This is a genomic window from Streptomyces zaehneri, assembly GCF_032248645.1.
Classification (GTDB): domain Bacteria; phylum Actinomycetota; class Actinomycetes; order Streptomycetales; family Streptomycetaceae; genus Streptomyces; species Streptomyces coriariae.
This window is the reverse complement of the sequence record NZ_JASTTJ010000011.1, coordinates 57,672-173,014: the sequence shown is the minus strand read 5'-3', so window position 1 is coordinate 173,014 and position 115,343 is coordinate 57,672. Positions and strand designations below refer to the sequence as shown.

Annotated in this window: 97 protein-coding genes, 3 tRNA genes and 2 pseudogenes (2 of these 102 cut by a window edge); 59 read left to right on the top strand and 43 right to left on the bottom strand. The window is 71.2% G+C overall.

Annotation, left to right across the window (positions count from 1 at the left end):
* On the bottom strand, positions 1-1,800 hold the 5' portion of the coding sequence (locus QQM72_RS20215) for an AfsR/SARP family transcriptional regulator (RefSeq protein ID WP_314222263.1). The gene continues 1,179 nt to the left of window position 1, outside the view; 1,800 of the gene's 2,979 nt are visible here — the first part of the coding sequence; it begins with the start codon at positions 1,798-1,800; its stop codon lies off the left edge, out of view.
* A 194-nt stretch (positions 1,801-1,994) separates the two neighbouring features.
* On the opposite strand from QQM72_RS20215, the gene QQM72_RS20210 reads away from it, so the two are divergent.
* The 6 genes from QQM72_RS20210 to QQM72_RS20185 all read left to right on the top strand — a co-directional run bounded on the left by QQM72_RS20210 (position 1,995) and on the right by QQM72_RS20185 (position 9,952).
* On the top strand, positions 1,995-3,254 hold the full coding sequence (locus QQM72_RS20210; RefSeq protein ID WP_314222262.1) for an amidohydrolase family protein: 1,260 nt from the start codon (positions 1,995-1,997) through the stop codon (positions 3,252-3,254).
* The gene (locus QQM72_RS20205) at positions 3,251-4,174 is read left to right on the top strand and encodes an LLM class F420-dependent oxidoreductase (protein ID WP_314222261.1); all 924 of its coding nucleotides are present in this window, start codon (positions 3,251-3,253) and stop codon (positions 4,172-4,174) included. The genes QQM72_RS20210 and QQM72_RS20205 overlap by 4 nt, the downstream gene beginning before the upstream one ends.
* Before the next feature lie 127 nt (positions 4,175-4,301).
* The gene (locus QQM72_RS20200) at positions 4,302-5,072 is read left to right on the top strand and encodes an SDR family NAD(P)-dependent oxidoreductase (RefSeq protein WP_314222334.1); all 771 of its coding nucleotides are present in this window, start codon (positions 4,302-4,304) and stop codon (positions 5,070-5,072) included.
* A 112-nt stretch (positions 5,073-5,184) separates the two neighbouring features.
* Positions 5,185-6,303: an LLM class flavin-dependent oxidoreductase gene (locus QQM72_RS20195; protein ID WP_082413031.1), complete on the top strand. Its 1,119-nt coding sequence runs from the start codon at positions 5,185-5,187 to the stop codon at positions 6,301-6,303.
* 200 nt (positions 6,304-6,503) lie between these two features.
* Positions 6,504-8,234, top strand: coding sequence for an N-acyl-D-amino-acid deacylase family protein (locus QQM72_RS20190; protein ID WP_314222260.1), 1,731 nt, complete (start codon positions 6,504-6,506; stop codon positions 8,232-8,234).
* 305 nt (positions 8,235-8,539) lie between these two features.
* A complete protein-coding gene (locus tag QQM72_RS20185; protein WP_314222259.1) occupies positions 8,540-9,952 on the top strand; it encodes an aldehyde dehydrogenase family protein in 1,413 nt (470 codons plus the stop codon).
* Positions 9,953-9,973: 21 nt separating this feature from the next.
* On the opposite strand, the gene QQM72_RS20180 is transcribed toward QQM72_RS20185, so the two are convergent.
* Genes QQM72_RS20180 through QQM72_RS20170 form a run of 3 tightly spaced genes read right to left on the bottom strand, consistent with a single transcriptional unit; the run spans position 9,974 to position 10,926 of the window.
* Entirely contained in the window at positions 9,974-10,273 is a 300-nt protein-coding gene (locus tag QQM72_RS20180; RefSeq protein WP_314222258.1) for a type II toxin-antitoxin system PemK/MazF family toxin, read from the bottom strand.
* Positions 10,270-10,500, bottom strand: a complete 231-nt coding sequence (locus QQM72_RS20175) for a hypothetical protein (RefSeq protein WP_314222257.1) — start codon at positions 10,498-10,500, stop codon at positions 10,270-10,272. The genes QQM72_RS20180 and QQM72_RS20175 overlap by 4 nt, the downstream gene beginning before the upstream one ends.
* Positions 10,501-10,530: 30 nt before the next feature.
* The gene (locus tag QQM72_RS20170; RefSeq protein ID WP_314222256.1) at positions 10,531-10,926 is read right to left on the bottom strand and encodes a nitroreductase/quinone reductase family protein; all 396 of its coding nucleotides are present in this window, start codon (positions 10,924-10,926) and stop codon (positions 10,531-10,533) included.
* Positions 10,927-11,009: 83 nt separating this feature from the next.
* Here QQM72_RS20170 and QQM72_RS20165 point away from each other — a divergent pair, with 83 nt between their 5' ends.
* A complete protein-coding gene (locus QQM72_RS20165) occupies positions 11,010-11,852 on the top strand; it encodes an endonuclease/exonuclease/phosphatase family protein (protein ID WP_314222255.1) in 843 nt (280 codons plus the stop codon).
* Positions 11,853-11,899: 47 nt separating this feature from the next.
* Here the strand turns inward: QQM72_RS20165 and QQM72_RS20160 are convergent, their stop codons facing one another.
* Positions 11,900-12,364, bottom strand: a complete 465-nt coding sequence (locus QQM72_RS20160; protein ID WP_314222254.1) for a nuclear transport factor 2 family protein — start codon at positions 12,362-12,364, stop codon at positions 11,900-11,902.
* Positions 12,365-12,640: 276 nt separating this feature from the next.
* Between QQM72_RS20160 and QQM72_RS20155 the strand changes: the two genes are divergently transcribed.
* The gene (locus tag QQM72_RS20155) at positions 12,641-13,246 is read left to right on the top strand and encodes an ALF repeat-containing protein (RefSeq protein WP_399077954.1); all 606 of its coding nucleotides are present in this window, start codon (positions 12,641-12,643) and stop codon (positions 13,244-13,246) included.
* Positions 13,247-13,282: 36 nt separating this feature from the next.
* On the opposite strand, the gene QQM72_RS40915 is transcribed toward QQM72_RS20155, so the two are convergent.
* Positions 13,283-13,717, bottom strand: a complete 435-nt coding sequence (locus tag QQM72_RS40915) for a DUF4344 domain-containing metallopeptidase (protein ID WP_399077951.1) — start codon at positions 13,715-13,717, stop codon at positions 13,283-13,285.
* Here QQM72_RS40915 and QQM72_RS20150 point away from each other — a divergent pair.
* Both QQM72_RS20150 and QQM72_RS20145 read left to right on the top strand, forming a co-directional pair.
* Positions 13,610-13,975 (top strand): hypothetical protein, encoded by a 366-nt coding sequence (locus QQM72_RS20150; protein WP_314222252.1) that lies wholly within the window; start codon positions 13,610-13,612, stop codon positions 13,973-13,975. The two genes, QQM72_RS40915 and QQM72_RS20150, sit on opposite strands and share 108 nt — an antisense overlap.
* 140 nt (positions 13,976-14,115) lie before the next feature.
* The gene (locus tag QQM72_RS20145) at positions 14,116-14,961 is read left to right on the top strand and encodes an LLM class F420-dependent oxidoreductase (RefSeq protein WP_314222251.1); all 846 of its coding nucleotides are present in this window, start codon (positions 14,116-14,118) and stop codon (positions 14,959-14,961) included.
* 66 nt (positions 14,962-15,027) lie between these two features.
* Here QQM72_RS20145 and QQM72_RS20140 read toward each other — a convergent pair whose 3' ends face one another.
* A complete protein-coding gene (locus QQM72_RS20140; RefSeq protein ID WP_314222250.1) occupies positions 15,028-15,735 on the bottom strand; it encodes a hypothetical protein in 708 nt (235 codons plus the stop codon).
* Between the two features lie 184 nt (positions 15,736-15,919).
* On the opposite strand from QQM72_RS20140, the gene QQM72_RS20135 reads away from it, so the two are divergent.
* Positions 15,920-18,523: a bifunctional FO biosynthesis protein CofGH gene (locus tag QQM72_RS20135; protein ID WP_314222249.1), complete on the top strand. Its 2,604-nt coding sequence runs from the start codon at positions 15,920-15,922 to the stop codon at positions 18,521-18,523.
* Between the two features lie 310 nt (positions 18,524-18,833).
* A complete protein-coding gene (locus tag QQM72_RS20130) occupies positions 18,834-19,421 on the top strand; it encodes a hypothetical protein (protein ID WP_314222248.1) in 588 nt (195 codons plus the stop codon).
* Between the two features lie 79 nt (positions 19,422-19,500).
* Here the strand turns inward: QQM72_RS20130 and QQM72_RS20125 are convergent, their stop codons facing one another.
* Positions 19,501-20,028, bottom strand: coding sequence for a DUF2165 domain-containing protein (locus tag QQM72_RS20125; protein ID WP_314222247.1), 528 nt, complete (start codon positions 20,026-20,028; stop codon positions 19,501-19,503).
* Between the two features lie 127 nt (positions 20,029-20,155).
* On the opposite strand from QQM72_RS20125, the gene QQM72_RS20120 reads away from it, so the two are divergent.
* Positions 20,156-21,274, top strand: a complete 1,119-nt coding sequence (locus QQM72_RS20120) for an ADP-ribosylglycohydrolase family protein (protein ID WP_314222246.1) — start codon at positions 20,156-20,158, stop codon at positions 21,272-21,274.
* Between the two features lie 2 nt (positions 21,275-21,276).
* Here QQM72_RS20120 and QQM72_RS20115 read toward each other — a convergent pair whose 3' ends face one another.
* Both QQM72_RS20115 and QQM72_RS20110 read right to left on the bottom strand, forming a co-directional pair.
* Positions 21,277-22,845 carry a sodium:solute symporter family protein gene (locus tag QQM72_RS20115; RefSeq protein WP_314222245.1) on the bottom strand — a complete coding sequence of 523 codons (1,569 nt, stop codon included), beginning with the start codon at positions 22,843-22,845 and terminating at the stop codon, positions 21,277-21,279.
* A gap of 138 nt (positions 22,846-22,983) precedes the next feature.
* Positions 22,984-23,769 carry an SDR family oxidoreductase gene (locus QQM72_RS20110; protein WP_314222244.1) on the bottom strand — a complete coding sequence of 262 codons (786 nt, stop codon included), beginning with the start codon at positions 23,767-23,769 and terminating at the stop codon, positions 22,984-22,986.
* Positions 23,770-23,869: 100 nt separating this feature from the next.
* Between QQM72_RS20110 and QQM72_RS20105 the strand changes: the two genes are divergently transcribed.
* Entirely contained in the window at positions 23,870-24,748 is an 879-nt protein-coding gene (locus tag QQM72_RS20105) for a hypothetical protein (protein WP_314222243.1), read from the top strand.
* 75 nt (positions 24,749-24,823) lie between these two features.
* On the opposite strand, the gene QQM72_RS20100 is transcribed toward QQM72_RS20105, so the two are convergent.
* Together QQM72_RS20100 and QQM72_RS20095 are read right to left on the bottom strand one after the other, a co-directional pair.
* Positions 24,824-26,998, bottom strand: coding sequence for an MFS transporter (locus QQM72_RS20100; RefSeq protein WP_314222242.1), 2,175 nt, complete (start codon positions 26,996-26,998; stop codon positions 24,824-24,826).
* A 170-nt stretch (positions 26,999-27,168) separates the two neighbouring features.
* A complete protein-coding gene (locus tag QQM72_RS20095) occupies positions 27,169-29,757 on the bottom strand; it encodes a D-alanyl-D-alanine carboxypeptidase (RefSeq protein WP_314222333.1) in 2,589 nt (862 codons plus the stop codon).
* Between the two features lie 224 nt (positions 29,758-29,981).
* Between QQM72_RS20095 and QQM72_RS20090 the strand changes: the two genes are divergently transcribed.
* From QQM72_RS20090 to QQM72_RS20080, 3 genes are all read left to right on the top strand, one after another.
* Positions 29,982-30,737 carry a GOLPH3/VPS74 family protein gene (locus QQM72_RS20090; RefSeq protein ID WP_028807190.1) on the top strand — a complete coding sequence of 252 codons (756 nt, stop codon included), beginning with the start codon at positions 29,982-29,984 and terminating at the stop codon, positions 30,735-30,737.
* A gap of 298 nt (positions 30,738-31,035) precedes the next feature.
* Positions 31,036-31,905 (top strand): helix-turn-helix domain-containing protein, encoded by an 870-nt coding sequence (locus tag QQM72_RS20085; protein ID WP_028807189.1) that lies wholly within the window; start codon positions 31,036-31,038, stop codon positions 31,903-31,905.
* Between the two features lie 211 nt (positions 31,906-32,116).
* The gene (locus QQM72_RS20080; RefSeq protein ID WP_020131958.1) at positions 32,117-32,308 is read left to right on the top strand and encodes a DUF397 domain-containing protein; all 192 of its coding nucleotides are present in this window, start codon (positions 32,117-32,119) and stop codon (positions 32,306-32,308) included.
* Positions 32,309-32,557: 249 nt separating this feature from the next.
* On the opposite strand, the gene QQM72_RS20075 is transcribed toward QQM72_RS20080, so the two are convergent.
* The 3 genes from QQM72_RS20075 to QQM72_RS20065 all read right to left on the bottom strand — a co-directional run bounded on the left by QQM72_RS20075 (position 32,558) and on the right by QQM72_RS20065 (position 35,449).
* On the bottom strand, positions 32,558-33,430 hold the full coding sequence (locus tag QQM72_RS20075; protein ID WP_314222241.1) for a MerR family transcriptional regulator: 873 nt from the start codon (positions 33,428-33,430) through the stop codon (positions 32,558-32,560).
* A 279-nt stretch (positions 33,431-33,709) separates the two neighbouring features.
* On the bottom strand, positions 33,710-34,213 hold the full coding sequence (locus tag QQM72_RS20070; protein ID WP_314222240.1) for a glutathione peroxidase: 504 nt from the start codon (positions 34,211-34,213) through the stop codon (positions 33,710-33,712).
* Between the two features lie 264 nt (positions 34,214-34,477).
* Positions 34,478-35,449: a winged helix-turn-helix domain-containing protein gene (locus tag QQM72_RS20065; protein ID WP_314222239.1), complete on the bottom strand. Its 972-nt coding sequence runs from the start codon at positions 35,447-35,449 to the stop codon at positions 34,478-34,480.
* A 97-nt stretch (positions 35,450-35,546) separates the two neighbouring features.
* Here QQM72_RS20065 and QQM72_RS20060 point away from each other — a divergent pair, with 97 nt between their 5' ends.
* Complete coding sequence (locus QQM72_RS20060; RefSeq protein ID WP_314222238.1) at positions 35,547-36,749, top strand: MFS transporter; 1,203 nt, start codon at positions 35,547-35,549, stop codon at positions 36,747-36,749.
* A gap of 172 nt (positions 36,750-36,921) precedes the next feature.
* On the opposite strand, the gene QQM72_RS20055 is transcribed toward QQM72_RS20060, so the two are convergent.
* Complete coding sequence (locus QQM72_RS20055; protein WP_142267896.1) at positions 36,922-37,356, bottom strand: MarR family winged helix-turn-helix transcriptional regulator; 435 nt, start codon at positions 37,354-37,356, stop codon at positions 36,922-36,924.
* A gap of 296 nt (positions 37,357-37,652) precedes the next feature.
* Between QQM72_RS20055 and QQM72_RS20050 the strand changes: the two genes are divergently transcribed.
* From QQM72_RS20050 to QQM72_RS20040, 3 genes are all read left to right on the top strand, one after another.
* Positions 37,653-38,168 (top strand): BlaI/MecI/CopY family transcriptional regulator, encoded by a 516-nt coding sequence (locus QQM72_RS20050; protein WP_314222237.1) that lies wholly within the window; start codon positions 37,653-37,655, stop codon positions 38,166-38,168.
* 6 nt (positions 38,169-38,174) lie between these two features.
* A complete protein-coding gene (locus tag QQM72_RS20045) occupies positions 38,175-39,107 on the top strand; it encodes a M56 family metallopeptidase (RefSeq protein ID WP_314222236.1) in 933 nt (310 codons plus the stop codon).
* Between the two features lie 137 nt (positions 39,108-39,244).
* The gene (locus QQM72_RS20040; RefSeq protein ID WP_314222235.1) at positions 39,245-40,501 is read left to right on the top strand and encodes an acyltransferase family protein; all 1,257 of its coding nucleotides are present in this window, start codon (positions 39,245-39,247) and stop codon (positions 40,499-40,501) included.
* 6 nt (positions 40,502-40,507) lie between these two features.
* Here QQM72_RS20040 and QQM72_RS20035 read toward each other — a convergent pair whose 3' ends face one another.
* Complete coding sequence (locus QQM72_RS20035; RefSeq protein ID WP_314222234.1) at positions 40,508-40,930, bottom strand: ABC transporter permease; 423 nt, start codon at positions 40,928-40,930, stop codon at positions 40,508-40,510.
* A gap of 116 nt (positions 40,931-41,046) precedes the next feature.
* Here QQM72_RS20035 and QQM72_RS20030 point away from each other — a divergent pair, with 116 nt between their 5' ends.
* The 3 genes from QQM72_RS20030 (at position 41,047) to chvE (ending at position 45,400) form a co-directional block, all read left to right on the top strand.
* A complete protein-coding gene (locus tag QQM72_RS20030; RefSeq protein ID WP_314222233.1) occupies positions 41,047-42,246 on the top strand; it encodes an NAD(P)/FAD-dependent oxidoreductase in 1,200 nt (399 codons plus the stop codon).
* Positions 42,247-42,544: 298 nt separating this feature from the next.
* Positions 42,545-43,441 (top strand): RNA polymerase sigma-70 factor, encoded by an 897-nt coding sequence (locus QQM72_RS20025; RefSeq protein WP_314222232.1) that lies wholly within the window; start codon positions 42,545-42,547, stop codon positions 43,439-43,441.
* Between the two features lie 861 nt (positions 43,442-44,302).
* Positions 44,303-45,400: a multiple monosaccharide ABC transporter substrate-binding protein gene (gene chvE / locus QQM72_RS20020; protein ID WP_314222231.1), complete on the top strand. Its 1,098-nt coding sequence runs from the start codon at positions 44,303-44,305 to the stop codon at positions 45,398-45,400.
* A gap of 203 nt (positions 45,401-45,603) precedes the next feature.
* Here chvE and QQM72_RS20015 read toward each other — a convergent pair whose 3' ends face one another.
* Positions 45,604-47,328, bottom strand: coding sequence for a phospholipid carrier-dependent glycosyltransferase (locus QQM72_RS20015; protein WP_399077882.1), 1,725 nt, complete (start codon positions 47,326-47,328; stop codon positions 45,604-45,606).
* A gap of 265 nt (positions 47,329-47,593) precedes the next feature.
* On the opposite strand from QQM72_RS20015, the gene QQM72_RS20010 reads away from it, so the two are divergent.
* Both QQM72_RS20010 and QQM72_RS20005 read left to right on the top strand, forming a co-directional pair.
* Entirely contained in the window at positions 47,594-48,622 is a 1,029-nt protein-coding gene (locus QQM72_RS20010) for an N-acetylmuramoyl-L-alanine amidase (protein WP_314222230.1), read from the top strand.
* A 718-nt stretch (positions 48,623-49,340) separates the two neighbouring features.
* Entirely contained in the window at positions 49,341-50,132 is a 792-nt protein-coding gene (locus QQM72_RS20005; protein WP_314222229.1) for a hypothetical protein, read from the top strand.
* A gap of 144 nt (positions 50,133-50,276) precedes the next feature.
* Here QQM72_RS20005 and QQM72_RS20000 read toward each other — a convergent pair whose 3' ends face one another.
* On the bottom strand, positions 50,277-50,642 hold the full coding sequence (locus tag QQM72_RS20000) for a hypothetical protein (RefSeq protein WP_314222228.1): 366 nt from the start codon (positions 50,640-50,642) through the stop codon (positions 50,277-50,279).
* A gap of 1,961 nt (positions 50,643-52,603) precedes the next feature.
* Between QQM72_RS20000 and QQM72_RS19995 the strand changes: the two genes are divergently transcribed.
* Entirely contained in the window at positions 52,604-54,406 is a 1,803-nt protein-coding gene (locus tag QQM72_RS19995; protein WP_399077947.1) for an IS481 family transposase, read from the top strand.
* A 116-nt stretch (positions 54,407-54,522) separates the two neighbouring features.
* Complete coding sequence (locus QQM72_RS19990; RefSeq protein ID WP_314222226.1) at positions 54,523-55,164, top strand: hypothetical protein; 642 nt, start codon at positions 54,523-54,525, stop codon at positions 55,162-55,164.
* Positions 55,165-55,613: 449 nt separating this feature from the next.
* Here the strand turns inward: QQM72_RS19990 and QQM72_RS19985 are convergent.
* Positions 55,614-56,348: pseudogene (locus QQM72_RS19985) on the bottom strand (site-specific integrase); the annotation flags it as partial.
* Between QQM72_RS19985 and QQM72_RS40910 the strand changes: the two are divergent.
* Positions 56,310-56,459: pseudogene (locus QQM72_RS40910) on the top strand (site-specific integrase); the annotation flags it as partial. The pseudogenes QQM72_RS19985 and QQM72_RS40910 sit on opposite strands and share 39 nt — an antisense overlap.
* Before the next feature lie 206 nt (positions 56,460-56,665).
* Here QQM72_RS40910 and QQM72_RS19980 read toward each other — a convergent pair.
* The 3 genes from QQM72_RS19980 to QQM72_RS19970 all read right to left on the bottom strand — a co-directional run bounded on the left by QQM72_RS19980 (position 56,666) and on the right by QQM72_RS19970 (position 60,083).
* Positions 56,666-56,738, bottom strand: a tRNA-Arg gene (locus QQM72_RS19980).
* Between the two features lie 63 nt (positions 56,739-56,801).
* On the bottom strand, positions 56,802-58,418 hold the full coding sequence (locus QQM72_RS19975) for an IclR family transcriptional regulator domain-containing protein (RefSeq protein ID WP_314222225.1): 1,617 nt from the start codon (positions 58,416-58,418) through the stop codon (positions 56,802-56,804).
* 339 nt (positions 58,419-58,757) lie between these two features.
* Complete coding sequence (locus tag QQM72_RS19970) at positions 58,758-60,083, bottom strand: M6 family metalloprotease domain-containing protein (protein ID WP_314222224.1); 1,326 nt, start codon at positions 60,081-60,083, stop codon at positions 58,758-58,760.
* A 528-nt stretch (positions 60,084-60,611) separates the two neighbouring features.
* Here QQM72_RS19970 and QQM72_RS19965 point away from each other — a divergent pair.
* Positions 60,612-61,259, top strand: coding sequence for a TetR/AcrR family transcriptional regulator (locus tag QQM72_RS19965; RefSeq protein ID WP_314222223.1), 648 nt, complete (start codon positions 60,612-60,614; stop codon positions 61,257-61,259).
* Between the two features lie 324 nt (positions 61,260-61,583).
* Complete coding sequence (locus QQM72_RS19960; RefSeq protein ID WP_314222222.1) at positions 61,584-63,122, top strand: MFS transporter; 1,539 nt, start codon at positions 61,584-61,586, stop codon at positions 63,120-63,122.
* A 13-nt stretch (positions 63,123-63,135) separates the two neighbouring features.
* Here the strand turns inward: QQM72_RS19960 and QQM72_RS19955 are convergent, their stop codons facing one another.
* Positions 63,136-63,645, bottom strand: a complete 510-nt coding sequence (locus QQM72_RS19955; RefSeq protein WP_314222221.1) for a MarR family winged helix-turn-helix transcriptional regulator — start codon at positions 63,643-63,645, stop codon at positions 63,136-63,138.
* Between the two features lie 397 nt (positions 63,646-64,042).
* On the opposite strand from QQM72_RS19955, the gene QQM72_RS19950 reads away from it, so the two are divergent.
* Positions 64,043-64,852 (top strand): dioxygenase family protein, encoded by an 810-nt coding sequence (locus QQM72_RS19950; protein ID WP_314222220.1) that lies wholly within the window; start codon positions 64,043-64,045, stop codon positions 64,850-64,852.
* A 90-nt stretch (positions 64,853-64,942) separates the two neighbouring features.
* Here QQM72_RS19950 and QQM72_RS19945 read toward each other — a convergent pair whose 3' ends face one another.
* Entirely contained in the window at positions 64,943-65,482 is a 540-nt protein-coding gene (locus QQM72_RS19945; RefSeq protein WP_314222219.1) for a GNAT family N-acetyltransferase, read from the bottom strand.
* Positions 65,483-65,667: 185 nt separating this feature from the next.
* Here QQM72_RS19945 and QQM72_RS19940 point away from each other — a divergent pair, with 185 nt between their 5' ends.
* Together QQM72_RS19940 and QQM72_RS19935 are read left to right on the top strand one after the other, a co-directional pair.
* Positions 65,668-66,666 carry a sigma-70 family RNA polymerase sigma factor gene (locus tag QQM72_RS19940; RefSeq protein ID WP_054244055.1) on the top strand — a complete coding sequence of 333 codons (999 nt, stop codon included), beginning with the start codon at positions 65,668-65,670 and terminating at the stop codon, positions 66,664-66,666.
* Between the two features lie 1,023 nt (positions 66,667-67,689).
* Positions 67,690-68,604, top strand: coding sequence for a TetR/AcrR family transcriptional regulator (locus QQM72_RS19935; RefSeq protein WP_314222218.1), 915 nt, complete (start codon positions 67,690-67,692; stop codon positions 68,602-68,604).
* Between the two features lie 191 nt (positions 68,605-68,795).
* On the opposite strand, the gene QQM72_RS19930 is transcribed toward QQM72_RS19935, so the two are convergent.
* Positions 68,796-69,815: a helix-turn-helix transcriptional regulator gene (locus tag QQM72_RS19930; RefSeq protein WP_314222217.1), complete on the bottom strand. Its 1,020-nt coding sequence runs from the start codon at positions 69,813-69,815 to the stop codon at positions 68,796-68,798.
* 62 nt (positions 69,816-69,877) lie between these two features.
* Here QQM72_RS19930 and QQM72_RS19925 point away from each other — a divergent pair, with 62 nt between their 5' ends.
* The 5 genes from QQM72_RS19925 to QQM72_RS19905 all read left to right on the top strand — a co-directional run bounded on the left by QQM72_RS19925 (position 69,878) and on the right by QQM72_RS19905 (position 76,715).
* Positions 69,878-71,437 (top strand): MFS transporter, encoded by a 1,560-nt coding sequence (locus QQM72_RS19925; protein WP_314222216.1) that lies wholly within the window; start codon positions 69,878-69,880, stop codon positions 71,435-71,437.
* A 328-nt stretch (positions 71,438-71,765) separates the two neighbouring features.
* The gene (locus QQM72_RS19920) at positions 71,766-72,527 is read left to right on the top strand and encodes a DeoR/GlpR family DNA-binding transcription regulator (RefSeq protein WP_054244058.1); all 762 of its coding nucleotides are present in this window, start codon (positions 71,766-71,768) and stop codon (positions 72,525-72,527) included.
* On the top strand, positions 72,524-73,471 hold the full coding sequence (gene pfkB, locus QQM72_RS19915) for a 1-phosphofructokinase (protein WP_314222215.1): 948 nt from the start codon (positions 72,524-72,526) through the stop codon (positions 73,469-73,471). Before QQM72_RS19920 ends, pfkB begins: the two co-directional genes overlap by 4 nt.
* A 583-nt stretch (positions 73,472-74,054) precedes the next feature.
* On the top strand, positions 74,055-76,175 hold the full coding sequence (locus QQM72_RS19910) for a PTS fructose transporter subunit IIABC (RefSeq protein WP_314222214.1): 2,121 nt from the start codon (positions 74,055-74,057) through the stop codon (positions 76,173-76,175).
* A 276-nt stretch (positions 76,176-76,451) separates the two neighbouring features.
* Complete coding sequence (locus QQM72_RS19905; protein ID WP_314222213.1) at positions 76,452-76,715, top strand: hypothetical protein; 264 nt, start codon at positions 76,452-76,454, stop codon at positions 76,713-76,715.
* A gap of 28 nt (positions 76,716-76,743) precedes the next feature.
* Here QQM72_RS19905 and QQM72_RS19900 read toward each other — a convergent pair whose 3' ends face one another.
* The 4 genes from QQM72_RS19900 to QQM72_RS19885 all read right to left on the bottom strand — a co-directional run bounded on the left by QQM72_RS19900 (position 76,744) and on the right by QQM72_RS19885 (position 81,393).
* The gene (locus tag QQM72_RS19900; RefSeq protein WP_314222212.1) at positions 76,744-77,490 is read right to left on the bottom strand and encodes a DUF6227 family protein; all 747 of its coding nucleotides are present in this window, start codon (positions 77,488-77,490) and stop codon (positions 76,744-76,746) included.
* 177 nt (positions 77,491-77,667) lie between these two features.
* Complete coding sequence (locus QQM72_RS19895; protein ID WP_314222331.1) at positions 77,668-78,894, bottom strand: L,D-transpeptidase; 1,227 nt, start codon at positions 78,892-78,894, stop codon at positions 77,668-77,670.
* A gap of 145 nt (positions 78,895-79,039) precedes the next feature.
* On the bottom strand, positions 79,040-80,068 hold the full coding sequence (locus QQM72_RS19890; protein WP_314222211.1) for a P1 family peptidase: 1,029 nt from the start codon (positions 80,066-80,068) through the stop codon (positions 79,040-79,042).
* 50 nt (positions 80,069-80,118) lie between these two features.
* Positions 80,119-81,393 carry a low temperature requirement protein A gene (locus tag QQM72_RS19885; protein ID WP_314222210.1) on the bottom strand — a complete coding sequence of 425 codons (1,275 nt, stop codon included), beginning with the start codon at positions 81,391-81,393 and terminating at the stop codon, positions 80,119-80,121.
* Positions 81,394-81,512: 119 nt separating this feature from the next.
* Between QQM72_RS19885 and QQM72_RS19880 the strand changes: the two genes are divergently transcribed.
* On the top strand, positions 81,513-81,695 hold the full coding sequence (locus QQM72_RS19880; RefSeq protein WP_314222209.1) for a hypothetical protein: 183 nt from the start codon (positions 81,513-81,515) through the stop codon (positions 81,693-81,695).
* Positions 81,696-81,771: 76 nt separating this feature from the next.
* On the opposite strand, the gene mscL is transcribed toward QQM72_RS19880, so the two are convergent.
* The 6 genes from mscL to QQM72_RS19850 form a co-directional block, all read right to left on the bottom strand.
* Entirely contained in the window at positions 81,772-82,239 is a 468-nt protein-coding gene (gene mscL, locus QQM72_RS19875; RefSeq protein WP_314222208.1) for a large conductance mechanosensitive channel protein MscL, read from the bottom strand.
* A 108-nt stretch (positions 82,240-82,347) separates the two neighbouring features.
* Complete coding sequence (locus QQM72_RS19870; protein WP_314222207.1) at positions 82,348-82,941, bottom strand: RcpC/CpaB family pilus assembly protein; 594 nt, start codon at positions 82,939-82,941, stop codon at positions 82,348-82,350.
* Between the two features lie 254 nt (positions 82,942-83,195).
* Positions 83,196-84,038 carry an S-methyl-5'-thioadenosine phosphorylase gene (locus QQM72_RS19865; protein WP_314222206.1) on the bottom strand — a complete coding sequence of 281 codons (843 nt, stop codon included), beginning with the start codon at positions 84,036-84,038 and terminating at the stop codon, positions 83,196-83,198.
* Between the two features lie 75 nt (positions 84,039-84,113).
* On the bottom strand, positions 84,114-84,434 hold the full coding sequence (locus QQM72_RS19860) for an FmdB family zinc ribbon protein (RefSeq protein WP_020128373.1): 321 nt from the start codon (positions 84,432-84,434) through the stop codon (positions 84,114-84,116).
* 67 nt (positions 84,435-84,501) lie between these two features.
* Positions 84,502-85,794: an MFS transporter gene (locus QQM72_RS19855; RefSeq protein ID WP_314222205.1), complete on the bottom strand. Its 1,293-nt coding sequence runs from the start codon at positions 85,792-85,794 to the stop codon at positions 84,502-84,504.
* Between the two features lie 277 nt (positions 85,795-86,071).
* Positions 86,072-87,571, bottom strand: coding sequence for a potassium/proton antiporter (locus tag QQM72_RS19850; protein ID WP_314222330.1), 1,500 nt, complete (start codon positions 87,569-87,571; stop codon positions 86,072-86,074).
* Positions 87,572-87,838: 267 nt separating this feature from the next.
* Here QQM72_RS19850 and QQM72_RS19845 point away from each other — a divergent pair, with 267 nt between their 5' ends.
* Complete coding sequence (locus tag QQM72_RS19845) at positions 87,839-90,628, top strand: penicillin acylase family protein (RefSeq protein WP_314222204.1); 2,790 nt, start codon at positions 87,839-87,841, stop codon at positions 90,626-90,628.
* A gap of 70 nt (positions 90,629-90,698) precedes the next feature.
* Here the strand turns inward: QQM72_RS19845 and QQM72_RS19840 are convergent, their stop codons facing one another.
* The gene (locus QQM72_RS19840; RefSeq protein WP_314222203.1) at positions 90,699-91,313 is read right to left on the bottom strand and encodes a 5-formyltetrahydrofolate cyclo-ligase; all 615 of its coding nucleotides are present in this window, start codon (positions 91,311-91,313) and stop codon (positions 90,699-90,701) included.
* Positions 91,314-91,418: 105 nt separating this feature from the next.
* Between QQM72_RS19840 and galU the strand changes: the two genes are divergently transcribed.
* From galU to QQM72_RS19800, 8 genes are all read left to right on the top strand, one after another.
* Positions 91,419-92,321, top strand: coding sequence for a UTP--glucose-1-phosphate uridylyltransferase GalU (gene galU, locus QQM72_RS19835; protein ID WP_020128378.1), 903 nt, complete (start codon positions 91,419-91,421; stop codon positions 92,319-92,321).
* Between the two features lie 5 nt (positions 92,322-92,326).
* Complete coding sequence (glp, locus tag QQM72_RS19830) at positions 92,327-93,652, top strand: molybdotransferase-like divisome protein Glp (RefSeq protein ID WP_314222202.1); 1,326 nt, start codon at positions 92,327-92,329, stop codon at positions 93,650-93,652.
* Between the two features lie 63 nt (positions 93,653-93,715).
* The gene (gene moaC, locus QQM72_RS19825; RefSeq protein ID WP_020128380.1) at positions 93,716-94,195 is read left to right on the top strand and encodes a cyclic pyranopterin monophosphate synthase MoaC; all 480 of its coding nucleotides are present in this window, start codon (positions 93,716-93,718) and stop codon (positions 94,193-94,195) included.
* Positions 94,192-94,728, top strand: a complete 537-nt coding sequence (locus tag QQM72_RS19820; protein WP_314222201.1) for a MogA/MoaB family molybdenum cofactor biosynthesis protein — start codon at positions 94,192-94,194, stop codon at positions 94,726-94,728. The genes moaC and QQM72_RS19820 overlap by 4 nt, the downstream gene beginning before the upstream one ends.
* 26 nt (positions 94,729-94,754) lie before the next feature.
* Entirely contained in the window at positions 94,755-95,351 is a 597-nt protein-coding gene (locus QQM72_RS19815) for a GNAT family N-acetyltransferase (protein WP_314222200.1), read from the top strand.
* A gap of 145 nt (positions 95,352-95,496) precedes the next feature.
* The gene (gene sepX, locus QQM72_RS19810) at positions 95,497-96,840 is read left to right on the top strand and encodes a divisome protein SepX/GlpR (protein ID WP_314222199.1); all 1,344 of its coding nucleotides are present in this window, start codon (positions 95,497-95,499) and stop codon (positions 96,838-96,840) included.
* Positions 96,841-96,922: 82 nt separating this feature from the next.
* Positions 96,923-96,996, top strand: a tRNA-Ala gene (locus QQM72_RS19805).
* A 352-nt stretch (positions 96,997-97,348) separates the two neighbouring features.
* The gene (locus QQM72_RS19800) at positions 97,349-97,534 is read left to right on the top strand and encodes a hypothetical protein (protein ID WP_314222198.1); all 186 of its coding nucleotides are present in this window, start codon (positions 97,349-97,351) and stop codon (positions 97,532-97,534) included.
* 118 nt (positions 97,535-97,652) lie between these two features.
* Here QQM72_RS19800 and QQM72_RS19795 read toward each other — a convergent pair.
* Positions 97,653-97,737: transfer RNA gene (locus QQM72_RS19795), tRNA-OTHER, on the bottom strand.
* Positions 97,738-97,918: 181 nt separating this feature from the next.
* Between QQM72_RS19795 and QQM72_RS19790 the strand changes: the two genes are divergently transcribed.
* Positions 97,919-98,386 (top strand): DUF6083 domain-containing protein, encoded by a 468-nt coding sequence (locus QQM72_RS19790; RefSeq protein WP_314222197.1) that lies wholly within the window; start codon positions 97,919-97,921, stop codon positions 98,384-98,386.
* Positions 98,387-98,561: 175 nt separating this feature from the next.
* On the opposite strand, the gene QQM72_RS19785 is transcribed toward QQM72_RS19790, so the two are convergent.
* Both QQM72_RS19785 and QQM72_RS19780 read right to left on the bottom strand, forming a co-directional pair.
* Positions 98,562-101,051: an FtsX-like permease family protein gene (locus tag QQM72_RS19785; RefSeq protein ID WP_314222196.1), complete on the bottom strand. Its 2,490-nt coding sequence runs from the start codon at positions 101,049-101,051 to the stop codon at positions 98,562-98,564.
* Positions 101,045-101,821, bottom strand: a complete 777-nt coding sequence (locus QQM72_RS19780; RefSeq protein ID WP_314222195.1) for an ABC transporter ATP-binding protein — start codon at positions 101,819-101,821, stop codon at positions 101,045-101,047. Before QQM72_RS19780 ends, QQM72_RS19785 begins: the two co-directional genes overlap by 7 nt.
* 133 nt (positions 101,822-101,954) lie before the next feature.
* Here QQM72_RS19780 and QQM72_RS19775 point away from each other — a divergent pair, with 133 nt between their 5' ends.
* The gene (locus tag QQM72_RS19775; RefSeq protein ID WP_314222194.1) at positions 101,955-103,328 is read left to right on the top strand and encodes a sensor histidine kinase; all 1,374 of its coding nucleotides are present in this window, start codon (positions 101,955-101,957) and stop codon (positions 103,326-103,328) included.
* 20 nt (positions 103,329-103,348) lie between these two features.
* A complete protein-coding gene (locus QQM72_RS19770) occupies positions 103,349-103,960 on the top strand; it encodes a response regulator transcription factor (protein ID WP_314222329.1) in 612 nt (203 codons plus the stop codon).
* 57 nt (positions 103,961-104,017) lie between these two features.
* On the opposite strand, the gene QQM72_RS19765 is transcribed toward QQM72_RS19770, so the two are convergent.
* The gene (locus tag QQM72_RS19765) at positions 104,018-104,500 is read right to left on the bottom strand and encodes a GNAT family N-acetyltransferase (RefSeq protein ID WP_314222193.1); all 483 of its coding nucleotides are present in this window, start codon (positions 104,498-104,500) and stop codon (positions 104,018-104,020) included.
* Between the two features lie 139 nt (positions 104,501-104,639).
* Between QQM72_RS19765 and QQM72_RS19760 the strand changes: the two genes are divergently transcribed.
* On the top strand, positions 104,640-105,443 hold the full coding sequence (locus QQM72_RS19760; RefSeq protein WP_314222192.1) for an exodeoxyribonuclease III: 804 nt from the start codon (positions 104,640-104,642) through the stop codon (positions 105,441-105,443).
* 223 nt (positions 105,444-105,666) lie between these two features.
* Here the strand turns inward: QQM72_RS19760 and QQM72_RS19755 are convergent, their stop codons facing one another.
* On the bottom strand, positions 105,667-106,311 hold the full coding sequence (locus QQM72_RS19755; protein WP_314222191.1) for a MerR family transcriptional regulator: 645 nt from the start codon (positions 106,309-106,311) through the stop codon (positions 105,667-105,669).
* Between the two features lie 141 nt (positions 106,312-106,452).
* On the opposite strand from QQM72_RS19755, the gene QQM72_RS19750 reads away from it, so the two are divergent.
* The 4 genes from QQM72_RS19750 (at position 106,453) to QQM72_RS19735 (ending at position 110,281) form a co-directional block, all read left to right on the top strand.
* Entirely contained in the window at positions 106,453-107,961 is a 1,509-nt protein-coding gene (locus QQM72_RS19750) for a flavin-containing monooxygenase (RefSeq protein WP_314222190.1), read from the top strand.
* Positions 107,958-109,040: an alpha/beta fold hydrolase gene (locus QQM72_RS19745; RefSeq protein ID WP_314222189.1), complete on the top strand. Its 1,083-nt coding sequence runs from the start codon at positions 107,958-107,960 to the stop codon at positions 109,038-109,040. The genes QQM72_RS19750 and QQM72_RS19745 overlap by 4 nt, the downstream gene beginning before the upstream one ends.
* On the top strand, positions 109,037-109,921 hold the full coding sequence (locus QQM72_RS19740; protein ID WP_314222188.1) for an SDR family oxidoreductase: 885 nt from the start codon (positions 109,037-109,039) through the stop codon (positions 109,919-109,921). The genes QQM72_RS19745 and QQM72_RS19740 overlap by 4 nt, the downstream gene beginning before the upstream one ends.
* 93 nt (positions 109,922-110,014) lie before the next feature.
* Complete coding sequence (locus QQM72_RS19735; RefSeq protein ID WP_314222187.1) at positions 110,015-110,281, top strand: hypothetical protein; 267 nt, start codon at positions 110,015-110,017, stop codon at positions 110,279-110,281.
* Between the two features lie 144 nt (positions 110,282-110,425).
* Here QQM72_RS19735 and QQM72_RS19730 read toward each other — a convergent pair whose 3' ends face one another.
* Positions 110,426-113,824 carry a S41 family peptidase gene (locus tag QQM72_RS19730; protein WP_314222186.1) on the bottom strand — a complete coding sequence of 1,133 codons (3,399 nt, stop codon included), beginning with the start codon at positions 113,822-113,824 and terminating at the stop codon, positions 110,426-110,428.
* Positions 113,825-113,994: 170 nt separating this feature from the next.
* Here QQM72_RS19730 and QQM72_RS19725 point away from each other — a divergent pair, with 170 nt between their 5' ends.
* Positions 113,995-114,597, top strand: coding sequence for a TetR/AcrR family transcriptional regulator (locus QQM72_RS19725; RefSeq protein ID WP_314222185.1), 603 nt, complete (start codon positions 113,995-113,997; stop codon positions 114,595-114,597).
* Positions 114,598-114,735: 138 nt separating this feature from the next.
* On the top strand, positions 114,736-115,343 hold the 5' portion of the coding sequence (locus QQM72_RS19720; RefSeq protein ID WP_314222184.1) for an MMPL family transporter. 1,642 nt of this gene lie beyond the right edge of the window; 608 of the gene's 2,250 nt are visible here — the first part of the coding sequence; it begins with the start codon at positions 114,736-114,738; its stop codon lies beyond the right edge, outside the window.

Genomic DNA, 115,343 nt, shown 5'->3' with positions numbered 1-115,343 from the left:
GGGGGCCGCCGATTCCAGCAGGGAGGTGTCCACCAGGGACTCCAGCACGTCCTCGGTGTCCTCCACCGGCAGGTCCAGGACCGCGGCGGCCGCCGCCAGGGAGGTGTCCGGGCCGTCCGCCAGGCCGAGCAGCCGGAACGCGCGGGCCTGGGCGGGCTCCAGCGCGCCGTAGCCGAGTTCGAAGGTCGCCTTCACCGCCAGGTCGCCCGCCTGGAGCTCGTCCAGCCGGCGCCGTTCGTCCGCCAGCTTGGCGGCGAGGACGGACACCGTCCAGGTGCGGCGGGCGGCCAGCCGGGAGGCCGCGATCCGGATCGCCAGCGGCAGGAAACCGCAGGCGGCCACCACGTCCAGCGCGGCCTTGCGCTCCGCCGCCACCCGCTCCTCGCCGACGATCCGGGTGAAGAGGGCGAGGGCCTCCTCGGGGGACATCACGTCCAGGTCGACGAGGTGCGCTCCCGCCAGGTCCACCATCCGCACCCGGGAGGTGACCAGCGCCGCGCAGCCCTCCGTGCCCGGCAGCAGGGGGCGGATCTGGGCCGCGTCCTTCGCGTTGTCCAGCAGCACCAGCACCCGGCGGCCGTCCAGCACCGAGCGGTACAGCGCCGCCCGCTCCTCCAGGGAGTCGGGGATCGCCGAGTCCGCCGTGCCCAGGGCCCGCAGGAACGACCCGAGGACCGTCTCCGGCTCCGCCGACCGCGGTCCCGCGCCCTGGAGATCGACGTACAGCTGGCCGTCGGGGAAGGCGGGACGGGCCTGGTGGGCCACGTGCACGGCGAGGGTCGTCTTGCCCACGCCCCCGATGCCCGCGAGCGCGGACACCGCCATCACCCGGCCGCCCGCGCCCGTGCCGTCACCGGCTCCGGCCAGCACCTCGCCCAGTTCCCGCACGAAGGCGGAGCGGCCGGTGAAGTCGGGCACGGTGGCCGGGAGCTGCGCGGGCCGCACCCGTACCACCGCCGGTTCCGTCGCCGGCGCCGAGGGCTCCGCCAGCTCCGGGTCGGCCCGCAGGATGCGGTGCTGCAACTGCCGCAGTCCGGCCCGCGGATCCACCCCCAGCTCCTCGGCCAGCAGCCGCCGGGTGTCCGCGTACACCGCGAGCGCCTCCGCCTGCCGGCCGCTGCGGTACAGCGCCAGCATCAGCAGTTCGCGCAGCCGCTCGCGGAGCGGGTACGCCGCCGTGAGCGCGGTGAGTTCGGAGACGGCCTCCGCGTGGCAGCCCTGCTCCAGGTCCATGTCCAGCCGGGACTCCAGCAGTCCCAGCCGCCACTCCTCCAGCCGGACGCGCTGCGCCTCCGCGTACGGCCCGGGGACGCCGGCCAGGGCCTCCCCGTCCCACAGCCCCAGCGTCCGGTTCAGCACCTCGCGGGCGTGGGGCAGGTCCCCGGCGTTGCGTGCCTTCTCCGCCTCGGCGGCCCACTCCTGCGCCACCGCCAGGTCCAGCGAACCCTCGGCCAGGCCGCGCACCGCGTAGCCGCCCGACTCGCTCAGCAGGACACCCGGGTCGAGCACCTTGCGCAGCCGGGAGGCGTAGGTCCGTACCGCCGCCAGCGCCTGCGACGGAGGGTCCTCGCCCCACAGCGCGTCGATCAGCTCGGCGGCCGTGGCCGTACGGCCCTCGCGCAGCAACAGGGCCGCCAGCAGGGCGCGTTGCTGTGGTGAACCGGTGGCCAGCCGCTCGTCGCCGCGGCGTGCGCGCACCGGGCCGAGCACGTCGAAGCGCAGCGCCGCCGGCTCCTCGGCGGAGCCGGGACGCCTCTGCTCCGGCACACGCGGGTCGCGGTGTCCTACCCGGTCGTCCATCAGGGCTCCCCTTAGGCATCCGAATTACCGGGCCCAGTTTGCCCTGTCCATGCCGGAAGCGTCAGCTTGCCCGGCGGGCGCACGGGAGTCCACACACCGCTCACATCCGGTATGCACACATCCCCACAGAGTCGATCAACTCCGGCCCCCGTGCACTAGCTGACGATCCGTCAGATCAGCGCTACCGTGCCCCCATGGAGAACGCATTGGAGACCGCGAAGACCGTCCGGGCCACGGAGAACCTCCCGCTGATCATCTCCGTCGACGACCACACCGTGGAGCCGAGCACCGTCTGGCAGGACCGCCTCCCGAAGAAGTACCTGGACACCGGGCCCCGCGTCGTCCGGGCCCCGCTGAAGGAGATGACCTTCCTCGGCGGCCGCTTCAAGCCCGTCATGGGCGAGCCCGGCGACGACGGCCCGATCGGCGACTGGTGGGTCTACGAGGACCTGCACCGCCCCCTCACCCGCCTGGACACCGCCGTCGGCTTCAGCAGGGACGAGATCAAGCTGGAGGTCATCACCTACGAGCAGATGCGCCCGGGGTCCTTCGACGTCCCGTCCCGCCTCGCCGACATGGACGTCAACCACGTCCAGTCCGCCGTCTGCTTCCCCACCTTCCCGCGCTTTTGCGGCCAGACCTTCACCGAGGCCGCCGACCACGACCTGGGCCTGCTGTGCGTGCGCGCCTACAACGACTGGACGGTGGAGGAGTGGTGCGGCCCGCAGGCGCGGGGCCGGCTGATCCCGCTCACCCTCATCCCGCTCTGGGACGCCGAACTGGCGGCGGCGGAGGTCCGGCGCAACGCCGCCCGCGGGGTCCGCGCGGTCGCCTTCTCCGAGATACCCCCGCACCTCGGCCTGCCCTCCGTCCACACCGACGACTGGGACCCCTTCCTCGCCGCCTGCGACGAGACCGGCACGGTCGTGGCCATGCACATCGGCTCCAGCAGCCGGATGCCCTCCACCTCCGCCGACGCGCCGCCCGCCGTCGGCTCCACCATCACCTTCGCCAACTGCTGCTTCTCGATGGTCGACTGGCTGATGAGCGGCAAGTTCGAGCGCTTCCCGAACCTGAAGGTGATGTACGCGGAGGGCCAGATCGGCTGGATCCCCTACATCCTGGAGCGCGCCGACGTGGTGTGGGAGGAGAACCGGGGCTGGGGCGGGGTCGCGGACAAGGTCCACCGTCCCCCGTCGGAGCTGTTCGCCGACCACGTCTTCGGCTGTTTCTTCGACGACGCCTTCGGCCTCAGGAACCTCGACTCCATCGGCGTCGGGAACGTCCTCTACGAGACCGACTACCCGCACTCCGACTCCACCTGGCCGAAGTCGCGCGAGGTCGGCGAGGCCCAGATGGGCCACCTGGCGCCGGACGTGGTGGAGCGGATCGTACGGGGCAACGCGATCGAGCTGCTGGGGCTGACCCCGGACGGCCTCTGGAGCCCGCGGTGAGTCTCGACTACGGCATCCAGCTCCCGGTCCAGTCCCAGTCCACGCTCTACGCCGAGCCCTGGGAGGCGGACGCGGGCCCCGCCGACCTCGTCGAGATCGCCCGCGCCGCCGACCGCGCCGGATTCGCCTACGTCGCCGCCTGCGACCACGTGGCGATCCCGCACCGGCTGGCCGAGGCCATGAGCACGGTCTGGTACGACCCCGTGGCCACCCTCGCCCATCTGGCGGCCGTGACCGACCGCGTGCGGCTGCTCGCGCACGTCGCCGTCGTCGGCCTGCGCCACCCGCTGCTCACCGCCAAGCAGTACGCGACCCTCGACCACCTCAGCGGCGGCCGGCTGATCCTCGGCGTGGGCGCCGGTCACGTACGGGAGGAGTTCGAGGCGCTGGGGGTGGACTTCGAGCGGCGGGGCGCCGTGCTCGACGAGACGATCGACGCGCTGCGCGCCGCGCTCGGGCCGGACGAGTTCCCCTCCCACCACGGCAAGTCGTACGACTTCGAGGGGCTCGGGCAGCGGCCCCGGCCCGCCCAGGCGCGGGTGCCGATCTGGGTCGGCGGCTCCTCCCCGGCCGCCGTCCGCCGGGCCGCCCTCAAGGGCGACGGCTGGCTGCCCCAGGGCGACCCGAGGGACCGGCTGCCCGCGCAGATCGAGACGCTGCGGCGGCTGCGCGGGGACGACGCACCGCTCACCGTCGGCGCCATCACCGAGCCGCTGTACGTCGGCGCCCCCGGCTGGGAGGTGGGCCGCCGCACCCTCACCGGACCGCCCGAGGTCCTCGCCGAGTCGTTGCGGGCCTACGGGGCGATGGGCGTCCACCAGATCCAGGTGCGCTTCCGCTGCCGGAGCCGCACCGAACTCACCGACCAGATCGGCCTGTTCGGAGCCGAGGTGGGGCCGCTGCTCGCCGACGCGTCGTGAAGGGGGCTCCGTCGGGTGGGGACCCGACGCGCGCCCGTTCGCCGCCCGCCTTCTCCGCGCACGTATCTGACGTTCCGTCAGATACAGCGTTACGATGCTGAGCTCCACCGAGGTGAAGGGAGCCGGCATGGGCAAGCTCGACGGACGGGTGGTCCTCGTCACCGGATCGGCGCGCGGCCAGGGCGAGCAGGAGGCGCGGCTGTTCCGCCAGGAGGGCGCCGAGGTGATCGTCGCCGACGTGCTCGACGAGCAGGGGAAGGCGCTCGCCGAGGAGATCGGCGCGCTCTACGTCCACCTCGACGTGGGGGCGGAGGAGGAGTGGATCGCGGCGGTGCGGGAGGCCAAGCGGGCGTACGGCCATCTCGACGGGCTCGTCAACAACGCCGGCATCCTGCGGTTCAACGCCCTCGTCGACACCCCGCTCGACGAGTTCATGCAGGTCGTACGGGTCAACCAGGTCGGCTGCTTCCTGGGCATCCGGACCGTCGCGCCGGAGCTGTCCGACGGCGGCACCATCGTCAACACCGCCTCCTACACCGGGCTCACCGGCATGGCGGCCGTGGGCGCCTACGCGGCGACCAAGCACGCGGTGCTCGGCCTCACCCGGGTCGCCGCCCTGGAGCTGGCGCCCCGCCGGATCCGGGTCAACGCGGTCTGTCCCGGGGCCGTCGACACCGCGATGTCCAACCCGTCCCGGCTGGAGCCGGACTCCGACCCCGAGGAGACGACCCGGGCCCTCGACTCCCTCTACCGCAAGCTCGTGCCCCTGGGCCGGATCGGCCGCGCGGACGAGGTGGCCCGGCTCGCCCTCTTCCTCACCTCGCAGGACTCGTCGTACATCACCGGGCAGCCGTTCGTGATCGACGGGGGATGGCTGGCGGGCGTTTCCGTCATCTGAGAGTTCGTCAGCTATTGACCATCCAGGAGCCCGGTGCCACAGTCGGCGGCATCCGCTGAATCTGACGAACCGTCAGTTAATCGCGATCCAGGAACCGGGACGGTGAACCTCCGTGGAATTCGGGCTCTTTGTACAGGGATACGTGGGCAAGCGCGCCGAGACCGATCCGCTCGCCGAGCACAAGGCGCTGATGGAGGAGACCGAGTACGTCATCCAGGCGGACAAGTCCGGCTTCAAGTACGCCTGGGCCTCCGAGCACCACTTCCTGGAGGAGTACTCCCACCTCTCCGCCAACGACGTCTTCCTCGGCTACCTCGCCCACGCGACCGACCGCATCCACCTCGGCTCGGGCATCTTCAACCCGCTCGCCCAGGTCAACCACCCGGTGAAGGTCGCCGAGAAGGTCGCCATGCTCGACCATCTCACCGACAACCGCTTCGAGTTCGGCAGCGGACGCGGCGCCGGCTCGCACGAGATCCTCGGCTTCCTCCCCGGCATCACCGACATGAACTACACGAAGGAGATCTGGGAGGAGACCATCGCGGAGTTCCCGAAGATGTGGCTCCAGGACGAGTACGTCGGCTTCCAGGGCAAGCACTGGCAGCTGCCGCCGCGCAAGATCCTGCCGAAGCCGCACGGGAAGTCGCACCCGGCGATGTGGTACGCGGCCGGGTCGCCGCCCTCGTACGCGATGGCCGCCCGCAAGGGCCTCGGGGTGCTCGGCTTCAGCATCCAGAAGGTGTCCGACATGGAGTGGGTGCTGGAGCAGTACAAGACGGCGGTGGTGAACGCCGAGCCGATCGGCGACTTCGTCAACGACAACGTGATGGTGACGACGACGGCGATCTGCGCGCCCACGCACGACGAGGCGATCCGGATCGCCGTCGAGGGCGGGCTGCACTATCTGCCCTCGCTGGTGTTCCGCTACCACGACACCTTCCCCCGGCCCGAGGGCTTCCCGGTCTGGCCCGAGACACTGCCCGAGTACAACGCCGAGTTCGTCGAACTCCTCGTCGAAGAAGAGCTGTTGATCTGCGGCGACCCGGACGAGGTGCTGCGGCAGTGCAAGCGGTGGGAACAGGCGGGGGCCGATCAGCTGTCCTTCGGGCTGCCGGTGGGGGTGCCGAAGGAGGAGACGCTCCAGACGATCCGGCTGATCGGGGAGCAGGTCATCCCGAAGATCGACACGGATCCCGTCCATCGGACGACGCGGTTCCGGCAAGGGGCGTAGTCGCTGTCGCGGACCTGCGGACCTGCGGGCGCGTGGTCGCTGTCGCGGACCTGCGGGCGCGTCGCCGTCCCGGGGGTGCGGGTCGCCTGGCGGCTGCGGGTCCGTAGTCGCTGGTCACGCCCACGCGGCGGAGCCGCACAGCGATACAGCCCCGCGCGCCTTTCGGGCGCCCATCGCATCGGAGTTGAGAAGGAGCCCGCATGCTCGATCACGTCATCAAAGGGGCGACCGTCGTCGATGGGACGGGCGCGCCCGGGTTCGTCGCCGACGTCGGGATCCGGGACGGGCGGATCGCCGTCATCGGGTCGGTCGCCGAGGAGGCGCGGACCGGCGAGGACGCGCACGGGCTCGTCCTCGCTCCCGGATTCGTGGATCCGCACACGCACTACGACGCCCAGCTGTTCTGGGATCCGTACGCCACCCCGTCCCTGAACCACGGGGTGACCACGGTCGCGGCCGGGAACTGCGGGTTCACGCTCGCGCCGCTGAACCCGGACCGTCCCGAGGACGCCGACTACACGCGCCGGATGATGTCCAAGGTGGAGGGCATGTCCCTGGTCGCGCTGGAGGAGGGGGCGCCCTGGAGCTGGCACGGCTTCGGGGAGTACCTGGACGCGCTGGAGGGGCGGATCGCCGTCAACGCCGGCTTCATGGTGGGGCACTGCGCGCTGCGCCGGTACGTCATGGGCGCGGACGCGGTGGGCGGTCAGCCGAGCGAGGAGCAACTGGCCGGCATCGTCCGGCTGCTGCACGAAGCCATGGACGCGGGCGCGTGGGGCTTCTCCACCACACAGTCCTCGACCCACTCCGACGGGGACGGACAGCCGGTCGCCTCCCGGCACGCCCGGCCGGAGGAGCTGCTCGCGCTGTCCCGCGCCGTCGGCGAGCACGAGGGCACCCAGATCGAGGCGATCGTGGCGGGCTGTCTTGACCAGTTCAGCGACGCCGAGATCGATCTGTTCGTGGAGATGAGCGCGGCCGCCGGACGCCCTCTGAACTGGAACGTCCTCACCGTCGACGCGGCCGTTCCGGAACGCGTGCCCCGGCAGCTCATGGCGAGCGAACGGGCGCGCAAGGCCGGCGGCCGGGTCGTCGCGCTGACCATGCCGATCCTCACGCCGATGAACATGTCCCTGGGCACGTTCTGCGCGCTGAACCTGATCCCGGGGTGGGGGCCGGTCCTCGGCCTGCCCGTCCCGGAGCGGATCGAGCGGCTGCGGGACCCGCAGGTGCGGGCGGAGCTGCTGAGGCGGGCGAACTCCAAGGAGGCGGGCGTCTTCCGACGGCTGACCAACTTCGGCCGGTACGTCATCGGCGACACCTACAGCGCGGCGAACCAGGGCCTCACCGGGCGGGTCGTACGCGACATCGCCGCCGAACGCGGCCTGGACCCCTTCGCCTGTCTGGTCGAGATCTGCGCCGCCGACGGACTGCGTACGGTCCTGTGGCCCATGCCGACGGACAACGACCCGGACTCCTGGGCGCTGCGGGCGGACACCTGGAGCCACGAGGACGTGCTGCTCGGCGGCTCCGACGCGGGTGCGCACCTGGACCGGATGTGCGGGGCGCCGTACACCACGCGCTTCCTCGGCGACTGTCTGCGCGGCCGGAAACTGGCGGGCCTGGAGCAGGCGGTGAAGATGCTGACGGACGACCCGGCGCGGCTCTTCGGCCTGCGGGAGAGGGGCCGGATCAGGGAGGGCTGGCATGCGGATCTCGTCCTGTTCGACCCGGAGCGGATCGACGCAGGCAAGGCCACCCTGGTGCACGACCTGCCGGGCGACAGCCCGCGGCTGGACTCGAAGGCGATCGGCGTGCGGGCGGTCTGGGTCAACGGCGTGGCGGCCATCCGGGACGACGTGGTGACGGGCGCCGTCCCGGGCCGGGTGCTGCGCTCGGGGCGGGACACGAGGACGGTGAGCACCAGGTGACCGACGGGTTCGGCACGACGGACGGTGCCCACGGGGCCGGCGGGTTCTCCGGGTCCAAGGGCTCCTCCGGGTCCGGTGGGTCCCACGGGTCTCCCGGATCCGGCGGGTCCGACCGGTCCCACGGGGCTGGCGGGTCTCATGGCTCCGGCGGGTCCGACGGCTCCGGCGGGTCCCACGGGTCTCCCGGGTCCCACAGGTCCCACGGGGCTGGCGGGTCCTTTGGGGCTGGTGCGTCCCACGGGGCTGGCGGGTCCTCGGGGGCTGGCGGGTCCGGCGGGCAGCGGCTGTTCGTCGGTGGTGCCTGGGTGGAGCCCGACGGCGGGCACTACGAGGTCGTCGACCCGGCGACCGAGGGGACCGTCGGTCTGGCTCCGGAGGCCTCCCGGGAGCAGGTGCGCGCTGCCTGCGCGGCGGCCCGGGAGGCCTTCGGGCCCTGGTCGCGCACCCCGCCCGAGGACCGGGCGGCGATCCTCGCCCGGGCCGCCGACATCATGCGCGCCCGGCTGCTGCCGTACGCCGAGCTGGCCCAGGCGGAGACCGGCGCCACGACCGGCACCGCGCGCGGGATGCAGGTCGGGGTGGGGGTGGCCCGCTTCCGGCGCTACGCGCGCGTGGAGCCCGCCGAGTGGCCGATCGCGCCGCAGGTCAACGAGGCCGGACCGATGGGGAGGGCGGGCGTGATGGGCGCGGTCGCCGTACGGCAGCCGGTCGGCGTCGTCACGTGCGTCACCTCCTACAACAACCCGTGGGCGAACCCGGCCGGAAAGGTCGCCCCCGCACTCGCCATGGGCAACACGGTGGTCGTGAAACCGGCCCCGCAGGACCCCCTGTCCGTCTACCGGATGGCTGAGGCGCTGGAGGCGGCGGGTGTGCCGCGCGGGGTGGTGAACGTCGTCTCCGGGCGGGCCGTCGAGATCGGCGAGACGGCGGTGTCGTCGCCGGACGTCGACATGGTGAGCTTCACCGGCTCGACGGCGGTCGGACAGCGCATCGCCGAGGTGTGCGGCAGGGACATGCGGCGCCAGCTGATGGAGCTGGGCGGCAAGGGCGCGGCGGTCGTCCTCGACGACGCGGACCTCGCCTCGGCGGTGGCCGGCATCGGCACCACCTTCTCCTTCTACAGCGGCCAGATCTGCACCGCCCCGACACGGGTGCTGGCACAGCGCCGGGTGTACGACCGGCTGGTGGAGCAACTCGCGGCGTATGCGGGCCGGTTGGCGGTGGGCGATCCCCGGGCGCCGGACACGGTGGTCGGCCCGGTGATCTCGGCCGCCCATCGGGACCGGGTGGAGTCGTACGTCGAACTCGGCCGGAAGGAGGGGGCGGTGATCGTCACGGGCGGCGAACGTCCGCCGCTGGAGCGGGGTTTCTACGTCGCCCCCACCCTTCTCGCCGACTGCACGAACGACATGCGGGTGGCGCGGGAGGAGATCTTCGGCCCGGTGGTCACGGTCATCCCCTTCGACGAGGAGGAGGAGGGCATCGCCCTGGCCAACGACAGCGACTACGGCCTGATCGACTACGTCTGGTCGGCGGACGTGGCCCGCGCCTTCCGGGTCGCCCGCAGGCTCCGGGCCGGCGGCGTCGGCATCAACACGGTGGGCCGCAACATGGAGGCGCCGTTCGGGGGCTTCAAGCGGAGCGGCGTCGGACGGGACGTCGGCTCGTACGCGCTGCACGCGTACAGCGAGGTGCAGGCGATCGTGTGGCCGGGGTGAGAACGCCGCACGCACCGTCCCTCACAGGTCGAGGACGGCACGGAGTCCGATCTCGACCGCTTCCATGATCCGCTCGTCCACAGCGCCCAGATCCGCCGTGAACCGTACGGCGGACAGGGTCCGGAACTCACCGAGCACGACCGTGCCGGCCGAGGGCGAACTCACGGGGATGTCCACGAGTGTCGGCTCGCGCACCTGCTGGGGATAGACCAGTACGCACGTTGCCGATTTGTGCTGGGCGTTGAGGGCGTCGGAGGAGATCACCAGAACGTGTGCCGGTCCTCCGGCGAAGGCCAGTTCGTAGATGTGGCCCCGCTTCACCGGCCCGCCACCCCGCCCCATCGCTCCAGGGTCGCCTCTTCGCTCTCGGAGGGTTCGGCTGCCGTCGTCACTATTCCGGCCTCGGCGCGCACCCGCACGGATTTCTCCAGCTCCTCGGCGAGCATCTGCCGGCGCAGTATGCGGGCCGTGTAGGCGGATGCGTTGCCCTTGGCCTTCACGAAGGCCGCCACATCGTCCGGCAGGCTCATCGTCATGTTGATCGTCATGCCGTCATCATACGGTGCGCATGATAGCTCTCAGCTCGACAGGTCCACCCGGATGGTGAGCAGACCCGTCCCCAGGGCCCGGACGGCCGTGCTGTTGCCCCGGGGCAGGGTGCGCAGCCGGGCCACCGGGTCGTCTTCGGGGAGCAGCCGGGCCGTGCCCGAGTGCCACCGTCCCCCCAGCCGCACCCGCACCCGCGGATCGGCCTGGATGTTGCGGACGTACTGCGACCGCTCGCCGAACTCCGAGACCAGCCAGAAGACGTCGCCGATCCGGCGGCCGCCCAGCGGGGTGCGCCGGGGCAGGCCGGAGACACGGCCCGTGGTCTCCAGGAGCGTGTGGAACGGCAGGCGGCGCATGAGGGGGTTGGCGACGTACCGCTGGACGGCGGTGGTCGCGCGGAAACGGAGGTCGCGGGAACGGTTCATGATCCGTGGGACTCCTTCACGCACGGGTTTGTTGATTCAATGGTCCCCGACGCCGTCGGCGCGACGAGAGCGGGTGTCTGCACATGCGCGTGGTGACCTGGAACCTGTGGTGGAGGTTCGGCCCCTGGCGGGAACGCCAGAAGGCCATCCTGGCCGTCCTGCGCGAGCTGGACCCCGACGTGGTCGGCCTCCAGGAGGTGTGGGCGGCCGGATCCGAGAACCTCGCCGAGTGGCTGGCCGACGAACTCGGTCTGCACTGCACCTGGGCTCCGTCACCGGCCCCCGAACGCTGGCGGAAGCGGATCACGGACCCCGACGCCGGTTCGGTCGACATCGGCAACGCGGTGCTGAGCCGCTGGCCGGTGGTGGAACGGGAGACGCTGGTCCTGCCCGCGCCCCCCGACCTGGCCGACGGCCGCGCGGCCCTCTACGCGCGCGTGGCCGCCCCCTCCTTCGACATCCCCTTCTTCACCACCCACCTCACCTCGGCCGGCCACGCCTCGGCGGTGCGCCGCGCCCAGGTCACCGCCCTCGCGGAACTCGTCGCCCGGCACCGAGGCGGCACACCCTTCCCGCCCGTCGTCACCGGTGACTTCAACGCCTGGCCGGACTCCGACGAGGTGCGCCTCTTCGGCGGCACGAGGACCGCGTCGGCCGTTCCCGGACAGGTCCTCTACGACGCCTGGGACTACGCCGACCCGACCGCACCCGCCGCCACCTGGACCCCCGAGAACCCCTACGCGGCCCGCGTGCTGGAACCCGCCGTCCGCATCGACTACATCCACGTGGGCCCGCCCGGCCCGATCGGCGAGGGCCACGTCCGGCACATCCGCCGCGCGGGCCACGGCCCCGTGGACGGAGTCTGGCCCTCGGACCACGCGGCAGTCGTCGCGGACCTGGCGGAGGAGGAGACGGCGATCATCTAAGCCGCCTCCCCCTTCCCACCTTTCTTGCCCTTCTCGCCCTACTCGCCCTACTCGCCCTTCTCACCCGTCCCCTCCGTACCGAAGGCGCGGGCGACGGCGAGGCTGTCCTCGTACACGTGGTGCCGGGTGACCAGGCCGCCCTCGACCGTGAGGTGCAGCGCGAACCGGGCGCGATAGGCCCGCCCGGTGGAGCGGGCGGTCTGGCGGATCTCGCCGAGCACGACCGCGTCGTCACCGTCGACGAGGACGCGTTCGATCACGGTGGCCGCCTGTCCGGGCACGTGGTGCCCGACGAGCTCGCGGTAGTGGGCGGCGGCGTCGGCACGGGTGGCCCGGTGGCGGATCCACGGGGTGGCGCTCCGCGCACGGCCGTGCTCGTCCTGCGGCCAGGCCAGCTTCCACTCGCTCCGTTCGGCGTACAGCTCCGCGATGCGCTCGGGGTCCCCTTCGCCGATCCGGCGCAGCAGTTCCCGCACCACGGCGCGGGGAGTCGTGGACGTGGCTGAGGACACGGTGGATCCTTCCGATGCGCAAGCCGCGTCCCGCTGACGCGACGAGGCGGCCATCATCACCGGCGGGGACGGCTCGGAGCGATTACCTCCGACGTAACCGCCTTCCCCGCAAGGTGAGTTGTGCGTCCCGTCGAGCTGCCGACCGGGTGCGGTTACGGCAACGAAAGCCGACAAGGACTGCCGGCATCCGGCAGTGACATCGATGGCGCGCGGCGGCGAGGATCTTCGTACCGACCGCCAGACCACGGAGGGACCACCATGAGGCCCATGAGATCGCTGAGACGCCGCCGCGCCGCCCTGCTCGTCACGGCCACCGCCCTGACGCCGGCCCTGCTCCTCACCACCCCGGCGTTCGCCACCGGCACGACGGCGGCAGCGGTCCCGGCGACGACCGCGGCGGCATCGGTGGTGACGACCGATACGCCGGTGGACGAGATGTCCGAGGACGACCTTCGCGTCGCGATCGCGCGCATCCTGGCGGACGAGGACAGCGGCAAGAGGGTCCTCCGGGAGGCCGGCGAGGCCCTCGACGGCACCACGGAGGACATGCGCACCTTCCTGAAGACCGGCTACCGCCTCGCCCAGGCCGAGGACGACGCCGTCGCCATCGCGCGCATCCTGGCGGACAAGAACTCCGGCAAGGGGGTCGTCCGGGAGGCCAACAAGGCCCTCGACGCCGGCACCCCGGAGGCTCTGCGCGCGTTCCTGGAGACCGGCTACCGCCTGGCCCGGGCCGAGGACGACCGCGTCGCCGTCTTCCGCATCCTGGCCGACCCGAAGATCAGCGCCGCCCTCCGCGCCGCCGCCGAGGAGGTCGTCGACGGGACGCCGGAGGAACTGCGGTACTTCCTGGAGGTCGGCCAGTACGAGGTCGACGGCTAGGACTTGTCCACCGGGCGGGTGTCACCCTCCCGGCGGTCAAGATCGAAAGGCGTTCGGCGACTTGACGGAGGGGGAGCGGGATGTCGTCCGGGAGGCGCTCGCGGTGATCGCCCGTGATCCGGCAGCGGGCCGTGTGATCCCTGGCCGGCGGCCAAGAACGGACCCGGGTCCAGCCTGCGCAGGACCTTGGCCAGGTGCCTCCGTGGAGCGCTCGATCGCGTTCATCCAGGCGGCCTGCGCTCTCTTCCACTCCCGTGCGCAGCCGCGCGCCCGGCCTGCGGGAAGTGTGTCCGTGCCGATCACGTCCGCGTGGTCCGCCGGGGCGGCCCCGTAGAGGCAGCAGAGGTGGGCGACGGCGCGCTGATGGTCCGTGGAGTGCTCGTCTGCCTGGCCGTCGTCCTCGTCCTCGTCCTCGTCCTCGTCCTCGTACGTGATCGCGGACAGACGCCATGTCTCGGCGACGTCGAGCAGCCGCTCCTCTCCCTCCGCCCCCTGGCGGAGCAGCATGAGGGCGGCGAACTGGTCGGCGAAGCCGACCGGGCATCCGTCGCGCGGGTGGACGGGGCGCGCGTCGACCCGTACCACGCGGTTGCCATGGCCGGCGGTGACCAGGGCGCGGACCGGGCCGCCGCCGCCGAACTGCTGCTGGCGGGCCTGATCCAGGCCATGGCGTACAGCCCTCCGTCGGAGCCGGACAGATGGCCGCTCGACACTCCCGGCGCGTTCTGACCCGATGCCGCCCCGATGCCGCCCCGATGCCGTCCGATGCCGACCGGTCGGTATGGACAGCGGATCGTTCCGCAGGTAGAGATGGGACCGTCACCCGCGACGACGCCGTCGACAGAGCCGTACGCAGCGAAAGGCCCCCCATGCGCATCGCCGTCACGATCTTCCTCACCGACGAGACGATCACCCCCACCCGCCTCGCCCGTGAGCTGGAGCAGCGCGGCTTCGCCGGGCTCTATCTGCCCGAGCACACGCACATCCCCGTCGAGCGCACCAGCCCCTACCCGGCCGGCGGCGACCTGCCCCGCGAGTACGGCCGCACCCTCGACCCCTTCGTCGCACTCGGTCAGGCGGCGGCGGTGACGCAGACGCTGGGCCTCGGCACCGGCATCACGCTCGTCGCCCAGCACGACCCGATCGACCTCGCCAAGCAGATCGCCACCGTCGACCACCTGTCGGGCGGCCGCCTCACCCTCGGTCTCGGCTACGGCTGGAACGTGGAGGAGGCCGCCGACCACGGCGTCGAGTGGCGTACCCGCCGCGAGCTGGTCCGGGACCGGATGCGGCTGATGCAGGCCCTGTGGGCGGAGCAACCGACGCCGTACGAGGGCGAGTTCGGCAGCGTCCGCGCCAGCACGGCGTACCCCAAGCCGGTGCAGAAGCCGCGCGGGCCGGTCACCGGCCCCCGCACCCTCGTCGGCGGTGCCGCGGGCCCGAAGCTGTTCTCGCACATCAGCGAGTACGCCGACGGCTGGCTGCCGATCGGCGGCCGCGGCCTCTCCGAGGCGCTCCCCGTGCTGCGTTCGGCGTGGGCGGACGCGGGCCGCGAGCCGGACGCCCTCCAGGTCGTGCCGTACGCCGTCCACCCGTCCCCCGGCAAGCTCGCGTACTACGCCGAGCTGGGCATCGAGGAGGTCGTGGTGCAGCTGCCGCCGGTGGGGGAGGCGGAGGCGCTGCGCGCCCTGGACGAGTTCGCGCCGTACCTCTAGGCCCCGTTCGGACCGGACCTCCAGTACCCGTTCGGACCGGACCTCCAGTACCCGTTCGCCGTGCTCTCAGGACCCGTTGCTCTTCGCCGACGGCCCGAAGTCGGGTGGCCACAGACGGTCCCCGGCGGGCTGGTCGTCGCCCTGCTGCCAACCCGGGTCCACGGCGCAGGGCGTGGAGGTGCCGCCGGTGAAGTAGTCGCGGTCCGCGAACCACTGGAAGGACACGCGCTCGTCGCCGTCCGCGCGCGAGGCGTACAGAGCCCAGTAGTCCCCGGAGACGTTCTCCCGGTAGGAGGTGATGTCCCAGCCGGTGTCCTCGAGGTGGTCGCGCAGCCGGCGCAGTCCGGGGACCGCCTGCTCGGCGGGGACGTGGTCGAGCGCCCAGCTGTGACTGACGCTGTAGGCGCCGTCGACGGTCTCGTCGGTCAGGCCGCCCCGGTAGCAGTAGTTCGAGCCGACCGTGTTCTCGGTGGAGACCCCGACCTGCTCGACACCGGGCCTGATGGTGCGGGTGAACCCGAGGACGTCGTACGCCTCCCGGGAGCGGTCGACGGCGCGGCCCGCCATCTCCTCGGGCGTGACCCGCGGGAAGTCCGACGCGTCCTTCGTCACCACGGCGATCCAGCCGGCGAAGCCGAGGACGAGGAGCAGCGGCACGGCGAGGAGCACCGCGCAGCCGATGCCGAAGGACTGCGCGGCGGTGCGGCCGGTCGCGGCGGGTGCCGGTGCCGGTACGGGGGTGGTGGCGGGGGCGGTGGTGATCTCCTCGGGCATGCGGCGACCGTAGGCCGGCCGGGATGCGCGGGGCATCGGTACGGCTGCGTACGGGGGATGGGTACGTGTACTCAGAGTCCGCGGCAGCGGGGCCGGTGCGGGGACCCCGGCGCCGCCGCCGCCGGTTCCGTTCCGGGCCCCGGTCCCGCCCCGGGCTCGGAAAACGTGATCGTATGCTCGAAGGATGACGACTTCCGCGACCTCCGGAACCGGCCCCGGCCCGACTCCCGGCCCCACCGAGAACTCCATGCGTCGCGCTCTCAAACGGGCCCGTGACGGCGTCGCCCTGGACGTCGGCGAGGCGGCCGTGCTGCTCCAGGCGCGCGGCGAGCAGCTGGAGGACCTCGCCGCCTCCGCCGCCCGGGTGCGGGACGCCGGTCTGGAGGCGGCCGGCCGGCCCGGTGTCATCACGTACTCGAAGAGCGTCTTCATCCCGCTCACCCGGCTCTGCCGTGACAAGTGCCACTACTGCACCTTCGTCACCGTGCCCGGCAAGCTGCGCCGGGCCGGGCACGGGATGTTCATGTCGCCCGACGAGGTGCTCGACATCGCCCGGCGCGGTGCCGCCCTCGGCTGCAAGGAAGCCCTCATCACCCTCGGCGACAAGCCGGAGGACCGCTGGCCGGAAGCGCGCGAGTGGCTCGACGCGCACGGCTACGACGACACCATCGCCTACGTCCGCGCCATCTCCATCCGCATCCTCGAGGAGACGGGACTGCTGCCGCACCTCAACCCCGGGGTGCTGAGCTGGACCGACTTCCAGCGGCTGAAGCCCGTCGCGCCCAGCATGGGCATGATGCTGGAGACCACCGCCACCCGGCTGTGGTCCGAGCCCGGCGGCCCCCACCACGGCTCCCCCGACAAGGAGCCCGCCGTCCGGCTCCGCGTCCTGGAGGACGCCGGCCGCTCCTCCGTCCCGTTCACCTCCGGGATCCTGATCGGCATCGGCGAGACCTACGAGGAGCGCGCCGAGTCGCTGTTCGCGCTGCGCAAGATCTCCCGCGCCTACCACGGCATCCAGGAGCTGATCATCCAGAACTTCCGCGCCAAGCCGGACACCGCGATGCGCGGCATGCCGGACGCGGAACTCGACGAGCTGGTCGCGACCGTGGCCGTGGCCCGCCACATCATGGGCCCGGCCGCCAACCTCCAGGCCCCGCCCAACCTCGTCGACAGCGAGTACGAGCGGCTGATCGGGGCCGGGATCGACGACTGGGGCGGGGTCTCCCCGCTCACCATCGACCACGTCAACCCCGAGCGCCCCTGGCCGCAGATCGACGAGCTCGCCGAGAAGTCCGCCGCCGTCGGCTTCGAACTGCGCGAACGTCTCTGCGTCTACCCGGAGTTCGTCCGGCGCGGCGAGCCGTGGCTCGACCCGCGGCTGCTGCCGCACGTCCGCGCGCTGGCCGACCCGGCCACGGGACTGGCCGTGTCGGACGCCGTCGTCGAGGGCCGTCCCTGGCAGGAGCCGGAGGAGGTGTTCGTGCCGTCCGGCCGCACCGACCTGCACCGCACCATCGACACCGACGGCCGGACCTCCGACCGCCGCGACGACTTCGACGAGGTGTACGGCGACTGGGGCGCCCTGCGCGAGGCGGCCGCCCCCGGCATGGTGCCGGAGCGCATCGACACCGACGTACGGCAGGCCCTCGCGACGGCCGCCGACGATCCGACGAAGCTCACCGACGACGAGGCCCTCGCCCTGCTCCACGCGGACGGCCCGGCCCTGGACGCCCTGACCCGCATCGCGGACGACGTGCGCCGCTCGACCGTCGGCGACGACGTCACGTACATCGTCACGCGGAACATCAACTTCACCAACGTCTGCTACACGGGCTGCCGTTTCTGCGCCTTCGCGCAGCGCCGCACCGACGCCGACGCGTACACGCTCTCCCTCGACCAGGTCGCCGACCGCGCCCAACAGGCCTGGGAACTGGGCGCGGTGGAGGTCTGCATGCAGGGCGGCATCCATCCGGACCTGCCCGGCACGGCCTACTTCGACATCGCCAAGGCGGTGAAGGAGCGGGTTCCCGGCATGCATGTGCACGCCTTCTCGCCGATGGAGGTCGTCAACGGCGCGACCCGCACCGGCCTGTCGATCCGCGAGTGGCTGACGGTGGCGAAGGAGGCCGGGCTCGACTCCATCCCCGGCACGGCGGCCGAGATCCTGGACGACGAGGTCCGCTGGGTGCTGACCAAGGGCAAGCTGCCGGCCGCGACCTGGATCGAGGTCGTCACGACGGCGCACGAGCTCGGGATCCGGTCGTCCTCGACGATGATGTACGGCCATGTCGACCAGCCCCGGCACTGGCTGGGCCACCTGCGGACCCTGGCCGGGATCCAGCAGCGGACCGGCGGCTTCACGGAGTTCGTCACCCTCCCGTTCATCCACACCAACGCGCCGGTGTACCTGGCGGGCATCTCCCGGCCCGGTCCGACCATGCGGGACAACCGGGCGGTGACGGCGATGGCCCGGCTGCTCCTGCACCCGCACATCCCCAACATCCAGACCAGCTGGGTCAAGCTGGGCAGCGAGGGTGCGGCCGAGATGCTCCGCTCGGGCGCCAACGACCTCGGCGGCACGCTGATGGAGGAGACCATCTCCCGTATGGCGGGCTCGTCGTACGGCTCCTACAAGTCCGTCAAGGACCTGATCGCGGTCGCGGACGCGGCGGGCCGTCCGGCCAGGCCGCGTACGACGCTGTACGGCGAGGTGCCGCAGGAGCGGCAGCGGGCGGCCTCGGCGTCGGACGGGCATCTGCCGGAACTGCTGCCGGTGCTGGACTGAGGGATCACCCGGACGCACCGGGGGACTGCCGGTGGGCCGCTGACCACCGGGGGGCCGCCGGGGTGGCTCGGGGAGGCGCGGGGGGGCGCCGGGGAGGCGCGGGGGGACCGTTTAGGAAGCAACCGAGGGGCGACTCAGGGACCAGCCAGGGACCAGTCCGGGACCAGCCAGGGACCAGTCCGGGACCAGCCAGGGACCAGTCCGGGACCAGCCAGGGTCTACTCAGGGGCTACTCAGGGACCGGGGAGCGGGCCCCTCACAGTACGATGATCGGGCCCCGATCGGAGGGGTCCCGTAGCTGAGGAGATGCGTGCCCGTGCCTGCCCGACGGCTTCCCTCCTGGGTTTGGGTCACCGGCCTGACGACCGGCGCGATCGTCGCGGTCGTCTTCCTGACCGCGCGGGCCGAACAGGGCCCGCACCCGACGGCGTCGGCGGCGGACCGTCCCCACGCCTCGGCGTCGGCGAGCGCGCAGCCCTCGGCCTCACCGAAACCGTCGGCCACCCCCAAGGCGGCCGAGATACCGGCCGGTTCGGGCGCCGGCCGGCGGATCGTCTACTCGCTGGAGCAGCACCGGGTCTGGCTGGTCGACGCGGACGACACGGCCCGCCGCACCTTCACGGTCTGGCCCGGCACGGTGGACCCGGCCGTCGGCAGCTTCACGGTCTCGCTGCGCAAGGACGCCACCACGGGCTCCGACGGCGTGGCGATCGAGCACATCGTCTACTTCTCCGCCACCTCGGGCGTCAACATCGCCTTCTCCAACGCCGTCGACGGTTCCTCCCCGCCCCCGGCCGCCGCCGGCACGCAGACCGGCGGCATCCGGATGGCCAAGGCGGACGGGACGGCCCTGTGGGCGTTCGGCGAGACGGGGACGAAGGTCAGGGTCGTCGAGTAGATCCCGTATGTCCGGGTCCCGGGGTTCAGGGGTTCCGGGTCTCCGGGCCTCGTGACTCCGGGTCCCGGAACTCCGGTTGTCAGGCCCGGGAGTCGTCGCGCGCCTGTCCGGTCGGCAGCTGGTTCACGATCAGCACGACGCCGGCGAACAGGAAGGCCCGGGTCGCCGCGTCCAGTCCGTTCCAGGTGTCCGACTGCCACATCGAGAACCACTCCCCGCCGATCGCGATGAACCCGGCGCCGAACAGCAGCATCACCATGACCAGCCCGTACGTGGACAGCGACCGACCGCGTATGTCGTCCCGCCGGGCCCAGAACCACGTCCCGGCGGCCAGCACCACCCCCGCGACGGTCTCCCACGCGATGATCGCGACATAGGCGGCGTCCTGGAGCCCCTTGCTCGTCACCGCCCGCCACATCACGTCGTCGTCCTTGAACGTCGTGTCCATCGCCAGCACATGCCGCACGAACTGCTGGTTCGTGCCGAAGTCCGTGATGTTCCCGAAGGCGACGAGAAGCAGGTAGAGCGCGACCGTCCCGGTGAGGAGGGCGGCGGTGAGCGGAAGCACGCGTGACGCGTGGGGGATACGTGTGGTGGGGGTGGTCATGCCGGTGTCCTTACCCCACCAGGTCTTCATCACCCCTCCACCGGACAGCACGCGCACGGGGCCGGAACGGAGCGCTGTTCGATTACAGTGACGGACGTCGTATGTACGCACGGTGCGGGAGGACTGGGTGGGTGCGACTGCCGGGCCCGTCTGGGGCCGTGCCGAACAGCAGGACTTCCGCAGCCGGGTGCGTGGCACGCTGCTGGGCGCGGCCGTCGGGGACGCCCTCGGGGCGCCCGTCGACGGGCTCGGGATCGAGGAGATCCGGCAGGCGCACGGGCCCGAGGGGATCGTGGACCTGGCCCCCGCGCACGGGCGGCGCGGCGCGGTCACCCATCTCACCCAGCTGACCCTGTTCACCGTGGACGGGCTGATCCGCGCCCAGGTGCGGCGGGACACCGGCGCCTGGCATCCGCCGACCGATCTGCACCGGGCGTATCTGAGATGGGCGGCCACCCAGCGCGACTGGGGGCCCGACCTTCGCCGCAAGGACGACGGCTGGCTGGCCCGCGAGGAGTGGCTGTACGCCCGGCGCGATCCGACCCGGACGCTGCTGCTCGGGCTCGGCGACGAGGTCATGGGCACCCTGGACTCGCCCAAGAGCCCCGGCGCGGCTGGGCCCGAGGTGGTTCCCCGGTCGGTGCCCTTCGGGCTGCTGGTCGGCTGGGAGCCGCAACTCGTCGCCCAGCTCGCCCTCGAGTGCGCCGCCCAGACCCACGGCCACCCCACGGCGTACCTCGCGGCGGCCGCGTACGCCGTCACCGTGCACGCGCTGGCCTGCGGCGAGAGTCTCGACGGCGCGGTGCAGCGGGCGCTCGCCCTGCTGGCCGCGCGGCCGGGGCACGAGGCGGTGTCGGAGGCGTTGCGGCACGCGCTGGGCGCCGTACGGCGGGGGCTGCCGGGGCCCGCGCGGGTGGAGGAGCTCGCGGGTGCGGGGACCGCGGAGGCCGTGCTGTCCGGCGCCGTCTACTGCGCGCTCGTCGCGGAGGACGTCCGGCACGGGCTGCGGCTCGCGGTGAACCACGGTGCGCCCTCGGGGCCGACCGCCGCTCTCGCCGGCGGCCTGCTCGGCGCCCTGCACGGCGAGACGGCCCTCCCGCCGGCCTGGCTGGCCGAGCTGGAGGGCCGTCCCACGATCCTGGAACTGGCCGACGACTTCGCCATCGAGATGACCCAGGGGCCGGCCCTGCACGGTCCCGCCGGGGCGTCCCCGGGCTGGACGGCCCGGTACCCCAGGGGGAGTTAGGTCTAGTCCGGCACCGCTGTGGGGACCTCGTCCTTGGACCGCGGCACCTGCGCGGCGGCCGAAGCGCTGCCGTCCCCGTCCGTGTTGATCCGCTCGATGATCGCCAGGCGTTCCGGGGTGTCCTCGGGCTTGACGAACCCGATGAGGATGTAGAGGACGAGCGACACGGCCAGCGGGATCGACACCTGGTACTGGAGCGGTACTCCGCCGTCGACGTTCCAGTTGATCGGGTAGTTGACCAGCCAGAAGGCCAGCAGACCCATCGACCAGCTGGTCAGCGCCGCCGTCGGGCCGGAGCGGCGGAACGGGCGCAGCAGGCCCAGCATCATCGGGATCGCCATCGGGCCCATCAGGCCGGCCACCCACTTGATGACGACCGTGATGATGTCCTTGAACGCGGGGGAGTTGACCTGCGTGGCCGCCGCCATGGACAGCCCCAGGAAGACGACGGTCGCCACCCGCGCCGCGATCAGCCCCGACCGCTGGTTCCACTCCCGCGCCCTGGCCCAGATCACCGGCGCGCAGTCCCGGGTGAAGACGGCGGCGATGGCGTTGGCGTCGGACGAGCACATGGCCATCGTGTGGGAGAAGAAGCCGACGATGACGAGCCCCAGCAGGCCGTGCGGCAGCAGCTGTTCGGTCATCAGGGCGTAGGAGTCGGAGCCGTCCGGCTTGTTCGACGTCACCAGCAGCGGCGACATCCACATCGGGAAGAACAGCACCAGCGGCCAGACCAGCCACAGCACCGCCGACAGCCGCGCCGACCGCTCGGCCTCCTTCGGGGTGGCCGTGGCCATGTACCGCTGGGCCTGGTTGAGCATGCCGCCGTTGTACTCGAAGAGCTTGATGAACAGGAACGCGAGCAGGAACACCGTGCCGTACTGGGCGACCAGGGGCTTGTCGTGGCCCTGGAGCGCCGGCTGGTCCCAGGCGTCCAGGAACCCGATGCCCTTGTCGTCCAGCTTCAGCACGACGGCGACGAACATCGCGATGCCGGCCAGCAACTGGATGACGAACTGGCCGAGTTCGGTCAGCGCGTCCGCCCACAGACCGCCGATCGTGCAGTAGACGGCGGTGATCGCGCCGGTGATGAGGATGCCCTGGTTGAGGGAGATCCCGGTGAAGACGGACAGCAGGGTCGCGATGGCGGCCCACTTCGCGCCGACGTCCACGATCTTCAGCAGCATCCCCGACCAGGCCAGTGCCTGCTGGGTCTTGAGGTCGTAGCGGTTCTTCAGGTACTCCAGCGGGGAAGCCACGTGGAGCCGCGACCGCAGCCGGTTGATGCGCGGCGCGAACAGCTTCGAGCCGATGGCGATGCCGAGCGCGATGGGGAAGGACCAGGTGACGAAGGAGGTGACGCCGTAGGTGTAGGCGATGCCCGCGTACCCGGTGAACATCACCGCGCTGTAGCCCGACATGTGGTGCGAGATGCCGGACAGCCACCAGGGCATCCTGCCGCCGGCGGTGAAGAAGTCGCTCACGTTGTCGACGCGTTTGTGCGACCAGACGCCGATCGCGACCATCACGCCGAAATAGCCGATGAGCACGGCCCAGTCGAGACCGTTCATGTGCGTCCTCCCAGGGTTCAGACCGGCGTTCAGTCCGGCGCTCATCGTGGGCGCTGCCGCGTGAACACGACAAGTAACCGTAAGGTCAAAGGGAGGTAAAGGAATTCTGTATGGTGGTTCGCGTTCACCTACATGAACTCACCGCATCAGCTCCCCGGCGTTGACCAGCAACGACTGTCCGGTGATCGCCCGCGCCCGGTCCGACGCCAGGAACGCCGCCGCGTCCGCCACATCCCCGTCCGTGGCCAGCTCGGGCAACGCCATCCGCTCGGTGAGCCGCCCCAGCACCTCCTCCTCCGGCACCCCCTCCGTCTGCGCGCTGAACCGGACGTAGGCCTGCACCGGCGGTCCCCACATCCACCCCGGCAGCACGGTGTTGACCCGGATCCGGTGCGGCCCCCACTCCCGCGCGAGCGAGTACATGGCGCTGGTCAGCGCCCCCTTGGAGGCCGCGTACGCCGCCTGCCGCACCTGGGAGGGGGCCGCCACGGCCGACTGCGTCCCGATGAACACCACCGACCCGCCCCTCACCCGCAGCCCGGCCAGACAGGCCCGCGTCATCCGCAGCGACCCCAGCAGGTTCACGTCGATCACCGACTGCCAGGTCGTGAAGTCGGCGTCCTCGACCCCGCCGAAGTGGGAGTCCCAGGCCGCCACGTTCACCACGGCGTCGATCCCGCCGAACCGCTCCCGCGCCAGCTCCGCGAGCGCCTCGCAGCTCCCCTCGTCGGTGATGTCGGTGACCCGGTACGCCGTGCGCGCCCCCTCGGGGTCGATCCCGGCCGCGCTCTTCGCGAGATTCGCCTCGGTCCGCGCCCCCAGCACGGCGTTCCCGCCGTCCCGGACGACCGCGGCGGCGACCTGGTGACCGAGACCTGCGCCGACTCCCGAGACGACGACGGTCTTGCCGTCGAGCAATGACATGAGCCCTCCCTGACTGCCTGACTCCCGACCCTGGCGCATTATCTGACGGAGCGTCAGAGTATGGGCGACCGCAGGAGGACGGAAGGGAAGGGAAGTTCCCATGTCAGAGGAGACCCGCAGCGAGACGTACGCCGAACTGGCCGCCGTCGGCCCCTACGGGGTGCGCCCCGGCCACGCCCTGATCACCATGGTCGAACCGCACCCAGGCCACGAGTACGCCTACAACCGCTGGTACGAGGACGACCACTACTACGCCGGCGCGATGGCGATGCCCTGGATGTACGCCGGCCGCAGGTGGGTGGCGACCCGCGACCTCCAGCTCCTGCGCGAGCCGGAGAAGTCGGCGATCGCCCGGCCGGTCACCGCCGGCTGCTACCTCTCCACCTACTGGATCACCGACGGCCGCTACGACGACCACATGAGGTGGACGGTCGCCATCAACAAGCGCCTCAACCGGGACGCCCGCGTCTACCAGGACCGCACCCACGTCTTCACGGCGTTCCAGGACCACGAGACGACCGTGTACCGGGACGGCGCCGCCGGTCCCCGCGACTTCCACGCCCTGGACCACCCGTACGCGGGCCTGGTGCTCGAGGTGATCGACACCGACTCGGCGCGGCAGCGCGCCGAACTCCTGGAGTGGCTGCGCGCCCGCCACCTCCCCAAGCGGGTGGCAGGCTCCCCGACGGCCATGGTCACGGTCTTCCGCCCCACGCCCCTCCCCGGCGACCGCATGACCTACGTCAAGCAGGTCGAGGGCGTCGACACCCGCCTGACCCTCCTGTGGTTCCTGGAAACCGACCCGAGGCACTGCTGGGACCCGCACTTCACCGGCCTGGGCGAGGCGGTGACGGAGTCGGGCCTGGGACGGGTGGAACTGCTCGCACCGTTCATCCCGACGGTGCCGGGCACGGACACCCATGTGGCGAACCTCCGCACCACCAGCCTGTCCGGGGGTACCCCCTCCGGGGGAGACTGAGGACGAGGCCCGTTCAGGGCCGAAGCGGGGGCCCGGGGGCGGCAGCCCCCGGAAGAAGCGGGCGTCAAGCCGCGCTCACTTCAGCTCGTCCGGACACGGCGTGCCCCGCGGCAGCTGGTAGGGCGCGGCCAGCCGGTACACCCCGGCCCGCGGAGCGACGAGCATCGTCCACTTGTCCCCGTCCGCGTCCTCCTCCGTCTCGAACAGACACCCGTCGACGTTGTCGTACGTCTTCGGCTCCCCCTCGGCCCGGTCCTTGGACGCGTCCGTCTCCTGCGGCGGCTTCAGGCTCTTGCCCTGCGCGTCGACGACGCTGAGCCACGGCGAGTACGGGATCCGGATCAGGATCCGTCCCGCCTTCCTCACGTCAATCGTCATCTCGTCCTGCTTGGCCCGCTGCACCACCGCGTTCGGCTCGGCGAGCGAGGCGGGGTCGGTGACCTTGAACAGCTGCCAGTTGGCGTCGCCCCAGATCTGCACCAGATACGGCAGCCCCCGCTGCACCAGCTCCCGCTCCCGTTCGCCGCCGTCCCCGTCCAGCGCCTCCTTCGGGACGACGACGAAGTGCACGGCCCACCGCTGGAGCCAATCGTGGTAGTTCGCCGAGTTGAGGGTGTCGTCGTAGAAGAGCGGGTTGCGCTCCATGTCGGCCTGGCGGTTCCAGCCCCGGGCCAGGTTGACGTACGGCGCGAGCGCGGACGCCTCGCGGTGCGAGCGGGCCGGCACGACCTCCACCCGCCCCTTCTCCGCGCCGATCTCCTGGAGTTCGTTGACGAGCGGCGCCAGCTCACGCGCCCAGGATGCCGCCGGGGTCGTCCGCAGGACGTCGTCGACGGACTTGAAGCCGATCCAGCCCACGAACCCGCAGAACGCCACGACGATCGCGTACCACTTGCGGCTGCGCGGCACGGCGAACGGCAGCGCCGCCATCAGCACCACGCCCGTGAACAGCATCGCGAGACGCGTGATGTTGGACCCGATCTGCGAGCTGATCAGCCACACCAGCAGGACCCCGAGCCCGTACACCGCCGAGGTGATCCGTACCGTCTTCCAGTCGCGCGGGACGACCGCGAAGACGGCCACCGCGGACAGCAGCGGCAGGGACGCCGAGCCGAAGGACATCGGCTGGGTGCCGGAGAACGGGAACAGCCAGGCGGACAGGGCGACCACGGCCGTCGGCGCGAGCCCCAGCGCCCACGCGCCCGGCCGCCGCTTCTGGAGGAACAGCGCGGCGGCGACGAGCCCCACGAAGAGCCCCGCCACCGGCGAGCCCATCGTGGCGAGCGCGGCGAGCGGGGCGGCGCACAGCGCCTTCGCCCAGCGTTTGTAGCGCCAGCGGTGCGGCCAGCAGAACACGACGGCGACCGCGCCCAGAGCGAACGTGTTGCCGAGCCCGAACGTCACGCGCCCGGAAGCCGCGTTGCACAGCAGGGCGAAGACCCCGGCCAGCGCCGGCCACAACGGGTTCCTCACCGGTCGGCAGCGCAGCAGGATCAGGGTGAGCAGCCCCGCCGACAGCGTTCCGGCGATCATCATCGTCGTCCGGACGCCGAGCAGGGACATCAGATACGGCGACACCATGCTGTACGACACCGGGTGCATGCCGCCGTACCAGGCGAGGTTGTACGCGGAGTCGGGGTGCCGGCCGACGAACTCGGCCCAGGCGTCCTGCGCCGCGAGGTCGCCACCACTGTTCGCGAACGTGAAGAACCAGACGAGGTGCAGGACGCCGGACAGCCCCGTCATGGACAGCACGGGATGACGTCGCAGCCAGCCGCCCAGCCGGTCGAGCGCGGATCTCGCCCGGGACGGCTCACGCACATCGCCCGCGTCGCCCGTACGCCCGTCCGCATGGTCGTCCGCGCGGCTGTCCGTACGGTCGTCCGTACGCCCGTCCGCATGGTCGTCCGCGCGGCTGTCCGTACGGTCGTCCGCGCGGCTGTCCGTACGGTCGTCCGCGCGGCTGTCCGTACGGTCGTCCGTACGCCCGTCCGCATGGTCGTCCGCGCGGCTGTCCGTACGGTCGTCCGCGCGGCTGTCCGTACGGTCGTCCGCGCGGTCGTCGTCCGCGCGGGTGTCCGCCGCCTCGGGGTCCGGGACGTGGTCCCGCTCGAGCTCTACCATCGCGCCATGACCGCCGCGGTCGTCACGGTCGTGGTCGCCCGACTGTGGGGCGGGCACCCTCGGTCGCGCGCCGGCGTCCGGGTCCGGACCGGTGTCGTCGGCGCGTGTCGGCTCCGCAGTGGCCACCTGAAGGCACTCCCCGTGTCCCGTCTTCCGCTCTCGGCCGCACGCCGTTCGCGTCCGCTTCACGGCTGCGTCCTTGCGACCGGCGACCTGTCCCGTTTCGTGACGCTAGCACGCACCCCGCCGGGCGGCTGCCCGACGGGGTGACGCAGGCGTACGTGCGGGGACGCGGGTCAGCCGATGCGTGTCAGCTTGTCCGAGAAGCCCGGCTCGGTCAGGTCGGACTGCAGGGCGACGGGCACCTTCACGGCACTGCTGGTGCCGTCCCCGACGGTGAGCGTGCCCACCTGGGTGCCGGCCTTCGCCGTGTGCGGCACGTCGTCGGCGGTGAAGGACAGTTTCACCGTCATGCCCGCCCAGCCGACCGCCGAGACGTCCTTGGTGATGACCACGGGAGTGCGGCCGCCCAGCTTGTCGTCCACGTAACCGACGACGTCGCCCTTCTTCAGGATCTTCGCCGCGGTGACCGCCTCCTCGGCGGCGAGCAGCGCCGTCTGGCTGACCGCGTTGACCGTCTCGAGGATCCTCGGCTTGTGCTGGCCGAGGATCGCGCCGACGAGGGTCACCGTCTGCCCGTCGACCTCCTTGCGGGAGGCGAAGAGCAGGTTGCCGCCGGCCGCGGTGGTGCTGCCGGTCTTGATGCCGATCGCGCCGATCTTGTACGGCAGCACGTTGTAGTTGGGCCAGTTCTTGCCGGACGGGTCGTCCCAGCTGGCCGCGCTGGAGATGGAGACCAGGGCCGGCACCTTCACGAACGCCCGGCCGAGCTTCACCTGGTCCTCGGCCGTGGAGACGGTGGTCTCCTTCAGGCCCGAGGGGTCGGTGTACGTCGTGTCGGTCATCCCCAGTTCCTTGGCGGTGGCGTTCATCTTCTTCACGAACGCCGCCTCCGTACCCGCGTCCCAGCGCGCGAGCAACCGCGCGATGTTGTTGGCGGAGGGGATCAGGACGGCCGACAGGGCCTGCTTCTCGGTGAGCCGGTCGCCGGCCTTGACGGTGTTGAGCGTCGACTCGTCGCCGGAGACGTCGTAGCCGCCCTCCTTCTCCGCCGTCGCGTCGACCTCGATCTCGGGGCCTTCCTCCCCGGCCTTCATCGGGTGGTCCTTGAGGATGATGTACGCGGTCATGGTCTTGGCGACCGAGCCGATGGCCACGGGCGTCTGCTTGCCGAAGCTGCCCATCGTGCCGACGCCGTCCGCGTCGATCCAGCCCTGCCCCTCGCCCGGCCAGGGCAGCTGCGTCTTGCCGCCCTCGAAGGTGTACGAGTCCTCCGCGGTGAGGGCCAAAGCGGTCGCCGGCAGCGGCCGCACGGCCTGCGCGATCGCAAACGCGACCAGCAGCAGGATGACCAGGGGCGTCCAGATCTTGAGCCGCCGTCCGAGCGTGCGCAGCGGGGTGGGCGGGGGCGGCGGGGTGTTCGTCAGCTCCGCCAGCAGGTCCAGCGGCGGCCTCGGCGGCAGCGGCTGCTGGGTGGTGCGCTCGGGTCCGACCTGCGGGACCAGTGCGGTGACGTCGGCCGGCTTGTGCGGCCGGGGCTCGTCGAGCGGCTTGAGCGCGACGAACTTGCTGGTCCGCTCGGCAGGTGCCTCGGGCTCGGCCGGCCGGCCGGTCTTCGGGGCGTCCTTCGGGGCGGCCTTCGGGGCGGCCTCGTCCTCGGCCGGTTCGGGCCTGGTGGCGCCGCCCAGCTTCAGCATGGTGGTCGGCTGGTCGACGGCGGGCTTGGGCCGGGGCGCCTTGAAGACGGCGGTGGGCTGGTCGACGGGGGAGTGGTCGGGCTTGTCGGCGTCGGTGTCGCTGTCGGTGTCGGCGTCCTCGGCCTGACCGGGCTCGGCGTCTCCGGCGGCCTCCTCGTCGGTGTCCGACGCCCACTTCGGCGCGGGCTTGGAGGCGGACCTGGACGCGGGCTCGGAGGCGGCCCCGGTCTCGGCGTCCGGCTTCGCGGCGGAGGGCTCGTCAGTTTCGTCGGGTTCGCCAGGTTCGCCAGGTTCGTCGGCTTTCGGGGCGTCGCTCGCGGAACGTTCCTCCACCGCGGCGCCGGTGTCCCGGTCCGGGGTGGTCTCGTCGGAGATGCCCCGGTCCGAGGCGTCCTCGTCCGAGGCGCCCCCGGCCGTCGCCGAGTCCGTCGCGTCCTCTTCGGCGGAGCTCTTGTCGTCCGCCGAGGCCACCCACTGGGCCACGGCCTCCCGCAGGCGCTCGTCGCCGCCCCCGGAAGGGGCCTCGGCGGTCCCGCGCGCGCTTTCGGCCGCCTCGACGCCCTCAGGGCCGCCCTGGGGGCCCTCGGGGCCACTCTCGGTGTCCTCGGCCTCGGCGGGCCCGCCCTCGGCTGCCGTACCGCTGTTCTCGGCCTCCGTGGCCGTCGCGGGCTCCTCGGCGTCGTCGGCGTCGTCGGCCTCGGGTCCGCCCTCGGGCCTCTCGGTGTCCTCGGCCTCCGTGGCGTCCTCGGCGGACTCGCTCGCCGTGGCCTCGTCGCCGTCCTCGGCCCCCGTGGGCTCCTCGACCTCGTCGGACGCCTCGGGCTGTTCGGACTCCGCGGTCTTCAGGTCCCGTACCGAGAACACTCGCGTCGCCGTGTCCACGCCGCCCCGCGACGCTGACGGCTCGGCCTCCCGCGCCACGGCCACCCGCGGATCGCGGACTTCGCGGGAATCGCGAGGCTCACGCGCCTCGGGAACCGTGCTCGCGCTCCCCGACGTCGGTTCTGCCGACGACTCGCGCTGCTTCGACCTGTCGGGGGACTCGCCCGCCACCGATGCCTCCTCCATGTGCCGCACGCCCACCGCGCGCTCGTGCCGAACCGTGAACCGCCCGCCCGAGACACGCCTCACGGCATGTCCGAACCATGTACCAGTGTCCTGTGTAGAGGGCTTGGCTCCTGCGGTAGACGAGAACGACATACCTACTGGTTCCACTACAAACAGGTCACGCACCCTCGACAGACCAATGTGAGAGGGGTCACCCTGTCATTCATCCACGCGGGGAGGCATGGATGGGCAGGAGCCGCAGAACAATTCCGGAAGAGCTTTTGTTGCTGGCGCTGGACCCGACCACGGGTACCACCGCACAGCCGCAGTCGCTCGACCTCGGTCTGGCCGGAGCACAGCTAGTGGAGCTGGCGCTGGCCGGACGGATAGCCCCTGACGGGGATCGTATCGCCGTGGTGTCCCCACGGCCGACTGGAGACCCAACGCTGGACTGCGCGTTGGAGTTGCTGCGAAGGCGTGGCGCTCCCGTACGTGCCGTCCACTGGATCGGCGGGCCGCGTCTCGGGCTACGCCAGACCTACCTCTCGCATCTGGAGCGGTGCGGCATGGTTCATGCCGTGGCGGGACAGATGTGCGGAGTGCTGCCGACGACTCGCTACCAGGCGACGGACACCGACATCAGCCGGGAGATCAAGGCCCGGCTGGACTCCGCGATCCGCACCGGCGTACCGCCGGACCCGCGGACCGCGGCGCTCGCCGCACTGGCGCACGCGGTCGGCCTCGGCAAGCACCTGTACCCGGGCAACGAGGGACGTTCGTCCCGCTCCCGGCTGCGGGATCTGATCAGGCACGACCCGATGGGCGGCCTCGTGGCGCACGCCGTGATGGACGTCCAGAACGGCGCGGTGGCACAGCCGCGTCGCAACCAGGCACCACCCGGCCGGCAGGCCGGACCCGGTGCCAGGCCCGCACCGGAACCCGCCCGTGGCGTTCCGGCGCAGCCGCACCGCGGTCCCATGGCGCGTGTCGTGGCTCACTGAGCCGCAGTCCCACGACATCGCGCCGGCAGGGCCGGGTAACGCAATACGTAAGACCCGCAGGGCCAGTTGGACCCGTCGGACACAGGACCCGTTCCGGGAGCCGCAGCGGTCGCGCGGGGTGGTGGACGTACCGATCCGCCACCCCGCGCGCACGCATGTCGGGGGACGGACCCGAACTGGCGTGTACCCGCCGTGTATCCACCGTTTTCCAGCGGTGGAAAGCGCCTTGGTGGCAGTCTGCTCAACAGCAGATACGCAAAGTGTCAGTTACAGACACGCAGCCGGAGGTGCACGTCCCGTGGCGTCCAATGTCAATCCCACCGTCAGGCGACGCCGGCTCGGCCAGGAGCTGCGTCGGCTCCGTGAGCTCAAGGGCATGACCGCCGAAGAGGTCGCCGAGCGCCTGCTGGTGTCCCAGTCGAAGATCAGCCGTTTGGAGAACGGCCGGCGCAGTATCAGTCAGCGTGACGTCCGTGACCTGTGCGGGGTGTACGAGGTCGAGGACCAGCGGATGGTCGACTCGCTGATGGAGATGGCCAAGGACTCCCGCCAGCAGGGCTGGTGGCATGCCTTCGGCGACGTTCCGTACAGCGTCTACATCGGCCTGGAGACGGACGCGGCGAGTCTGCGCGTGTACGACCCGCAGGTCGTGCCGGGGCTGCTCCAGACCCGTCAGTACGCGGAGGCGCTGATCTCGGGGGCGCTGCCCGAGGCCCCGCCGGCGGACATCGAGAAGCGGATCCAGGTGCGCCTGCGCCGACAGGAACGTATTTCCACAGCCGACAACCCGTTGCGTCTGTGGGCGGTCCTGGACGAGGCGGCGCTGCGCCGCGAGGTCGGCAACCGGCAGGTGATGATCGAGCAGCTGGACTATCTGCTGGAGATGTCCCAGCTGCCGCACGTGACCGTGCAGTTGATCCCGTTCACCATGGGCGCGCATCCGGGGGTGAGCGGCCAGTACGCGATCCTCGAGTTCCCGGACGCCGCCGACTCCAGCGTGGTCTACATCGAGGGGGTCACCAGCGACCTGTACCTGGAGAAGCCGCAGGACGTGCAGAAGTACAGCGTGATGTACGAGCACCTGCGGGCGCAGGCCCTGAACGCCGACCAGACGCGGGAGTTCATCGCGAAGGTGGCGAAGGACTACGCCAGGGAGGTCGCCCCGTGAAGCGCCGAAAGGTACACCTTCGGCCGGGCCGGAGGGAAGTCCCTATGGAATATGCCATCCGGACGGGTGAATAGTCTCTCCGCATCACGATGTTGGCGAGTAGCGTCGATCACGCCATCAAGCAACAACGGTGGCGCAAACCATGCCGTGCAGACGGAGATCTGCGCACGGCGTGGTGACAGCAACTCAGCAACTGACTACCGGAGCGAACATGGCAATCCAGCAGGGCGCCGCGAACGAGTGGGTCAAGTCCTCCTACTCCCAGGGCAACGGCGCATGCGTCGAGATCAAGTCCCCCCTCCGTGCGGCCATGGCCGTCCGTGACTCCAAGGTCACCGAGGGCCCGACCCTGGCCTTCCCCGCCGACGCGTGGAACACCTTCGTGGCATCGGTCAAGGCCTGAGGGGACGATCCCCTGAGACCGGCCACCAGTACGACCGGATTCACCTGCACGACCAGCTTCACCAGTACGACCCAAGAGCCCCCTCGACCAGCTCGCCGTCCTTGCCGAGGGGGCTCGGCACATCCCCGGTGCATCCCCGGTACCTCCCCGGCGCGGGCCCGCCGACAGGTCCGCCCGCCGACAGGTCCGCCCGTCGTCCGGCAGACCCGTCGTCCGGCAGACCCGTCGTCCGGCAGGCCCGTCGTCCGGCTAGCCCCGCTTCACCGGGAACGCCACGTCACACACCGGATCCTCGGCTCCCGCCGCGTCCCAGTCGGCGAAGTAGATCTCCCGGCAGGGACCGTCGTAGTCCCAGCCCTCCCGCCTCATCCACGCCTCCACCGCCTCGTACGGGGCGAGGATCTGCGGGTGCGCCACCTGCGCCTTGGTGATCCTCGTGTACGCGAGCCGCCGGGCGGGCTCCACCCGCGCCTGGAACTGCCTGCCCCGGCCCTGCGCGGCGGCCGCCCAGGACCGGGCCCCGGCCTCCTCGGCGACCGGCACGCAGGACTCGACCGGCCCGTCGCTCTCCATGGACACCGCGGAGTAGTAGACGACGTACGGTGCCCCGGCCACGCCCCCGCACTCTCCGGCCGCCTCCTCCAGCCGCCTCAGCGAGGCGGGGATCCACAGGGGCAGTTCGTCCGCGAGCGTGTGCCGCGTCTCGGTGACGACCACCTGCTCGGGCACCTCGGCCAACCGGACCTCGAACTTCTCGTACATCTCGGAGCTCCTCCCCGACAGCCGTGCACGGAGGTAGTCGGCGAGGGTGCGCTGGGCGGCGAACCGGGCCTCGACATCGCCCCAGTAGACGGCGAGCAGCTCCCCGGACGCGGGCCCGTCAGCGGTCTCCACCAGCTCGGCGATCCGCGCGAGCGGCATGTCCAGCTGACGCAGCATGGCCACCAGCCGGGCGCGTTCCACCTGGCCGGCCCGGTAGTAGCGGTAGCCGCTGGCCTCGTCGATGTGCGCCGGGGCGAGCAGCCCGAGCCGGTCGTACAGCCGCAGCGCCTTGGCCGAGAGCCGGGCCCTCGCGGCGAACGCGCCGATCGTGAGCAGCGCGCCGTCATCCCCGACGTCCACCACGCACCTCCGTCGTCCTCCGTCGCCGGGCGGCCTTCGCGCCCGGCGACGAGGAGGCTCCGCCCTGCCCCAGGGGCAAGGTCAAGCCGGACGATCCCTTCGGACCGGGACCGCCTGGGGCGCTTCTCTCGGAGCAGCCCGGGTTTCGCGGTGTCCGGCACGGCACCTCGCGGCGTTGTCGCACGACCCGCGTACACCCGGTACGCGGATCATGCTCCGCCTTGCGATGCACCGCACCGGACACCACGGCCTGATCCGGCCCGATCCAGAAGGAACGCCCTAACCGAGCTGGCCCTCGATGGCCGCGACGACCTCGGCGGCCTCGGGCTCGGTCTGCGGGGAGAAGCGGGCGACGACGGACCCGTCCCGCCCGATCAGGAACTTCTCGAAGTTCCAGCGGATGTCGCCGTCGTGGCCCTCGGCGTCCGTGAACCCGACGAGCCGCTCGTACAGCGGGTGCCGCTCCGCGCCGTTGACCTCGACCTTCTCGGTCAGCGGGAAGGACACGCCGTAGGTGGCCGAGCAGAACTCGGCGATCTCCTCGGCAGTGCCGGGCTCCTGCCCGAGGAACTGGTTGCAGGGTACGCCGAGCACGGTGAAGCCCTGGGCGGCGTACCGCTCCTGGAGCTTCTCCAGGCCGGTGTACTGCGGGGTCAGGCCGCACTTGGAGGCCACGTTCACCACGAGGACGGCCTTGCCCGCGTACTGGGAGAGCTCCGCGGAACCGCCCTTGAGGGCATCGATCGACACGTCGAGGGGAGAGGCGCCTGCGTCAGTAGTCATGCTCCGGATGCTAGCCCCGGGCGGTGAACCCACCCCTTCCGGGGCCATCCCCCGCTTCCGGTTCCGGCCGGGACGGCCAGCGCCCGCCCGGCGGCGGACCGGGACGACCTGCCGGACCGGGCCAGCGCCCGCCCGGTGGCGGACCGGACCAGGACCTCGCCCGCCGCAGCGGGCCAGGACCTGCCCGGCGGCGGCGGACCGGGTCAGGATCTGCCCGGTGGCGGACCGGGTCAGGACCTGCCCGGTGGCGGACCGGGTCAGGACCTACCCGGCGGCGGAGCGGACCAGGACCTCGCCCGCCGCCGTCCGCGAGTACAGCACCGACCGCCCCGCGCGCCGTCGCTCCACCAGCCCGGCCTCCAGCAGCACCCGCAGATGGCGGCCGACCGAGCCGAGGCCCTGGCCGGTCAGGGCGACCAGCTGGGTGGTGCTCAGGGGGCCGGCCAGGAGGACGAGCACCGCGGCCCGGCCGGGCCCCAGCAGGGCGCCCAACGCGGCCGGTACGGCGCGGGCCCGGTCCCGGTGGTCCTCGGCGAGCGCTCCGGTGCAGGGATAGACGACGGCGTACCGCTCCCGCTCGTCCCACGACACCCACCCCGTCTTCGGGGTGACCGGCACGAACACCAGTTCGGCACCGGAGATCTCGCGGGGCGGATACTCGTGCAGGTTGACCTGAAACCGACTCTCGCCGAGCCACCGCGTCCCCGGCCGCAGCGAGTCCAGTACGGCCGCCCAGCCACCCCGGCTGACCTGCGCGGTCCGCGCGACGACATCGGCCTCCAGGACGCGCCGCCGCCGCTCCCAGTGCGGTCGTACGCCCGTCTCCCACACGTACTCCAGCAGCCCGGCCGCCCGGTCCGGCAGGTCGTCCCGGTCCAGGACGGCGGGCAGCGGGCCGGCCAGGGACATCCGCAGATGGGCGCGGGCCTCGGCCGGATCGGCCGACCGTACCCGGGCGACGCCCTCCTCGAAGCTCTCGCCGTCCCTCGGGGTGGGTGTGAGGAAGTCGGCGACCCAGCTCCGCCCCAGCCCGGCCCGCACCAGCAGCGCGGTCACCGGGTCGGCCGCCAGTACGGCGCGGTAGCCGGGGAGCCGGTCGCGCAGCCAGTCGCGCTCGCCGGGATGCGTCCCCACGCCCGCGTGCAGCAGCTTCAGGCTCGCGAAGGTCTCGGCGAGCGGGGAGAGCACGAACCGGCTGCGCGCCAGGGTGTCCGCGTTCACCTGCCACCAGCCCATCCCCCTGCGCCCCCACCCCGTGCCCGTACGACTGACGACGTTTCGCGGTCCGGCGAAACAATAACCACCCCTCCACGGCCCGTCGCAGACTCCGCCCATGACCGGCCACACATACCGACAGCTGTTCCGCACCCCCGAGTTCACGCCTCTCTTCCTCGCCACCGCCGCCCAGACCGCCGCCGGGACGGTGAGCGGGCTCGCCCTCGGCACACTCGTCTACCGCGCCACCGACTCCCCGCTGCTGTCGGCGGTGAGCATGTTCGGCCCGTCCCTCGCGCAGGTGCTGGGCGCGACCTTCTTCCTCTCGGGCGCCGACCGGCTGCCCCCGAGGTCGGCGCTGACCGGACTCTCCCTCGCCTTCGCCGCCGCGACGGCCGTCCTGGCGCTGCCCGGACTGCCGGTGTGGGGTGTCTTCGCGGTCGTGCTCCTCCAGGGGCTGATCGCCTCGCTCGGCGGCGGCGTCCGCTGGGGCCTGTTGAACGAGATCCTCACCAAGGACGGCTATCTGCCGGGGCGTTCACTCTTCAACATGCTGAGCGGGCTGACGCAGATCATCGGCTTCGCCGCCGGCGGCGCGCTCGTGACCGTGCTCTCCCCGCGTCCGGTCCTGCTGCTCGCCGCCCTGCTCTACACGACCGCCGCCGTCGTCACCCGCCTCGGCCTGACCCTCCGCCCGCCGCGGGCCTGCGGCCGTCCCTCGGTCGCGGCGACCCGGCGCACGAACGCCGTGCTGTGGTCCTCCCGGCCCCGCCGCCTCACCTATCTGGGCCTGTGGCTCCCCAACGGGCTGGTCGTCGGCTGCGAGGCGCTCTTCGTGTCCTACGACCCCGACGCGGCGGGCACGTTGTTCGCGTGCGGTGCGCTGGGCATGCTGGCCGGTGACGTGACCGTGGGCCGCCTCGTCCCGCAGGCCCTGCGCCCCCGCCTGGCCACGCCCCTCCTGCTGCTGCTGGCCACCCCCTACGCCTTCTTCGCCCTGCGCCCCGCCCTTCCGCTCGCCGCGGCCTGCGCCGCCCTCGCCTCCGTCGGCTTCGGCGCGAGCCTGGTCCAGCAGGAGCGGCTGATGGCCCTCACCCCGCCCGAACTCAGCGGCCACGCACTGGGGTTGCACTCGGCCGGGATGCTCACGATGCAGGGCGTCAGCGCGGCGCTGGCCGGAGCTGTCGCCCAACTCACCTCACCCGCGACGGCGATGACGACGATGGCGCTGGCGTCGATCGCGGTGACCCTGGCATTGAAGGCCGCCGGACGAGCCGACGCGGAGCGCGAGGCGAACGACTTCGGTCGGGTCAACGGGTGAGCCGGTGAGCCGGTGATCCGGTGATCCGGTGTGTGCGGGAGCGAGTGAGTGCGGGAGCGAAGGGGAGACGGCAGAGTCACCGGGACGGCCGTGGGGGCCGAGGCCGGGCCGGGGCCGGGTGCCGGGGCAGGGGGGTTCAGGCGTCGGGCCGGGTGCCGGGGGCAGACCGGGTTCAGGCGTCGGGGTCCGTGAAGACCTCGGGCACCTTGTTGTCGACGACGACGCGGGCGAGCAGCGCGGCGAGCCGGTCGCGTTCGCTCGTGTTCAGCCCCGAGGGCAGGTTCTCGAGGCGGCGGCACGTCTCGTCGTAGAACCCCTGCGCCAGCCGGTGGCCTTCCTCGGTGAGTCCGACGCGGACGGCCCGCCCGTCCCGCGGATCCGGCTCGCGCCGGACCAGGCCGCGCTGGACCGTCCGGTCCACCAGGCCCGTCAGGCTGGACTTGGCGAGCCCGAGCATCTCGCCGAGTTCGCTCATGCCGTACGGCTGCGGCATCAGCACGCACAGCAGTTGGCCCTGCTGCGGTGTGATGCCGTGGGCGCGGCTCGACTCGGCGTACACGGCGTTCACGAGGAACGCCGACCGCACCAACGCGGCCACGACCGCCATCTGCCCACCTGCGGTTTTCCCCATGAGGGGCAAGACTAGCGGCGGGCGTGGGGACGGTTCGACCCTCGGCGGGCCGAGATGTCCGGGCGGCCCGGACGGTCGTACCCGCCCTTGCCCCAGGTTGATCCGATGGGTTTTCTCGACAGGTCGACCGGAACCGGATATCCCGAGGCTCTGTATACCCCCTAGGGGTATGACGGGCAAGAGGTCGCCCGTGCGATGGGGGGCGGGTGCGGCTGGCGGCGTCTATACGATGTCCGACCGGGAAACGGACGGCGGCGGAGAGGAGACGGGGCGTGACGGATCACCGGCAGCGTCCCCGGCGGCGCGGACAGGGCGAGCTGGAGGCGTTGGTCCTGTCGGCGCTGCGGGAGGCGGACGGTCCGGCCACCGCCGGGTGGGTGCAGGAACGCCTGGGCGGCGGCCTCGCCTATACGACGGTGATCACGATCCTCACCCGGCTGCTCGCCAAGGGAGCGGTCACCCGCGAGCGCGGCGGCCGGTCGTTCGCCTGGCTGCCCGCGTCCGACGAGGCCGGTCTCGCCGCCCACCGGATGCGCAGGGTGCTGGACGCCGAGCGGAACCGCGAGGCCGTGCTGGCCAGCTTCGTCACCGGCCTCGGCCCCGATGACGAACGGCTGCTGCGCGAACTCCTGGGCCGGCCCCGCGACGAAGACGAAGACGAAGACGAAGACGAAGACGCATACGAAGCGGAAGACGAAGAGGAACACAAAGACAAAGCCGAGGCCGAAGCCGAGGCCGAAGCCGAAGCCGACGGAACTGCCGCGGAGCCGGACGCGGGGGAAGGCTGACGTCTCATGGGGGTCTTCGTCTTTCTGCCCCTGGTGCTGCCGCTCACCGCGTGGCCGGTCGCGCGGCTCGCCGAACAGCATCTGCATCCGCGCACCGCGACCCGGCTGCTGACCGGCGTGGCCACGGTGATGGCCGTGTGCAGCACGGTGTGCCTGGGGCTCCTCATGGTCGTCGGCACCGCCCAGCTCCCCGGCAACCCGCTGCCCGACGGCTGGTCGGACCCCGAGGTACGCCAGGCCGTCCCCTACGACGAGATCGCCGGCCGGGCCGCCATCCCCGCGCTGTGCGCGGTGGCCCTGCTCTGCGGCCGGACGCTGCTGCGGCACGGCCGGGTGCGCCGCCGGGCCCACCGGGCGCTCGCCGGGCTGCCGGGCACGGAGGTCGTGGTCCTGCCCGACGGGACGCCGTACGCGTACGCCCTGCCCGGCGGCCGCCGCGACCGGATCGTCGTGACCACCGCCCTGCTGGCCTGCCTCGAACCGGCCGAGCGGCGGGCCCTGTTCGCCCATGAGCGGGCCCACCTCGCCGGCGGCCACCACCGGCACCTGCTCGCCGTCCGGCTGGCCGCGCGGGCGAACCCGTTCCTGTGGCCCCTTCGTACGGCCGTGGCGTACACGGCGGAGCGCTGGGCGGACGAGGAGGCGGCCCGGACGGTCGGCAGCCGCCGTACGGTGGCCCGGGCGATCGGCAGGGCGGCCCTGGTCTCCGGGCGCGCGCCCCTGCCGGGGCTCGCCGGCTTCGCCGCGCCGGGGCCGGTGCCGCGCAGGGTGACGGCCCTGCTCGGCCCCGCCCCGGCGGTGCGGCGCTGCCCGTCGGTGTTCACCACCGTCGGTCTCGCGGTCTGGGCCGCCGCGGCGGGGACGGCCGTGTCGGCGATGTCGTCGGCGAACTCGGCCGTCACGATGCTCTTCATCCTGCACGCCGCGACGCGCCTTTGACCGTCCGGCCGCGTCGGGAGGTTTATCCGGCCGAAAGCCGGTAAGCAGGGCCCGGGTAATGCTGTCGGAGCTTTCCCCGCCCGGCGGGTCCTGGGCGGGTGGCACGGTCGTGTGAGAGGTGTTCTGGTCTGTCCGGGTTGCGCCAGGAGGGCATCGGGCAGGCCACACTGCCCTCGAACGGCACCGAGCCGACACCGGCGGGGCCGACGCACGCCGAGCCGACACCGGCGGGGCCGACGCACGCCGAGCCGACACCGGCGGGGCCGACGCACGCCGAGCCGACACGGGCCCAGCCGGCGCACGCCGAGCCGACACCCTCGGCGCCGGCGCACGCCGAGCCGGCCCCCGCGGAGCCGCCACGGGCCGCGCCCGCGAAGACGCGAGACGACTTCTTCGACAACGCGAAGTACCTGGCGATCCTGCTGGTCGCCGTGGGCCACGCCTGGGAACCCCTGCGCGAGGGCAGCCGCACGGTCACCGCGTTCTACACGCTCGTGTACGCCTTCCACATGCCGGCGTTCATCGTCATCTCCGGCCACTTCTCCCGCGGCTTCGACGGCGGCCCGCGGCGCGTCAAGCGCCTGATCACCGGCGTGGCCGTGCCCTACGTGGTCTTCGAGGTGGCGTACACCCTCCTCACGAGGTGGACCGACGACGCCCCCGACCGCGACATCAGCCTGCTGGACCCCCTCTACCTGACCTGGTTCCTGGCCGCCCTGTTCATCTGGCGGCTGACCGCGCCGGTCTGGCGCCTCGTACGCCGGCCGCTGCCGCTCGCGCTCGCCGTCGCGATGCTCGCGACCCTCTCGCCCGCCATGGGCAAGGACCTCGACCTCCAGCGGGTCCTCCAGTTCCTGCCCTACTTCGTCCTGGGCCTGCTGCTGAGGCCTGAGCACTTCCGGCTGGTGCGCCGCCGCGCGGTACGGGTCGCATCGGTGCCGGTCTTCGCGGCCGCGCTCGCCGTGGCCTACTGGGCGGCCCCGCGCGGCGTCTACCCCTGGTTCTTCCACAACGACAGCGCCGTACAGCTGGGGGCGCCCGCCTGGTACGGCCCCGTGATGACCCTGGCCACCTTCGGCTGCTCCCTCGTCCTGGTGGCCTGCTTCCTGGCCTGGGTGCCGGGACGCCACACCTGGTTCACCGCCCTGGGCGCGGCCACGCTCTACGGCTATCTCCTGCACGGCTTCGTCAAGCAGGCCGCCGGCCCCGCCCACTGGTACGACCACCCCTGGATCCACCAGCCGCTCGGCGCCCTCGCCGTCACCCTCGTCGCCGCCCTGACCGTGACCCTGCTGTGCACATCCCCCGTCCGGCGGGTCTTCCGGTGTGTGGTGGAGCCCAGGGCGGAGTGGGCGTTCAGGCGGAGCGGCGAGGGCGGACGCGCGGCGGCGTAGGCACGGTCACTCGGTGCTCCGGGCGGTGGCGGTGGTCGTCCTGGCGGCCCAGCCTGCCGGGAGCAGGGCACCCGCCACCGCGATGACCAGACCGCCCAGGGCGAGCAGGGCCGGCTCGGGCACGTCGTAGACGGCGATGTGCGAGGGCGGCAGGGCCATGCCGACGGCGAGGCCCATGAGCGGTGTGACGTAGTGGTGCAGCGCCACGCCGACCGGGACCGCCAGCGCGCCGGCCGGCAGACCGATGACGGCGACCGAGGTGACGACCATGGTCAGGGTCTGGCGCGGGGCCATGCCCAGGGCCTTCAGGACGCCGAGGTCGTGGACCCGGTCGCGGGTGTCGAGGACGACCGTGTGGAACACGCCCGGTCCGGCGACCACGACGAGCATGAGGGTGAGCGTCCCGATCAGCCAGTCGCCCGAGACCATCGGGGGGCCGTCCGGGGTCTCCTCCGGGCTAAGCGGAGTGATCTGCCTCACATGTTGTCACAGGGGTCGGCGACACGGTGTCTTGAGGCCGAACCACCGAACATGGAGGAGACGACATGGCCGAGAACACCGATGTTGTCGTGATCGGCGGCGGATACGCCGGCGTGATGGCGGCCAACCGCCTGACGCAGCGCGACGACGTGACCGTGACGCTGATCAATCCCCGCCGCACCTTCGTCGAGCGGATCCGGCTGCACCAACTGGTGGGCGGGTCGGACGACGCGGTCGTCGACTACGCGAAGATCCTGGCCGACGGCGTCCGGCTGACGGTCGACACCGTGACCCGGATCGACGCGGCCGGACGCCACCTGGAGCTGGCCTCGGGCGGCACGGTCGACTACGACTACCTGGTCTACGCGGTGGGCAGCGGCAGCGCCGACCCCGGGGTACCCGGCGCGGCGGAGCACGCCTACCCGCTCGCCGACCTGGAGGAGGCCGAGCGGCTGCGGCCGGTCATCGCCGCCGCGCCCGTCTCGGCGGCGGTGTCGGTGGTCGGCGCCGGCCCGGCCGGTATCGAGACCGCCGCCGAACTGGCGGAGAAGGGCCGCACCGTGACCCTGGTCTGCGGTGGCGTGCTCGGCCCGTATCTGCACCCTCGGGGCCGCCGCGCGGTCGCCGGGCGACTGGCCAAGCTCGGCGTGACCGTGCTCGACGGCCCCGGCACCCTGGTGACGGAGGTGACCCGCGATGCCGTACGGCTCGCCGACGGCCGCGAACTGCGGAGCGAGGTGACCGTCTGGACCGCCGGGTTCGGCGTGCCGGACCTGGCCGCGCGCAGCGGACTGAGCACCGACGCCCTGGGCCGCCTGCGCACCGACGAGACCCTCACCAGCGTGGACGACCCGCGCATCGTCGCGGCCGGGGACTCCGCGGCACCGTCGGACCTGCCGTTCCGACAGGGCTGCCAGTCCGCGGTCCAGCTCGGCCCGCAGGCCGCCGAGACGGTGCTCAGCCGTATCGCCGAGAAGCCGCCCACGCCCATCGACGTGGGGTTCGCAGGCCAGTGCCTGAGCCTCGGACGGCGCTCCGGCGTCTTCCAGTTCGCCCGCAGGAACGACATGGCGATCAGCCTGTACCTCGGCGGCCGTCTGGGCGGGAGGGTCAAGGAGATCGTGTGCAGGAGCACCGTCTGGCAACTGTCGTACGAGGCGCGCAAGCCCGGCGTGCGCACCTGGTGGAGCAAGGACGCCAAGCGCGGGGAACTGCTCCGGGCGAAGCAGCGCGAGGCCCCCGACACCGCCGACCGGGCTGCCTAGAGGGCGGGTCTGACCGTTCCCGTCGGGCGCGCGGCGTCTGGTACGGCGCCTGGTACGGCGCCTCGCCGCGGTGTCGGATCACCCGAGTGCATCCGGTACGCGGGCGATCCTCAAGCCTTGCGACGCACGCACCGGACGCACCGCACCGGACGCCGCGCGCCGATCCGACGCGCATGGCCTGGCGCGCCTTGGCGAGGCGGGCGCGTCCGGCCGGGGAAGAATGGACCCCGGTGTGCACGCACGCCTGCGGACCGTCGGCAGCCGGGGCCGACAGCGAGGAAGAGGAAAGGGCCGAGCCATGGGCGACGACACCGCTGATCCGGCGACCGACACGTTCGTCGCCCACCGCAACCTCCTCTTCACGGTCGCGTACGAGATGCTCGGATCGGCGGCGGACGCCGAGGACGTCCTCCAGGAGACCTGGCTGCGCTGGATCGACGTCGACCTGGCACAGGTGCGCGACCGGCGCGCCTACCTGGTCCGGATCACGACCCGCCAGGCGCTCAACCGGCTGCGCACCATGACGCGTCGCAGGGAGGCCTACATCGGCCCCTGGCTGCCCGAGCCACTGCTCACCACCTCGGACGTGGCCCAGGACGCGGAGCTCGCCGAGAGCGTGTCGATGGCGCTGATGCTCGTTCTCGAAACCCTGTCGCCGACGGAGCGCGCCGTCTTCGTGCTGCGCGAGGCCTTCGACGTCGGTTACGACGAGATCGCGGCCGCGGTCGACAAGAGCCCCGCGGCCGTCCGCCAGATCGCGCACCGCGCCCGTAAGCACGTCGACGCCCGCCGTCCGCGCGAGGTGGTCTCCCCGCGCGAGACCCGGGCGGCGCTGGAGTCGTTCCGGCGCGCGCTCGACACCGGGGACCTCCAGGGCCTCCTCGACGTGCTCGCGCCCGAGGTGGTCCTGCTGAGCGACGGCGGCGGCGTCAAACAGGCCGCGCGACGGCCCGTCGTCGGCGCCGACAAGGTGGCCCGCTTCGTCATCGGCGGCGCCGGCCGCGTCGATGCCACGATCACCGGCGAACTCGCCCTGGTCAACGGCCACCCGGCACTTCTCGTCCGGCTCGACGGGGAGTACGACGGCGTCATGGCGGTCCGCGTCGAGGACGCCCGCATCACCGGCATCTACTACATCCGCAACCCCGAGAAGCTGACCCGGGTCGCCTCCGAGACCCCCCTCACGCTGCGCTGAACGCCGCGGGGGCGGACTTTGCCGCCTCCGGGCCGATTTTCATGGCGTATTCACAGCAAGGGCCGTCGCGCTCCCCGCCTCGGTCCGACCCGGTCGGGCCAAGGCGTCTACCAGGGGAAACGCGAAAGCGCGCCGGGGATTTCCGGCGTCGCGGCGAAGCCGCCGACGCCGACAGAAAGCGATCTCCACCACTTTCCGGAACCGTTTCTGTTCGTAGCGTTGACACCCCGCACACCCCCTCTTATTGTCACGCCACCATTCCGACCGCGTGACGATATTTCGAACGGCTGAAAGGCAAGTGCCCTGCGCGCCACCGAAATCAGTACATACGTGGCAGGCGCGCCCCGGCGCCGCCCGGCGTATGTACAGGTGTGCCCCGGTGGCGCGATCACGGGAGACGGCGAGGCCTGCTTACAGGGCCGTACCGCCGCACCGATCGACGAACCACCGGACCCCGAGGCGCTCCAGCGCCGGCCCGAGCGACGCGCCGGGCGATCCGATCGTCACTCAGTTCAGCGTGACCCTCCGCCTGTTCACCGTCCATGAACAGGTGCGCCAGCCCCCCGGCGGCCTCGCGGCCGCACGCGGATCCGGAAGATCGCCGAGCGGATCCGTGCCGCGGGGCCTACCGCTCCACCGCACGTCCGGTCGGTACGGAGCGCCCGAGACCCACCCGCACGGCGCCCTCCTGAGGGGTCGTCACCCGACCCCGCACCGAGCCCGCGCGAAAGCGGACACGGCGCGCCCCACCCCGGATCGCCCACCCCCCGCTCGCCGGCCGCCCGGCCCGCTCCACCGGTTCCCCACAGCCTCTGACACCCCCCATCCTCTCAACGACGAGAAGAACGAGGAACGATCACCATGCGCAACCGAAGAGCCGCCCTCGCCGCCACCGCCGGAGCCGTCTCTCTCGCCCTCACCCTGACCGCCTGCGGCAGCAACATCGGGGGCAGCTCCGAGGGAGACTCCGGGGACGGCACCATCGGCATCGCCATGCCGACCCAGGCCTCCGAGCGCTGGCTCACCGACGGCAAGAGCGTCGTCGACGACCTGAAGGCCGACGGCTACCAGACCAAACTGGTGTACGGCGAGGACGACCCGAAGACGCAGGTCGCACAGATCGAGTCCCTGATCAAGCAGGGCGTCGACGCGCTGATCATCGCGGCCATCGACAACAAGTCGCTGAACGGCGTGCTCCAGAAGGCCGCCGACGCGGACATCCCGGTGATCTCCTACGACCGGCTCATCCTCGGCACCGAGAACGTCGACTACTACGTGTCCTTCGATAACGAGCAGGTCGGCCGGTTCCAGGCCCGCTACATCATCGACAAACTCGGCCTGGAGGACGGCGCGGGCCCGTTCAACATCGAACTGTTCGCCGGCTCCCCCGACGACAACAACACCAAGTTCTTCTTCGACGGCGCGATGCACCTCCTCCAGCCGTACCTGGACACCAAGCAGTTGGTGGTCCGGTCCGGCCAGACCGCGCTCAAGGAGGTCACCACCCTGCGCTGGGACGGCCCCACCGCGCAGAAGCGCCTGGACGGCATCCTCGCCGACTCGTACGGGAGCAAGAAGGTCGACGCGGTCCTGTCGCCGTACGACGGCATCTCCATCGGCGTCCTGAACGCGCTGAAGGCGGACGGCTACGGCTCCGGCAGCAAGCCCCTGCCGATCGTCACCGGGCAGGACGCCGAACTTGCCTCGGTGAAGTCCATCATCGCGGGTGAGCAGTCGCAGACCGTCTACAAGGACCTCCGTCAACTCGCCGGTGTCGCAGCCGAGATGGCCGACGACATACTCAACGGCAAGACGCCGAAGGTGAACAACCGAAGGGCCTACGACAACGGGGTCAAGGCCGTGCCCGCCTACCTGCTGCAGCCGACGACCGTCGACAAGACCAACTACGAGTACGTCCTGGTCGCCGGCGGCTACTACACCGACGCCGAACTCAAGTAGCCACGAACCGGATCCCACGGAGCCGGGCCACGACCGACGATGACCACGCCGACCGCGGTTCGCCGCGGTCATCGTCGGCCACGGTGTTCATCGCGGTGCAGGCGACGCACGTGAGGCATGCGGTGGTCGCGGTGGTCGCGGTGAACGGGCTGGACGGGCTGAACGCAGTGACCGCCTTCGGCCGTCGGGGTGCGTCCGCCCGGCTAGATCCACGTGTCCAGCCACATCCGTGACCGCCAGTCGCCGACCGGGATCGCCTCGCCCGTGTACACGGGCCAGAAATAGATGAAGTTCCAGGCGATGAGCAGCACCAGCCCGCCCGCGACGACCGCGCCCAGCGCCCGGCGTCTGTCGGCCGCGCCCGGCGGGCCCAGGAGCGCGCCCAGCGTCATCGCCACGGCCAGGCACAGGTACGGCACGAACGCGACCGCGTAGAAGGAGAAGACCGTGCGGTCCTGGTACAGGAACCAGGGCAGATAGCCGGCCGCCACCGCGCACAGCACGGCGCCCGCGCGCCAGTCGCGGCGCAGCGCCCACCGGTAGAGCAGATACACGAGTGCGCAGCACGCCGACCACCACAGCAGCGGCGTGCCGAGCGCGAGGACCGCCTGCGAGCAGTCGACCGTGGCGTGACACCCGTCCCGCCCGGCCTTCGGCGACCGGTAGTCGAACAGCACCGGCCGGCCGAGGACCAGCCAGCTCCAGGGGTTCGACTCGTACCGGTGCCAGGTGTCCAGCCCCACATTGAACTGATAGACGCCGTACTCGTAGTGCCACAGGCTGCGGAGCGGGGCGGGTATCCACGACCAGGTGCCGCCGCGGTCGTCCGCCCAGTGCCGCCCGTAACCGCCGTCGGACCGGAACCAGCCGGTCCACGTCACCAGATAGGTCACGACGGCGACCGGCACGACGGACAGCAGGGACCAGCCGAGATCCCTGCGCAGCACCGCCCGGTACGGGCGCCCCGCCCCGGCCACGCGGCGCGAGCCGACGTCCCACAGCAGGGTGAGGACCACGAAGAAGGCCAGGAAGTACAGGCCGTTCCACTTGGTCGAGGCCGCCAGCCCCAGGAAGACGCCGGCCGCGAGCCGCCACGGACGCGGTCCCGTCCCGGCACGGTCGCCGGTGATCCGGTCCGGGCGCGCGTGGCCGTCCCCGTCCACCGGGAGGGCCGCCGCGAGCCGGGCCCGCGCGTGGTCCCGGTCGAGCAGCAGACAGCCGAACGCCGCCAGCACGAAGAACATGACGACGAGGTCCAGCAGCGCGGACCGGCTCATCACCACATGCAGACCGTCCAGCGCCATCAGCGTGCCGGCCAGGCAGCCGAGCGCCGTCGACCGGAACAGCCGGCGTCCGATGCGGCACAGCATCAGCACCGACAGCGTGCCCAGGACCGCGGTCATGAAGCGCCAGCCGAACGGAGTGAGGCCGAACATCCACTCACCCAGCGCGATCACCCACTTGCCCGTCGGCGGATGCGCGACGAACGCCCCGGTGTCGGAGAGCGGGATCACCGATGGGTCCGCGAGGATCTGCGGGTCGGTGACCTTGCGGTCGGGCCAGGTGCCCTCGTAGCCGAGCCGCAGCAGTGCCCAGGCGTCCTTGGCGTAGTAGGTCTCGTCGAAGACGAGGCCCCGCGGCTGCCCGAGACGCCGGAACCTGATCACTCCGGCCAGCACGGCGACGAGTGCCGGCCCCAGCCAGTCCATCACCTTCGCGGCGCGGTACGCCCCGGCCGGGCCGAGGCGTATGAGCTCCCCCCAGCGGGTCGACGGCCCCGGGAAGGGCGGAACCAGAATTTCCCGGACGCCGGTCCGGGGGCGCCCGGCGTATCCGAACAGGCGCAGCCGGCCCTGCCAGTCGTCGGACACCTTCGTCGGACGGCCGCCGTCGAGGACGGGGGAGCGCCGCACACTGCTACTCGTCACCGGACGACCCTAGACGCCGACCTGCGCGAACGCCCGCACGATCCCGCATTCCACCGTCCGCCTTGCACGTCGTTGTCCTGGATGACGTCAAGGCCCGATGCCGACGGATACGCCGCACCTTTCCCCTGTGCGGCGGGTGGGCCGGGAGCGGGATGAATTGCCCTGCCGCGTATGCCGGACTCCCTTGCGGCGGCGGCAAGTTCGACGGTGGCGAAGCGATTGACGGGGCACCCAGATAGGCACGGCTTCTCTGAAAGGAACCACCATGGCAACTCCCCTGACCGCAGCCAGGGTTCTCGCCGCCCTCAGAGCCGAGGGCGTCACCGTCGTCGAGGTCGGCGGCTGGCGCACCCACAACCGCGCAGGACACGGCGCGTGGGGCCCGGTCGCGGGGGTGGTCGTCCACCACACCGTGACCTCCGGGACGGCCGCCTCCGTGGCGATCTGCCGCGACGGATACGCCGGCCTCCCCGGACCGCTGTGCCACGGCGTCATCGACAAACGGGGCGTCGTGCACCTCGTCGGCTGGGGCCGGGCCAACCACGCCGGCAGGGGTGACGGCGACGTGCTGAAGGCGGTCGTCGCCGAGAAGGGGCTGCCCGCGCCGAACGAGAACGACACGGACGGCAACGTCCACTTCTACGGCTTCGAGTGCGTCAACCTCGGCGACGGCAAGGACCCGTGGCCGGCGGTCCAGCTGGAAGCCATGGTCCGCGCCTCGGCCGCGCTGTGCCGGGCGCACGGCTGGTCCGCCGCCTCCGTGATCGGCCACAAGGAGTGGACGAACACGAAGACCGACCCGCGCGGCTTCACCATGGCCGACTTCCGCGCCAGGGTCGCGTCCCGGCTGCGCAAGGCCCCCGGCACCGACACCCCGATCCCCACCCCGACCGACCCGCAGGAGGACACCGTGCCCAACCCTTCGATGCTGAACGAGTCCAACGTCACCGATGTGGAGCTGCCTTCCGGCGAGTGGGTCGGCCTGGCCTTCGCGGACCCGGTCGTCCATTCCGGGCCGCGCCTGCACAACACCCTGGTGCACGTGTCGCTCGAGGAGAAGGCCCCGGACGACGCGCTCGTCGAGGGCCGCTTCTACCTGACGGACACCTCGGGCAAGCACCCGTCGGCCTACCAGACCGTCACCCGCTACGGCGGCGGCGGCCACCAGTTCGCCCTGTCCGGCACCGTCCCGGCCGGCAGGCACCTGAGGTTCCAGCTCCGCGTGCAGACGGCCGACGCCGGCCCGGTCAAGCTGCTCCACCGCACCGCGACCGGCCTCTACTGGGCCGCCTGACCCCCGCTCCACCCGGGCAGGGGTGCCCTGGCCGGGCCTCGGTGTCCGGCGGTCGCCGGATGGGTGGGGGAGGCGTGACTCCCGTTCGGCCGGTTCGGTGGGGGAGGCGTGACTCCCGTTCGGCCGGTTCGGTGGGGGAGGCGTGACTCCCGTTCGGCCGGTTCGGTGGGGACGGCCGGGATCCGGGGTCTCTGCGGTTCGGTGGCGCCGGACGGGCGGGGTGGGTCGGGCCGTGCCGCTCCGCCGGGCTCTTCCCGGCCTGGTGGGGCGCTGTACGACGGTCGGTCCGCCCCGGCGCCCCGGCGCCCCGGCGCCCCGGCGCCCCGGCGCCCCGGCGCCCCGGGGCGCCGGGACGGACCGCGTCTGACGTTGTCCCACATGGAGGATGGAGGTGAGCGCCGTCCGATGTGCGTCCTGAGCGTGACCAGGCGGCCGGCCAGGGTCCTCAGCCCCTTCTCCGCCGTACCGCAGCGCTGTTGCCGGAACCCGGTCGCCGTAGCCGGGTCCGGCTGCTTCGCAGAGGCCCCCTCCGACCCAGGTCACCAGGTCACCAGAACTGCGCGGCGACGGCCTGGGCGGGCTGGGGCCCGCACCTCAAATCGGTTCAGGCGAAGGGCACTTCGTCAGTTCCCGCTAGGCTCCCCGTGAACTTCAGCTTGGGCACACGCCGGGGCTTCTTGTGCGGGTGCTCTCAGTCGGGGCACCGGGGGGTGGACGAATGATGAATGCTTCTGCGGTCGGAAGACGGGTCGTTGCGGCGGCGGGTGTCCTGTCGGTGCTGGCGCTGGCCGACGCGTGCGGTACGGACAGCGGGGACGATGCCGAGGGAAGCAAGACGCCTGCGGCCACCGGGTCCACCTCGTCCGCGAGTTCGACGCCGCAGCAGGCATCCGGATCGCCCGCCTCCGCGGCCGGGAAGGGGCTCGACCAGAAGGGCCTCGACCGCCTGGCGCTGACCGTGCACGACGTCCCCGGCTATACCGTCAACACCGTCACGGGCCAGGGCAGCCCGGTGGACCACGATGTGCTCACGACCTACCGCGCCGTCACGCCCGCCCCTTGCCGACCCGTCTACGCGGCCGCGCAGCTGGGCAGCCTGCACGACTTCACGTCCCATGTGAGCCAGGACGTCGTGTCCGCCTCCGACGAACTAGGGCAGCACGCGAGTGTCGGCCTGACGTCCTACACCCTTGCCGACGCCCGCACGGTGATGACCGACCTGCGCGCAGCGCTCCCGAAGTGCGCCACCGCCGAGATGCGCCCCTCCGCCGCCCACCCAGGTTCTGGGCTCGGGTATTCCGGTACGCAGACCCGGTCCGTTTCCGGTTACGGCGACGAGACACTCGCTTTCGACGCCACCCAGGTCGTCGACGGCGGGGGACCCAGCATCCCCGTCACCGTCCTGGTCGTCCGCCAGGACTCCACCATCGCCACCTTCTTGTCCCTCAACCCCATCCAGCCCCCGACCATCCCCCAGGAGATCGTCGACGCGCAGCTGAAGAAGCTTTGACCTGCGGAAACGTCGAGGTGGAGCTTGAGTAGGCGCAGCCGGGCCCCGACCATGGGGTCACGTGGGGGTGTCTGGCAGCGCAGCCCTGCCCGTCGTCCGGCCAGCGGGCGCGATCAGGCGCGCCTGCTGGCCTTTCCAGCGAATTCAGCAGGTGGACCTGCTGGAGATCTTTATTCCGGTGACACTGTAGGCGTTGGCGAACACGGTTGAGCTGTTCGGCGAAAGGCAGATCGAGGTGCCGTCCTGGAGCCGCAGGTACACCACGTCGTCGTTCCGGGTGTTCACGACCCCGTAGTGCGGCCGGGGCGTCACGGCCTGATAACTACTGGTGACGTCCTTGTACTTCGAGAGCGGCGTGCCCGCGAGCAGGGCGTTGTTGTCCACGTAGAAACAGACGTAGGGGTACGGACAGCCGTGGGTGGGCGCCTCCGCATGAGCCGCGGACGCGCCGGTCACGGAGATGGCCGCGACGGCCGCGCTCACCCCCGCGAAGCTTAGGACCTTCCGCATGACGGACTTCATCAAACCTCCCAAAACTCGGTCAACTGTTCGAGTCTGCCCGTGAGCGGCGGCGGGCAGGACAAAGCAGGAGCGTAGCCGGGGCAGACGTGGGCTGCTGTCGCGAACTCCCCATCCCCCCAAGGCTCTTACGGACGGTCACGCCCGGGCCCGGCCGACGCGGCTCCGCTACTCGCTGTGGATGCTCATGCCGGCTGCACGGAAGATTTTCTGGTCGATGTGCACGTCCACGAAGAACTTCATCGCCCTCGGGCTGGAGCCGGCACACCTCGATTCCCGTGAGTTCGCGTCCGTTCCGGCGCGGAATTGGCACCCCGCGACCCCCTCGAAACCGCATCGATCAAGGCTCTTGCGGCTCGCCCGCGGCGGTGTCATCCGCGGAACCTCTGCGGCCTCGCCTGGCTGCTCGCATTCGGTCGAGGAGGAGACCTGCAAGTGCAGCCAGGAAACCGATCGCCGCTGCGCCGAAGCCCACCCGAAGTAGTGGCGGTCGTCCGTTACCCAACGCGCGGGCGCCGGCCCAGACCGCTGCGGCCGTGAGCCCGAGACCCTCTATCCACCATCGCTCATCCCTGGCGCTTGTCATGTACTTCATCAATGTCATACGTGATGATCCCGCTCGCGCCCACTCACCTCAGCTCCCATCCCGGCTGCCGTCGGCCCACTTCCGGCAGGAATCGGCCGACTCGGTCCGCCTCCTGTGGACAAGGGGCCGTGAACGCCGAAGGCCCCCGACCGGGATGGGTCAAGGGTCTTCGAACCGTCGGGGCTAACAGGATTTGAACCTGTGGCCTCATCCTTATCAGGTCGATCATGGGTCGTCGGCGACGGTGGCCAACCGACCGTGGTCTTGGGTTGGCCGTCCGCTGGGGTTCGGCGGTGACCCCCGGTGTTCGGTGCTGTTGGTGTCAGGCGTCGGTGTCAGCCGTCAGGGGCGGGCTTGACAGGGTCGCCACCCATTCTGTTCAAGCTGCGCCACGGATGTGGCTCCAGTCAGATCCGTGGCCCCGTCCGAACCTCAGCCGACGGCAGTCAGCAACGATGGCGGGTGAGCCGACCGACCAGGGGCGCGTGTGCCTCGATGCACCCCCACCGGCCGCAGCCACGCTACTTCGCTCTTTCAGCGTGGCGTCGTGCCGCAGACGTATGTACCGCCGGGATACCAAGCTGAGGCACCATCACCGTTTGTGGCGCGGACTCGGAAGCACTTGTAAGTGCCGGGCGTAACGTGCCAATTGTCGGCGGTGTCATTCGCACTCGTCCGGCGATATGAAATACCGTCGGTGATCTCGAACCCGGTTTCATTGCTTGAGTTGTCTCGCCACGTCAGAAGGAATGTGTTGTTAGCCGTGGCTGCAACTCGTAGACCAGAAGGTGCGGTTGGGGAACTCTTGGCGCTGGCGATCCCCGTTGGTATCATGCAGGTGCATAGCACTCCGACTGCTGCCGCTGCGCTGTAGGTGCGGATTTTTCTTGATGCACGCATCTTTTCACCTCGGAGTGGGGTCTTGAGCGGAGGACTCCGCAGAAGCGGTGGGCGTCTTTTGGCCCCCGCTGGTGAAGGTTCACGCTGCCTGCCGGTACAGACTCGGCATATCAACGGATATTTCCATGTAAGCAGGTGCGTGTTGATCGTGCACCTTAAGCTCACTCGCTTCTTTGGCCGTTAGGCGGCGCCCTTCTGTGCGCGCGGCACGGACACCGGCCGGGCTACAGCGGGGCGGAGAGAGGAGCGCAGGCCCGGCCAGGAGCCGTCCCCGCGCGCGGGGAGCGGAGAGAACCGCCTTGAACCCGTAGAGAAAGTTGTAACGCGGTCTCTGGGCTGTCAGTGTCCGGTCCCGGGAGATGCTTGACACTTCGGTCCCAGCTGATGGTTGACAGTGGCCGTGATCGGCTTTTCTGTGCACGTCGTTGCGGCGTGTGGCAGGAGGCCGGGATTGGCGCTGGTGGAGTTGTCGGTTGTCGAGCAGAGATACCGGGCTGTCCTGGCCGTGCTGGCGGGTGCGACGGTGACGGAGATCGCCGCGCAGTTGGGTGTGTCGCGGCAGACGGTGAGCGGGTGGAAGTCGCGCTATGAGGCCTCGGGTTTGGCGGGTCTGGCGGACCGTTCCCGTAGGCCGGCTTCGTGTCCGCATCAGGCGTCTGCCGAGGTGGAGGCGGCAGTGTGTGAGCTGCGGCGTGAGCATCCTCGGTGGGGGCCGCGGCGGATCGCTCATGTGCTGGAGCGTTCGGGGGCGGTGAGTCCGGTGCCGTCTCGGATGACGGTGTATCGGATCTTGGTCCGTCATGGGCTGGTGGAGCCGGGGGTTCGGCGCCGGAAGCGGTCGGATTACAAGCGCTGGCAGCGGGATCGGCCGATGCAGCTGTGGCAGATGGACATCGTCGGCGGCGTGATGCTCGTCGACCCGCTGACCGGCGAGCTGACCGAGGCGAAGATCGTGACGGGTGTGGATGATCATTCCCGGTTCTGCGTGATCGCGTCGGTGGTCGAGCGGGCGACCGGGCGGGCGGTGTGCTCGGCGTTCGCTGGGGCCTTGCAGGCGTTCGGGGTGCCGGAGGAGGTGCTGACGGACAACGGCAAGCAGTTCACCGACCGGTTCGGGCATGGCGGTGAGGTGCTGTTCGACCGGATCTGCCGGGAGAACGGGATCGCGCACCGGCTCACCCAGCCGGCGTCGCCGACCACGACGGGCAAGGTGGAGCGGTTCCATCAGACGCTTCGGCGTGAACTCCTCGATGACTGCGGTGCGTTCGAGAGTGTCGGGGCGGCTCAGGCGGCGCTGGATGCGTGGGTTGAGGAGTACAACTCCGTGCGGCCGCATCAGGCGCTGGACATGCAGTCTCCCGCGGATCGGTTCGCCCCGGTTCCCGAGTCGGAGCGGGATGTGCTGGGCTTGCGGGTTCCTGGGGTACTGGCGCTGGTGCCGCAGCAGCGGACGGCGCCCGTGATCCCGGATCCTGCCGATGCGGTGGCCGATCGTCCCGCGGATCCGCCTGAGACGGTGCCGGTTCCGGTGGAGTCCGGTGGGCCGGTGGAGTTCGAGCGGGTGGTGCCTGCGAGTGGGAATTTGCAGGTTGCTGGCAAGCAGTTCTGGCTGGGTCCGGCCCGTTCGGGGCTGACGGTGACGTTCTGGGCCGACACCGCGGTGATTCATCTGCTGATCGCCGGAACGCGGATCAAGACCGTGCGGTCGCACCTGTCGGTGGCGGATCTCGCCCAGCTGGCGGCCCGGGGAGGACGTGTGGCCGGACCGGCGCCCCTGCCGGCCGGTGATGCGGCCGCGTTCGAGGTGGACCGGGTGGTCAACAATGGCGGGCTGGTGGGCTTGGCCGGGCGCCAGGTGCTGGTCGCAGAGATCCTGGGCGGCCGCCAGGTGGGCATCCGGATCGACGACGAGACGCTGTCGTTCTTCGACCCGTCCTCGCGGGAGCTGCTGCGGGTGCGGCCCAACCCGCTCAGCCCCGACGAGGTGCAGCGTCTGCGCGGTCTGCGGCCCGCGGGCCCGCCGCCACGGCCGAGCATGGAGCCGGTCCGAGTGCAGCGGCGGGTCAGTGCCACCGGCACGGTCATGGTCTGCCGGCAGGTCGTCTCCCTCGGCCGGACCTACACCGGACAGACCGTGACCGTGCACGTGGCGGAGTCGACGATCACGGTCGAGCTGGACGGCCAGGTCCGGGTCATCCAGCGCACCACCGACATTCCCGTCCGTCACGTGAAGGCGAACAAGCCCCACAAGGTTTCCGATGTTGTCTAGGCCCACCGTCAAGCATCAGCTGGGACCAGAACGTCAAACATCACCTGGGACTAGACACTCTGGGCTGTCAGTGCGTGCAGTTACGGTGAGGTTCCCGAGCTGATCGGAGGAGCGTCGTGTCCGCTGAGAGCACTTTGAAGCCGCTGCTCACTCTCGTGGCTGCTGAGCATGGGGCGGATGAACAAGTGGACTGGCGTGCAGCCGAAGAGGCTCTCGAAAGCTGTCTGCCGAGCGACTACAAAGCGTTCATGTCCGTCTACGGCGCGGGTGGCCTCGGAGATCTCGGCATCCTGGGGCCGCTGCCCGTCGAGTTCTTGCAGTGGGACCCTGGCAACATCCTGGACATGATGCCTGGGTTCCGGGACCTGTGGGACGGCGAGGGTGGTGTCCCTGTAATCGAGACTGACGGCAGCTCAGTCATTCCTTGGGGCTCCGGCTGCAATGCCAACGAGTCGGGCTGGCTGATGCTCGACCAGAACCCCGACAAATGGCCCGTGGTGGTCTGGCGTCGAAAGATCAGCTACGGCGACTCGCGATGGAGACTCTTCGACTGCGGCATGGTCGAATTCCTGGTCCGAATGATGCGCGCGGAATTCGACGACTGCCCTCTTGGTGACGCATCCCTCTGGGGCAGGACCGCACCCTTCGTGCACTGGCGCGAGGAGCAACGACGATGTGGCTTGCAGGTCTCAACCCTGAGACGGGGGAGCCGGACCCCGTCGTGCAGGACTTCTGCAGTGGCCGGCACCGTGATTTGAGGAAAAGTGCCAACCTGGGGATAGTCCGGGTTGGCACTGCCTCAGTCGGTCGCGTGGGGCTTGAAGTCGATTGCGCGGGTCGGCACTTGGATGCCCTGTCGGTGTGCGAGAGGTAGGAAGAGCGCTGGTCGGACTGTCCATGTGATGCTTGTGCTGATGTGGGTGATGGACACCGTCCAGGGCTCCCGGCGCAAGAGGGCTCGTCTCGTGTCGACGCGGTGGTCGTGGAGCCGTGTCAAGGATTCCTGGGAGGCGGCCGTGTCGAGGGCCGGAGAGATGGTGCGCAGGATCGTCGCCCCCAGTTGTTCGCCTCGGCCGCCGAGTAGGCGTCGAAGGATCCGAAGAGCGCCGACGGCTGCCGCCCGGCCAGCACTCGCACCAGAACCCGGGGCTGGTCGTCGTCCTCGGCACGGGTGGCCTCCTCGGCGTACGTCCGTGAAGAGCTCCGCACGAGTAGTGAGGACGTATCCCGACTCCTGCCAGGTCTCCCCCGCCCTGGCCCGAGCCGCCGCCTGCCGCATTCGATGGCAGCGCGATGCAGAGCGCGGGCAGCGGGACGACACGACGGCGGCGGCTCTTGGGATCGTCGTCGTAGAGGACGCCGCGACTGCGCTGGGTCTGCTGACGGATGTAGAGGACGCGGTTGTCGAGGCCAAGGTCGGACCAGCGAAGTCGGACCAGCGAAGACCGATGATCTCGCCCCGGCGCGGGCCCATGGCGATGGCGAGTACGAAGGCTGCGTAGAGCGGATCTCCGCGAGAGGCCGCAAGGAAGTCGAGCGTCTCGTCGAGGCTCCAGGGCCGCAATTCCCGATCGTCCGTGCGCAGCGGCTCGACGAGCTTGGCGACGTTGCGCGTGATGAGTTCCTCGCGACAGGCGGATGTCAGAGCCGAGCGCAGAACTCGGTGCGACTCCTTGGCGGTTGCGGCGGTGGTCTCCCTCTCCAGGCGGACGAGGAAGCGGCGGACGTCGGCGGCGCCGAGGCCTTCAAGCCGCTTGGCGCCGAGGAGGGGCACCAGGTAGAGACGGACGTGCGCTTCGTACTTGCCGAAGGTACTGAGCTTGCGCCGGGGCTTGATGACGTTGTCCAGCCAGTACGGCAGCCACTCGGAGAGCTTGGCCGACCTGGTGGGCACGGGCGCTCCCTGCGTACGGGCCGTCAGGTCGAGCCGCGGAACGTCTGCCGTTCCTTCACCCGCGGCGCCGAGTCCGCCGGCCTCCGCGTCATCCGGCCGCACGACCCCCGGCCCGGGACCGCGACCCGCCCCACGGCGGCCGGGGTCGCGCCCCGCGTCGTGACCGAGATCCTCGGTCACTCGCAGATCAGCATCACCATGGACGTGTACACGCACGTCGTGCAGGACACGCAGCGGGAAGTCATGAGTCACATGGACCGGCTACCGCGGAAGAGGCGTCCCGGTCGTGGGCGACCGCCCGCGTTGATGTCGGAAGTGGATGTCAAAGGCCACCCAGGAACGTTCCTAGGTGGCCTTTTCCCTTGTGCCCCCGGCAGGATTCGAACCTGCGACACCCGCTTTAGGAGAGCGGTGCTCTATCCCCTGAGCTACGAAGGCGGGATGGTGGCCCTGTGGGTCACTGGCGTCAGCGTACCGGATTCGGGTTGGCGGGTGTGGGGGTCAGGTCAGGGGGACGTGGGTGAAGCGGGCGGCTGTGTGGAGGTCTGTCTCGATGTGGGAGGCGGTGGAGAGCAGGGCCGGGAGGATGTCGTGGACGCACTCCTCGACCGTGCGGCGGGCGACGTGGGTCGCCGCGTTCAGGGCGGCGACCACCTGGCCGTCCCGGTCGCGGATCGGCACCGCGATCGCACGTACGCCCTGTTCCAGTTCCTCGTCGACCAGGGCGTAGGAGCCGGAGGCCGCCGCTGTGGGCCCGGTGAGCAGGAGGCGGCCCGATGATGTGGAGGGGGCCGCGAGCCGTGAGCCCACGGCGATGTCCACGCTCATGACATGGTTCGCGGTCGCCCGGGCCGTGTACTGGATCTCGTCGCGCCGTTCGGTCAGGACCGCCAGGGAGGTCGTCTCCTGGATGGCGTCCGTGAGCGTGGTCAGGTGGGGGGTCGCGATCCGGGGGAGGGTCGTGCGGGAGAGGGGCGGGAAGCCGAGGGAGAGGACCTGGGGGGTGAGCGCGAACGCGCGGTGGGGGGTGGGGGTCACCAGGCCCAGGTGTTCGTAGGTGATCAGGGCGCGGCGCGCCGTCGCCCTCGCCAGGCCGGTCGCCTTCGCGACCTCCGTGAGGGTCAGCTCCGCCCGGCCCTCGTCGAACGCCGCCAGGACCGTCAGGCCCCGGGCGAGGGACTCGATGAACTCGCGGCCCAGTTCCTGCTTCGACGCGCCCGTCCAGGTCGCCAGTCCCGCAAGGGGTGGGCCCGGCTCGGGTCGTGGTGCCCGGCGCAGGTCCTCCTCCATCGCCGCCACGGCCAGACGAAGGCGGGGGAGGAGTGCCTCGCGCAGGTCCGCCGACGTGTGCCGGCTCGTATGGCTGACGACGTTCGCCACGCACGCGATCCTGGCGGTGCGCGGATCCCGTACGGGGACGGAGACGGCCACCAGGCCCGGTTCGATCAACTGGTCGTCAAGGGCGCAGTTCTCCGCAGCCGCCCGCGCGGTCCGTCGGGTGAAGTCCTCGTCGCCCCACGCGCTCTGTGGGGGTGGCGGCACGGTCGGGAAGTCGCGGTTCTGCGGGTCCCTCGTCCGGCGGGCGCGCCAGGCCTGCCACTCCTCGTCCGTCCACTCCGTCGCGAACAGCTGGCCAGGCGCGGTGCGTTCGGCGGGGAGCAGGTCGCCGATGCGGAAGCTCAGGGACATCGCGCGGCGGCGGGTCGCCTGGTGGATGAAGCGGATGCCGTCGCGGTCGGCGACCGCCAGGGACACGGACTCGTCCAGTTCGTCGGCGAGGCGGTCCGCGTGGGTGGACAGCAGTGCGGGCAGGCGCAGCGCGGCCAGGTAGGCGTTGCCGAGTTCCATGACGTGGGGGGTCAGGATCGCGTCCCGGCCGTCGAGACGGACGTAGCCCATACGGGTGAGGGTCGCGGTGATGCGGTCGACCGTGGAGCGGGCGAGGCCGGTGGTCCGCTCCAGGGCGCTCAGGCTCATCGTGCCGCCCGCCTCGGTCAGCCGGCGCAACACGGCGACCCCGCGGATCAGTGGCGAGACCGCCTCCGCCGGCACCTGCCCTGCCTCCGGGGTCGGGACCGGAGCCGGGACCGGGGCGGATGCGGTCGTCTTCGCGGACATGGCTGCTCGGCTCTCCGATACGGCGGCGGAACTGGCGGTGGCGGTGTTCGGTGCGTGATGTGCGGTGTGCGGTGTGCGGTGCGCGGTGTGTGGTCGCGGACCGGCGGTCGGTGCTCGGGGCTCGGGGCTCGGTCTGTGGTGGCGGTGTGCGGTGGCGGTCGGTATCGGTCGGGTGCGTCCACGCGCGCGTGCATGTACGTGCGTGGCTGGTCGTTCTGTGTGGTTGTACGGCGTCGCGGCAGGCCTACGGTAGCCCTGGTCGTCCTGTGGACCGCGTGCCCCGTCCGCCAGACCGGCCCTCCGCCTCCGCGCCCAGCCACCTTGCGGCCCTGCGGTCGACTACCCCCGGCTCACCCGTACGCGGTAGTCCCCTTTCAGGTCCGCTCCCACCACCGAGATGCGGATGCCTCTCTTGCGGTCCTTGAACGTCTCGCCCGGTGCGAAAGGGGCGTCGGAGAGTTCCGCGTGGACGTTGGGGCTGCGGGTGCAGCCGCCGCTGTCGGTGTGGGAGTCGTAGACCGTGACCGGGCCCATGCCGGTGTCCACGTCCGCGTCGACCTTGTAGATGAGGACGCCCGGGCGGCACACCGCCTCGTCGTTGCCGCTGCGGGCGCGCAGTTCGACGGCGTAACCGGTGCGGTCGCTGAGCGGGACGAAGACCAGCTTCGGGCCGGCCGTGCGGGACAGGGGTGTCAGGGGGTAGTCCGTGGTGCCCGGTGCGGTCGCGCAGGAGATCTGGGAGGCGTCCAGCCAGCCCAGTTTCCACTTGTGCCAGCCGAGCAGATCGTTGTTGGCGCCCCAGTCCTCGCTCATGATGTCCCAGTGGCCGACGGCGCCCCCGCCCTCCTGGGTGTAGAGGTCGGGCAGGCCGAAGACATGGCCGTTCTCGTGGGGGAGGACACGGTAGCCGTTGCGGTCGTAGGAGCCTGAGCCGTCGTCCTGGCGGGAGTAGACGAAGGACGCGTTCGCCACGGTGACCCCGTCGGCGACCGGCGCCTCGGCATTGCCGGCGAACGTCACCGAGAGGACCGTGTCGAGGGCGGAGGGACCCGCGTTCGGGGTGACCAGCACGTTCAGGAGGTCGTACGAGCGGAAGTCCACCGCCGGGTCGGCGGAGGCCACGATGTCCTGGACGAGTTCGCGGTAGCCGGGGTCGAAGGGCGCGCCACGCTCTATGCCGTACTCGCGGAACGGCTTGGGCATGCGCAGCCAGCGTCGGATCGGCGTCTCGGCGCGGTAGTCGAGGCGGCCGTAGGACGCGGTGCGGAACCATTCCTCGGTCTGCGGGAAGAACTCGCGGTAGCGGCTCAGCGCGTTTCCCCGGCCGGGCGCGTCGGAGAAGTCGATCATCAGGGTGAGGGCGCGGACGGTGCCGGTGGAGCGGGAGTAGCCGCCCGGCGTGGGCAGGCCCTCGGACATCTGGACGGTGGCGCGGCCGTTGATCATGCAGGGAGCGAGGGCGGAGGAACGGGCCAGGGAGACGGGGCCCGCGCCGGCCGTCGTCGCGCCGGGCGTCGGCGCGAGGTGTCCGGATCCGGCCGACGTGCTGACCGCGAGCGTCAGCACGGAGACGGAGGCGAGGGCGGCGACGCGGCGCGGGCGTATCCGACGGCGGAGTGGCTCGCCTGCGCGGGCCGGGGCGGTGCGCAGGGGCTGCGGCTGCATGCAGGGGCCTTTCGCTCCAGGCAGCCACCGGTCACCGGCTGCACCCTTTCGATCACCCTCCGACGGGGTCCACGCGGGCGCGCGCTGGAGGAGACCGATCGTGGATTACCGACTGGTATGGCTCTGACGGTCCCGTTCGGGCGCACGCATTCCCTGGTCGCGCCCCTGGAAGAAGCCTGGGTCAACCCCCGGGGAGAGCCTCGGGAGAGCCCCCGGGGGAAGCCTGGAGGCGCTCCTGGTCTCAGCCTTGGAGGAACCCTGGTCGCAGCCCTGCTCGGCCGTCCGGCTCCGGCCGAGTCGCCCGCCCAGGCCACCCCGTTCGAGATGTGATCCAGGTCACATCAAGAAACTTCCGGGTTTGGGAAATAACCGGGGACGCCATCCCCGTTTAGCCATGTGTCCGAACGAAACGGGGAGTCGATCCCCGGATCGTCCGGAGTCTCGAAACCTCCGGTACGGCAGAACCCGAAACCTCAGAACCCGAAACGTCAGAACCCGAAACATCCGAAACGTCAGAAGGAGTGCGCCGTGCAGACCGCGACCGCTACCCCCACCGTGCGCAAGGTGGCCAGGCCCCGTGCCGACGCTCTGCGCAACCGGGAGCGGATCGTCACCGCCGCCCGCGAGATGTTCGTCGAGTTCGGTGCCGATGTGCCGCTCGACGAGATCGCCCGCCGGGCCGGCGTCGGCAATGCCACGGTGTACCGCAACTTCCCCGACCGTGACGCCCTGGTGCGCGAGGTCGTCTGCTCGGTGCTGGACCGCATGGTCCAGGCCGGACAGGTCGCCCTCGCCGAGAGCGACGCGTTCGGGGCGCTGGAACGGTTCGTGCACGCCTCCGCCGAGGAACGGCTCAGTGCGCTGTGCCCGATGATCTCCAGCACCTTCGACGAGCACCACCCCGACCTCGAAGGCGCGCGCGAACGGGTCGAGCGGATCATCGGGGAGGTCATGGACCGCGCGAAGGCGGCCGGGCAGCTCAGGCCCGACGTCGGCGTGGGGGACGTGATGATCGCGGTGGCCCAGCTCAGCCGACCCCCGGCCGGTACCGGCTGCCTGAACGCCGACCGCTTCGTCCACCGCCACCTTCAGGTGTTCCTGGACGGACTGCGGGCCCCTGCCCCGTCGGTCCTGCCGGGTTCGGCCGTGACCATGGAGGACCTGCGCCAGGCCTGAACGAGCGGTTCGCGGAACCGCAGCAGCAGTCGTCATCACCCTCACCGGTGATCCCCGGTCCCTGGTGATCCTGGTGGCCTCGGTCGCCCTCACTTGCCGACGGTGACCTTCGGTGAGCGCCGCCGGACCTCACGAGTCACCACGACCACCAAGCCATCACGACCACCAAGCCATCACGACCACCACGCCAGCACGACCACCACGCCAGCACGACCACCACGCTCATCGCGCTCATCGCGCCATCGAGCAACGGCCCGTCAGTGCCGACGAGCCGCCCTTTACCTCACTTCTTTTCCGTCACGAAGTCCCGAAGCGGGTATTCCCATGTCTGAAACAGCCCTGAAGGCCCCCGGTAAGACGGGTGGCCCGGACGCCAACCGCTGGAAAGCGCTGGCGTTCATCGCCCTCGCCCAGCTGATGGTCGTCCTCGACGCCACCATCGTGAACATCGCGATGCCCTCCGCCCAGCTGGACCTGGGCATCTCCGACGGCAACCGGCAGTGGATCGTCACCGCCTACGCCCTCGCATTCGGCGGTCTGCTGCTCTTCGGCGGCCGCATAGCCGACCTGTGGGGCCGCAAGCGCGCCTTCGTCGTCGGTCTGGGCGGCTTCGCCGCGGCTTCCGCGCTCGGTGGCGCCGCCGCCAACGAGGCGATGATGTTCGGTGCCCGCGCCCTGCAAGGCGCGTTCGGCGCCCTGCTCGCGCCCGCCGCGCTCTCCCTGCTCGCCGTGATGTTCACGGACGCCAAGGAGCGCGCCAAGGCCTTCGGCATCTACGGCGCGATCGCCGGTGGTGGCGGCGCCGTCGGTCTCATCCTCGGCGGTTTTCTCACCGAGTACCTGGACTGGCGCTGGACGTTCTTCGTGAACATCCCGTTCGCGATCATCGCCGCGGCCGGCGCCTACTTCGTCATCCGTGAGCCCGAGGGCGGCCGCAACCGCTCCGCTCTCGACATCCCGGGCGTCATCCTGTCCACCCTCGGCCTGGTTTCCCTGGTCTACGGCTTCACCCGCGCCGAGTCCGAGGGCTGGAGCGACTCCGTGACGATCGGCATGTTCGTCGCGTCCGCCGTGCTGCTGGCCGCCTTCGTGATCGTCGAGTCGAAGGTCAAGGCCCCGCTGCTGCCGCTGCGCGTGATCACCGAGCGCAACCGCGGCGGGATCTACCTCTCCCTCGGCCTCGCGATCATCTCGATGTTCGGTCTGTTCCTCTTCCTGACCTACTACCTGCAGATCGTGAAGGGCTACACGCCGGTCAAGACCGGTTTCGCCTTCCTTCCGATGATCGCGGGCATGATCACCGGATCCACCCAGATCGGCACCCGTCTGATGACCCGGGTCGCCCCGCGTCTGCTGATGGGTCCCGGCTTCCTCGTCGCCGCCCTCGGCATGCTGCTGCTGACCCGGCTGGAGATCGACTCCTCGTACACGGCCGTGCTGATGCCGGCGATGCTGCTGCTCGGCCTCGGTATGGGTACGGCGTTCATGCCCGCCATGTCCCTGGCCACGTACGGCATCGAGCCGCGGGACGCCGGTGTCGCCTCCGCGATGGTCAACACCTCGCAGCAGGTGGGCGGCGCGATCGGCACCGCCCTGCTGAACACGATCGCCGCGTCCGCGACGACCTCGTACATCAAGGACCACGTCGCCGGCGCCACCTCCAAGCCCCAGCAGCAGCTGGTGCAGCTCGAGGGCATGGTGCACGGCTACACCAGCGCCATCTGGTTCGCCGTCGGCATCCTGGTCGCCGCCGCCACCATCGCCCTGACCCTCGTCAACGCCGGCAAGCCGGACATGGGCGCGGTCGCGGGCTCGGGTGCGGAGGACGGCGAGGACGCGGCGGTGCCGGTGATGGTCCACTGACCCGGCCGGGCAACTAGCGGAGCCAGGGCAGGTCCGCACCCGCTTCATCGGGCTGAAGTCCCTCGGCGACGATCTGCATGATCTCGCCGAGGGACTTCAGCTGTTCGGGGCTGAGCCGGTCGAACACCGCGTGGCGTACGACGGCGACATGGCCCGGCGCGGCGCGCTTCAGCACCTCCAGGCCCTGCTCGGTCAGTACGGCGAACTGGCCGCGCTTGTCGGAGTCGCACTCCTCGCGGCGCACCCAGCCGTTCTTCTCCAGCCGGGCGATGGCGTGGGAGAGGCGGGAGCGGGTGATCTTCGCGTACTTGGCGAGTTCGGTCATCCGCAGGCGCCGGTGGGTGGACTCGGCGAGCTTGACGAGGAGGCCGTAGTAGATGTGCGGCATACCCGCTTCACGCTGGAGCTGGCGGTCCATGTGATCTTCGAGGAGGGTCGTGGCGTGCACGTAGGAGCGCCAGATGCGCTGTTCCTCGGCGGTGAGCCACTGGGGCTCGTCAGCGGATGCGGGTGCCTTCGTCATGTACTCCACTGTAAACGTCTTCTCCTTGAAATTTAAACCAATCGGGAATATGCTGAGCGACGTTGACGTTTTAGATTTCAATCAAGCGTCACGAAGCACTCGGCGGCGGGCACTCGGATCCATGGGTGTTCGGAACCGGAATCGTTCGGAACCGGAAGCGTTCGGAACGGGGAGCCCTCGGAACAGGGAGCCCTCGGAACGGGAAGCGTTCTGTGCCGGAGGTGATCGGTACCGGAGGTAATCGGCACCGGAGGTAATCGGCACCAGAAATGGTCGATACCGGAAGCTATCGGTACCGGAAGTGGTCGGTGTCACGAGTGTTCGGTGGCAGAAGCGTCCGAAGCCGGATGCAGTCGAAGTCAGGGGCCGAGGTCCCGGAAGGAAAGGAGTAGTCGCCATGTCCGCCGCACCTCAGGAGCGTGCCCTCCCCCAGGAGCGCATGCCCGCGCTCTACCTCAGCCATGGCGCTCCGCCCCTCGCGGACGACCCGATCTGGCCCGGCGAACTCGCCGCCTGGTCCGCCGACCTGCCCCGCCCCAAGGCGATCCTGATGGTCTCCGCCCACTGGGAGGAGGCCCCCCTCGCCCTCGGTGCCGTCGACCCGGTCCCCCTGGTCTACGACTTCTGGGGCTTCCCCGAGCACTACTACCAGGTGAAGTACGGCGCACCCGGCGCACCCGAGCTCGCCGAGAGCGTACGGAAGCTGCTGCGCGCCCCTGGCGTCCCCGTGCAGGACATCCCCGACCGTGGCCTCGACCACGGCGCCTACGTGCCGCTCGTCGAGATGTTCCCGGCCGCCGACATCCCGGTCCTCCAGATCTCCATGCCGACCCTCGATCCCGTGAAGCTGATGGAGATCGGCCGAAAGCTCGCGCCGCTGCGTGACGAGGGTGTCCTGATCGTCGGCTCCGGCTTCTTCACCCACAACCTGGCCGCGCTGCGACACACCGGCGGGGGAGTGCCGACCTGGTCCTCGGAGTTCGACGACTGGGGCCGGCGTGCGCTGGAGACCCGCGACTGGGACGGCCTGCTGGACTTTCTCCACAAGGCCCCGGCCGGCCGCTACGCCCACCCGCGCACCGAGCACTTCGCCCCGCTCTTCGTGACCATGGGCGCGGCGGAGATGTCCGGCGAGCTGGACGCGCAGAAGTCCGTGATCGACGGGTTCTGGATGGGGATGGCGAAGCGCTCCGTACAGTTCGGCTGACGATCCTGCCGGGGCCGCCCTGGGGCCCCGGCCCCCGGGGGCTTGGGGCGCCCCGGCCCCGGCCCCCGGGACTCGGGGCCCCGTCCGGGTTCAGAGCTCCTTCTCGTACCAGGCCACGTCCCAGTAGCGGTCGAACTTGCGGCCCACCTCGCGGTACGTGCCGACGTGCCGGAAACCGAAGCGTTCGTGCAGCCGCGCGGACGCTTCGTTCGGTTGCGCGATGCCCGCGTAGGCGCGGTGCAGGTCCTCGCCGGCCAGCGCGTCGAAGAGCGCCTTGTAGAGGAGCGTGCCGATGCCGCGCCGGCCGGCGTGCGGAGCGACGTAGACCGTCACCTCCACGGAGGTGGAGTAGGCCGCCTTCGGCCGGTAGGCGCTGGATGTGGCGTAACCCAGGATTTCCTGTGAGATCCCCTGGACGTCCTGTGAGTCCGCTTCCGTGGCAACCATCAGGCGGTGCGGCCCGTCTTCAGGGTGGGAGAGCAGCCAAGGACGTCGCTCTTCCGGAGTGAACGCCACGGTGTCGAATGTGATGGCCGTCTCACGTACATAGTGGTTGTAGAGGCTCGTGAGGGCTTCGAGGTCACCCTCGACTCCCGGCCTGACCTGCACCTCTGTACGTTCCGACAACATCGCGCCTCCTCGCGTGGTCGGACAGGGTACTGCAAGATCATAAAAATCGGGGTGCGGGTTGGGAATTCTGTCCTGATTCCAGTCGTTGTTTCCATCAGATGCAGGGCACCCGAGGAGAGTCCGAGTCCGAGAGTGCCTGGTGTCTGAAGGGCCACCCGCTGAACCTCCATCGCAAGGGAGCACGCATGGCAACCCGTGCCGTCGCCCGTCGCAAGTCCGCCAACGGCGAGACGACCGACGCGGCCCGCAGTGTTCGCGCCCATGGCGGCGAGATCGCCGACCGCGACCTGGTCGGCATGTACCTCGACGAAATCGCGCGCACACCTCTGCTCGACGCCGCCAAGGAAGTCGAGTTGTCACAGATCATCGAGGCGGGTGTCTTCGCGCAGCAGGTCCTCGACGGAGACGAGGAGTCCCGGTCCGTCGCCACGCGCGAAGAGCTCGAGACCCTGGTCGCCGAGAGCGAGCGGGCCAAGGATGTCTTCATCCGCTCCAACCTTCGCCTGGTCGTCGCGGTGGCCCGCCGCTACCCCCGCAGCGGTCTCCCGCTCCTCGACCTTATTCAGGAGGGCAACGCCGGTCTGGTCCGAGCGGTCGAGAAGTTCGACTACCGCAAGGGCTTCAAGTTCTCGACGTACGCGACCTGGTGGATCCGTCAGGCCATCACCCGCTCGATAGCGGACCAGTCGCGCACGATCCGCCTGCCCGTCCACCTGGTGGAGGAGCTCGGCCGGATCCGTCGGGTCCAGCGTGAGTTCAACCGCGAGAACGGCCGCGATCCCGAGCCCGCCGAGATCGCGACCGAACTCGGCTCGACGCCGGAGCGTGTCACGGACGTCCTGGACTGGGCCCGCGACCCGGTCTCGCTGAACATGGCGGTCGACGACCAGGGTGAGACCCAGTTCGGCGACCTGCTGGAGGACACGTCCGCGGTCTCTCCGGAGCAGTCCGTCATGACCCTGCTGCGCAGCGAGGAGCTGGACGGTCTGATCGACCGTCTCGAGCCGCGCACGGCTTCCATCATCAAGATGCGGTACGGCATCGACGACGGCCGCGAGCGCACCCTGACCGAGGTCGGCAAGGAGCACGGTCTGACGAGGGAACGCATCCGCCAGATCGAGAAGCACGCCCTGCTGGAACTGAAGAAGCTGGCCCGCGACACGGGCTTCGAGGCAGCGGCGTAAGGCGCCTGAACCTCCGCCGGCCGACCGGAGCGTGACGCTCCGTCGGGCGGCGTGGGTCCCTGGCCTGCCGATGGCCGATGGCCGATGGCCGATGGCCGATGACCGATGGGCCGATGGTCGACGGCGGTTGGTCGCTGATCGCTGATCGCTGGTCGGCCGGGGTCGATGCCGGGGGCCGGTGCTTGAGCGGGACGCGAGCGGGACGTCGTCCGTGTGCCGGCCGAGCCCCTGGGGCTTGCGGCGGCAGGGTGCCCTCGGTGTCGGTGTCGGTGTCGGTGGACGGCCGTCGGCTACGGCGGCGGGCATCGAGGCAACCCCCAGTCGGGGGGCGGGGGTTGGCCGACGAAAGGCGCGGCGCGTGAGTCGTTCGACTGGCGTGCGCCGAGTGCGCCGAGTGCGTCGAGTGCGTCGAGTGGTTGAGCGCAGGCACTGCCTGGCGGCTGGAGCCGGCGTTTTCGCCGCGTTGGCGCGGGGGCCGAGTCGGAGTCGCCGCGAGGCGCGCGACCGAATGGGCGCCCGTGTCACGGCCCGGAGTTGCGGCGAATGGGCTTGAGGTGCCTGGTGGTGCCGGGTTCCCGCCCGCGTGCGCCGGGTGGTGAAGAGCCGCGCAAACATGGCGGAGGAACGCCGCTTCAATGACGAGAAGCGCGGGAACAAGACTTCTGGGCACGGGAGTCCGAGTCGGCACAGGAGTTCGAGCCGACGGGACCTCGCAGCCCTTCCCGAGATCTCCGCCGCACATGAGCCAAGTCCCGCCGCACATCCCCCCGGCGCCGGGACTTTCCCCGAGCCGGGCTTCGGTGCCTCTCCCCCCAGGCGCCGGGGCCCGGCTCCTCTTCCTGCCTGAGCCGTCCGACTTCCTGTCGGACTCCCGCACTCCGGGCGGGGATTGCGGACGCACACACCCCGCCGGGCATATGACAGGGGGACGGGCACGCTGGGGAGGGCGGGGCACCCCGTACCTGAACCACGGGGTGGCCCGCCCGAATGGCAGATTGTGCCACATGGGCATAGCCTGCCGAAGTGATCAGCTCGACCTCCCACCCCGCCTCGGCTTCGCTGACCGAGCGGCGCAAAGCGGCGACCCGTATGGAGATCGCCCGTGCGGCGGCAGGCCTCTTCGTCAGCCGGGGCCTGAAGGCCACCCGTGCCGAGGACATCGCCCTGGCCGCGGGCATCGCCCCGCGCACCTTCTACCGGTACTTCGCGACCAAGGAGGAGGCCGTAGCCCCGCTCTACGCGGCGGGCGCACAGCGCTGGGCGGAGGCGGTACGCGAGGCCCCGGCCGAACTGACCGTGCCGGAGGCCCTGGAGCACGCGGTGCGGTACACCCTCGTCCCCGGCCGTGGAGTGTCGGCGGCGTCCTGGGAATGGGTCCGCACCCTGATCAGACTGGCCGGAACCAGCCCAGCCCTGGGCAAGGTCTGGGCGGAGGTCTGCCACACCTCGGAGGCGACGCTCGCGCAGGTACTGGCGGAGCGGACGGCGGCGTCGTCCCGTGCACCGGCTTCCGAGAGCACTTCCGAGGCCATTTCCCCTTCCTCTCCCCCTTCTTCTCCTCCTTCCGGCGCCCCTTCCTACGTCGCTTCCGACGCCGTCGGTGACGATGCTTCCGCCCCGGAGCCCTCCTCGGCTTCCACTCCTGCCTCAGCCCCCACAGGCGCACCCGCGCCCGCTTCAGCGCCCCCACCCGCGCCCCCGTCGGCGGCCGCACCCAGCCCCACATCCACCCCCACGCCGGCTCCCGACAACGTTGCCTCGCCCTTTCAGCGCTTCACCGCGGCGGTGGCCGGGGCGGCGGTTCGGGTCGCGGTGGAAAGCTGGGCGGTGACCGACTCCCCTCCCACCGGCCGGCACGGTCCGGCGGAGCTGGCGTTGCGAAATCTGCGGGCGCTGCGCGGGTTCGCGTGGGAAGAGAGCCCGGCGGACGAGCCCTAACTCGCGCCCGCCGTGCCTGCCTTGCCCTCTGTGCCTGCCGTGCTCTCTGCGCCTGCTGTGCTCTCCGTGCCTGCCGTGCCTGCCGTGCCTGCCGTGCCTGCCGTGCCCTCCGTACTCTCCGTGCCTGCCGTGCCTGCCGTACTCTCCGTGCCTGCCGTGCCCTCCGCGCCCTCCGCGCCTTCCGTATTCGTCTAGCCCTCCGTACCCGACTTGCCCTCCGCACTCGCCGATCGGCTCAACCGTCCGCCCAACTCCCTTACGCACTGCACCAGTTCCGGCGGTCCCTGGACCGAGAACTCGCAGCCCAGCGTCGCGAGTCGCATCGCCACCCACTCGACAGGGTGGTTGGTCGTGCCCCGCAGCCGGCATCCGCTTCCGCCGGCGGTGCCCGCCGCCGCGGCAGGGTTGGCGACCGGCGTGCCCAGCCAAGTCGGCAGGCGGGTCGTCACGAACTCCGTCGGTGCCTCGAACGTGACGTCGAGTTCGTACTCGTAGGCGTCCGGGCGGAGTTGGATGGATCGACGCAGGTATTCCGCCGCGCTCCCCGTCGGCAGCTCGCGCGGCGTGAAGCGGGCCCCGGTCGCGAACGGGGCCTCGACCCGGTCCACCCGGAAGGTCCGCCAGTCGTCGCGGTCGAGGTCGTACGCCACGAGGTACCACCGCAGGCCCGTGGACACGAGCCGGTAGGGCTCGGTCAGACGGCGCGACTCCGTGCCGTCCTTCGTGCGGTAGGCGAACCGCAGCCGTTCCTGCCCCGCCACCGTCGAGGCGATGACGGTCAGCGTCTCGGGTGCGATGCTCGCGCCGTCCCCGCTGGTCAGCGGTGTGGTCGCGGTCTGGAGGGTGGAGACACGGTGGCGCAGCCGGGCCGGCAGCACCTGCTCCAGCTTGGCCAGGGCCCGTACGGACGCCTCGTCGACGCCCGCCAGCGCGTGACCCGCCCCCGCCCGCAACCCGACGGCGATCGCCACCGCCTCCTCGTCGTCGAGGACCAGCGGTGGCATCGCCTTGCCCGCGACCAGCCGGTACCCACCGTCCGAGCCCAGGGTCGCCTGCACCGGATATCCCAGCTCGCGCAGCCGGTCGATGTCCCGTCGGACCGTGCGGCGGGAGACCCCGAGCCGGTCGGCGAGCTCGCCGCCGGGCCATTCGCGGGGTGTCTGGAGGAGTGAGAGGAGCTGGAGCAGCCGAGCCGGAGTGTCCGTCGTCATGCATCCGAGGATGCCGCAGAACTAGGACACGATCTGACCTAGTGCGGTCCTACTGTCACACCATGACCTCCACGGAGACCTCCCTCGAGACCTCGCCCGAGTCCTCGCCCGACCCTCGAACGGCCCAGGCGGCGCCGGGTGACCGACGCCGCTGGCTCGCCCTCGCCATCGTGATGACCGCGGCCTTCATGGACCTCGTCGACGTCACGATCGTCAACATCGCCATCCCTTCCATCCGGCAGGACGCGGGCGCCTCCTGGAGCCAGATCCAGTGGATCACCGCCGGTTACGCGCTCGCCTTCGCCGCCGGGCTCATCACCGGCGGCCGGCTCGGTGACATCCACGGCCGCAAGCGGCTCTTCCTCCTCGGCATCGGCGGCTTCACCCTCGCCTCCGCGCTGTGCGGGTTCGCCGCGAACCCGGAGATGCTGGTCGCCTCCCGCATCCTGCAGGGAGCCATGGCGGCGATGATGGTGCCGCAGGTGCTGTCGATCGTGCACGCCACCTTCCCGGCGCACGAGCGGGGGAAGGTCTTCGGACTCTTCGGCGCGATCGTCGGGCTGGGCGCCGTCTCCGGGCCGCTGCTCGGCGCGCTGCTGACGGAGTGGAACCTGTTCGGTCTGGAGTGGCGGCCGATCTTCCTCATCAACCTGCCGGTCGGCATCGCGGGACTGATCCTCGGCAGCCGCTTCATCACGGAGTCCAAGGCGCCGAAGGCGCTGAGGCTGGACCTCGTCGGCGTCGTCCTGGTCACCCTCGGCCTGCTCATGCTGCTCTACCCGCTCACCCGCGGCCGCGAGCTGGACTGGCCGGTGTGGGGGTACGTGTCGATGGCCGGCTCGATCGGTGTCTTCGGGGCGCTGGTCGCGTACGAGCGGCGCAAGGGCGCGCGGGACGGCTCGCCGCTGATCGAGCTCTCCCTCTTCCGGGTGCGCAGCTTCGCGGCGGGCGTCGCCGTGCAGACCGTCTTCGGGGTCGGTCTCGGCGTGTTCTTCCTGGTCTGGACGCTGTACATGCAGACCGGCCTGGGCTGGAGTCCGCTGCGGGCGGGTCTGACCGGGGTCCCGTTCTCGCTCGCCGTCTCGACGGCCGCCGGGCTGTCCGTGCAGAAGCTGGTTCCGCGCTTCGGGCGCAGGGTGCTGCAGACGGGCGCCCTGACCATGGCCATCGGCGTACTGCTCTACATCTGGGAGTCCGAGCACTACGGCCTCGGCATCGCCCCGTGGCAGATGGCGCTTCCGCTGGTCGTGATGGGCGTCGGCATGGGGCTGATCGTGGCCCCGCTGACGGACGCGGTGCTGTCGGACGTGCCGCGCGAGCACGCCGGCTCGGCGTCCGGGCTGATCAACACCGTCCAGCAGATGGGCAACGCGCTCGGGCTCGGTCTGGTCGCCGTCGTCTTCTTCGGCCGGATCGGCGACCGGCTGACCCCGGACGAGGTCGGCCCCGCCTTCGTGGACGCCTTCGAGCACGCCCTCGGCTGGGTGGCCCTGGTGATGTTCGCGATCTTCCTGCTGATGTTCGCCCTGCCCAAGCGTCCTGCCCAGCACCTGGAGGGCGGCGCCGAGGACGCCCCGGAGGCGGCCCCCTCCGGGGACCGGGAGCGCGAGCTCATCGCCTGAGCGGACGTTCCCGCGTGAGGGGCCCGTCACCCGAGTGGTGACGGGCCCCTCACGCATGTCCTGGCGCGGGGGTGGTGACGGGCCCCACGCGCGCGTGCCTTGGCGCAGGGGGGTGACAGGCCCCTGGACGTGTCCTGACGAGGGCGAGGAAGCGGAAGCCCGTTCCTGCCCGGGACGGGCTATGCGTGCATGGCCATGTTCGAGGCGGAAGTCCGTTCATGCCCGGATCACGTCCGAACCTGTTTACTTTCTGGAAATCCGGGCGTAGCCTCCGTGGCGAAACCACAAGTTCGGGCATAAAACTGGTAACGGTCGGAGGAGAACAGACATGTACGCACCGGAGCGGCAGCAGGAGATCCTGCGGCTCGCCCGTGACGGCGGCCGGGTGGACGTCCTGTCGCTGGCCGAGGAGTTCCAGGTCACGGCGGAGACGATCCGCCGCGATCTGAAGGCCCTCGACCGGGCCGGCCTGGTGCGCCGCGTGCACGGCGGTGCCATACCGGCCGGACGCCTCGACTTCGAGCCGGACCTCGCCGAACGCGAAGGCACCTCCGCCGACGAGAAGGACCGCATCGCCAAGGCCGCCCTCACGGAACTGCCCACCGAGGGCACGGTGATCCTCGACGCCGGCACCACGGTCGCCCGCCTGGCCGCGGCCCTCCCGCTCGAGGCCGAGCTCACCGTCGTCACGCACAGCCTGCCCATCGCGGCCCGCCTCGCGGACCACCCGGGCATGCAACTGCACCTCGTCGGGGGGCGCGTACGGCACCGTACGCGCGCCGCCGTGGACGCGTGGGCGCTGCGGGCGTACGGCGAGATCCGCGCCGACGTCCTGTTCGTCGCCGCAAACGGGTTCTCCGCCGAGCACGGTCTGACCACCCCCGACCTCGCCGAGGCCGCGGTGAAGCGGGCGGCCGTCGCCGCCGCGCGCCGCGTGGTGCTGCTCGCCGACTCCGCCAAGCACGGCCAGGAGCACTTCGCCCGCTTCGGCGACCTGAGCGACGTGGACCTGCTGATCACCGACAGCGGGCTGAGCCCCGACGACGCGGCCGCCATCGAGCGCGGCGGCACGGAAGTAGTACGCGCATGATCCTCACCGTCACCCCCAACCCGTCCCTGGACCGCACCTACGAGGTCCCGTCCCTCGACCGCGGCGAGGTCATCCGCGCCACCGGCGAGCGGATGGACCCGGGCGGCAAGGGCGTGAACGTCTCGCGCGCCGTCGCGGCCGCGGGACAGCGCACGGTCGCCGTCCTGCCCCTCGGGGGTGCGCCGGGGGCGCTCGTCGCCGACCTGCTCGACGCGCAGGGCATCGAGGTCGCGCCGGTCCCGGTCACCGGAGCCACCCGCTCGAACATCGCGCTCGCGGAGTCGGACGGCGTCCTGACGAAGATCAACGCACCCGGGCCCGAGCTGTCCCCGGAGGAGCAGGAACTGCTCCTGGAGACGGTCCGCGAGCAGTCCCGCGACGCCGACTGGATCGCCTGCTGCGGCAGCCTGCCCCGTGGCCTCGCGCCCTCCTGGTACGCCGAGGTGGTCGCCCGGGCGCACGCCGGGGGAGCGCGCATCGCCCTGGACACCTCCGGGCGTGCGCTCCTCGAAGCACTGCGGGAGCAGCCCGACGTGGTGAAGCCGAACGCCGAGGAGCTCGCGGAGGCCGTCGGGCGCCCCCTGGCCACCGTGGGCGACGCGGTGAAGGCGGCCGAGGAACTGCGCGGAATGGGCGCCCGCGCCGTGCTCGCGAGCCTGGGCGCCGACGGACAACTGCTCGTGGAGGACACGGGTACCTGGTTCGCGAGCGCCCGCGTCGACGTCGTACGCAGCAACGTGGGTGCGGGCGACTCCTCCCTCGCCGGCTTCCTCGTCGCCGGCGGCAGCGGCCCCGCGGCGCTCGCCTCCGCCGTGGCCCACGGAGCGGCGGCCGTCCAGCTGCCCGGCAGCGTGATGCCGACCCCGGACGACCTGGACCCGGCGGCGGTGACGGTCACGGCACAGGTGCCGGTGGACCGTGAACTGAAGGAGCCGGTGTCATGACGACGAGCCCCGCGCTGCCCGCGCCGCCGAGGACACCCGAGTTGTCCGTGGCGCCGAGGACTCCCGCGTTGTCCGTGGCGGCGAGGACTCCCGCGTTGTCCGTGGCGCCGAGGACACCCGAGTCGTCCGCGCCGCCGAGGACATCCGAGTCGTCCGTGGCGGCGAGGACTCCCGCGTTGTCCGTGGCGGCGAGGACACCCGAGTCGTCCGCGCCGCCGAGGACACCCGCGTTGTCCGTGGCGGCGAGGACTCCCGCGTTGTCCGTGCCGGCGACGGCCGCGGCGTCCTCCGCGCTGACGACGGCTCCCGCGTTTCCCGGGCTGCCCGGCGAACCGGTCGTCGAGCGGCGAAGCTCCTCGTTACTCGCCGCTCGACATGGTCGGCGGGGCCGCCCGAGGCGCCCTGCCGATCAGGGGAGGCATGGCCCGAACCCGCCTGCCACCCCGCGGAGGCGGGGTTTCCCCGGCCCCGCCTCCGCCCCCCTCACCTCCCCCCAATGCACCGCCGTAGCAACCCCCGTCCCCGTCCCCACCCTCGCCCACCACCCCACGCCCCGGGCGATACGCGTGCGAAGGAGCCCGCGATGAGCGACATGATCACCGCGGACCTGGTCGATCTCGACCTGTCCGTCGAAACAAAGGAAGCGGCGGCGCGGTCCCTCGCCGAGCGCATGGTCGCCCTGGGCCGGGTGACCGACCTGGAGGGCTTCCTCGCCGATGTGGCCGCCCGTGAGGCCCAGATGCCCACCGGCCTCGACGGCGGCATCGGCATCCCACACTGCCGTAGCGCTCACGTCACCGAACCGACGCTCGCCTTCGGGCGCAGTGCCTCCGGCATCGACTTCGGCGCCCCCGACGGCCCCGCCGACCTGATCTTCCTGATCGCCGCCCCCGCCGGCGCGGACGACGCCCATCTGACGATCCTGTCGTCGCTCGCCCGGCAGTTGATGAACGCCGAGTTCACCGACGCGCTGCGCTCGGCCGGCGACGCGGCGGCCGCGGCGGCGCTGATCCGCGGCGACGAGGCCCCGAGCCCCGACGCTCCCGTCGCTGAGGCCCCGGCCACCGACGTTCCGGCCACCGACGCTGCGGCCGTCAAAGCCGAGGGCATCACCGCAGACTCCGTGTCGGCGTCGGCGGCGGCCTCCGCCGACGCCGACACGGCCCCCGGCGCGGACACGGACGCCGAGGCAGCGCGTCCCTTCCGGATCGTCGCCGTCACCTCCTGCCCGACCGGCATCGCCCACACCTACATGGCGGCCGAGTCCCTGGAGAACGCGGGCCGTGAAGCGGGCGTCGAACTGGTCGTCGAGACGCAGGGCTCGGCCGGCTTCACCCGGCTCGACCCGGCCGTCATCGCCGCGGCGGACGGCGTGATCTTCGCCCACGACGTCCCGGTGCGCGAGAAGGACCGCTTCGCCGGCAAGCCCACCGTGGACGTCGGCGTGAAGGCGGGCATCAACCGGCCCGCCGCGCTCATCACCGAGGTACGCGGGAAGGCGGCGCGCGGTGAGGCGACCGCGGCCGCGACCGGCGGCGGGACACCGGTCGAGCGGACCGGCGAGTCCGGCGACAGCTACGGCACCAAGCTGCGCAAGTGGCTGATGACGGGCGTCAGCTACATGGTCCCGTTCGTCGCCGCGGGCGGTCTGCTGATCGCGCTCGGGTTCGCGATCGGCGGCTGGGAGATCAACAAGGCCCCCTCGGTCATGGAGCACTTCTCCTGGACCCAGGTCGACAGCTGGGGAGCCCTGCTGTTCCAGATCGGCGGGGTCGCCTTCGGCTTCCTCATCCCGGTCCTGGCCGGCTACATCGCGTACGGCATGGCGGACCGGCCCGGCCTGGTACCCGGCTTCGTCGGCGGCATGATCGCCTCCAACATCGCCGCCGGCTTCCTCGGCGGCCTGGTCGCCGGTCTGCTGGCGGGCGGCATCGTCCTCGCGATCCAGCGGATCAAGATCCCGCCGGTGCTGCGCGGCATCATGCCGGTGGTGGTGATCCCGCTGATCTCCTCGCTGATCGTCGGCTTCCTGATGTTCGTCGTGATCGGCAAGCCCATCGCCGAGGCCCAGAAGGGCATGACGGACTGGCTGGCCGGTCTCTCCGGTACCAACGCCGTCCTGCTGGGCGTGCTGCTCGGCCTGATGATGTGCTTCGACCTCGGCGGCCCCGTCAACAAGGTCGCGTACGCCTTCGCCACGGCCGGTATCGCCGTCCAGGACCCCAGCGACTCCGCGATGAAGGTCATGGCCGCCGTGATGGCCGCGGGCATGGTCCCGCCGCTGGGCATGGCCCTCGCCACCACCGTCCGCAAGAAGCTCTTCACCCCGACCGAGCGCGAGAACGGCAAGGCCGCCTGGGTGCTGGGCGCCTCCTTCATCTCCGAGGGCGCGATCCCCTTCGCCGCGGCCGACCCGCTGCGTGTCATCCCGGCCTCGATGGCCGGCGGCGCGGTCACCGGCGCCCTGTCGATGGCCTTCGGCGCCACGCTCCGCGCCCCGCACGGAGGCATCTTCGTGGTCCCGCTGATCGGCAACCCGTTCCTGTACCTGGTCGCCATCGCAGCGGGGGTGTGCGTGACGACGGCCGTGGTCGTCGTCCTCAAGGGCCTGCGCAAGTCGGCCCCGGGCGCCGTCGAGCCCGGTACGACGGAGCAATCCGCGGCCGCCACGGCGGCGGAGACCAAGCAGCCGGTGGCCGCCTAGCCAGCCGGCGACGGGCCGCGGCCGACTCCGGCCGCGGCCTGCTGCCGCGGGTCGAAGCCGGCTGCCACGGGTCGAAGTCGTCTCCCCGAGGAGCCGCCGCAGGGCGAAGCTGCCTGCGGCGGGTTGCGGCTACTGGTGAGCATCTGCGGTGATTCATGGATCCCCGCACCGAACAGGCCTATCACGCGGTCTGAGTGATCTGCGTGATGTGTGTGGCATGCGAGATACGTCACGGTCCGGGACACAGGTCCCGGACCGTGATGTCTACTGGTCGGTATGCCCGTGCATCCAACGTTCCCTCAGCTGGCGGTCCTGACGGTTCTCGCCGTGGCGTCCATCGCCTGGCTGATCTTCGTGACCCGCATCCTGCGGCGCAGCCGCGCAGGCAGCGAGGCCCGCACCGTGCTTCCCGCCCCGCCGGTACTGCCCGCCCTCCCACGCCAACGGCAGTCCGGCCCCGGCGGTGAGGCCGTCGAACTGACCCCGGCCGAGCGGGACGCCTTCGCCGGCCTCGTGCGACAGCTCGGCGGAGGCCGCTGACCGACGGCCGGGCGGGGCCGCCGAACGGTCAGGAGACCTGCGCCGCCCGGCGTTCCATCGCGTCCCGCGCCGCGTCCTCGGACACGTACACCTCGCACATGTGCCGCCCGTCGGGCGTCGCCGTGTGCTCGACCTCCCACAGGGAGATCTCCCGGCCGTCCCGCAGCAGGAACGCGTGCTCGTAGAGCGAGTAGCCCAGTCCGATCCTGCCCGCGCGGCAGGGGCGCCCGAAGGCCTGGGTGATCTGGTGCGCGAACGCCGACTTCAGCAGCGCGGCCATGTCCGCGTCGGGTTGGTCGGGGTTCTCCGCACGGCGCAGCAGTCTGCGCGCGTGGTCCGCCGAGTCGTCCGGCACGTACACATGCCGAGGGCCGGGGATCGGCGACAGCTGTACCAGCACCGGCAGTTCGAAGTCCGGGGTGTCCGACGGCAGTGGCAGCCGGGCCGTGGCGGCCCGCAGCTCCTCCTCGTCGACGTACACCTCGTGCTGCGGCTCGCTGCCCGGCGCGGTGTTGTGCACGAGCTCCCACAGCGTGAGAGCGCAGCCGTCGGCCAGCAGCCAGGTGTGCCGGTAGGTCTCCCGGTGCAGACCCGCGCTGTGGTGCGCGGAGTGCAGGGAGCTGTCATGCGCGAGTGCGCAGTCGAGCCGCCGCAGTGCTTCGTCGGGCAGCTCGAACGAGTTCAGGGCGCGACCGAGCAGTCGCGCGAGGTGCTCCTCCGGAGACTCGGGCGACTCGGCTGGTTCGTACGCTGTTGTCTCGTACGGAACGCTCAAGGTTTCTCCCGGCGTTGCTGCATGTCACCTTGTGGGTGCATACCGTAGCCCCTCGGTCGGACATCATGTCCGGGAACCGAGAAAACCTACGCCGTGAAAACGTCGGGGCCGCGCGAAAAATTCCCGCACGGCCCGACGGCCCATCAGAAATCGCCGGTCAGAGGGCAGCTGAGACGATCAGGAGGAGCTCCCCGCGGTCCACTCGGACCAGGACATGTTCCACCCGTTGAGCCCGTTGTCCGGCGACACCGTCTTGTCGGGCGAGTTCTTGACGATCACCACATCGCCGATCAGCGAGTTGTCGTAGAACCACTTGGCGGGCGTGTCGCCCTGCGCGCCCTGCGCGTCCGCGAGCCCTACGCAGCCGTGGCTGGTGCCGGTACGGCCGAAGGGCGGATTGCCCCTGTCGTACCAGTAGTTGCCGTGGATGAAGGTGCCGGACTGCGTCAGGCGCATCGCGTGCGGCACGTCCGGGATGTCGTACTCGCCGCCCAGACCCACCGTCCGGCTGTTCATCCGGGTCTGCGTGAACTTCTCGGAGATCACCATCTGCCCGTTGTAGGTGGTGTGCTCCGGGCTGCCCGACGAGATCGGAACCGCCTTCAGGGTCTGTCCGTCCCGCACCACCGTCATCGTCTGCGTGTCGACGTCGACCGTGGACACCTGCGACCGCCCGATGGTGAAGGTGACCGTCTTCTTCTGCACCCCGAACACCCCGTTGGCGCCCTCGACCCCGTCCAGGTCGATCTTCATCGTCACCTTGGAGCCGGCCTTCCAGTACTCCTCGGGACGGAAGTCGAGCCGCTGCGCCCCGAACCAGTGCCCGACCACCTGCTGGCCGCTGCTGGAGGTGACCGTGATGTGTGACTGCACGGCCTTCATGTCGCTGATGGTCTTGTCGAAGGTGAAGGACACCGGCATTCCGACGCCGACCGTCGTGCCGTTGTCCGGCGTGTACGTCCCTATGAAGCTGTTGGCCGAGGACACGGTGGTGAAGATGGAGTTGGCGGCGGCGGTCTTGCCGTTCGCATCCTTCGCGGTCGCCGATATCTGGTACTTCGTCCCGCGCTCCAGCTGCTCCTTCGGCTTCCAGGTGCTGCCGTCGGCAGACAGGGAGCCCTCGACGGCCTGCCCCGACCCGGCCACCGTCATCTTCACCTCGGTGAGCCGGCCGTCGCTCACCTTCACGCCGGTCGCGTTGATCGACGCGCTCGTCGAACCGTCCTTCGCCGAGATGACGATCTTCGCCGTGGACGTCTTGACGCTGCTCCTGCCGCCCTTGGCGTCCCCGTCCTTGTCCTTGGCGTTGGCGCTGCCCCCGCAAGCGGTCAGGGTCAGGGCGCCGACCACCAGGACGGCACAGGCTCCGACCGTGCGCCGCACCGCTATGTCCGCCGTTGTCACGGGCTGCTCCAGCTTCATGTGATGTGAGTGATCCGCTCTGGTACGTGAAGAAGGAGGGATCCGGCGGCCGGCGGGGTTCCCTCCGGTCGCCGTTGGCACCATCACGTGACGGAACCGGGACAATCGCCTATCCCGGTCCGCAGGGTCACCGGCCCCCGTACAGCTCCTCGTACGACGGCCACGCCCCGCCCGGACCGGACACCGACTCGGCGGCGCGCACAGCCCGTACGATCGCGCGCGTCACCACGTCCGCGCCCGCCGCGAGGATGTCGTTCAGGGCGAGAGGGTGGCCCGGGTCGAGCGGGCGCGCGCCCGTCGCGAGCGTGAAGACGGTGTCCCCGTCGTTGAGCAGATGCACGGGACGCACGGCCCGCGCGATCCCGTCGTGCGCCGTACCCGCCAGCTTCTGCGCCTGTGCCTTCGTCAGGTCCGCGTCGGTGGCGACCACCGCGAGCGTGGTGTTGAGCAGTGGAGGCGCGTTCCGCGCCGTGATCTCGGCGAGACGCCGGCGCGCACTCTCGTGCACGCGAGCTTGTGGATATTCGGCGCGCCCCTGGAGCAACTCCCCGTACAGCATGCCCGTCTCCGGATCCGTCACCGACCCCGCGGCGTTGACCACCACCAGCGCGGCCACCATGATCCCCGAGTCGAGAAGCACGCTCGCGCTGCCCACCCCGCCCTTCAGCGGCCCGACGACGGCACCCGTCCCCGCGCCCACGCATCCCTCCCGCACCCGAGTCCCCGGAGCGCTCGCCGCGGCCGCCTCCACGGCCGCCCGGCCGGTGGCAGCGTCGGGGCGGGCCCGGAAGTCGCCGCCCCGCGCCAGGTCGAAGACGCAGGCGGCGGGCACCACCGGCACGACGTGCGTCGGGTCCGTGCCGACGGCAATCCCGCGCCCCCGCTCCTCCAGCCAGGCCATCACACCGGACGCCGCGTCGAGCCCGTACGCGCTGCCGCCGGTCAGCACGATCGCCTCGACCCGCTGCACCACATTGCGTGGATCGAGGGCGTCGGTCTCCTTCGTGCCGGGTCCGCCACCGCGTACGTCCACGGCAGCCACGGCACCTCCCTCCGGCGCGAGGACGACCGTGGTGCCGGTGAGCCAACCGTCGCCGGTTCGCGTGGCGTGTCCCACGCGCAGGCCCGCGACGTCCGTCAGAGCATCAACTGTCATGGGGGTAAGTCTCGCCCGACCGGCTTCGCGCGTGACGGTGTCACGCCCCGTCACATCACCGCACTCGAGGCCCGCCCGGGGCTCTCCCGTGACTCCCGCGCGACCAGGCGCGCCGTCAGGGTCGTCCCGGTCGCCACCGCCACCGCCAGCGCCAGCACCAGGCCGGCCGTGAGGACCGCCCACTCGCCGAGAAGGGTGCTGCAGATCACCAGCAGCGCGGCTACGGGCAGCACCAGTTGCTGGGCCAGGCCCACCTTGAAGTGGCGTGCGTGCAGGATCCAGACGGCCAGCAGGTACAGCGCCGTCGGCAGGGTGACCGCGGCCGACGCGGCGAGCGTCGAGATATGCGCCTCGCCGACCGCCTGCTCGACCGCAACCTCCAGACCCGCACCGATCGCAGCGGCCGAGGCGAAGACGACGTAGTGCCCGTAGCCCCACAGAAACGCCTGCCTGCTGGAGCGCAGATGCCCATGGATGGGCACCACGAAGTAGATCCACCAGGCGGCGAAGACGATCAGCAGCCCGCCCACCGCGATCGGGAGCAGCTCGCCCAGCGCGTCGTTCTCGTCGATGCCGGACTTCACGGCGACCGTCGCCGCCGCGATCGTCTCGCCCAGCACGATGATCGTGAACAGCCCGTAGCGCTCGGCGATGTGATGCGGATGCCAGGACGTCGGATGCTCCTTCTCCGCGTAGACCGGAACGCACATCTCCAGCGGTGCCATCACCAGGAACAGCCAAGCCCTGCCGTCCTCGGGCAGGATCAGCAGCCCCAGCCAGCCGATCTGGCAGATCAGCACGCCCGCCGCGTACCGCAGCGCCATCGTCCGCTCCGCGCCCTCGGCGGACCACGCGACGCGCAGCCACTGCAAGCTCAGCGCGAACCTCATGATCGCGTAGCCCAACCAGACGGCCACGAACTCGTGGTCCTCGAACGCCCGCGAGATGCCCGCCGCCAGCACCAGTACCCCGGCGATCTGTACCAACGTGACGATCCGGTACAGGACGTCGTCGTTGTCGTACGCCGACGCGAACCAGGTGAAGTTCATCCACGCCCACCAGATGGCGAAGAAGACCATCGCGTAGTTGAGGATGCCCTCGCCCGCGTGGGACTCGGCCACGGCGTGCACCAGTTGGATGCCCGCCTGGGCGATGGCCACGACGAAGCACAGGTCGAAGAAGAGCTCGAGGGGCGAGGCGACCCGGTGCGTCTCGCCCTTCCTGCGCGCGGTCAGGCTGCGCAGCGGCTTCAAGCGGGTGGGCGCCGGGGAGACGGGGGTCCCGGGAGGAGGGGGCGCGGCCGACGAGGGCGTACTGGACGTCATGGGTACCAGCACAGCAGACAACCGGCGGAAAATCTTGTGCGGAATCCGCAGGCTCGCGCGGTGCGTGGCCGGCGGCCAGGTCCTGACCCGAGCGCGTCCCGGGGCCGTACTCTGGAGGGATGAGCACATCCTCCGCCTCCGAGCCGCGCGACCCGAAGGCCGCGCTGGTCTTCGACGACCCGCTGGACCGACAGTCCTCGGACGACACCGACCGGGGTTGGGGCGAGCGTCCGTCCGCCGAGGGCGACAGCCTCGCCGACCTGAAGCGCTTCCTGGACGAGAAGCCGCCCCACCACGTCTGAACCCGACGGGCGGGGCCGGTCCGGCAGGCACGGGAGCCCTGGCGGAGCACCGCCCGCAGGGCCCCGTCGAATGCCTCTACCGCTCGCTGTGCCCCGAGCCCCGCTGGGCGACCAGCGCGTCGCGGATCTCCTTGAGCACCTCCAACTCGGTCAGCTCGACGATCTCCTGCGTGCCCTCCTTGGCCTTCCGGCGGGCCTCCACCTTCGCCAGGTACTTCGACATGGGCAGGACCATCAGGAAGTACACGACCGCAGCGGTGATCACGAAGGTGAGGGTCGCGCCGAGGACGGACCCCCACAGGATCCGGACGCCCGTCGCGCTGTCCCCCGTGCCGGTGCAGGGGCCCTTGAGGCAGGAACTGTAGCTGTCCAGGTTCTTGGTGCCGACCGCTCCGATGAGCGGGTTGATGATTCCCTTCACCACCGAGTTGACGATGTTCGTGAAGGCCGCGCCGATCACCACCGCGACTGCCAGATCGACGACGTTGCCACGCATCAGGAAGGCCTTGAAGCCCTGCCAGACGCTTGCCTTCTTTTCGCTCACCTCGGGGACACTCCTCACATGTACAGGTTGTGGAACAAGCAGCTCCGCAACCTACGTCAACGCCAGGAGGGTGTGTCCAGTTCGGTCCCTCTGACGAGGGACTTGACGTCACCACAGGGTCACCGCCAGCCGGGCCGTCGCACTGGCCCCCGCCAGGCGCGCGGCGGTGGTCCTGGGCACCGACAGGACGACCAGCGCACCGTCGTCCCCGCCGGTACTGCTGTCGGTGTTCAGCGGCTCCGGCACTTTCGTCACCAGCGCCCCGCGCGCGACCACATGGGCGTCGCCGCCCGCGCCGTCCACACCGCCCAGCGGCGTCGGCTCGGCGGCGATGACATCGACCCTGTCACCGGGGCGCAGCAGCCGGACCGTGGCCGCGTCGGCGATCCGTACCGGCGCCGTCACCTTCTCCCCGGCGCGAGAGCCATGTGCAGGGGCGTGTAGTGGAGCATGCGCGCGGGGGTGCGAGCGCCCGCTCGCGTCCGCGTGCGTGGCCCCACCGGGATGTCCTCGTGCCGGATCGCCGTCCCGGGGGCCGGACGCCACGAGCGCGGCGGCGGTGACGGCGAGCCCCAGGGCGAGGGCCCGCCGCCGGCTCCGTACGAGCCGTCCCAGCCGGTACCGCCCGCCGCGGACCCGCACGGGAGCGAAGGACGGCACCTCGCAGGTGGCCGGAGCGTCCGTGCCGGGTGGACGCGTCACGAAGGAGAGGGGGGACGAGGTGGGCGAGGGAAGCGGGGGAGGAGGAAGAGGGGAAAGGGGAGAGGGAGGAACGAAGGAGTCGGACACGGGATCACCACCTGCGACGAGGAACGGGTTTGCGAAGCCACGATGAGCCTTCGCGCCGCCGCTCGCCGGAGCCGGTGGACCACCGCCGGGTTGTGGACAACTTCCTCACCCGAAGGAGAACTTCCGCGTCCGAGGCTCCCTTTCCTGCTTCGCCCCCCACCCGCCCGCTACGGCAGCTCGAACCCCGGATTCAGCCCGCCCAGCGCGTTCGCGCAGAGGCAGTCGCGCTCGTCGGCGGAGGGCAGCGCGGCCACCGCGTCGAACAGCACGTCCCGCAGTCGGTCCACGTTCGCCGCGAACACCCGCAGCACCTCCTCGTGCGACACGCCCTCACCGCTCTCGGCGCCCGCGTCCAGATCGGTGACCAGGTTCAAGGACGTGTAACAGAGCTCGAGTTCACGGGCCAGCGCGGCCTCCGGGTGACCGGTCATGCCCACCACCGACCAACCCTGCGCCCGGTGCCACAACGATTCGGCGCGGGTCGAGAACCGCGGCCCCTCGATCACGACCAGTGCCCCGCCGTCCACCGGTTCCCACTCCCGGCCACGCGCCGCCTTCAAGGCCGCCGAGCGTCCTGCGGGGCAGTAGGGGTCGGCCAGGGACACATGCACGACGTTGGGCACCGTTCCGTCGGGCAGGGGCAGCCCGTCGAAGTACGTTCCGATCCGCGACTTCGTGCGGTCGACCAGCTGATCGGGCACGAGCAGCGTGCCGGGCCCGTATTCCGGGCGCAGACCGCCCACCGCGCACGGACCGAGAACCTGGCGCGCCCCGACCGAGCGCAGCGCCCACAGGTTGGCCCGGTAGTTGATCCGGTGGGGCGGCAGATGGTGTCCGCGTCCGTGCCGGGGCAGGAAGGCGACCCGACGGCCGGCTATCTCGCCGAGGAAGAGCGAGTCGCTGGGCGGTCCATAGGGCGTGTCCACCTGGAGCTCGGTCACGTCGTCGAGGAACGAGTAGAAGCCTGAGCCGCCGATCACACCTATCTCTGCGTTCGCCTTGTTCGCCATGCGTCGCACCCTAACCGCCCCGGGAAACGGCGAAGACCCCGTCGTCGTAAGACGACAGGGTCCTTTGAGCGAGCCTTATGCGGCTGAGCTGCTGCCGGTCGAGGTGCCGGTGCTCGACGACTTCGAGTCCGAGGTCGAGGACGTCGAGGTCGACGGCTTCGAGTCGGAGCCGGACGTCGACGACTTCGAGGACGACGCCGGCGAGCTGCTCGACGAGGAGCCGCGGCTGTCGTTGCGATAGAAGCCGGAGCCCTTGAAGACGATGCCGACGGCGGAGAACACCTTCTTGAGGCGGCCACCGCAGTTGGGGCACTCGGTCAGGGCATCGTCGGTGAACTTCTGCACCGCCTCGAGGCCCTCGCCGCACTCGGTGCACTGGTACTGGTAGGTCGGCACTGTCTTCCTCCTGGCACTCTCACTCAGTGAGTGCTAACGACGGTCTATCTTGACGTATTCCGGGGGATCAGTCCACTGTCACCGGCACGCGGTGACCGACGCCACGTGCGACGGTACGCGCGCGGGGGCGCGTCTCCAGCCGTGAACGCAGTGCCAGCAGGGTCACCAGGGCCAGCGCGGTGCCCCCCAGGGGCACCAGGAAACCGGCGCCGCCCCAGAAGCGGTCCTCCAGTTGTCCGGCGATCGTGACGGCTGCCGCCTGCCCGAGCGCGACCGCGCCCGTCAGCCAGGTGAACGCCTCGGTGCGGGCGCCGGCCGAAACCAGGTCCTCGACCAGCGTGTAGCCGGTGATCAGCGCGGGCGCGATGCACATGCCGACCAGGAGGCCGAGGCCCGCCAGGACGGGCACCGAGTGCGCCGCCCACAGGCCGGAGGCGACGAGCGCCAGTGCGGCGTAGGCGACGACCAGGCGCCGCCGTGGGGCTACCTTCCACGCGATGGCGCCGCAGACCAGGCCGGAGAGCATGTTGCCCGCGGCGAAGGTGCCGTACAGCACGCCGTTCAGGCCGGGCTCGCCGATGGACTCGGTGAACGCGGCCAGCGAGACCTGCATGCCGCCGAAGACGGTACCGATGCCCAGGAAGACCGCGATCAGCACACGCACTCCGGGGACGCGCAGCGCCGAGGCGTGCTCCACGCGCGCGTGCCCGGCGACGGCGACCTGGGGCTGCGTGCTCTTGCTCGCGGCGAACAGCAGACCGCCGAGCAGCGTCAGCGCGGCCTCGGTGACCAGGCCGGCTGCCGGGTTCACGGCGGTGCACAGGGCGGTCGCCAGCAGCGGGCCGAAGACGAAGGTGAGCTCGTCGGTGACGGACTCGAAGGCCGCTGCGGTGGTCATCAGGGGCGAGCCCTTCAGCCGCGCACCCCAGCGGGCCCGCACCATGGGCCCGATCTGCGGTACCGAGGCGCCCGTGGGCACGGCGGCCGCGAACACCGTCCACAGGGGCGCGTGGGTCAGGGCGAGCACGGTGAGGGTGAGGCCCGACAGTGTGTGCAGGAGCACGCCGGGGATCAGCACCGCGCGCTGCCCGTAACGGTCGGCGAGCCGCCCGCTGTAGGGCGCGCACAGCGCCATGGAGACACCGGTGACGGCCGCGGCGGCACCGGCTGCGCCGTACGAGCCGGTGGTGTGCTGTACGAGCAGCACGATGGAGATGGTGAGCATGGCGAACGGCTGGCGGGCCGCGAAGCCGGGCAGCAGGAACGTCCAGGCGCCGCGGGTGCGCAGCAGCTGTCCGTATCCCGGGCGGGGCGAGGCCGGCGAGTCCTTCGACGGCTCGGTGGTGACCGTGGATGCCACGGCCCGTGCCTTTCTGCCGCCTGGTAGCGCGACCCCGTCCGGAGGGCGGGGGCGCCGAGAGCTGTCCTCTTGCGCGTGCTGCGGTAGATGCCGGTGCTCGCCGCACGAGGTGTCCCGGCCGCCATACGGTCGCGCCAGCTCTGCGTCAGGCAGAGTTGGTTCGATCAAGGTGTGCCTTCATCGTACAGGGATCAAGGGGTGCCATCCCTGTGAAAATGAGCACCGTAAGGCGGGCTACCTCCGAATGAAGGGGGTGTGAACGGTGCGAAACATGCACTTAACGCGTGCTGCCGCCCGTGCCCAGCCATCCGGCGAGCTTGCCGCCGTGTCCTACGGCCCGCAGTCGCCGTTCGGCCGCGTCGCGGACCGGGTCGGTGGCGACGACGAGGAGTTCGTCGCCGTGTCGCAGCACGGTCGTCGGCAGCGGCACGAACGACGTCCCCTCGCGCACGACGAGGGTGACGGCCGCCCCGGCCGGCAGGCGTAGCTCGTTGACCTCGACGCCGTGCATCTTCGACCCCTCGGGGATCGCCACGGACAGCAGGTGTCCGCGCAGCCGCTCCAGGGGCGCCGACTCGACACCGAGGTCGGCGGCCTCGGGGTCGCCGCCCAGGCGCAGCTTGCGCGCCAGCCAGGGCAGCGTCGGCCCTTGGATCAGGGTGTAGACGACGACCAGGACGAAGACGATGTTGAAGATGCGGCGGCTGCCGTCGACTCCGTTCACCATGGGGATCGTCGCCAAAATGATGGGGACGGCGCCGCGCAGTCCGGCCCAGGACATCAGCGTCTGCTCCTGCCAGGGCACCCGGAACGGTGTCAGGCAGAGCATGACGCTGAGCGGGCGGGCCACCATGGTCAGCACCAGGCCGATGACGAGCGCGGGCAGCACGTCGTCGCCCAGCTCGTGCGGGGTCACCAGGAGGCCGAGCAGCACGAACATGCCGATCTGGGCGATCCAGCCGAGACCGTCGGCGAATCCGCGGGTGGCGGGCCAGTGCGGCAGTTTCGCGTTGCCCATGACCATCGAGGCGAGATAGACGCCCAGGAAGCCGCTGCCGTGTGCCAGGGAGCCCGCCGCGTACGCGGTGACCGCGATCGCCATGACGGCGATCGGGTAGAGGCCGGAGGCGGGCAGCGCGACGTGCCTGAGGCCCCAGGAGCCCAGCCAGCCGACCGCGAGGCCGATGGCGGCGCCGATGGCCAGCTCCAGCGCTATCTCGCCCACCAGCACGTACCAGTGCTCCACGGGGCCCGCGGTGGAGAAGGCGACCACCAGGATGACCACCGGGGCGTCGTTGAAGCCGGACTCGGCCTCCAGCGTGCCCGTCACGCGCGAGGGGAGGGGGATCTTGCGCAGGACGGAGAAGACCGCCGCCGCGTCGGTCGAGGACACCACCGCGCCGATGATCAGCGCCTGTCTCCATTCAAGCCCGGTCACGAAGTGCGCGGCCGTGGCGGTGACGCCGACGCTGACCGCGACGCCGGCCAGTGCCAGCGCCGTGGCGGACGGCAGGGCCGGTTCGATCTCCTTCCACTTCGTGCCAAGACCGCCCTCGGCGAGGATCACGACCAGGGCGGCGTACCCGATGACCTGTGTCATCTCGGCATTGTCGAAGTGGATGTTGCCGATGCCGTCCTGGCCCATGAGGACGCCGATCCCCACGTAGACGAGCAGGCTGGGGAGCCCGCTGCGCGAGGAGATCCGGACCGCTGCGACGGCGACGAGCAGGACGAGCGAGCAGATGAGCAGGAGCTGGTTGAGGTGGTGGACAGTCAGCGGCGGTTCCCTTCACCGGCGCGCGCGGCTTGCGCGCGGGCGCACATGTGCTTCGGATACATCGGACACGAAGCTGCGAGCTTCGCACCCAACTACTTCGTTACCTTACCTAACTCTTGACGATTTCTTGACGCTCGGCGAGGGAAGATCGAACATCCCTCCGTACCGGTACCCGACTCCGCGTCAAGTGGCACAAGGCCCTGCGCCTATGGTTGCTCCAGCACTCCAGGACCGCCTGCCGCTCGCGTTAGGACAGCAAGGACAGCGATGCCCCCCAACACCACCGCCACATCGGGTGACAAGCCCGGCAAGTCCGGCAGGAAGAAGGGGCGCAAAGCCCGTTTGATCGTGCTTGTGCTGGTGCTGGCCATCATCGGAGGCATCGCCTACGGCGCCTACTGGTCCATCAGCACCGTCCGCGCGTCCTTCCCGCAGACCAAGGGTTCGATCACGCTCGAGGGCCTGACCGGGCCCGTCGACGTGAAACGGGACGGCTACGGCATCCCGCAGATCTACGCGGACTCCGACGAGGACCTGTTCATGGCCCAGGGCTACGTCCAGGCCCAGGACCGGTTCTACGAGATGGACGTGCGCCGGCACATGACCTCCGGGCGGCTGTCGGAAATGTTCGGCAAGAGCCAGGTCGACAACGACGAGTTCCTGCGCACCCTGGGCTGGGACCGTGTCGCCAAGGAGGAGTACGACACCAAGCTGTCGTCCGACACCAAGAAGTACCTCCAGGCCTACGCCAAGGGGGTCAACGCCTACCTCAAGGGCAAGGACGGCGCCGACATCTCCCTGGAGTACGCGGCCCTGGGGTTCACCAACGACTACAAGCCCACCGAATGGACCCCGGTCGACTCGGTCTCCTGGCTGAAGGCGATGGCCTGGGACCTGCGCGGCAACATGCAGGACGAGATCGACCGCGCCCTGATGACCAGCCGCCTCGGCCCGGCCCAGATCGCCGAGCTTTACCCGCAGTACCCGTACGACCGGAACCAGGCGATCGTCCAGGACGGCCAGTACGACGAGCTGACGAAGACGTTCGAGCAGAGCGACGGCCAGAGCGACTCCGACGACAGCTCCACGGACGGCACGGGCACGTCCTCGGACTCGTCCTCAGGCGGTACGGACGGCTCAGCCCTCCAGAGCCAGCTCTCGGGCCTCTACAACGTCCTGGACGACCTGCCCACGGCTGTCGGAGTGAACGGCAACGGCATCGGCTCGAACTCCTGGGTCGTCGCCGGCAAGAACACGATCACCGGTAAGCCGCTGCTGGCCAACGACCCGCACCTGTCGGCGTCGCTGCCGTCCGTCTGGTATCAGATGGGCCTGCACTGCCGCGCGGTCTCCAGCAAGTGCCAGTACGACGTCTCCGGCTACACGTTTGCGGGCCTGCCCGGTGTGATCATCGGCCATAACCAGACAATCTCCTGGGGCATGACCAACTCCGGCGTCGACGTGACCGACCTCTACCTCGAGAAGCTCTCCGGGGACGACGGCTACCAGTACGACGGCAAGGTGAAGCCGTTCGTCACGCGCGAGGAGACCATCAAGGTCGCCGGCGGCGAGTCCAAGAAGATCGTCGTCCGGGAGACCGAGGACGGGATGCCCCTCCTGTCCGACCGTGACGACGAACTCATCGACGTCGGCAAGAAGGCCACCGTCGACGACGTCGACGCTTCGGCGCCCGACCGCGGTGACGGCTACGGCGTCGCCCTGAGGTGGACCGCGCTGGAGCCGGGTACCTCCATGGACGCCGTTTTCGCCATCGACAAGGCGAAGGACTGGGACAGCTTCCGCAAGGCGGCCGCGAAATTCGACGTGCCCTCGCAGAACCTCGTCTACGCCGACACCTCGAACCACATCGGCTACCAGCTGCCCGGAATGATCCCCACGCGCGCGAAGGGCGTCGACGGCTCGATCCCGGCGCCGGGCTGGGACTCCAAGTACAAGTGGAAGGGCTTCATCGACTTCGACGAGCTGCCCTACGAGTACGACCCCGCCCGCGGCTACATCGTCACGGCCAACCAGGCCGTCGTCGACAAGGACGCCTATCCCTACACGCTCACCACGGACTGGGGATACGGCGCGCGCAGCCAGCGGATCACCGACCTGATCAAGAGCAAGATCAAGGGCGGCGGCAAGATCTCCACCGACGACATGCGCCAGATGCAGCTGGACGACGACAGCGAGATCGCGAAGCTGCTCGTGCCCGTGCTGAAGAAGATCAACCTCGACGACCCGGACGTCCGCGAGGCGCAGAAGCTGCTGGAGAACTGGGACTTCACCCAGGACGCCGACTCGGCCGCGGCCGCCTACTTCAACGCGGTCTGGCGCAACATCCTCAAGCTGGCCTTCGGCAACAAGCTGCCCAAGGAGTTGCGCGTCGAGGACCAGTGCCTGTGGGTCGACCCGGTCAACACCACCGGCCCGGTCGACGATACCGAGAAGGTCCGCGAGTGCGGTCAGCGCGACGCCGACCAGGCGCAGCCGGACGGCGGCGACCGCTGGTTCGAGGTCGTGCGCGACCTCATGACGAAGACGGACAGCGACTGGTGGACGACGCCCGACTCGGGCACCCGCCCCGGCGCCGACCACGACCGCGACAAGCTGTTCGCGCGCGCCATGATCGACGCCCGCTGGGAGCTGACCGCCAAGCTCGGCAAGGACATCGACACCTGGAACTGGGGCCGGCTGCACCGCCTGTTCCTGAAGAACCAGACCCTGGGCACGAGCGGCCCCGGTTTCCTCCAGTACATCCTCAATCGCGGCCCGTGGAAGCTCGGCGGCGGCGAGGCGACGGTCAACGCGACCGGCTGGAACGCGGCCGGCGGCTACGGCGTCGTATGGGTGCCGTCGATGCGGATGGTGGTCAACCTCGACGACCTCGACAAGTCGAAGTGGATCAACCTCACCGGAGCCTCGGGACACGCCTTCAGCGCTCACTACACCGACCAGACGGGCAAGTGGGCCAACGGTGAACTGCTCGACTGGTCCTTCTCGAAGAAGGCGGTCGACGACAGCACCAGCGACACCCTGGTGCTCAAACCCTGAGCTGCCGACCGTTCGGAAGGGGCCCTCCACGCGTGCGTGGAGGGCCCCTTCCGGCATGAGGGCACGGCGGTCAGGTGAAGCGTCGTGTCCCCGAGGGCGTCACCACCGCGTGCACAGGCCGGTCGTGCGCCTCCCCGGGGACGTGCTCGACGACCTCGGCGTCGTACAGGAGCACGACCAGCGCGGGGTGGGCCCCGGAGTCCGCCAGCCGGGCCAGTACGCGGTCGTACGATCCTCCGCCGCGTCCCAGGCGCGTTCCGTGCGCGTCGACCGCCAGTCCGGGCAGCAGCACCACGTCGGCGGCCGTCACGGCGTCCGGGCCGAGGCGCTCTCCGGCCGGCTCCAGGAGGGCCATCTTCCCGCCGTGCAGGACCCGCGCGAGAGAGCTTTCGCCGGTGTAGGCGGCCCAGTCCAGGTCGTTGTCGGGCAGCAGCGCGGGGAGCAGCACCCGTACGCCCCGCGCGCGCAGCGCGTCCAGCAGCGTCAGGGTGCCCGGCTCGGTACCCACGGAGACGTACGCCGCGACCGTGCGCGCGTGCGTCAACTCGGGCAGCTCCAGGGCCCGCTCGGCCAGGGCGACGGCGGCCGCGCGCACGTCATCGGGCGTCAATCTGTTTCTCACGGCGAGGAACCCTCGCCGCAACGTACGTTTGTCAGACTCTGGTCCGCCTTCGAGGTGGCTCATATGTCGCTCCCTGCACTTGTCCCACACGGCTCTAATGCGTTCATATGATCATCAATTAACCGGAGCCACAGATCCCTCTCAAAGTCACCGGATAAGGTTGCCGACATGACGCAGTCGCACCCCAGGATCAGCAAGGCTGTCATCCCCGCAGCCGGCCTCGGCACCCGGTTCCTGCCGGCGACCAAGGCCACTCCCAAGGAGATGCTGCCGGTCGTGGACAAGCCGGCTATCCAGTACGTGGTCGAGGAAGCCGTCTCCGCCGGTCTCGACGACGTCCTCATGGTCACAGGCCGCAACAAGCGCCCTCTCGAGGACCACTTCGACCGCAACTACGAACTCGAGTCGGCCCTGCAGAAGAAGGGCGACGCCGCCCGGCTCGCCAAAGTCCAGCAGTCCAGCGACCTCGCGACCATGCACTACGTACGCCAGGGCGACCCCAAGGGCCTCGGACACGCCGTCCTGTGCGCGGCCCCGCATGTAGGGCAGGAGCCCTTCGCCGTCCTGCTGGGCGACGACCTGATCGACCCCCGCGACCCGCTGCTCCAGCGGATGATCGAGGTGCAGGAACGGCACGGCGGCAGCGTCGTCGCGCTCATGGAGGTCGCACCCGAGCAGATCCACCTCTACGGCTGCGCCGCCGTGGAGGCCACCGTGGACAGTGACGTCGTCAAGGTGACCGGCCTCGTCGAGAAGCCGGACCCGGCCGACGCCCCGTCGAACTACGCGATCATCGGACGCTACGTCCTCGACCCGAGCGTGTTCGGCATACTGCGGCAGACCGAGCCCGGCCGCGGCGGCGAGATCCAGCTCACCGACGCCCTCCAGCAGCTCGCGCAGGACGAGAAGGTCGGCGGCCCCGTCCACGGCGTCGTCTTCAAGGGCCGCCGCTATGACACCGGCGACCGCGGCGACTACCTGCGTGCCATTGTCAGACTCGCGTGCGAACGTGAGGATCTGGGTCCGGACTTCCGTTCCTGGCTTCGCAGTTACGTCACCGAGGAGATGTAGCCACTTTGAGCACCGCCGCGCACCACCCCACCGGCCGGGACCAGCTCTGGTCGGTGGACGAACACCTGGAGGACATCCTCGCCACCGTCCGCCCCCTGGAACCCATCGAGCTGCAACTGCCCGACGCCCAGGGGTGCGTCCTGGTCGACGACGTCATGGTGCCGGTCTCGCTGCCGCCCTTCGACAACAGCTCCATGGACGGGTACGCGGTGCGGGTCGCGGATGTCGCGGGCGCGAGCGAGGAGTTCCCGGCGGCTCTGGACGTCGTGGGCGACGTCGCGGCGGGACAGGCGGCCGACCTGCTGTACGTGGGACCCGGCCAGGCCGCCCGCATCATGACCGGCGCCCCGCTCCCGGCGGGCGCCGAGGCCGTCGTCCCCGTGGAGTGGACCGACGGCGGACTCGGCGAGGGTCCGGTCAGCGGGATGCGTGCCCGCAGCCTCGCCCCCGAGCAGGCCTCGGGGCACGTGCGCGTGTACCGGCCCGCCGAGGCACGCGCGCACGTGCGCGCGAAGGGCAGCGACGTGAAGGCGGGCGACCGCGCCCTCGACGCCGGGACCGTCCTCGGACCGCCCCAGATCGCCCTGCTCGCCGCGATCGGCCGGGGCACCGTACGCGTGCGACCGCGCCCGCGCGTGGTCGTGATGTCCACCGGCAGCGAACTCGTCCAGCCCGGAGAGGAACTGGGCAGCGGCCAGATCTACGACTCCAACAGCTTCGCCCTCACCGCGGCCGCCCGGGACGCCGGCGCCATCGCCTACCGGGTCGGCGCGGTCGCCGACGACGCCGAGACGCTCCGCTCCACCATCGAGGACCAGCTGGTCCGCGCCGACCTCGTCGTCACCACCGGCGGGGTGAGCGTAGGGGCGTACGACGTCGTCAAGGAGGCCCTTGAGCACGTCGGCGACGAGGACGAGGCGGGCAGCGGTGTCGAGTTCCGCAAGCTCGCCATGCAGCCCGGCAAGCCCCAGGGGTTCGGCTCCATCGGCCCCGACCACATCCCCCTGCTGGCCCTGCCGGGCAACCCGGTGTCGTCGTACGTCTCGTTCGAGCTGTTCGTGCGACCCGCCATCCGCACCCTCATGGGCCTCGAGGACGTCCACCGGCCCACCACGCGCGCGAAGCTGATCGCCGACAAGGCGCTGACCTCGCCGAAGGGCCGCAGACAGTTCCTGCGCGCCACCTACGACGACGGCACCGTCCGCCCCGTCGGGGGCGCCGGCTCCCACCTGGTCGCGGCCCTCGCGCACGCCGACTCGCTGATCGTCGTCCCCGAGGACGTGGAGCACGTCGAGCCCGGTGCCGACGTCGAGGTGGTCCTCCTCGGCTGAGTGGCCCTGGTTGGGGGTACCGTGTCGCGCACAACAGGCCCGGACCGGGAGCGCCACACCACCATGAGTACGCAGGACCGACTGACGCACATCGACGACGTGGGCGCCGCCCGCATGGTCGACGTTTCCGGCAAGGACGTCACCGCGCGCACCGCGCGTGCCAGCGGGCGGGTCCTCGTCTCGCCCCGTGTGGTCGAGCTGCTGCGCGGCGAGGGGGTACCCAAGGGGGACGCGCTGGCCACCGCGCGGATCGCGGGCATCATGGGCGCCAAACGCACCCCGGACCTGATCCCGCTGTGCCACCCCTTGGCCGTCTCCGGTGTGAAACTGGATGTGTCGGTCGCGGACGACGCCGTGGAGATCACCGCCACGGTGAAGACGACGGACCGCACGGGCGTCGAGATGGAGGCGCTCACCGCGGTCTCCGTCGCCGCGCTCACCGTGATCGACATGGTGAAGGCGGTCGACAAGGGAGCGGTCATCACGGACGTGCGCGTGGAGGAGAAGACGGGCGGCAAGTCGGGCGACTGGAGCCGGGCATGACACTCGACACGTCGGCCGGTGGTGCCCTGCCCGCTCCGTACCGCGCGCTGGTCGTGACCGCCTCCAACCGGGCCGCCGCCGGCGTCTACGAGGACAGGGGTGGCCCGCTGATCGCCGAAGCGCTGCGCGGCTTCGGCTTCGCCGTCGCCGGGCCGCAGGTGGTTCCCGACGGGGACCCGGTGGAGGCGGCGCTGCGGGCCGCCGTCGAGGCCGGGTACGACGCCGTCGTCACCACCGGCGGCACCGGCATCTCGCCCACCGACCGCACCCCCGAGGTCACCCGCGCGGTGATCGACCGCGAGGTGCCGGGCATCGCCGAGGCCATCCGGGCGTACGGCCGGGAGAAGGTGCCCACCGCGGCGCTCTCCCGGGGCCTGGCCGGAGTGGCGGGCGGCACGTTGATCGTCAACCTGCCGGGCTCCACCGGCGGGGTGAAGGACGGGCTGGCCGTCCTGGAGCCCCTGCTGATTCACGCCGTCGACCAGATCCGTGGCGGCGACCACCCCAGACCGAGCCACGGGGGTGCGAGCTGAACACCTCATCCTGGCCCGTCGAACTGGTGGAGGGCGACATCGTCCTGCGGCCCATAAAGCTGCGCGACCAGCGGGCCTGGCGCGAGGTCAACCGGCGTAACCGCGACTGGCTGCGCCCCTGGGAGGCGACCATCCCGCCGCCCGCGCCCAGCGGGCCGATCGCGCACCGGCCGACCTACCGCCAGATGGTCCGGCATCTGCGATCCGAGGCGAACGCGGGCCGGATGCTGCCGTTCGTGATCGAGTACCAGGGGCGGCTCGTCGGGCAGTTGACGGTCGCGGGGATCACCTGGGGGTCGATGTGCTCCGGTCACGTCGGCTACTGGGTGGACGAGTCGGTGGCCGGCCGCGGGGTGATGCCGACGGCCGTGGCGCTCATCGTGGACCACTGTTTCCGCACCGTCGGACTGCACCGCATCGAGGTCTGCATTCGGCCCGAGAACGGGCCGAGCCGCCGGGTCGTGGAAAAACTCGGATTCCGTGAGGAGGGCCTGCGGCCGCGCTATCTCCACATCGACGGCGCCTGGCGTGACCACCTCGTCTTCGCGCTCACGGCGGAGGAGGTCCCGGAGGGACTGCTGAACCGGTGGCGGCGCACACGCTCGCAGAAGGCGGCCAATTGAATTAGCCCGATCAGTCGAATGGATGTTCGAAAATGATCGGTTGATCGCACCGGTCGCAAAAAAAGTTCGAAATATCAGCCAGATCGTGCGACACACCGGCCCAATTGGCGGATGGCCTCACGTAAACCCCTCTACCGTGTGAGGCGTGAGCAGCAGCGGCCTCATCTACGCAGTCATTGTCGGGGCCTGGGCCGCCTACTTGGTGCCTATGTGGCTCCGTAGGCAGGACGAGCTGAACGAGGCCCGTCCGACGGAACGCTTCAGCACCGCCATCCGGCTGCTGTCCGGACGGGCGGGAATGGAGCGCCGGTACGCCAAGGACCTGCGGGCGCGCTCCACCGAGGAGGGGGAGTCCGGCGCCGACGTTCCGGACGCCGTCACCGCATCGGTGGACGTCCGGTCCTTCGCCATGCCTCCGACCCGCCCGCAGGTGAAGGCGCCGGTCCAGGAGCGCGTTCAGGAACGAGCCACAGAGCGCGGACAGGACCGAGCCCAGGAGCGCGGACAGGAACGAGGGCCGGGGCGTTCGGAGGCTGGGCGTCCGGAGGCGGCTCGTGAACCTGCGCGCGATCCGGTGGCCAAGCCCGCGCACGACCACCGTGAACAGGGCGCCAAGCCCGCACGCGAAGGCGGCGCCGTTCCGGCCGGACGTCGGGCGCCGGTCGCCCGGCGCACGCCCGCCGAGCAGGCGTCCGCCGCGCGCGCCCAGCGCTCGAAGGCGCTCGCGCGCCGCCGGCGCACCACCGTGATGCTCTTCCTCGCCTTCACGCTCGGCGCGATCGTCGCGGCGGTCGGCGGACTCGCGTTCCTCTGGGCGCCCGCCGTGCCCGCCGTCCTGCTCAGCGCGTACATCGGTTACCTGCGCGCCCAGGAGCGCCGCCGCTTCGCCTTCCAGATGGACCGCAGGCGCGCAGAGGTCGCCGCGCAGCGGCTGCGGGAGCGTCAGCCGCGCCGACGCGCGCCCGCCTCGGCGCCCGCCTCGTCCGTCGACACCGGCCCCGACGCCGGCGCAGAGGAGCCGCACGCGGCCCCCGAGCCGGAGACCGACCCGGGTCTGCTGGCGCTCGCCGCGGATCGCAGGGCACTCGTCGAGCAGACCGATCACGCGGAGTGGGTCGACCAGCAGCGCGAGCGGCAGCGCCGCCCCGGTCACGGCGAGAGCTGGGACCCGGTACCGGTACCGCTGCCGACGTACGTGACCGCGCCGGTCGCGCCTCGGGCGACCTCCGACGTGGACCTGGGGGCGCCGGACGCCTGGAGCTCGGCCCGCTCGAGTTCGGTGGCGCCCGAGCACGAAGCGGCGGACGCAGGGGACGCGCCGGCCGGGGAATCCGACGATGCGGACCGCGCGGAGGACCGGGAGGCGGACGGCGACGAGCGGAGCGACGCCCGGCGCGCGGCCTCCGCCCGACGCTCGCGCGAGCGCGGCCGCACCCCGCTGTTCGACCAGTACGAGGACGGCGAGCGGCCACTGGCCGCCAACGAATGAGAGCCCCGGCATCCCGCGCCCGGCCTCGGGGAACGGATTTCCAAGCAGGCCGACCGGGATGCTAGAGTTTCACTCGTTGCAAGGGCCTGTGGCGCAGTCTGGTAGCGCACCTCGTTCGCATCGAGGGGGTCTGGGGTTCAAATCCCCACAGGTCCACCGCAGCTCAGAACCCCTGCCGGGGAGATCCGGCAGGGGTTCTTTGGTGTCGTGCTGCAGTGAAGTACGGCAACTGCTCCGGATCTTGCTTCCCAAGGTGCTTGCCCGGCTTGCGCAGTGCCCGGCGGGTGGCCTTTGAGGGCACGTGCGTGTACACCTCCAGCGTTACCGCGATCTAGCCGTGCCGAAGGATCTGCATGGCTGCCCGCGGGTGCACGTCGGCCGCCGCGAGGAGCGAACCGCACGTGTGTCGGGTGTCGTGCAGCCGGATCTCACGGACGCCGGCCAGGGTCGAGCGGTCGACGGGCAGGCGGTTGAAGTTGCGGGTTCGATCGGTGTCCCGTAGCGCGTCGTGAACACCAAGTCGATGCCCGACCACGGTTCGCCGGCAGCCTGCTTGGCCAACTCCCGTTCCTTCTGGCTGCGCCGGAGAGCGCAACGCAGATCTCCGGAGTTCGTCCTGGACGGGGAACCTGTCCTGTTCGCCACGAGCCGCCTGCTGATGCCCCTGGTTGCCGGTTCGGCGATCACCGAGTGACGGCACCCTGTCCCTGCGGCGGCGGCTTCGCTGCCAGACCACCATGGAGGCGTGACCGGCGCCAAGAGCCGTATCGCCCATGAGCTGAGGTGGGGTCGCACCCCGGGAAGGCAGAGGGTGGCCACGGCCCGGATTCGAACCGGGGTTTCCGCGTCGGGGCGAACCCGAGCGCGACGTCTTGGGCCGCTGAACGACTCATGGCCAGGCGGATCGTACTGGCTCACAGACTGGCGAGCCCACCTCTTTTGGAGGTTGACGCCTCAGGGCACCGGCTCGGTCGAGTTCATCACCGGGCTTCGACGGCCATCCACGCTCCCCTGATCGTCGAATACGGCCAAATCGCGATCTACTGGGATCCAGTCGTATTCGCTCACACTCACATACATGGGGGCGATTCGGGATCGTGACCAGTTGGCATGCCATCGCTGCGGGGAGGCCAGCCACACCGTGCGTGAGCGCGGACGGTTCGACCTCATGGCGAGCTATTGCGAGAGGTGCTGGAACACCTTCGCCAACGAGATGGCCGAAGCCGATGGGGCCACAGCCGCACCCAGGCCGGATCCCGACCCCGACGACGTGGCATGGATCGATCCACCACTTTGCCCAGAATGTGGCGCATTGGTCCGTCTGTATCCCACCAACTACGACCGGTGGGTCAGTCTCGCCATGGTGGAGTTGCCTGCCAAAGACGTCCCAGAGGCCTTCAGGTGGCGTTTGACGAGGCTTCCGGGTCGATCTCCCGTTCCCGCGGACATCGTGGCCGTGCGGGTCCGTGGAATCCCTCCGCTGCCGAGTGAACCCGTCGTGCCGGCTCACCGCATGATGTGCGCCCCCGAGTGGGGTGAGCCGTAGAGGGCGGGGCAGCCTCGCATACTGCTCAGCAGCGTTCACGCACCCCGGCTGGCCTGCTCGGATGCGGAACGACACGCACACCACGGCCAGTTGGGCAACGGCGGCGTCCAGGTGTCGCCGCGTCGAAGACAGAACAACGGTGCGCCAGAGGGACGCCTGGTCCAGGTCCGGTGGTTCATGGTCGGGGCGGGCGTAGTGCCGGTGCCGTCGATGTCATGGCCGTGGTTGTCGCGAGCAGGGCGCAGGCTGCCGTTGTCCAGGTGAGTGCCTGCCAGGGCAGGGCGATGGTCGGTGGGGCCGCGAGCAGGTGCAGGGCGGCGCTCAGGCCGGCCAGGTTGACGGCCGTGACCAGGAGGCCGAGCAGTGTGCCGACCGCCACGGCGATCAGTGCCTCGGCGGCGGCCAGTCGCAGGATCTGGCCGCTGGTGGCGCCGGCCCGCCGTAGGGCCGTCAGGTCGGCTCTGCGTTCGGCGGCCGCCATGGCCAGGGTGTTGGACACCGAGATGCCGGTGTAGACAAGCGCGATGCCCAGGACGAGCAGCAGGCCGAGCCGGGTCGTCCGGTTCGTCTGCGGGTGGGCCGCTCGCACCCACTGCGTCCCGCTCATCACCCGCACCCCGTCGACGGTCCGCAGCCGCGCGCCCACCGCGGTCGGGTCGGCGCCCGCCCGCACCCGTACGTCCACGCGGTCCACGCCCCCGCCGCCCGCGTTGGCCGGGGTGACGTAGGCGCCGTTGTCCCCGGTGCCGACGGACAACACGGCGGCGATCCGGAGGGTCTTCGGCGTGCCGTCTCCGAGCCACACCCGCACCTGTTGTCCCACGCGGTGCCGCGCCCACTCCTCGGTCACGACGATCGACCCGTCGTCGAGGTCGGTGAGCCGCCCGGCGGTCACCGGCAGCCGTACGGTGGTGGTGAGCAGCGCCGGATCAGCCGCCCTGGCCTCGGACCTCACCAGTGCCACGTCGTCCTCCAGCGTGAACACGGTGGTGGCGGAACTGGCCGACACGACCGTGCCGGGCACCTGCCGCAGCTTCTCGACTGCCTCTGCCCGCAGGGTCGTTCCGTCCTGCGGGGTCACCACGAAGTCGGCGACCGTCTGCTGCCGTACCTCCGCCGCCCGCGCCGCGCCGATCGTGGCCGTCGCGCCAGGCAGGGAGCCCGCCAGCGCGACGGTGACCAGGACGGGCGCGGCCACCGCTGCGGTACGGCGGACCCCGGCGACCGCCCCCGCCCGCGCCAACAGGCCCACCGCGCCCGGCAGCCGGGGCACCAGGGGACGCACCGTCAGGGGCGAGAGCAGCGCCACCGCAGTGATGAGCAAGAGGGGGCGGCTGATGTACGACTTGCGGTGGAGCAGCTCGCCCGGGTCGGTCGTCAGCGTGTACGCGAGGACCGCGACCGCCGTGAGCAGGAGAGCCGTACCGCACGCGCGTCGTCCCAGGGTCAGCGCGCGCCCGTCCACCGAGGCTTCGCGCAGTGCCTGGGCCGGGGCGGTGCGTCCGGCCCGCCAGGACGCGGCGAGCGCACCGCACAGGGCCACCAGCAGGCCCGTCCAGAAGGCCAGGTGGTACGGCCAGACGTCGGCCGAAGGGCCGCCGATCGCGTACCACTTCGGCGCGAGCCCGCCGTCGACCACCAGTTCGGCCAGGTGGGGCGCGCCGTACGCGCCCAGCACGCAGCCTGTCGCCGAGGCGAGCGTGCCGACCAGCAGGGCCTCCGCCAGGACCGTCCGCCGGATCTGGCCCGGTGTCGCCCCGGCGGTGCGCAACAGGCCGAACTCGCGGCGACGCCGGTCGACCGCGAAGGCGAAGGTGGAGGCCACGACGAAGACGGACACGAAGGCGGTCACGCCACCCGCCGTGCCGAACAGGGCGTTCAGCGCCGTCAGGGCTTCGGCGTCGCGGTCCGGGTCGGCGTCGGCCAGCCGGCGGGCGTCCCCGGTGAGGATCCGTACGTCCTCGGCCTGGTCCTCGTCCACTTCCTCGGCCTGGTCCTTGACCGCCGCCCGTACGGCTGCCACGTCCGCCTCGACGACCAGTTGGGTCGACTCCGGGGCGAGGCGGGCGGCTTGGGCGTCCGGGTAGAACACGGCGTACTCGAAGCCGGTTCCGGTGCCTGGCCCGGTGCCGGTTCCCGGTTCGCTCACCGTCGTGACTGTTCCGACCACGCGCAACGGTCCGTCCGCGGTGTGCAGTCGGGTGCCCACGGTCGCCCAGTCGCCGCTGGTCACCACCTCGCCGGCCGCTGCCGGGGCCCGGCCCGCGGTCAGCCGGTAGGGGGCGAAGCGGGCCGTCGACCAGGGGTGGCCGACCAGGTCGTCCGGTGCGGCGGGGGCGCCGTACGCCCGGACCGGGAAGGAGCGGTCCTCGGTGACCGGGCCGAGCGCGCGGAGCGCGGCGACGGTTCCGGCGGGCACCGGGCGCGGCCGGGCCAGTTCCTTCGTCCGCTCACCGGTGGAGGTCGCCACCCGCAGCGTGTCCTGGCCCCTGACCACCACCGGCGCCGCCGCGAAGCGCTCCGGCGCGCGCACCGGCGCGTCCAGGGACGCGGCCAGCGCCTGTCCCATCACGGTGAGCAGGGCGACGCCGAGCGCGAGGGCGACGGAACTGCCGGCGAAGGCGGCCCATCGGGCGCGCAGGGTGTGCCACGCGACGCTCAGCACGCGGCACCCGCCGGGGAGAGCGTGGCGCCGTCGGCTGCGGTCTCCAGCCCCGCCATCCGGGTCGCGATCGCCTCCACGGACGTGTCGGCGCCGCGGAGTTCGCCGTGGATGCGGCCGTCGACCAGGAAGACCACCCCGTCCGCGTAGGAGGCGGCGAGCGGGTCGTGGGTGACCATGACGACCGTCCGGCCGTCCTCGTCGACCAGGGAGCGCAGCAGGATCAGCACCTCGCGGCCGGTACGGGAGTCCAGCGCGCCGGTCGGCTCGTCGCCGAACAGGACCTCCGGGCGGGTGATCACGGCGCGGGCCAGGGCGACGCGTTGCTGCTGGCCGCCGGAGAGCCGGTCCGGGCGGTGACCGGCGCGGTCGGCGAGTCCGACCTGCCGCAGGGCGTCGTGGACCTGTGCCCTCGACGGGCGGTGGCCGGCCAGCCGCAGCGGGAGGGCGACGTTCTGCTCGGCGGTGAGGGTGGGCAGCAGGTTGAACGACTGGAAGACGAAGCCGATCCGCTCCCGGCGCAGCAGCGTCAGCCGCCGTTCGCTCAGTCCCGTCAGTTCGGTCCCGCCGATCCGCACCGACCCCGAGGTCGGCCGGTCCAGCCCGGCGGCGCACTGGAGCAGCGTCGACTTGCCCGAGCCGGACGGCCCCATGACGGCGGTGAACGAGCCCCGGGGGAGGGCGAGGGTGACGTCGTCGAGCGCGGCCACCTGGGTGCCCGAGGCGCCGTATCGCCTGCTCACGGAGGTCAGTTGGACGGCGTGTGTGGTCATGGCCCCACGAAAGCGTGCGCGCCCCGGTCCCGTCTCTCGGGCAGGACCGAGACCTGGGGTAGGGCCAGGCATACCTCCGGACCTCCGGTCAGGCCGATGGTCCCGGCGCGGCGCCCCTTCTACGGTGATCCGTATGCAACCCCGAAACGTGTGGCAGGCCTTGATCCGCCCGGGTTACCTGCTGTCGCCGTGGCCCTGGCGGGCCGTCGCCTATCTGTCGACGGGGGCGGTCACCGGAGCGGCCGTCCTCGTGGGGCTGGTCGCGGTGGTGGCGGTGGGCGGAGTTCTCGCGGTCGTCCTCGTCGGGCTGCCGCTGCTCGCGTCCGTCGCCTTCGCCGGGCTGCCCGTGGCCGCCCTGGAGCGGCGCCGGCTGCGCCTCGTCGACGCGGACGACGCGCCCGGCGCGCATGCCGAGCCCGCCGCGCCGGGCCTGCGCAGCTGGCTCACCACCCGGCTCGGGGAACGGGCCACCTGGCGCGAGCTCGGCCACACCCTTGTCGCCGCGTGCCTCTTCTGGCCGGCCGAGGCACTCCTGCTGACCGTCGCCCTGTTCGTCCCCCTCGCGACGGTCGCGGCACCGCTGCTGCTGGCGACGGTCGGCGGGGGCCGTGAGACGAAGGTGCTCAAGCTGTGGACGGTGACCGGCTGGCCGGCCGCTTTCGGCGCCGCCGCGCTGGGCGTGCTGCTGCTGGCCGTGGGCGGGTACGTCCTCGGGGTGGCGGCGGGGGCCAGGGCCGCGTTGACCCGGTTGCTCGTCGCCCCGCGCGGGGGCGATCCGCAGGCGAGGGTCGTCGAACTGACACGCTCCCGCGCGCGGTTGGTTGACGCGTTCGAGGGAGAGCGCCGGCGGATCGAACGCGATCTGCACGACGGCGCGCAGCAGCGTCTGGTCGCGCTCACCATGAACCTCGGCCTGGCCCGTCTCGACGCCCCGCCCGGCGGCCCCCTCGCCGAGCGGCTCGCCCGTGCCCATGAGGAGGCGGGCGCGGCCCTCGCGGAACTGCGTGAGCTGATCCACGGCATCCACCCCCGGGTGCTCGCCGACTACGGCCTGGAGGCGGCCGTCGCCGACGCGGCCGACCGCTCGCCCCTCCCCGTGGACGTGGAGTTCGCCCGGCCGGCGTCGCGGCTCCCGCAGGCCGTGGAGGCCGCCGCCTACTTCGTGGTCCGCGAGGCACTGGCCAACGTGGCCCGGCACAGCGGTGCGCGGCGCGCACGCGTGCGTGCGGAGCACCGGGGCGGGCGGCTGCTCGTCCTGGAGGTGACCGACGACGGCCGCGGCGGCGCCGACAGCGCCCGCGGCACCGGCCTCACCGGTCTCGCGGACCGGGTGTCGGTGCTGGATGGAAGACTGACCCTGACCAGCCCGCCGGGCGGACCGACCCTGCTGCGTGTGGAGATCCCTTGCGAGCCGAGCCCGCCGAGCCCGCCGAACCAGCCGAGTCAGTCGGGGCCGCCGAGCGAGTCGAAGGAGCGGACGGGAACGGCCGCCGGGGCCTCCGCGTAGTCCTCGCCGAGGACGGCGTCCTGCTGCGCGACGGCCTGACGACGCTGCTCACCCGCTTCGGGCACGAGGTCGTGGCGGCGGTGGGCGACGCGCCGGGTCTGCTCGAGGCGGTCGCCCACCACGCGCCCGACATCGTCGTGACCGACGTCCGCATGCCGCCCGCCTTCCAGGACGAGGGGCTGAGGGCGGCGGTCCTGCTGCGCGCGGAGCGGCCCGCACTGCCGGTGCTCGTCCTCAGCCAGTACGTGCAGCGGGCGTACGCGGCCGAACTCCTCGACTCCGGCGACGGCACCGGCGTCGGCTATCTGCTCAAGGACCGGGTGGGCCAGGTGGAGGAGTTCGTCGACGCGCTGCGCGAGGTCGCGGCCGGCGGCACGGTCGTCGACCCGGAGGTCGTACGGCAACTGCTGCGCCGGCGCCGGGACCCGCTGGCCCGGCTCACCCCACGCGAGCGGGAGGTGCTGGCGCTGGTGGCGGAGGGGCGGTCCAACGGTGCGATAGCCCGTCAGCTGGTGGTGTCGGAGGCGGCCGTCGGCAAGCACATCGGGGGCATCCTCACCAAGCTGGACCTGCCCCCGGCCGACGACACCCACCGCCGCGTCCTGGCGGTGCTCGCCTACCTCAGAAGCTGAGGTTCTCCCGGAGCCGGGCGGTTTCCGGAGCCGGGGCTCCTTCGGAGCCGAGGTTGCTCAGAGGCCGAGCGGCTTGGCGTAGCACCGGCTGTTCTCGTACTCCCTGTAGTAGCCGAACTTCGCGCACGGCGCGTATCCGCTGGAGGTGTACAGCGCGATGGCCTCGGGTTGCTCGGTGCCGGTCTCCAGGACCATCCGGACGCGGCCGGCCGCTCGCGCGTCCTCCTCCAGCGCGGTGAGTATCCGCCGGGCCAGTCCTCTGCCCCGCATCTCCCGGATCACGAACATCCGCTTGAGTTCGGCGTCGCCGTCCTCGTGCCCCTCGCCGTCGTCGTCCTGGCTGCGCCAGCCGCCCGTGGCCACCGGCCGGTCCAGCTCGTCGTACGCGATGAGGTAGACCCCGCGCGGCCGCCGGAAGTCGGACGGCTCCAGGACGGTGGCGTCACCGCCGTCGCCGTAGCGCTCGTGGTACTCGGCCTGGACCTCGTCGTTCAGCTTGACGGCGTCGGGGTGGTCGAAGGCGACCGGGCGTATATTCATGCTGCTCACAGTAGTTGTATGCACAATCCTGGAAAAGTCGATTCTGGACCCGGTCCAGTGTGCCGGTATCCGCCGGAGGGCGGAGTTCGGAGGTCGCAGGGCGCAGGCCCGCGCGGGACCGGGCCTGTATCGTGCCGGGGTGCTGACCGTGACCTCCGTGAACGTGAATGGACTGCGTGCCGCCGCGAAGAAGGGCTTCGTGGAGTGGCTCGCCGACACCTCCGCCGACGTGCTGTGCCTCCAGGAGGTGCGTGCCGAGCCGGGGCAGTTGCCGGAGGCGGTCCGGGCCCCCGAGGGCTGGTTCGTCACCCACGCGCCGGCCGCCGCGAAGGGCCGCGCCGGTGTCTCCCTGTACAGCCGCCGTGAGCCGGACGCCGTCCGGATCGGCTTCGGCTCGTCCGAGTTCGACGGCAGCGGCCGTTACGTCGAGGCCGACCTGCCCGGTGTGACGATCGCCTCCCTCTACCTGCCCTCCGGTGAGGTCGGCACCGACCGGCAGGACGAGAAGGTCCGCTTCATGGGCGAGTTCCTGGCCCATCTCAAGGACCTGCGCGCCCGTGCCGCCGCCGACGGCCGCGAGGTCCTCGTGGTGGGCGACTGGAACATCGCCCACCAGCAGGCCGACCTGAAGAACTGGCGCTCCAACACCAAGAACTCGGGCTTCCTCCCGGAGGAGCGCGACTGGCTGACCCAGGTCTTCGCCCCGACGGACGGCGGCTACGTCGACGTCGTGCGGTCGCTGCACCCGGACGTGGAGGGGCCGTACACGTGGTGGTCGTACCGGGGGCGGGCCTTCGACAACGACTCGGGATGGCGCATCGACCTTCACGTCTCGACGCCCACCCTCGCGGGCAGGGCCGTCAAGGGGTTCGTGGAGCGGGCGGCCACACATGGCGAGCGCTGGTCGGACCACGCTCCGGTGACGGTGGTCTACGACCTTTAGGGCGCCCTGAAGGCGACCTCTGGTGTGACTTCCGGGGCGCCTTGGGGCGACGGCACGTACGACCTGGGTAGGACGGCGGCGCACCGTCAGGCGCGCCCTGGGGTGACCGCAAGCACGGCCGCGGTCGCCGTCGCGTGTCCTCAGGGCGACGGCCTGTACGACTTGGGTATGACCGCGATCACCACCGCAAGCGCGACCGCAAGCGCGACCGCCGTCGGGATCTCTAGGTCGACTTGTGCAGTCGTCGGTCCAGCGCGAGGGACAGTTCCGCCTCGACCACGCTGCGTGCCAGTGGGCGCAGCCGGGGCAGGTCGTCCTCGGTCGCGTGGCGCAGGATCAGGTCGGTGAAGAGGCCGGCGAGGGCGTCGGCGTGTTCGCGGACCCTGACGCCGGCCGCCAGCACCTCGGCGAGCGGGATGCCCTCGCGGACCAGGGCGGAGGAGACGTCCAGCAGGCGACGGCTGATGTGGACGATCTCGTCGCCGTCGGTTCCCAGGTAGCCGAGGTCCAGGGCGGCGGCGAGGTTCTCGGTGGTGACCTGGCCCTCGAAACGCGCGGCGAGTTCCTCGGGGGTCAGGCGGACCGGTTCCTCCTCGGTGGGGCCGCCGACGCCCAGGAGGTCGGCCACGCCGCGGCCGTGGTCGAGGGCGTCCGCCAGCTCCGCGATGCCGGTGAGGGTGTGGCCGCGTTCCAGCAGTGCCGCGATCGTGCGAAGGCGGGCCAGGTGATGGTCGTCGTACCAGGCGATACGGCCTTCACGGCGCGGTGGCGCGAGGAGTTTGCGCTCGCGGTAGAAGCGCAGGGTGCGCACCGTGATGCCGGCCTCCGCGGCCAGCTCCTCCGTTCGGTACTCCCGCTTGTCCGTCACGGGCGAAGCCTATGTTGTACCGTCGGTAACTTTCCCTCTCCCGGCCCCTACCCATCGGTACGGAGCTGCTCTACGCTCCCATTGCGCCAGTGTTCACTGGCAGAGTCCGTAGAGTCGCACGCACGGCTAGGAGGCGTCGGGATGACCGAACACGTACGGGTGGCGGTGATCGGGTCCGGTTTCGGTGGGCTGGGGGCGGCCGTGCGGCTGCGCCGCGAGGGGATCACCGACTTCGTCGTCCTGGAGCGGGCGGGCAGCGTCGGCGGCACCTGGCGGGACAACAGCTACCCGGGGTGCGCCTGTGACGTGCCCTCCCACCTGTACTCCTTCTCCTTCGCGCCCAACCCGGACTGGCCGCGCACCTTCTCCGGACAGGAGCACATCCGCGCCTATCTGGAGCATGTCGCGGACGTCTTCGGGCTCCGTCCGCATCTGCGGCTGGACTCCGAGGTGCTGCGGATGACGTGGGACGCGCAGGAGCTGCGCTGGGACATCGAGACCAGCGGCGGGCGGTACTTCGCCGATGTCGTCGTGTCGGCCACCGGGCCGCTGTCCGACCCGAAGATCCCGGAGATCCCCGGACTCGACACCTTCCCCGGCAAGGTCTTCCACTCGGCCCGCTGGGACCACGACCACGACCTCACCGGGCAGCGCGTCGCCATGGTCGGCACCGGCGCGTCCGCCATCCAGATCGTGCCCGCCGTACAGCCCGACGTCTCCCGGCTGACGCTCTTCCAGCGCACCCCGCCCTGGGTGATGCCCCGCATGGACCGGCCCATCAGCGGCGCGGAGCGCGCACTGCACCGCGCCGTGCCCTTCACCACCCAGCTGCGCCGCGGACTGCTCTGGGGCATCCGGGAACTCCAGGTCCAGGCGTTCACCAAGCACCCCAACCAGCTCGGACTCGTCGAGCGGCTCGCCAAGCAGAACATGGCCCGCGCCATCAAGGACCCGGCCCTGCGGGCCAGGCTCACCCCGGACTACCGCATCGGCTGCAAGCGGATCCTGCTGTCCAGCACCTACTATCCGGCCCTCGCCCAGCCCAATGTGGACGTCGTCGCGAGCGGGCTGAGCGAGATCCGCGGGTCCACGCTGGTCGCCGCCGACGGCAGCGAGGCCGAGGTCGACGCGATCGTCTTCGGCACCGGTTTCCACGTCACCGACATGCCGATCGCCGACCGGGTGGTGGGCGCCGAGGGGCGGACGCTCGCGGAGAGCTGGAAGGACGGCATGGAGGCCCTGCGCGGCGCCTCCGCCGCCGGCTTCCCCAACTGGATGACGATCATCGGCCCCAACACCGGCCTCGGGAACTCCTCCATGATCCTGATGATCGAGTCCCAGCTGAACTACATGGCCGACTACCTGCGCCAGCTCGACGTCCTCGGGGGGCGCGCGGCGCTGGACGCGCGGCCGAGCGCCGTGCACGCCTGGAACCGCCGGGTGCAGGACCGGATGAAGCGGACGGTGTGGAACACGGGCGGCTGCACCAGCTGGTACCTAGACGCGAGCGGCCGCAACACCACGATCTGGCCGGGCACCACGGCCGAGTTCCGGCGGGCCACCCGACGCGTCGACCTCGCGGAGTACGAGGTCCTGCGGGCGCCCGCCGTGCGCAGGGCCGCCGAGGAGCCGGACGAGGTGACGGCATGACGTCCTCCGCCCAGCCCTCCTCCGCCAAGCCCTCCTCCGCCCAGCCTTCCTCAGCCGAGTCCTCCTCCGGCAGTTCGTCCAGCACACCCTCCGGCAAGTCGTCGGACAAGGCCCCCGCCGAGCCCTCCGCCCACATCTCCGCCGAGGCCGCCTCCGCCGAAACCTCCGCCGAAACCTCCGCCGGGGCCTCGGCCGGGATCTCCCGTGTGCCTTCGCGGGAGCTCACCGCCGTCTCCGCCGACGGCACGCTCCTGCACGTCGAGGTCCACGGTCCCGAGACCGCGCCCGCCGTCGTCCTCGCCCACGGCTGGACCTGCTCGACCGCGTTCTGGGCGGCCCAGATCCGGGACCTGGCCGCCGATCACCGGGTCATCGCCTACGACCAGCGCGGCCACGGACGCACCTTGCCGAGCCAGGCGTGCAGCACCGACACCCTCGCCGACGACCTGGAAGCGGTCCTCGCCGCGACGCTCGCGCCCGGTGAGAAGGCGGTGATCGCCGGGCACTCCATGGGCGGCATGACGGTGCTGGCGGCGGCCGCCAGGGACGCCTTCCAGGAACACGCGGCGGCCGTCCTGCTGTGCAGCACCGGCGCCTCGGCCCTGGTCGCCGAGTCCACCGTCCTCCCCCTGCGGCCCGGCCCGTTGCGGACCTGGCTGACCCGGCACATCCTCGGGTCGAGGGCGCCCCTCGGACCGGTCACGCCGGTCGCCAAGCAGATCCTCAAGTACGCCACGATGGGCGCCGGTTCCGCCCCGCACATGGTGGACGCCTGCGCCCGCATCGTGCACGCCTGCCCGCGCAAGGTGCGGCACACCTGGTCGCACGTGCTGAACCTGCTCGACCTCGACCACGGCGTACGGGAGTTGCGGGTGCCCACGGCGGTGATCGTCGGCAGCGGCGACCGGCTCACCCCGCCGGTGCACTCCCGCCGGATCGCCGCAGCGCTCCCGCACTGCGTCGGCCTCACCGAACTGCCCGGCCTCGGCCATATGACGCCGGTCGAGGCGCCCGAACTGGTCACCGGCCGGATCCGGGAACTCGTCACCACATACGCACAGTTGAAGGAGGGCGCATGAGCAGGGTCAGTCTCGAAGGACAGGTCGCCGTCGTGACCGGGGCCGCGCGGGGCGTGGGGGAGCTGCTGGCCCGCAAGCTCTCCGCGCGCGGGGTGAAGGTCGCGCTGGTCGGCCTGGAGCCGGACGCGCTGAAGCAGGTCTCCGAGCGGCTGCACAGCGACAGCGACCACTGGTACGCCGACGTCACCGACCACGAGGCGATGGCCCGGGTCGCGGCGGAGGTGAAGGAGCGCTTCGGCAAGGTGGACATCGTGGTCGCCAACGCCGGTGTGGCCAACGGCGGTCCGTTCGCCGACTCCGACCCGCAGGCCTGGCGACGCGTCATCGAGGTCAACCTGATCGGCTCGGCGGTCACGGCCCGCGCCTTCCTGCCGCTGCTGCGGGAGAGCCGCGGCTACCTCCTCCAGATCGCCTCGCTCGCCGCGATCACCCCGGCGCCGATGATGACCGCGTACTGCGCGTCCAAGTCGGGCGTGGAGGCGTACGCGCACAGCCTGCGCGCCGAGGTCGGCCACCAGGGTGTCCGCGTCGGCGTCGGCTACCTGTCCTGGACCGACACCGACATGGTGCGGGGCGCCGATCAGGACGAGGTGATGCGGGAGTTGAGGCAGCGGCTGCCGTGGCCGTCGAACAAGACGTACCCGCTGGGGCCGGCCGTCGACCGGATCGTGGCCGGGATCGAACGGCGCTCGGCGCACGTGTACGGACAGTGGTGGCTGCGGGGGATGCAGGGGGTGCGCGGCTATCTGCCCGCGGTCGTCGGGACGGTGGGCCAGCGCGAGATGAAGCGGTTCGCGCCCCGGCTGCAGGGGATGCGGACGGGGCTGGTGGGCGCGGGCGGCTCCGCCGACGAACAGGCGAGGGCTACGCAGCGTAGTTGATCGACATGCGCACGGTGAGCGCCCGTGTGAGTCTGGTCGAGGCCCCACCAAGGGGCCCCAACCCCCCTCATCTCCCCACAGGAGTGAACCCACATGGGTATGAAGGACAAGTTCCAGGACCAGTCCGAGCAGTTCAAGCAGCAGGCCAAGCAGAAGGTCGGGCAGGCCAAGGAGCAGGCGCAGCAGCGCGGCAAGCAGCACCCGGGCGAGCGTCCGGGCGAGCGGTCCGGTGAGCGTCCCGGCGAGCGGCCCGGAGAGCGTTCGGGCCAGCGTCCCGGCGAGCGTTCGGGCCAGCGTCCCGGTCAGGACACGGAGCGTATGCGGCGCGACGACGACGACCGTATCGGCCAGGACTTCTAGCCGGACTCGGTCTGTGCGATGACGTGGGGCGCCCTCCCTTCCAGGAGGCCGCCCTGCCTCGTTCGCGAAGGACGTCGCGACGACCGTTGCGAAGGACGTCGTCGCGACGACCGGTGAGACGACGGCCGGTGACAGCGACGACCTCTAAACCCCGTGCCGGGGAGGCAGCCTGGGCCGGGAGCGGTCGGGGACGTCGTCGTAGGTCGGCGGGCTCGCCGGGGGGCGGCTGGTGAGGAGGTCCAGGGCCAGCCTTACGGCGTCGTCGAGTTGGGCGTGGCGGCCTTCGGCCCAGTCGAGCGGGGTGCGCAGCACCTCGAGGTCGGGGGTGACACCCCGGTTCTCCACGGACCAGCCGTACGCGTCGAACCAGGCCGCGTTCATCGGGACGGTGATGACGGTGCCGTCGCCGAGCTGGTGGCGGCCGGTCATGCCGACCACGCCGCCCCAGGTGCGCTGGCCGACCACCGGCCCCAGCTTCAGCAGCTTGAAGGCGGCCGTGATCATGTCGCCGTCCGAGGACGTGGCCTCGTCGGCCAGCGCCACCACCGGGCCCCTGGGCGCGTTCGAGGCGTACGACACCGGCTGGGCGTCGCGGGTGAGGTCCCAGCCCAGGATGGTGCGGGTCAGCTTCTCCACCACCAGCTCGCTGATGTGCCCGCCCGCGTTGCCGCGCACGTCCACGAGCAGTGCGGGCCTGGACACCTCCATCCGCAGGTCGCGGTTGAACTGGGCCCAGCCCGAGCCGCCCATGTCGGGGATGTGCAGATAGCCGCACCGGCCACCGCTCAACTCGTGTACCACGGCCCGCCGTTTGGCCACCCAGTCCTGGTAGCGCAGCGGGCGTTCGTCGATGAGCGGCACCACGGCCACCCGGCGCGGACGGCCCGAACCGCCTTCGGCCGAGGTGAAGGTGAGTTCCACCGTGGTGCCGCCCGCGCCGGCGAGGAGCGGATACGGGCCGGTCACCGGGTCGACCTGCCGTCCGTCCACGTGCGTGAGGACCGCCCCGTCCCGGATCCCGGTCCCGGCCAGCGGGGAACGCGCCTTGGAGTCGGACGAGTCGCCGGGCAGGATCCGCCGGACCGTCCAACCGGCTTCCCGGCGTACGAGGTTGGCGCCCAGCAGGCCCTGGAGGCGCTGGTAGTGCGGCGGGCCCTCGTTGCGGCGGGCGGCGGTGACGTACGCGTGGGACGTGCCCAGCTCGCCCAGCACCTCACGCAGCAGGTCCGCGAACTCGTCGGGTGACGCGACCCGTTCGACCAGCGGCCGGTACTGGTCGAGGACCGCGTCCCAGTCGATGCCGCACATCCCCGGGTCCCAGAAGTAGGCGCGGATCAGCCGCCCGGCCTCCTCGTACGACTGACGCCACTCGGCGCCCGGGTCCACCTCGTGCAGGATGCGCCGCAGGTCGATCCAGACGGTGGAGTCCAGGTCGCCGGACTCGGCCGACGGCACCGCCCGCAGGTCGCCCTCGTCGACCACGACCAGCCGGGAGCCGTCCCCGCTGAGCGCGAACCAGTCCAGGTGGTCGACGAGTTCGGACTTCTTCGCCTTGCTGATGTTGAAGTACTCGAGTGTCGGCCGCCCGCTGGTGTCGTCCGGGTTCGCGAAGGTCTCGCCCAGCGCCCCCGAGATCGGCCAGCGCAGCCACACCAGTCCGCCGCCCGCCACCGGGTACAGCGCCGAGTACTTGGACGCCGGCACCGGGAAGGGCGTGACGCGGCTCTCCAGGCCCTCGATCTCGACGGTCACGGCTCCGTCGCCGCCCTCGTCGTCCGTCACCGGGTCCAGGCCTCCTGCGGCGGGCCGTCCCTCCGGGGTCAGGGCGAAGGGGGAAGGGGTCGCCGACGACAGCGGCACCAGGTAGGGGCGGCAGCCCAGCGGGAAGGAGAGGTCTCCGGTGTGCACGTCGTACACCGGGTCGAAGCCGCGCCAGGAGAGGAAGGCCAGATAGCGGCCGTCCCGGGTGAAGACCGGGTTCTCGTCCTCGAACCGGCCGTTGGTGACGTCGACGATGAGCCGGTCCTTGATGCGGGCCATCTTGATCTGCCGCAGGGACCGGCCGATCCCCGGATGCGACCAGGTCAGCCAGCTCCCGTCGGGGGAGAAGGCCAGGTCCCGCACGGGTCCGTTGACCGACGAGATCAGCTCGGTGACCGCGCCGTCCGCTTCCGCGCCGTCCGGCTCCGTGCCGTCCGGCTCCGTGCCGTCCGGCTCCGCGCCGCCCAGATCCGTACCGTCCGGGTCCTCGGCGCCCGTGTCGTCGGACCTGGTGATGTCGTCGTCGGACGTGGCGAGGTCGTCGGACATGGCGAGGTCGTCGGACACGGTGATGAGGAGCAGCCGTCCGTCGTGCGCGGCGACGGCGAGCCGCTCGCCGTCGGGGTCGGAGACCATCTCCAGCACCCGCCCGAGCCGCCCGGAGGCCAGCCTGCGGGGCGCGCGGTCGCCGGTGGCCCGGGGCAGATGGGCGATCTCGACGGCGTCCTCGCCCTCCGCGTCCGTCACATAGGCGACCTGGCCGCCCGAGCCGAGCATCTCCGGCAGCCGCACCCGTACCCCGGGGGTGTCGGTGATCGTCCGGGCGGGGCCGTCCCGGTGCGTCAGCCAGTACAGGCTGCCGCGTACGACGACGGCGCTCGCCCGTCCCGTCTCGTCGACGGAGATGCCGTCCACGTGCTGCGCGGCCGGGATCTGGTAGGGCCGCCGCCCCGCGCGCGGTCCGCTGAGCCGCACGTCGATCCGGCGCGGCCCGGAGTCGGCGGCGAGGTCGTCGACGATCCACAGGTCGCCGGCGCACTGGTACACCACCCGCGTGCCGTCGCTGGAGGCGTGCCGGGCGTAGAAGGCGTCGTGGTCGGTGTGCCGGCGCAGGTCGGAGCCGTCGTGGGCGCAGGAGTAGAGGTTGCCGACGCCTTCGTGGTCGGAGAGGAAGGCGATCCGTCCGCCGACGAAGAGGGGGGAGTGCAGATGACCGTCGAGGTCTGCCAGGAGCCGCTGCCCGTGCAGCCACAGGCGGCCCGTCGCCCCGCCCCGGTAGCGCTTCCAGGCGGCGGGTTCGTGCGGTGGGGTACCGGTGAGCAGGAGGGTTTTGCGTTCGCCGGCGATGTCGGCGGTCTGCAGGTCGCAGACCGGGCCCCAGGGGAGCTTGCGGCCGGGTGCGCCGTCGGTGGGGACCTTGTAGGCCCAGGTGAAGTAGGAGAAGGGCTCGCCGTGGGAGGCGACGGCGAGGATGTCGGTGTACCCGTCCTGGTCGGGGGGCGTCCAGCCGCAGACCTGGGTGTCGGAGCTGCCCCAGTACGTCAGCCGCCGTCCCGGTCCGCTGTCCACGGGCACCAGATGGATCTCCGGGACGAGACTGCGCCAGCTCGTGTACGCGATCAGGGTCCCGTCGGGGGAGAACCGGGGGTGTCCGGCCTTCGTGCGGTCGACGGTGAGCCGCCAGGCGCGGCCGGGGCCGGTCAGGGAGGCCAGCCAGAGATCGTCCTCGGCCACGAAGCACAGCAGGTCACCACTGAGGTGGGGCAGACGCAGATAGCTCACCTCCCCATGCTTTTCCGGCGAATGGGGCCGGGCAACTTATGCGCTTGCTTTATGCGCCCTTCACGTTCGTGAGCCAGCACACGTACGAAACGGTTTCGTTTCGCTGTTCCTCGGGGTATCTTCATGGTGTACGAGACGAGTAGGGACGACGGAGCCGGAAGGTGAGTGACATGACTGAGATCGCAACGACGCGTCGCAGTCGCATCACGCCCGAGCGCGAGGCCGAGCTGTACCGGGCCGTGCTCGACCTGCTCCGCGAGGTCGGCTACGACGCCCTCACCATGGACGCCGTCGCCACCCGCACCCGATCCAGCAAGGCGACGCTCTACCGCCAGTGGGGCGGCAAGGCCGAGCTGGTGGCGAAGGCGGTGCGGCACGACAAGCCGGGCGCCTCCGCCGGCGGCGTCGACACCGGATCGCTCCGGGGCGACCTGCATGCCCTCACGATGCGTTCGGACGACTGCGAGATGGAGCAGAACTCCGCGCTGATGCGAGGACTGGCCATGGCGATCCATGGCAGCCCGGACCTTCTGAGGGCGTTCAAGGAACACCTCGTCGAGCCGGAGATGGCGGAGTTCCGCAACGTGCTCCAGCGGGCGATCGACCGGGGCGAGGTCCGTGCGGACAACCCCGCGCTCGACTACGTGCCGCACATGATGATCGGCGCGTTCGCCGCCCGCACCATGCTCGACGAACAACCGCCGACGCAGGCCTTCCTCCTCTCGTACATCGACGCCGTGGTCCTCCCTGCCCTCGGCGTCTCCACCACCTGACCGTCCCCACGGTCCGCCCACCCTGACGTCACCGCTCACGTCGTCGGGCCGATCACCCCTGCTCTCCCCGCCGGGTTGGTCAACCCTGCCCTTGGGGCCTGCGGCCCCACACCACGACCTGACCGGGAGTACGCCTCCGTGGCCACGTTCCTTTACAAACTCGGCCGTCTCGCCTTCAGGCGACGCCACTTCGTCGCCCTGATATGGGTGGCCCTGCTGACCCTGGCCGGTGTCGGCGCCGCCTCGGCGCCCGCCGCCGGCACGACCTCCTTCTCCATCCCCGGCGTCGAGGCCCAGAAGGCCTTCGACCTGCTGGAACAGCGCTTCCCCGGAGCCAGTGCCGACGGCGGGACCGGGCGCATCGTCTTCAAGGCGCCCGAGGGCCAGAAGATGACGGACGCCGCCAACAAGGCGACGGTCGAGAAGACCGTCAACGCTCTCGGCGACGGCTCCGAGGTCGTCTCGGTCACCGACCCGTTCACGACGAACGCCGTCAGCAAGGACGGGACGGTCGCCTACACGTCGGTGAAGTACGACGCCCCCGGCATGGAGCTGAAGGACTCGACCAGGGACGCCCTGGAGAAGGCCGGGGACGACGCCCGGGCGACCGGACTGACCGTCGACGTCGGAGGTGACGCCCTCCAGGCCGGCGCCGAGCCGGGCGCGATCGGCGAGGTCATCGGTCTCGCGATCGCCGCCGTGGTCCTCGTCATCACCCTGGGCTCGCTGGTCGCCGCCGGACTGCC

Bases quoted from the DNA above. Each gene is read 5' to 3' on its own strand.
- QQM72_RS20210 (WP_314222262.1), top strand. From the start codon at position 1,995: ATGGAGAACGCATTGGAGACCGCGAAGACCGTCCGGGCCACGGAGAAC.
- QQM72_RS20200 (WP_314222334.1), top strand. From the start codon at position 4,302: ATGGGCAAGCTCGACGGACGGGTGGTCCTCGTCACCGGATCGGCGCGC.
- QQM72_RS20190 (WP_314222260.1), top strand. From the start codon at position 6,504: ATGCTCGATCACGTCATCAAAGGGGCGACCGTCGTCGATGGGACGGGC.
- QQM72_RS20175 (WP_314222257.1), bottom strand. From the start codon at position 10,500: ATGACGATCAACATGACGATGAGCCTGCCGGACGATGTGGCGGCCTTC.
- QQM72_RS20170 (WP_314222256.1), bottom strand. From the start codon at position 10,926: ATGAACCGTTCCCGCGACCTCCGTTTCCGCGCGACCACCGCCGTCCAG.
- QQM72_RS20165 (WP_314222255.1), top strand. From the start codon at position 11,010: ATGCGCGTGGTGACCTGGAACCTGTGGTGGAGGTTCGGCCCCTGGCGG.
- QQM72_RS20150 (WP_314222252.1), top strand. From the start codon at position 13,610: ATGGTCCGTGGAGTGCTCGTCTGCCTGGCCGTCGTCCTCGTCCTCGTC.
- QQM72_RS20145 (WP_314222251.1), top strand. From the start codon at position 14,116: ATGCGCATCGCCGTCACGATCTTCCTCACCGACGAGACGATCACCCCC.
- QQM72_RS20140 (WP_314222250.1), bottom strand. From the start codon at position 15,735: ATGCCCGAGGAGATCACCACCGCCCCCGCCACCACCCCCGTACCGGCA.
- QQM72_RS20135 (WP_314222249.1), top strand. From the start codon at position 15,920: ATGACGACTTCCGCGACCTCCGGAACCGGCCCCGGCCCGACTCCCGGC.
- QQM72_RS20125 (WP_314222247.1), bottom strand. From the start codon at position 20,028: ATGACCACCCCCACCACACGTATCCCCCACGCGTCACGCGTGCTTCCG.
- QQM72_RS20115 (WP_314222245.1), bottom strand. From the start codon at position 22,845: ATGAACGGTCTCGACTGGGCCGTGCTCATCGGCTATTTCGGCGTGATG.
- QQM72_RS20110 (WP_314222244.1), bottom strand. From the start codon at position 23,769: ATGTCATTGCTCGACGGCAAGACCGTCGTCGTCTCGGGAGTCGGCGCA.
- QQM72_RS20105 (WP_314222243.1), top strand. From the start codon at position 23,870: ATGTCAGAGGAGACCCGCAGCGAGACGTACGCCGAACTGGCCGCCGTC.
- QQM72_RS20095 (WP_314222333.1), bottom strand. From the start codon at position 29,757: ATGGAGGAGGCATCGGTGGCGGGCGAGTCCCCCGACAGGTCGAAGCAG.
- QQM72_RS20090 (WP_028807190.1), top strand. From the start codon at position 29,982: ATGGGCAGGAGCCGCAGAACAATTCCGGAAGAGCTTTTGTTGCTGGCG.
- QQM72_RS20080 (WP_020131958.1), top strand. From the start codon at position 32,117: ATGGCAATCCAGCAGGGCGCCGCGAACGAGTGGGTCAAGTCCTCCTAC.
- QQM72_RS20070 (WP_314222240.1), bottom strand. From the start codon at position 34,213: ATGACTACTGACGCAGGCGCCTCTCCCCTCGACGTGTCGATCGATGCC.
- QQM72_RS20065 (WP_314222239.1), bottom strand. From the start codon at position 35,449: ATGGGCTGGTGGCAGGTGAACGCGGACACCCTGGCGCGCAGCCGGTTC.
- QQM72_RS20060 (WP_314222238.1), top strand. From the start codon at position 35,547: ATGACCGGCCACACATACCGACAGCTGTTCCGCACCCCCGAGTTCACG.
- QQM72_RS20055 (WP_142267896.1), bottom strand. From the start codon at position 37,356: ATGGCGGTCGTGGCCGCGTTGGTGCGGTCGGCGTTCCTCGTGAACGCC.
- QQM72_RS20045 (WP_314222236.1), top strand. From the start codon at position 38,175: ATGGGGGTCTTCGTCTTTCTGCCCCTGGTGCTGCCGCTCACCGCGTGG.
- QQM72_RS20035 (WP_314222234.1), bottom strand. From the start codon at position 40,930: ATGGTCTCGGGCGACTGGCTGATCGGGACGCTCACCCTCATGCTCGTC.
- QQM72_RS20030 (WP_314222233.1), top strand. From the start codon at position 41,047: ATGGCCGAGAACACCGATGTTGTCGTGATCGGCGGCGGATACGCCGGC.
- QQM72_RS20025 (WP_314222232.1), top strand. From the start codon at position 42,545: ATGGGCGACGACACCGCTGATCCGGCGACCGACACGTTCGTCGCCCAC.
- chvE (WP_314222231.1), top strand. From the start codon at position 44,303: ATGCGCAACCGAAGAGCCGCCCTCGCCGCCACCGCCGGAGCCGTCTCT.
- QQM72_RS20010 (WP_314222230.1), top strand. From the start codon at position 47,594: ATGGCAACTCCCCTGACCGCAGCCAGGGTTCTCGCCGCCCTCAGAGCC.
- QQM72_RS20005 (WP_314222229.1), top strand. From the start codon at position 49,341: ATGATGAATGCTTCTGCGGTCGGAAGACGGGTCGTTGCGGCGGCGGGT.
- QQM72_RS20000 (WP_314222228.1), bottom strand. From the start codon at position 50,642: ATGCGGAAGGTCCTAAGCTTCGCGGGGGTGAGCGCGGCCGTCGCGGCC.
- QQM72_RS19975 (WP_314222225.1), bottom strand. From the start codon at position 58,418: ATGTCCGCGAAGACGACCGCATCCGCCCCGGTCCCGGCTCCGGTCCCG.
- QQM72_RS19970 (WP_314222224.1), bottom strand. From the start codon at position 60,083: ATGCAGCCGCAGCCCCTGCGCACCGCCCCGGCCCGCGCAGGCGAGCCA.
- QQM72_RS19960 (WP_314222222.1), top strand. From the start codon at position 61,584: ATGTCTGAAACAGCCCTGAAGGCCCCCGGTAAGACGGGTGGCCCGGAC.
- QQM72_RS19955 (WP_314222221.1), bottom strand. From the start codon at position 63,645: ATGACGAAGGCACCCGCATCCGCTGACGAGCCCCAGTGGCTCACCGCC.
- QQM72_RS19950 (WP_314222220.1), top strand. From the start codon at position 64,043: ATGTCCGCCGCACCTCAGGAGCGTGCCCTCCCCCAGGAGCGCATGCCC.
- QQM72_RS19945 (WP_314222219.1), bottom strand. From the start codon at position 65,482: ATGTTGTCGGAACGTACAGAGGTGCAGGTCAGGCCGGGAGTCGAGGGT.
- QQM72_RS19940 (WP_054244055.1), top strand. From the start codon at position 65,668: ATGGCAACCCGTGCCGTCGCCCGTCGCAAGTCCGCCAACGGCGAGACG.
- QQM72_RS19930 (WP_314222217.1), bottom strand. From the start codon at position 69,815: ATGACGACGGACACTCCGGCTCGGCTGCTCCAGCTCCTCTCACTCCTC.
- QQM72_RS19925 (WP_314222216.1), top strand. From the start codon at position 69,878: ATGACCTCCACGGAGACCTCCCTCGAGACCTCGCCCGAGTCCTCGCCC.
- QQM72_RS19920 (WP_054244058.1), top strand. From the start codon at position 71,766: ATGTACGCACCGGAGCGGCAGCAGGAGATCCTGCGGCTCGCCCGTGAC.
- pfkB (WP_314222215.1), top strand. From the start codon at position 72,524: ATGATCCTCACCGTCACCCCCAACCCGTCCCTGGACCGCACCTACGAG.
- QQM72_RS19910 (WP_314222214.1), top strand. From the start codon at position 74,055: ATGAGCGACATGATCACCGCGGACCTGGTCGATCTCGACCTGTCCGTC.
- QQM72_RS19905 (WP_314222213.1), top strand. From the start codon at position 76,452: ATGCCCGTGCATCCAACGTTCCCTCAGCTGGCGGTCCTGACGGTTCTC.
- QQM72_RS19890 (WP_314222211.1), bottom strand. From the start codon at position 80,068: ATGACAGTTGATGCTCTGACGGACGTCGCGGGCCTGCGCGTGGGACAC.
- QQM72_RS19885 (WP_314222210.1), bottom strand. From the start codon at position 81,393: ATGACGTCCAGTACGCCCTCGTCGGCCGCGCCCCCTCCTCCCGGGACC.
- QQM72_RS19880 (WP_314222209.1), top strand. From the start codon at position 81,513: ATGAGCACATCCTCCGCCTCCGAGCCGCGCGACCCGAAGGCCGCGCTG.
- QQM72_RS19865 (WP_314222206.1), bottom strand. From the start codon at position 84,038: ATGGCGAACAAGGCGAACGCAGAGATAGGTGTGATCGGCGGCTCAGGC.
- QQM72_RS19845 (WP_314222204.1), top strand. From the start codon at position 87,839: ATGCCCCCCAACACCACCGCCACATCGGGTGACAAGCCCGGCAAGTCC.
- QQM72_RS19840 (WP_314222203.1), bottom strand. From the start codon at position 91,313: ATGAGCCACCTCGAAGGCGGACCAGAGTCTGACAAACGTACGTTGCGG.
- galU (WP_020128378.1), top strand. From the start codon at position 91,419: ATGACGCAGTCGCACCCCAGGATCAGCAAGGCTGTCATCCCCGCAGCC.
- moaC (WP_020128380.1), top strand. From the start codon at position 93,716: ATGAGTACGCAGGACCGACTGACGCACATCGACGACGTGGGCGCCGCC.
- QQM72_RS19820 (WP_314222201.1), top strand. From the start codon at position 94,192: ATGACACTCGACACGTCGGCCGGTGGTGCCCTGCCCGCTCCGTACCGC.
- QQM72_RS19790 (WP_314222197.1), top strand. From the start codon at position 97,919: ATGGGGGCGATTCGGGATCGTGACCAGTTGGCATGCCATCGCTGCGGG.
- QQM72_RS19780 (WP_314222195.1), bottom strand. From the start codon at position 101,821: ATGACCACACACGCCGTCCAACTGACCTCCGTGAGCAGGCGATACGGC.
- QQM72_RS19775 (WP_314222194.1), top strand. From the start codon at position 101,955: ATGCAACCCCGAAACGTGTGGCAGGCCTTGATCCGCCCGGGTTACCTG.
- QQM72_RS19765 (WP_314222193.1), bottom strand. From the start codon at position 104,500: ATGAATATACGCCCGGTCGCCTTCGACCACCCCGACGCCGTCAAGCTG.
- QQM72_RS19750 (WP_314222190.1), top strand. From the start codon at position 106,453: ATGACCGAACACGTACGGGTGGCGGTGATCGGGTCCGGTTTCGGTGGG.
- QQM72_RS19745 (WP_314222189.1), top strand. From the start codon at position 107,958: ATGACGTCCTCCGCCCAGCCCTCCTCCGCCAAGCCCTCCTCCGCCCAG.
- QQM72_RS19740 (WP_314222188.1), top strand. From the start codon at position 109,037: ATGAGCAGGGTCAGTCTCGAAGGACAGGTCGCCGTCGTGACCGGGGCC.
- QQM72_RS19735 (WP_314222187.1), top strand. From the start codon at position 110,015: ATGGGTATGAAGGACAAGTTCCAGGACCAGTCCGAGCAGTTCAAGCAG.
- QQM72_RS19725 (WP_314222185.1), top strand. From the start codon at position 113,995: ATGACTGAGATCGCAACGACGCGTCGCAGTCGCATCACGCCCGAGCGC.